The sequence below is a fragment of the Streptomyces anulatus genome (assembly GCF_014650675.1).
Classification (GTDB): domain Bacteria; phylum Actinomycetota; class Actinomycetes; order Streptomycetales; family Streptomycetaceae; genus Streptomyces; species Streptomyces anulatus.
The window spans coordinates 343,470-425,865 of record NZ_BMVK01000004.1 but is presented as its reverse complement, the minus strand read 5'-3'; the positions used below and the strand labels follow the sequence as shown (position 1 = coordinate 425,865).

Here is an 82,396-nt window from a genome sequence, read left to right as displayed (position 1 = left end):
CGGAGACGGTCCGGGCCCCCGCCGTTTCGCTGTCGGGCCCTCCTCGTCGTCAGCCCGTGGCCGTTGCCGGGTCGCTGACGCCGTCGGCCCCCGTCTCGACGTGACCGGCGAAGCGGCGCAGGAAGCCGGGGTCGCCCTCGGCCGTGACGGACACGTCGTACCAGCGCCTGCCCGCCTTCAGGTCCATGGTGCGCGACACCGTGGCGCCGGGCCGGACCGTGACCGACTGCTCCGCTCCCCCGTAGGCCTCGGCGTTGGAGAGAGTGAGGCGGGCCTCGGTGTCGCCGGGGTTGGTGAGGGTCAGGTCGAGGTTGCCGCTCCCGTCGTTGTGGCGGGCGGTGACCTCGGGACCGACGGTGGAACCCGGGCTCCTGAACGTACGGAGGAAGCCGTTGGGGCCATGGACCGTGAGGTCGTGGGCGCCGCCGGAGTAGGCGGAGTTCCAGGCGTCCGACACCGTCCTGCCCGCCTCGGCGGTGTACGTCCACGGAGCGTCGGTCCGGTTCCCGGAGGTGACGTAGAACTGCGCGCCGGCCGCCGTCCCCGGGCTGAAGGTGAGCGCGATCTTCCCGGTGCCCGCGTCGACGGCGCCGTCGACGTACGGGGCGTACGGCAGCGGCCGGGCGGGGCGGCTGCCCGGCTCCTGCTTCGGCAGGGATCCGACGGCGGGCGGGGTGGGCCGGTAGTCGGGGTGACGTTCGCGGTCCGGGGGCTCGTAGGCGGAGGTGTCCGGCAGGTCGCCGGGGGCGGGCTCGGTGCGGGCGAAGTCGAAGGCGGAGGTCAGGTCGCCGCAGACGGCGCGCCGCCACGGTGAGATGTTCGGCTCGCGCACGCCGAAGCGCTGCTCCATGAACCGCAGCACCGAGGTGTGGTCGAAGGTTTCGGAGCAGACGTAGCCGCCGGTGCTCCAGGGCGAGACGACCAGCATCGGGACGCGCGGCCCGAGTCCGTAGACACCGGGGCCGTACGAGATGCCGCCCGCGTACACCTCGGTCGAGGTGTCGGCCGTGGACAGGCCCCGGTCGGCGGAGGTCGGCGGATGGGGCGGCACGACGTGGTCGAAGAAGCCGTCGTTCTCGTCGTAGGTGATGAACAGTGCGGTCCGGCTCCACACCTCGGGGTCGGACGTCAGCGCGTCCAGCAGCCGCGCGATGTACCAGGCGCCGTAGTTGGAGGGGAAGTTGGAGTGCTCGGTGAAGGCCTCCGGTGCGGCGACCCAGGAGATCTGCGGCAGTGTTCCGGCCCGGACGTCGGCGGCGATGCCGTCGAAGTAGCCGTCGCCGCCTGCCACGTTCGTGCCGGTGCGCGCCTTGTCGTACAGCGGGTTCCCGGGCTGTGCGTTGCGGTACTTGTCGAAGTAGAGCAGCGAGTTGTCGCCGTAGTTGCCCCGGTAGGCGTCGTCGATCCAGCCCCAGCCGCCGGGGCCGTCCAGGCCGTCGCCGATGTCCTGGTAGATCTTCCAGGAGACCCCGGCCTCCTCCAGACGTTCGGGGTACGTCGTCCAGCCGTAGCCGCGCTCCTCGTTGCCGAGGACGGGTCCGCCGCCGGTGCCGTCGTTGCCGGTGTGCCCCGACCAGAGGTAGTAGCGGTTGGGGTCGGTGGCCCCGATGAACGAGCAGTGGTAGGCGTCGCACACGGTGAACCGGTCGGCGAGCGCGTAGTGGAAGGGAATGTCGTCCCGGGTCAGATGGGCCATCGTCGTCGGCGTCTTGGCGGGGATCCAGCGGTCGTACCGCCCGCCGTTGTACGCCTGGTGGCCGCCCGCCCAGTCATGGTTGAGGCCCTGGAGGAACTGCATCCCCAAGTCGTCGGCGGTCGGGTGGAACGGCAGGGTCTCCTTGCCCGTCCCATCGGCCTGATGCCAGACGGACTTCCCGCTCGGCAGCGTCACGGGCCGCGGGTCACCGAACCCCCGGACACCTTTCAACGCCCCGAAGTAGTGATCGAAGGAACGGTTCTCCTGCATCAGGACGACGATGTGCTCGACATCCTGGAGCGTCCCGGAAGCCCGGTGGGCGGGGATGGCGGCGGCACGGTCGATGCTGCCGGACAGTGCGGCGAATCCCGCCGTCGCGCCGGCTATCTGGAAGAAGCGGCGCCGATTCATATCAGCCATGAGTGAGGGGCCTCTTGGAGTGTGGGGAACAGAAGCGAACAGGATGTTCCAAGAGAACCGAACAGAACGGAAGAGGCCGTGACGGATCGGTTAACGCCGACCGTACGACCGGCGGGCGGCGCAGCGCGGTAGCGGGGCCTTCCCGTCTCACCTGTGCGGGGTGCCGGCGGCGAGGAGTTCCCGCAGGAGTTCCACGAGGAGACCGGGGTGCCCCACGAACGGGGAGTGGCCCGTCCGCCACTCACGTACCTCGGTGCAGCGCGAGGCCATCCTCCGCTGCAGAGCAGGGGCGATGACCAGGTCCCGGCCGCAGACGACATACGTGGAGGGCGTGTCCTTCCAGCTGTGACGCCGCGGAACACCTCGCCCACAGCCGGGGGCCTGCGGGCGGAGCAGACCGACAGCCCAGGCGGCGAGGGCTTCGGAGCAGCCGTTGTAGAGGACATCGGCGGCCAGGCCGGGACGCAGCCGGGTCGAGCCGTCGGGCCCGGGGCCGATCGCCTCCTGGAGGCGCGGGGACGCCCCGCCCAGAGTGGCCGCGCTTTCGCCGGTGTCCGGTACGAAGGCCGTCAGATAGACCAGGTGTCCCGCTCCGCGCACCCCGGTGATCACCGACCCGCCGTAGGAGTGGCCGAGCACCAGCGGAGGCTCCGCCAGTGAGTCGACAGCGGCCTGGACCGCCGCGGTGTCTGCGGACAGCGAGCCTCGGTGCAGTTCGGGAACGACGACCTCGATGCCCTCGGAACGCAAGCGTTCCGCCACCCTGCCGAAATGCTCGGGACGGTGGTACAGGCCGTGGACGAGCACTACGGCCGACATGTTCACCCGCCTCCTCGATTGGGGTCCGGCCCATGGACCGGGTCCGCCACCACGACGCCCACGGCGGCCGGCCGCCCCCTAGGACCGGTCGTCGAGCGGCCGGAGGAAGCGGCGTTCGTACCGCTTGATGCAACGGGTGTCACGGGCCAGTTGGAACGCTTCCTGGCACTCCGGGTCGGACATGCTGTCCGTGCGGTACTGCTCGTACGCGGCCAGGCCGGGAAAGGAGAAGAGGGCGTAGGCGATGTCGCTGTCGCCCTCACTCGGCAGGAAGTAGCCGTGGTGGGTTCCGCCGAAACGGTTGACGAGCCGGACCCAGCGGCGGCCGTACTCCTCGAAGTCCTCGAGCTTGTCGGCGTCGATCTCGTACTTCAGGTGAATGGTGATCATGCCTGCATGATGCCGTGCGGCGGTTCGGACTTCGTGAGCAGGGACGTCGGAACGGCCGCGCCTATCGGGCGCCCTCCTGCGTCGGATCCCAGGCCGCCGAGCACAGGGACTCGGCCACGGCGGCCGTGTAACGGGCGGCGGCCAGCCAGTGGGTGGCGAAACCGTCGGTGTCGGCAGGGAGCAGGCGGCCGAAGAGATCGCGATCGCGTCGGGCCGCCGAGGCGCACAGGGCGGTGAGGAGTCCGGCGGCCGTGGGGAGACCGGCGCGGCGGATCCGGCGGGTCTCGGCGGTGACGTCGCCGAGCATGCCGAGAGCGGCGCGGCCCGCCGGGACCGTCTGTTCGACCCGGCGCTCCAGGAGGTACAGGGGTGAGTGCGCGCCGCTCCCTCCGGGCCGGGGCGGGGCAGGGTGCACGGGGGCGGTCGGGTCCGGGAGATCGGCGCGACGCAGGCGGTCGAAGCCGAGGTCGATCGTGCCCTCGCCGGAGGGGTGCGAACAGGCGAGGAGGGTGAGCCGGGGGTGGGGGGCGGGCACCAGGCGGCCGATGATCCTCAGCCGGGTCCCCGGCGCCGCGCCCAGCAGCGTCACGTTGTCGCGGTGGGCCAGCGCGGGGTCGTCGTCGGCGACGGTGAGCCGGACGGGAACGCCTCCCGCGCACCGGGCGAGCAGGCAGGATCCGCCCGATTCCCGTACCGCGCCGAGGAGTTCGACGTCCAGGAAGAGCAGGTCGCTGCCGCCGCCGTCCGGGTCCGCGTAGCGGGAGGTGGACCGCAGGGCGCGAGCGGCCTGTTCGGACGGCGGCGTCTCCCACAGGGCGGCGAGCGGCGGCTCCGTCCACGCCGCGCCCCGGGCGGTGACGGCCTTGACGCCCTTCCCCGCGCCCAGTCTGCCGTCCGGCGACACCGTCGCCCCCGCGACCGCCAGGCCGGCCCGGCCCAGCTCGCGGTGGGTGAGCGCGCTGTCCCCCAGGCGCACGGCCCGGTCGGCCACGCCCAGGGCGCGCCCGACACCGCCGGGCGCCACGTCGCCGACCGTGAAGAGGCGGCCGTCGGATCCGGCGACCCAGGTGCGGACGCCGCCGTGCCCCGAGTCGGTGACCACGGGTTCGGTGAACAGGCCGTACAGGCGCAGCGAGCCGTCCGGGCTGTACGGGCGGCGCGCGCGGCCTCGGACGGCGGCCAGCTCCGCACCGGACGACGTCCCCACTCGGTGCGCGGTGCCCAGGAGTTCGGCCAGGGCCGTGACCAGGTCGGCGGTCCGGTAGGACGGGTCCCCGGCGCGGGCCGCGCGCAGCAGCGTGACGACGGACAGCGCGGCACCCGAGGCACGCGGCAGCTGCCGGAGCCGGGCGGTGTGCGCGGCGCGGAGGAGGGCCGACTGGGTGACGGCGCCGGCCCCGTCGACGCCGGCCTCCAGCACGGCGGCGCCCGCCGACCACAGGGCGTCGGCGGCGGCACGCTGGTCCGGGCTCGCCACCTCGGGCGAGGAGGCGGAGTCGAGGGCCGGCGCGGGGGCTCGGTCGGTTACGGGGGCTCGGTCGGTTGCGGAGGCGGTTTCGGGGGTTCGATCGGTCGCGGAGGCAGGATCGATTTCGGAGGTTCGGTCGGTTACGGAGGCAGGGTCGGTTTCGGAGGCTGGGGCAGTTGCGGACGCGGCGGCGAGGTCGGTTACGGAGACGGGGTCGGGGACCTCCGCGGTGGGCCGGTCGACCAGCTCCGGCGCCAGGTCCGCCGCGGGGGCGGCGCACGCGGCGGCCGCGCGGTGGACGCATGCCGGGGCGAGGAGGCAGCCGCAGGTGATGGCGTCCGTCGTCGCCACCACGCCGCCCGGGGCGTGCAGGCGCAACTCGGTCTCGTCGTCGACCTCGATCGTCACGGTGTCCCCGTCGCGGCGCGTCGTGCGGGCGCCGAGCTTGGTGACCGCCGCGTCCAGCCGCTTGCGCAGCCGGGGCGAGAGGTTCTCCACGAGCGTGGCCGTGACTTCCGGCGCGACAGGTGGCAACCGGTCGGCGTTCATGCGGTCTTCTCCCCTATCCAGCGGGCCAGTTCGAGTGGGCTGAGGGCCGCCACGGGCATGCCGGCGGCCACGAGCTGTCCGGCGACGCCCGTCGAGTAGCGGGGCCGGCCCGCGTCGTCGAGGCTCGCGCACCCGAGGACGTGACAGCCGGTGGTCACCAGTGACCGCACCTCGGCCAGCAGTCCGGCGAGCGGCGCGCCCTCCTCGAAGTCGCTGATGACGACGACGAGGGTGCGGCTGGGCACCGCGATCAGGCTGCGGGCGTGCCGCAGCCCGGCGGCGATGTGCGTACCCCCGCCCACGCTCACCTCCAGCAGGAGGGAGAGGGGATCGTGCACGTGGCCCGTGAGATCGACGACTTCCGTGGAGAACGCCAGGAAATGGGTGCTCAGGGTCGGCACCCCGGCGAGCACGGAGGCGGTCAGCGCGGACCAGATCGTGGACGACTCCATGGATCCGGAGACGTCGGTGACCAGGATCAGGCGCCAGTCGGCCGACCGGCGGGCACGACTGCGGAACACGGGCTTCTCAGGGATCACCTGGATCGTTCCGTCGGCCGTCCGGCGGGCGGTGGCCAGGTTGGCGCGCAGCGTGCGCGGCAGGTCCAGCCTGCCGCCGGGGCGGCGGGTGGGCCGGGCCAGCATCGTGCCGGTGAGAGCGGGTCGCAGCCGGGTGGCGAGCTGCCGGGTCAGCTCGTCGACCAGGTGGCGGACCAGCGGCCGGAGCGCCGCGAGGCGGGCTTCGGGGAGACCGCCCGCGTACCGCAGGATCGTCCGGAGCAGCTCCACGGAAGGGGTGGTGGCCGCCGGGTCGAGCTCGGCGAGGACGTCCTGCCGTCCTGTCACGGCTGCGGCGGCGAGGACCTCCTCACGGACGCCGGGGCCGAACAGCGCGGCCAGTTCCTCGGACCACTCGCGGACGCCGGGGAACGACGGTTCCCGGCCGCCGCGCGGTCCGGTGCCGCCGGGGCCGGGCAGTCCGCCACGGGATCCCTCGCCGTGTCCCGCGCCGTAGAGCTCGTCCAGGGCGGTCGCCAGGCGGGCGGCCCCGGACGGCAGTTGGTCGGCCCGCCGACCGAGCACGAGCCGCCAGCGGTCGGCGGGCGCGAGCATCCGCGCGGGGGCGACTTCGGCGGAAGGTACGGAGGTGGCCTCGGCGGAGGGGGTGGTGTCGGCCTCGTCGGAGGGAGTGGCATCGGGTGCGGTGGTGGGTGCGGTGTCGGGTGCGGGGCGCGTCGCGGTGGGACGGCCGGGCGGCGGTGGGAACCGGTCGTCGTCCGCTGGTGGCGGGACGGGCAGGCCGAGGCCGGCCAGGAGCTCGCGGGCCGCGAGGTCGGCCGTCGTCCGGCGGGCCAACTCGGCCGGGTCGTCCGCGTCGAGGGTGTCCACCCGTTCGCCGAGCCGCTCCTCGACGGTGTCCAGCAGCCGGTCCCGGGCGGCCGGGCTCAGGGTGTCGAACCCACCGCGCAGGGCCGGCAGCCGGGCCAGGAACGCGGTGTCGTCCAGCTCGACGACCCGGTGCAGCAACGGGTCCAGGGCGCCGATGCCGACGGTCAGGAGCGGGCCCGCCACCGTCAGGACGCCGGTGAGGCGGGCGGTGAGCGCGGCCCGGGAGGTGCTGTCCACGGCCCCGTCCACCCAGGAGGCCACGCGCCCCCCGAAGGACTCCGCCTCTTCGTGGCCCGTGAGCACCCTGACCGCACCGGCGGCCGCCGCGATCAGCGGGGCGCCGTCGGCGGCCAGCCGGGTGAGGGCGTCGGTGAGCCGGATGCCGCCCACCCGGTCGGCCCGCTGGGCCAGTTCGAGCAGCGCCCGGGCATCCTCGGGGTCCTCGGAGCCGGTCAGACCGTCGACCTGGCGTACCGCGGCCGAGGTCAGCAGTTCGGCCGCGTGCGCGGTGCGGACGGCACGGGCGGTGGCCGTCGCGTCCGGAGCCGCGGTGGCGTCGGGCAGGCCCATGCCCGGCAGGTGCCCGGCGTCGAGGCGATCCAGCAGGTCAAGTCCGGAGAGGAGTTCGGGAAGGGTGCCGCTCGCGGGGAGGACGGCCGCGAGTTCCGTCAGGCGTTCGTCGGCCAGGGCGGGGAGCCCGCACTCGGCGGCACCGGTGAGGCCGCCCACGACCTGGGCGGCCGTCGGGCCGCCCTCCGCGCGCTCGGCCGCATGCCGCTGCCGCAGCACGCCTTCGGCCGCCTGGGCCGGGGTGACACCGCGGGCCCCGGCCGCTGTGAGCATCGCGGCCGTCGCCGGGGTCCACCGCACCTGCCAGCGCGTCGTGAGTCCTTCACCGCCCGCCGCACCGGCCACCCCCTGCTCCTGCGCGTAAGGGATGCCGCACACCGTCAGCCTGCGCAGCAGCAGTTCGCGGCGCCGGTCCAGGGGGGAGCGCGCCGGGTCGAGGCGGAGGTCTCGCGGTGTCTTCTCGTGCGCGTCCTCCGGACCGGGGAGCGCGAGCGCCTCGGTCTCGGCCTCGACGGCGGGGCCCAGTCCGCTGCGCGGAGCGGCGGGGGCGGGCCGCCCGGTACGGGCTCCGATCAGTACCTGTTCGAGGGCCCGGGCCACGGCACGGCCCGTGCCATAGGTCTCGCCGCGCCCGAGCACCGTCTGCACGGCTTCCAGGAGCTCGCCGCGGCCGGGGGCGGGCAGGCCGCGCAGGCGGGCCAGGTCACCGGCCACCCGGACGACCTCCCGGCCGTCCGCCGGGCCGTAGGGGTGGCCCTGGTCGCGCAGGGCGGCGCAGACGCGGACCGCGGTGCGGATCAGCGCCTCGTGCAACAGCGCCGGGTCCCCGGCGGCGTCCAGGACGGTGTGCTGCCACTCCGGGTCCCGGATGCCGGCCGGGTAGCCGGAGCGTGAGTCGAGCAGCGGGTACGTGTACGGCACCAGGGAGACCGTGCACGTATCGGTCCCGGCGGCGTGCACCCGGCCGTCCGTGCCCGGCCCTGACACGACGGCTCGGTCCGGTGCTTCCGCTCCTTCCGCCGCTTGCGCTGCTTCCGGTGCTTCCGGTGCGGGGCCGCCGGCGGCCGCGGCGGCGGACGGCAGCAACGCCGGGGTGTGGAAGGCTCCCACCACCACGGCGGGGCGCCGTCCGCTCGCCAGGGCCTCGGCGACATGTCGGCGCATGCACGCCTCGCGCACCAGGTCCGTGCCCTGCACCTCGCCCCGCGCCTCGGCCTCGTGGCGCAGCGCCCAGCCCGTGAGCAGGGCGGCACGGCGGAGCGCCTCGGGTGTCGAACCGGGCGCGAGGGCCTCCACCAGCCGGTCCCACAGATCGTCGCCGTCCCGGCCGGTGAGCCGGGACCGGAGCGCGTCGGACAGCCCCCGCCCCTCCCCCTGCCCGGGGGCGGAGTCGGCATCCGGGACAGGGGCGGGGGTGTCGATTCCGCGCCCCGCCCACGCCCGGTCGGCCAGCGGCAGATCGCAGGCCACCGCCGGGACGCCGTTTCTCGCCGCCCAGCGCAGAGCGACCAGTTCGGGCGAGAAGTCGGCGAACGGGTAGAAGGCCGGCCCCCGTTCGCCGGCCGATCCGGGTCCGGGCCCGCCGGCGGGCACGGCGGCCAGCGCCACCGGCGCCTCGGTCTCCTCGTGGGCGAGCCAGCCCAGCCAGGGCTGGAACTCGGCGGGCAGCTCGACGAGGAGGACGTCGGGGGCCGCCGCGTCCAGCAGCGCGGGGAGGGCGGCCGCCAGCGAGGGCGCGTGGTGGCGCACCCCGATCAGGAACGGCGACCCGGGTCCGGTCGCCGCGAGGGCCGCCACCGCGGCTTCCGAGGTGGCAGGCCCAGATGCCGAGGTGGCAGGCCCGGCCTCCGAGGTGGCAGGCCCGGCCTCCGGGACAGCGGGCCCGGCCGCCGGGCTCCCCGCCGGGTAGGCGGCCGGCGGGCCGGCGGTGGGCGCTGCCTCGGCGGTGGGCGGCACCTCCGCGGTGGACCGCGTCCCGGGGATGGTCGACTCGCTCATCCGTCAGTTCTCCAGCACCGCGCGCAGGTCCCACAGGGCACGCCAGGTGGCCGACCCCTGCTCGGCGCGCCTGCGCACCGGCCCGTCCCAGTACCCCAGCAGCCGTGCCGCGTCGGCGGGGTCGTCCTTTCGGACGACGCCGAGCAGATGGCCGGGCAGGAGGGAGAGCACGTCCCGGTCGCCGGGGAAGTAAGCGGCGGCCAGGCCGAGGGAGCCCGCGACGGAGACCGCCTCCGCCGTGCTCATCACCGTGGAGGGGCGCTCCACCTCCCAGCCCTCCGCCGAGCGGCCCTCACGCAGATCCCGGAAGGCGGTGACCAGGGCTTCGAGGACCGCCTCGTCTACCTGGTAGGCGGCGCCCACACGTTCGACGGCTGCCCGCGACTGGCGTCGTACGAGCGCGGTCTCGGCGTCCAGGTCCCCGATGGGGCCCACGGTCTCGAAGTTGAAACGCCGCTTCAGCGCGGCGGACATCTCCGAGACGCCCTTGTCCCGCAGGTTGGCGGTGGCGATGAGGGTGAACCCGGGGGCCGCGTGCACCTGGGCGCCCTCGCCGCCCGCGAGTTCGGGAACCGCGATGCGCCGCTCGGAGAGCAGCGACACGAGAGCGTCCTGGACCTCCGGCAGGCAGCGGGTGACCTCCTCGACCCGGGCGACGGCCCCCCGGGTCATGGCGGCGAGTACCGGGGAGGGCACCAGTGCCTGTTCGGTGGGTCCCTGGGCGAGCAGCAGCGCGTAGTTCCAGCCGTACTTGAGCTGATCCTCGGTGGTGCCCGCGGTCCCCTGCACGGTCAGTGCGCTGGTCCCGCAAACGGCCGCCGACAGCAGTTCGGAGAGCATGGACTTGGCGGTGCCGGGTTCCCCCACGAGGAGGAGTCCGCGCTCCCCGGCGAGGGTGACCACGCACCGTTCGACCAGGGCGCGTTCGCCGACGAACTTCTGCTCGATCACCAGGCGGCGCGGCACCCCGTCACCGGGGGCGGCGCCCTTCGGCAGGCCCAGTGCATCGCCCCCGCTGCCCGTCACGAAGGTGACGACGGCGCGCGGGGTGAGCAGCCAGCCGGGCGGCCGGGGGCCGGGGTCGTGGGCGGCGAGGAAGGCCAGTTCGGTGGCGTACCGGTCCTCGGGGAGCATGATCTGGCGGTGCTCCCGGCCGGGCGCCGCCGCCTGGCCCGGGACGCCGCCGGTGGTGGTGCTTTCCGACGTGGTCGTGGTGGTCGTGGTGTCGTTCGTCATCGACGGCGGCCCTTCCGGGTTGCGCGGGTGTCCAGTTCTTCGAAGGCGGGGGCGTCGCCGTCGCGGACCCGTGCCCAGGCGGCTGCGTACAGCTCGGGCACGGGGAGGTGGGGCAGGGTCCGGGAGGATCCGGCCACCGGGTACAGGCGTTCCTTCCAGGTCTCCAGGGGCAGTCCGGGGGCGCCGCGTTCCAGCCAGCCGCAGGGGAGGAACAGCGAGCGGCCGGCGCGGGAGCGCTTGGCCTCCACGACCAGGTCGGTGGCGGCGAGTTCCGCCCGGGCCTTCTTGATCCGTGCGGGCTTCCACTCGGTCCAGCGGACGCAGTTGCGGTCCGTGGGGTCGGGCAGGGCGAGCAGCATCAGATAGAGGGCGGCGGCGTCCGCGCTCAGGTCGAGGGCCTTGCCCGCCTCGGCCACCAGCTCCGGCACCGCACGCGTCGGGTCCTGGGCCGGGTGGTGCGGGGAGCCGTCGGGGGCGCCCGCCGAGGCCAACGCGTCGGTCTCCTCGCCCAGCAGTGCGCGCAGGGCGAGGAGGTCGCCGGTGCCGTGACTGGCGACGGTGCCCTCGACCAGGCCGAACGCCGGGTCGTCGGGGCCTGCCATGCCTGCCGGGCGAATCAGCAGCTTCTCGTTGTTGCCGTACCCGGGGGCGAGGAGCAGCGCCGTGCCGGCCCGGACCAGTCCGTCGGCGTCGGCGCCGCCGGACTCGGGGAGCCCGTGGGCGGCGCGTACCGTGGCGCCGATCGGGCCTCCCGACTCGGTCCAGTGCAGACCGAGGTCCAGCACCAGGTCCGGATCGGCGAGGCGGCCGCGCAGGGCCGCCAGCCCGACGGGCAGGTGCGCCCGCAGGGGGTGCCCGTACGGCAGGGTGTAGGCGAGGGTGTGCAGAGCGGTCAGGGCGGAGGCGACCGTACCGCGTGCGCCCGCCACGCGCAGGCCCGGGCGACCGGTGCCGTCCTGGACAGGGGTGCCGTGGGCGAGCCAGGTCCGGGAGCCCGCGTTGAGGACCAGGTCGACGGCGCCCGAGGTGGTGCCCGAGAGGTCGAGGTCCAGTTCCTCGGGGACGCGGACGAGGGAGGTCAGGCGCTCCTGCCAGACCTCGGCGGCGGCCCGGATGTCGGGGCCCGTGGCCCACAGCTCGGCCGGGTCCTCGGGGAGCAGCGCTCGGAGCAGGGCGTGCCGGTCGTCGCGGGGCAGGGCGTCCAGCCTCGCCTGGGCCTCCTCGAAGGCGCGTGTCTTCGCCCCGAGCAGCGTGAGCGCCTCGGCACCGGGTTCCTGGACGGCTGCCGACAGAAGGGCGGCGGACTGGAGGGGACCGATTCCGGTGGCCGTGTGGAACGCCTCGGCGGCCTCCGGGCGCCAGGGTGCCGGGCCCTGCTCCCGCACCAGGGCGGTGAGCCGGGTGAGCCGGTCGCGGGCGATGCCCTGCCGGTGAACACGCTCGTGGTCCAGGGTGAAGCCGGGTACGGGACCGAAGGCGCCGGTCGGGTCGTGGTCCAGGGCGAGCCAACACGCCGCGTCGTCCCGGGTGTTCCGGCCTCGGTCGGCGAGGACCACGACCGTGCGGGCGCCCTTGCGGAGCACCTGGCCGAGGCGGTGCACGGCCTCGGGGCGTCCCCGTCCGGGTGCTTCTCCGCCGAGCGGTTCGATGAGCTCCACCAGCCGGACCGTGCCCGCCGGGTCGGCCAGCGGGCCGGCCGCGAGGGCTTCCAGCAGGACGAGGAGCCCGGTGCGGTGTTCGGGGGAGGTGGTGGCCGAGGCGGCCCGGTAGGCCAGTTCGGGCAGCTTGTCGAGGACGGAGGTCCAGGTGAGGGAGTCGCCGGGCACGGTGTACTCGTCCCGCTGCCAGCCGTCCACGGAGGTGAACGGGACCTTCGACGGCGTGGGCGGGCCGAACGCCGGCTCACCGCCGAGGACGTGGTTCACGGCGAGGATCTGCCGGATCGCGGTCCACCGGTTCCCGCCGCCCCACCAGTTGCCGTGCATCCGCTCGGAGCCCCAGGCGGAGGCGTTCCGCAGCGTCGTGTCGTCGCCGTGCTCGGGCGCGTGGTCGAAGAACATGCCCTTGGTGCGCGCGGTGTCCCGGGGAGCGGCCGGCTGCACGGGCTTGGGCGGTTCCAGATACCGGGCGGCCGCGACAGCCCGGTCCACCGCGTCCCGGACGAGCGCGGTGACGCCCGCGAGGAGCCGTGCGTCGGACACCTCGGGCAGTACCCGGGCGGCGGCCTCCTCGGTCAGCTCCCGGGAGGAGGGCCCGGTGTACTCCTCGACGGCCCGGAACGCCTCCAGGTGCCGGGCGACGGCGGCGGCGACCTCGTTGAACAGTTCCTCCGCCCGGGCGTCCGTCAGGTTCCGCAGGGCCATGGAGCCCCGCTCGTCCCTCGGGCGCAGGGCGTGCCAGTAGGAGACGGGAGGCACGTAGGGGGTGCCCGCCGCGTCGTTCCCGCCGGAGGAGTCGGTGGTGACGGACCACAGCCTGCCGCCGGTGCCGTCGGTGTCCGCCGGGTGCGCCTCCACGGAACGGTGGTTCAGGGCCGCGACCAGCCGTGACCCGCCGGGCAGGGCGAGGGCGCCGAGCGGCACCGGGGAGCCGCCGCCGGGCAGCGGGTGCGGCAGGGTGACCGTGTGGCCGTCGGGGGTGCCGGTGACGGTCCGGTGCCCGTCGGCGGGGGCGGCCGTGCCGGTCTCGGCGACCGTGCGGCGGACCCAGCGGCCGAGGACCGTGCCGTCGGTGCCGAACGGGGTGGTCTCCAGACCGGGCTGGAGCGGCAGCACCTGGCAGTGCTCGGCGAGCAGTCTGGCGCCGTCCCGCACCCCGGAACGGAGGAAGGCGGGGAGGGAGGCGCGGCCGTGCGTGCCGCCTGCCGGGTCGTACTCCAGCCACACCCGTTGCGTGCCCTGGTGGCCCTCTCGCCAGTAGCCGGTGCCGTCGGAGATGACGGCGCGCTGGGGCGGGAGGGACGTGTCGCCCGCGTGCAGGGCCTTTCCGCCCGTGGCGCGGCCGCCTCCGGGCAGCGGCAGGCAGACCTCGTCGGAGGGGCCGGAGCCGCCCCAGCGGGGGATCTGCTCGCCGCCGACGGTGAACACCTCGGCGGGGCGGTGCGACCAGTAGCCGCGCTGCTTGCCGTCCTCCCACCAAATGACCAGCAACTCGCCGTCGACGTAACGCAGGGCGATCGTCCGCCAGTGGTCGACGGTGGCGGGCAGCCGCAGGGTGTGCCGCAGCAGAACGCCTTCCGGGCCGACGACGACGGCCCGTTCGAGGGTGTTCAGGATCAGCGCGGGCCAGGCACCGGTGACGCCGGCGGTCTCCCGCCGGTTGTGTTGCCGGCGCCCGGCGGCCGCGGCCTCGGCGGCCAGTTCGGCGTAGGTCTCGTCGAGTGCGGGCCAGCCCAGTTCGTCGAGGACGCCGGCGCGCAGGGTGGCGGCGAGCAGCGGCACGACGTCGTGGCCCTCGATGAGTCGTACGGCTTCCGGGGCGACGTCCGCGACCACGGAACCGAACGACGAGAGCCTGTTGAGAGCGGCGCGCAGCCCGGGGAGCCCTCGCGCGGCCGCGTACTCCTCGGCGCGGGCGGTCAGCCACTCCCGCAGGACGACGGAGAGCACCGGGTGGGCCGCGACCTTCGCCAGGCCGGCGTCGCTCAGCCGCTGGCGGTGTCCGTCGCCCAGGTCCCCGACGTTCCGGCTCAGCAAGGCGCGGAAGAACGGCCGTTCGGCGACGGCGGTGAGATCGCGCGCGCCGGGTGTGGTGTCGGTGAGCCACGGGCCGATCGGGACCCCGAGGGACCGCGCGGTCCCCGCGTCCTGGTCGTCCGGCTCGGCGACGGGGATGCCGGAGGCCAGGCAGAGGTCGAGAAGGTCCAGATCGGCGGTGCGCTGCCAGCGGCCCTGGAACAGGTCGACGGGGTGCCCGTCGGCGCGCAGCCGGTCCGCCATCCGGGCGGTCAGGCCGAGGGTCCCCGGGCAGCGGCCCGAGGTGACCCGGCTGCGCCCTCGGTGTGCCTCCCAGCGGGCGAGCCAGTCCGCCGGGGAGACGGACGAAGCGGAGAGCGCGGCGGATGCGGAAGCCGGGGTGCCGGAGGTGTCCGGGAGGGCGGTCAGCAGCTCGTCGGCGCCGGACTCGGCCAGCAGGGCGAGCCAGCCCGGTTCGCCGTCCGCGTTCCGGCCGCTCTCGCTGAAGGTCTCCGGGAAGAAGCCGAGGAGCCGGACCCGCACGGTCGCGTCCCGTCGGGCGAGGTCGACGAGCGCGGAGCGGTAGGTCTCCCAGAACGAGGAGGGTGCGCGGACGACTCCCGGAGAGCCGATCAGATCGGCCACCAGGTCACGTTCGGCGGCCTCCCGGTCCAGCCCGGCGGCCTTGACCAGGGCGCGTACGTCCTGGGGCAGCGCCGCGTACGGCGGCATGCCGGCCGCACAGCGCTCGACCAGCAGACGGCGGAACTGCGCCCAGGCGTCCGCCGGTTCGAGCCGGGCCACCAAGTCCCGTACGTACTGCCGGAGCGCCTTCACGGTCAGCGCGCCGACGAGGGCGAACTCCAGGAAGACGGCCCGCTGCCGCTCCTCGTCCACGACCAGCCCGTGCACCCGCTCGGCCTCGCGGGCCTTGCCGAAGAACGAGGCGGCGTAAGTGGGGTTCTCCGCCTGGAGGAAGAGGCGTGCCACCTGCTCGTAGTAGGTGGGGAGGAAGTGGGGCACGGCCCGGCCGAGCCGTGCGCCGAGCGCGTCGAAGCCCTCCTTGGCCGCTCCGGCACGGCCCCTGGCCTGCCGGCCCAGCCGCTCGATGTCCTTGACCAGGGCCAGGGCGTGGTGCCCGTTGGCCGGGTCGTTGACCAGTGCCCAGGCCGGGAAGCCCAGCGTCTCGCGGCGCACCTGACCCACGACGGGGGCCTCGGCGGTCCGGGCCAGCCCGAGGAACTCCAGGGCCAGGTCCTCGGCTTCGCCGAGCGTTCCGGGCACGAGCCGGACCACGGGGCGGTCGCCGAGGGCGGTGTGCGTGTAGGTGCGTGCGGTCAGCGCGTCGGCGTCGTCCCGGTCGGTGGTGCCGGCCGGGAGGATCGCGCCCGCGTCCAGCAGGGCCGTCGCACGGGCCTCGGCGGCGAGGCCGGAGGTGCTGTCGCCCCGGGCCTGGGCGGGAAGGACGGCCGCGTCCGGTGCCGTCGTGCTCGCGTCGGTGTTCGTCGTCGTGATGCTCATGCCGCCCGCTCCTCGTCCTCCACGTCGCGGCCGGCGTAGAGTGCCGCCGCCATCCGCATGCCCTCCGACCACGCCACGGGACCGACCTCGGCGGCCGTCAGCGCGCGCCCCGAGGGGTCGGTCCAGCCCAGGGGGCCGGTCTCGGTGCCGTATTCGTCGTATCCGTCGTGCTCGCCGATCCAGATGCGCGCCTCGGCGGTGGCGCCGTCCTCGACGACCGGGCAGACCGCGTATCCCCCGCGCGACCGGTACCCGAGCTGGGTGACGCGGCCGTGCAGGAAGCGCAGTTCCTTGAACACGCCTCCGGCGTAGGTATCCACGGAGGTGGTCTCCGGGGCGAGGCCCGGCGGGCGGCGCCACACCTCTCGGAACAACTGCTCCACGTTCTGGCTCACTCCCAGTTCGACCGCGAACTCCCGCAGGTCTTCGAGGTCGTCGAGGAGGACGGGGTGGGGCACGCTGACGACGTCGGGGGTGATGCGGACCGTGTCACCGTCCAGGTCGACGAGGCCGAGACCACGCTCGGAATCGACATCGCGCAGGAATCCCGCGACCCCGCCGTCGGCGCCGGTGACCACGACGTCCCGCAGGGCCGCCTGCCACGCCGGGTCGGGCCAGACCCGGGCGAGCACGGCCGTGGGAACGGGCAGCGAACGCACCATCCACTGCTCCACGTCGGTCAGGCACCGGCGTTCGTGCCGCTCCAGCCACTCGGTCAACTGCCGGAGACCGACGACCGCCGGGTCGTCCTTCAACTTGGCCGGAACGGACTTCAGCCGCCGCCCCTTCCCGTTACGGCAGACCACCTTGCCCGCCTCCAGGGCGACTTCATAGTCGCCTGCCGAAACCCACCCCATGCGCTGTTCTCCCCTGTTTCCGAACGGCCGCCGAACCGGTGGCACGCTGATGAGACCCGTCGACGGCAACGCACCGTGACGAGTGGGAGAGACTCTAGGCGGCCCCAGTGACAACGCGTCCGGACCCCCTCCTCGTCGTCCCGCGGACCGCACCCCAGCAGGACCGCCTTCGCGCCCACCGTCGCCCCGATGTCCGGTCCGCCACACCACGGGAACCCGCCGGAGCGACCGCCGGAACACCGGACGCGAGGCTCAGGAGCGAGGACGACGTCTTGCCGGGCAGCCGCCCGTCGCCGGCCTCCTCATGCCGAGCCAGGCTGCTCGTGGCCGTCGTCGAGATCAACTCCTTCACTTGCCAGGGAAAGCATTATCACTTGCTTGGGCAAGTGGTCCGAGTTGCTCGGGCACGTATGATGGGGCTCATGGACACTCAGTCGCCCTGGCTCGACGACGACCAGCAGGACCTGTGGCAGGCGCTTCTCACCGTCGTCATCGCCCTCCCGGCGGCCCTGGACCGTCAGTTGCAGCGGGACGCGGGCATCTCCAACTTCGAGTACGGGGTCCTGGCGCAGTTGTCCATGGCCGACGAGGCCACGATGCGGCTCAGCGAACTGGCCCGGCTCTGCGACAGCACCCAGCCCCGGCTGTCGAAGGTGATGGATCGGTTCGAAGCCCGCGACTGGGTCGCCCGCCGAACCGACCCGGGCGACGGTCGATACACCCTCGCCACGCTGACCGACGCCGGCCGGCAGAAGCTCGTCGAGAGCGCACCGGAACACGTCGCGCAGGTGAAGCGGCTCGTGTTCGATCCGCTCAGCGCCGCTCAGCGCCGCCACCTCGAGGCCGCGCTGACCCGCATCGCCGCTACCGTGCGCCGGGAAACCGAAGGAGGCTGAGCGGCGCCCACCGGGGCCGACCGCCAGGCCGAGTCGGAGCGGTGACCGAGGCATCGACGCCGATGCCGGTGAGGACGGGACCGGCCCGACCGGCACCGGCTCTGCTACGTTGACCGCATGTTCCTCTTCCGTGCCTAGGAGCCCGAGATGACCACGCCCACCGGGCGTGGCCCTCGCTGCCCATGCACGTTTGAGCGCCTATCACCTCGGCGCCGCCTCTCCGAGGAACATGAACATGCCTGCGTCTTCCATCACCCCTTCCTATGCGGCTGTGCTGCGCACCCGCCATGCCTGCCGCACGTTCGGCGCCGCACTGCTGGGCCGGCTCTCCTACGGAATGGTCTCCCTGTCGCTGGTGCTGGCGATCAAAGAGGCCACCGACTCCTACGCCGCGGCCGGCACCGTCATGGCTCTGTTCGGGCTGACCAGCGTCCTTCTCTCGCCGACCCGTGCCGGTCTGGTCGACCGGTACGGGCCGCGCCGAGCGCTGCCCCCCATGGCCGCCGCCTACGCACTGCTGCTGACCGGACTGGCTTTCGCGACCTCGTGGCCCGGCACCTCAGGCATCCTCCTGGGGGGCTTGGCCGTGCCCGCCGGAGCATGCACACCGCCGCTCGGCCCGGTGATGCGGACTCTGTGGCGCGACATGGTTCCCGACCCGCGGCTGCTGCAGCGCGCGTTCAGCCTGGACACGGTCGCCGAGGAACTCCTGTTCGTCACAGGACCACTGCTGGTGGGACTGCTGCTGCACATCGCGACACCATCGATCGGTCTCGCGGTGAGCGCCGCACTCGTACTGACCGGCTCACTCGCCCTGGCCTCATCCCCGGCGGTCCGCGGCGGGGTTGGCCACAAGAAGGCCTCCTCCGGGCCGGCGCCGTGCGAGGAGTTCGACTCCGGCGGGCAACCCGCCCCGCCGGGTCGACGGCCGCTGCAAGGCGGCGCCGGGCTGCGTCAGGCGATCGCCGTTTCCGCCACGGTGGGCATATGTCTGGGCGCGTTCAATCTCCTGGTGATCGCCTTCGCCGACGAACACCGGAACCCTGCGGCGGTCACCTGGATCCTGGCCGCGCTGTCCGGGGGCAGCGCCATCGGCGGCCTGATCTACGGCGCCGTCCCGTGGCGCGCGTCGAGCAGGCTGCGGCTGGCATTCCTGGCGGCGGCCTTGGGACTGACGCTGGCCGCGACGGGGCTTTCCTCCCATCCCTACGTACTCATCGCGTGGGCGGCGCTCAGCGGGCTGTTCATCGCCCCGGCCATCACCACCACCTACCTGATCGCCGACGAGTACGCCCATCCGGCCGCCCGCACCAGAGCGGGCGCATGGGTCAACACCGCTTTCAACGCCGGTTCAGCGGGTGCGACAGCCGCAACCGGGCTGCTGGTGGGCCGCCTCCCCCTGCCCGCATGCTTCGCACTCGCCGCGGCCCCGGCCGTGCTGTCCGCGGCAACAGCCCTGCACCGGCCCCGTCGGCTTGCCGCAGTCACCGCCGCCCCTCCGGTGAGCGAACGGATCCCTGACGCAGAACAGCAGGCGCCGGCAACGAATGAGTGATCCGGGAGCCGGGCGTTCGGCCTTCTGACCACGCTGCCGATCCGCCCAGGCCCGAAGGATCATGCGTGATTCTTGCGCTCGTCGCGGTGGTGCGACCGCTTCGACCTGCCGGCGCATGTCCATCCGGCCCGCGTCGGCCCGGGAGAGCCGGCCCGGTCAGGATGCGGAGCGCGTGGTGACGGCCGATCCGGACGCGCGGCCGTGGAGGCCGGGCCGGTTGGGCATCAGGTCTTCTCCGTCCGCTCGGCGATGTACGTGTCCATGCTCGCGCTCAGGTCGGCGAGCAGGGCCTCGAAGCCGGCCAGCACCTCCGGTGGGTGCCCGGCCAGCACGGCGTCCAGGCGGACGCCCAGGGGCCGGAAGAACTCGTCGGCGCGCTCCTGGACATGGGCACTGCTGCGCAGGGTGATGACCCGGCGGTCGGTGTGCTCCCGGCTGCGGATGATGTGCCCGGCCTGTTCGAGCCGGTTGAGCAGGGCGGTCGTCGCGCTCGGGGAGAGCAGGATCCGCTCGCTGAGGCGGGCCGGGGACAGCGGGGCGCCCCGCTCCTCCGCCGCGGCGACCTCCAGCAGCGCGGTGGCGTCCGTGGAGTGCAGGCCCAGCCAGTCGGCGAAGAGACGACTCAGCTCGGTGAAGTGGCCGCCGTAGGCCCGGAGCCCCTCGATCAGCCGTTCCCGCTGTTCCGCCACACCGCTGTGCGCCGATTCCTCCACGGCCAACGCCAACGCCACCCTTCCTCCGAGATCCGGCACCCGTGTGTCCCCCATGGGCCGCGCCGCACCTGCGGCTTTTGACAACCTACCGCTCCGAATCTACTTTCTTTGTGGAACTATTCCACGATGGAAGGACTTCTTGTGCGTGAACCGACTACCACCCGCCGGTGGCTCGGCCTGATCGCGATCGCGCTGGGCGTGGCATTGATCGTGGTGGACACCACGATCGTGAACGTGATCGTCCCCTCGGTCATCGAGGACCTGGACGCCACCTCGGCCCAGACACAGTGGATCCAGGAGTCGTACGCGATCGTCTTCGCGGCGCTGCTCCTGCTCACCGGCCGGCTGGCCGATATCTTCGGCGCCCGCCGGGTCTTCCTCGGTGGTGTCGTCGTCTTCGGTGCGACCAGCGTGCTGGCCGGGCTCGCACCCAACAGCGGGCTGCTGATCGTGGCGCGGTTCCTCCAGGGCGCCGGAGCGGCGATGCTGCTGCCGACCTCCCTTTCCCTGCTGAAGGCGACCTTCACCGGCAAGGCACGCGGCCAGGCGTTCGCCGTGTGGGGCTCGACCATCGGCGCTGCCGCCGCGCTCGGCCCGCTGCTGGGCGGCTGGCTCGCCGAGCACGCCTCCTGGCGCTGGGCGTTCGGCATCAACGTGCCGCTGTCCGTGCTCGTCGGGGCCGGTGTACTTCTGTACATGGCTCCCTCGCCCCGGACCCTGGGCCGTATCGACGTACCGGGCGCGCTGCTCTCCGTCGCCGGTCTCGGGCTGCTCGCATTCGGCCTTGTCGAGGGACGTACGTACGGGTGGATCGTCGGCGTGCACCCGCTGGAGGTCCTCGGCCTCACCTGGTCCGGCGGCCCCTCGCCCGTCCTGGTGGCCCTGGTCCTGTCGGCCGCCGCCCTGTTCGCTTTCGTACGGAGGCAGACCGCCCTGAGCCGCAGGGGTGACGCGGACCGGGTCCTGATGGATGTGAGCCTGTTCTCCATCGCGTCGTTCCGGAGCGGCAACATCGCCACGCTGATCATCGGAATCGGCGAGTTCGGCGTCGTCGCGATCCTGCCGCTGTGGCTGCAGTTCACTCTCGGCTACAGCGCCCTGCAGGCCGGTCTGGCCCTCGTCCCTGTCGCCATCGGCTCGTTCGTCGCCAGCGGCGCGAGCTTCGGTATGGCCGCCAAGGTCCCCCCGCTGCGCCAGCTGCGCGTCGGCCTCGCGCTGGAGGTCGTCGGGCTCGCCGGAATCGGGCTGATCGCCGCCCCGGACAGCTCCTGGTGGTCCGTCTCCCTGGTGCTCTTCCTCTACGGAATCGGCGTCGGTTTCGCGACCGCCCAGGTCACCAACGTCGTCCTCAACGACATCCCCGAAGCCAGCTCTGGACAGGCATCCGGGATTCAGAGCGCCTTCCGGCAGCTCGGCTCCGCGCTCGGCATCGCCGCCCTGACCACGGTGTTCTTCACCACGCTCAGCACCCGGTTGAACGACCGGCTCACCGACGGCGGCCTGCCCACGGGCGAGGCGGGCCGGCTCACCGGGGCCGTCACCGACAGCGCGGGAGCCGCGATCGGCCCCCTGGCCGCGAACCCGCAGACGGTCTCCGTCGCGGACGCGGCCCGCGCCGCGATGACGGACGGCGTGGTCCTCGGCGGCTACGTCGCCGCCGGATTCGTCCTCCTCGGACTCATCGCGTCCTTCCTCATCCCCGCTTCCCCCGCTTCCCCCGCGGCCGCTGCGGGGGAAGCCGACCCGGCGGCGGTCCCGGAGGCCATGACCCGCTGACGGTCCGCCGACGCGCTTTCCGGCCTCACGCTGATGCGTGAGGCCGGAAAGTGAAGTCCGAACCGGAACGGCGTCTTGCCCTCTTGGACCGGAAACTCCTCCACGGAGCAGCCGTTCCCAGCACGTCGACCGAGGCTGCGGCCCCGGGCCGGTATCCGAGGTGACCGCCCGGCTCACCAGGTCTTGCCGGCCTGCTCCCGGACCGTCCGGTTGATGCGGTTGAAGAAGTTGGTCAGCGCGATCTCCAGCGTGATCGCTCCCAGCTGCTCCTCGCTGAAGTGGTCGGCGGCGGCGTCCCAGATCTCGTCGGTCACGCCCGGTGCGCCGTCCTGAAGCCGAGTGGCGGCCTCGGTCAGGGCGAGGGCGGCCCGCTCCTCCTCGCTGAAGAACGGCGTCTCACGCCAAGCGACCACGTTGTGCAGCCGCTCCTCCGTCTCACCGGCCTTCATCGCCGCCCGGGTCGTGGCCCATATGCAGGGGCTGCATCCGTTGATCTGACTGGCGCGCAGGTGGACCAGCCCCAGCAGCCGCTGGTCAACTCCCCCGGCGTGAACCGCCTTGTAGAGGTGCTGGATCGCCGTGGTCACGTCGGGATCGGCCGGGCTTGTCATGCGTGCTTCCATCGGTCCTGCTCCTTCATCGGTTACCTGCGCCCTTCCGGGCCCGTCATCCCCATGACGGAGCAGAGCCGAGGAAGGTAACGACATGTACGACACCAACCCGAGAGACACGATGTCCGAGGCGTTCGAGGCCCAACGCGACCGGCTGCGCGCGGTCGCCCACCGCATGCTCGGATCACACGCCGACGCCGAGGACGTGGTCCAGGAGGCCTGGCTGCGGCTCTCCCGCCAGGACTCGACGACCATCCACAACCTCGCCGGCTGGCTGACCACGGTGGTCGGCCGGATCAGTCTCGATGTCCTGCGGTCGCGCCAGGCCCGCCCGGAGTCGTCCTACGACGACCGCCTGTCCGAGCTCGTGGTGACGCTCGACGACGGTCCCGCTCCCGAGGACGACGCGGTGCTCGCCGACTCGGTCGGGCTCGCACTCCTCGTCGTCCTGGAGTCGCTCGGGCCGAGCGAGCGGCTGGCGTTCGTCCTGCACGACCTGTTCGCGGTGCCGTTCGACGAGATCGGCCACATCCTCGGCAAGTCCACCGCCGCCGCCAAGATGCTCGCCAGCCGCGCCCGCAGGAAGGTGCGGACGGCGGAGCGCCCGACCGGTGTCGGTCAGGAGGAACGAGAGGTCGTCCAGGCCTTCCTGGCGGCGGCGCGTCGCGGGGATTTCGAGGAGTTGCTGCGAGTTCTCCACCCCGAGGTGAAACTGACCGTCGACACCCCGTCCGGCACCGTCGTCGCCCTTGGCGCCACCAAGGTCGCAGCCGGCGCGCACCTGTCCGCCGGCGCAGCCGCACAGGGGCGAGCGGTGCTCGTCGACGGCCTCCCAGGAGTCGTCTCCTGGCGCGAGGACGGCACCCCGCTCTCGGTCCTCGCGTTCACCGTCGCCGACGGCCGGATCACCGGCATCACGGTCATGGCGGACCCGTCGAAGCTCGCACTGATGGACCTGCCCGATCCGGCGTGAGTCCCTGCCGGGGCGGTACGCCCGGCCCGCTTCGGCGGGCTGCACGGCCGCGAAACTGCTGAACTTGTTCAGGATGAGAGGGAGTTCCTGCGATGCCCACCCTGTGACGGGGGCGAAGGAGACGGAGGAGACCGCATCGAAGCCGACCCCCACACATCTTCGGCCCAACCCTCTACCATGGTTGGGTGATCAAGCAGGCCGTCTCCATCACCATCATCGTACGGACACGATGGCAGCCGGGAGCGGTCCAGAAGAGGGGGACTGGTGGAGATCGGCTTGGCGGAGACAATCAAGGCGCTGCGTGGTGAGTTGGCGCAGGCGATGGCGGACGCCGAGGGTCAACCGGTCCGACTTCGAGTGCAGTCGGTGAAGCTAGACGTACAGGTCGCGGTGACAGCATCGACAGAGGCCCAGGGCGGGGTCAAGTTCTGGGTGCTGTCGGCTGGCGGTAAGGCGACCGGAGGTGCCTCCACCACGCACACCGTGTCCTTGGAACTCTCGGCCGAGACGGCCAACGGCGGCTCCGTCCTGACAGATTCGGGGCGTGGAGCCGTTCTGGAGGACTGACCTCGTGGATGAGTCGTTCCTCCGAGATTGGCATCCACTGTGGCTGATCTGATCGCCGCGCAGCAGCCCCTGGAGCGTGTGGCCATGGTGGTGCGCCGCGGATCTGACGGCTTCCCTCGTTTCGCTGCTTCCGGTTTCATGCTCGCCTCACGACTGGCCATCTCCGCCGGCCACGCCTTCACTCAACCCGGTGACAGCTATGAGGTGAGACTTCCCGGGCAGTCGACGCAGAGGCTTCAGGTCACCGCAGTGCTGCGGCACCGGATCGACGAGGTGGACCTCGCCCTCCTGGTTCTCAGGGAGGGCGGGCCCGCCATCCCTCCCGCCCGGTGGGGCGTTCTGCCCCGAACCGTGGAGTCGGTACCGTTCATCGCGATCGGGTTCCCCGACCATGCGTCGCGTCAGGATGTGCCGAAAACGCGTCAGTTGACCGGGGCGATCCTTCTGGGCTCCTTCCTGGGGGGCCACGAGATGGAGCTGTCCCTCAGCAGCCCTGCGCCGATGGAGTCAAGCGGATCTCCCTGGCAGGGGGTGTCCGGGGCAGGGATCATCACGCAAGACGGCGTTCTCGTCGGCGTGTGTACGAGCCACCACGTTCCATCCGGCGCAGCGAGCCTCACCGCGACCGACCTCTCCCAGGTGTCCCGAGATCCTGAATTCGTGCGCCTGCTGGCCGAGCACGGGGTGGAGCCAGTGACGCCGGGGGAGGACATCGCGCCGACGCCGTTCGACCCAGCCGCGCGCGGCCGCGTACGCACTCATGCCGAGGTCATGCGGCGCCTGCTCGGACGACGCAGCTTTCTCGACGAGGAGCACTTGCCCTTCATCCATCCGGGGATGGACCACGCATCGCATCCTGACCACCTGTTCGCCCGGCTGAGCACTGGCCGTTCACGAGGGGCACTACTGGTCGGACCAGCCGGTTCGGGCAAGACGCGGACGTGCTTCGAGGTCGCGCACCGGGCGGACCGCACGGGCTGGCAAGTCCTGCACGTCCAGCCAGACAGCGCCGTGACGGTCGACGACGTGGCCGCATCCATCTTCTCGTGCGCCCGCCGACGGGTGCTGCTGATACTGGACTACCTGGACGCCTGCTCACAGGTCGACCTGCGCGTCCTCGCCGAAGTGCTGATCCCAGAGGCCAAGCGACGTGGCGTGACCGTGGCGTGCCTTGCCTCCGTGCGGCCCGGATCCCTGCACACTGTTCAGCTTCGTGGCAGCAGCCAAGTGGCCGACGAGCTCTATGTACGAGAGGACTGGCCACACCAGTCCGCGATCATCGACCAGGTAGTCCGCCACGCAGCACCGGAAACCGTGCGCCGATGGGGGAACGAGGCACTCTCCCAGATCTGCGGGAGGCGTCCGGTGATCGCGCTGTTGATCGCGCGGGCGATCGAGGAGCGGGGGCTGGCCCACCGCACGGCGGGGGTCGCGGCATCGGTCCGGCCCGGCGAGCTGCTGGACTGGCTGCGCGAGGGCATGCGCCGGGACGTGCTCGCCACGAGCCCTGGACTCAGCCCCTCCCCCTTGGGTATCACTACCCCTGCCATCGAGCAGCTGGCCTTCACCGTGGCGGTCGCGGCGAGCCCGCAGTCCCGGATGGTCGTCGAACAGGCCATCGACACGTTCCTCACGGTGGCTGGTGGGCTGGCCGTTCCGTTCGGAGGGCGGCGCGTCGTCGACACGCTGATCTCTCTCGGGTGGCTCGATGAGGTTGGCGGTCAGCTGGTCGTGGTGCACGACATCGTCACCGACGAACTGCTGCTGCAGTCACTGATGCCTTCTCCCGGATGGAGCGTCGACGCAGCCGCTGCCGGTGCGCTCTTTGCCGCATTCACGCGACATGCACGTACGTTCTCCGTATTCACCGGCCATCTCCGACGGCTGGCCGTCGACATGGCAGTGCTTGGCCCCGCCCATCGGATCGCTGCCCTGGAACGCTTTTGCGGGGAATGGCTTACGGCCCACGTGGATCCGCTCGGCCACCTCTTGGCGGGTGCCGGTGACGACGGCGGCCAGGCGCTGCTGACGATGGTGACGAGCCGGCCCTGGCAAGGGTTCGACCGTTCTGTGTGGAACACACTGGTTGCTCCCTGGCTCTCCCGCGCCGAGGCCGACCACACCGCGCAGCCATTCCTTACCGCCGCCCTGAGAGGCATGGATCCCGCTCCCGCATTCCTTGTCGAGGCTGCCGTCGGATGGCTCGTTCGCCGGGGCGGACAGACCGACACGGAGTATCTTCTGCTCGCGCTGATCGAGCGCCCCGACCTTTCGCCGAGCACCGAGAACCTGGTGGTCGACTGCACCCTCGCCTGGGTGTCTTCCCGGCCCGACTGGCGTCATACGCCCGCGCTGTTGAAACGTCTGCTCGGCATGGACCACTCCAGGGATCGACTGCATGGAGTGGTCGCGGGCGTGCTGGCGTGGCTCACTCCGTACCGGTCCCTCGGAGTCGCACCCGTGATCCGTGCCTTCCTGCAGCGTACGGACATCGACACGGTCGCCCGCCGGAAACTCGTGGACCACGGCCTCGTGTGGCTGCGTTCCAATCTGCGCCCAGGCTCGAACATCGGTCCGGAACTGTGTGCTCTGCTCGAAGACGACTGCCTCCCGGACCCGGACCGCGCGACATTGATCCGAAGCGCACTGGACTGGCTAGAGACGGGAGGGGTGTACCCGAGCACGGGCCGAGTAGTGCAAAGACTCCTGTCCACGGACGGGTGCCCGCCGGCGCTGCGCCCCAGGATGATCGCCGTCGCACGTTGGTGGGCGGCTGAGGGACCTGCCGACCACCCGGCAGCCTCCCGCGTCCTGGGCACGTTGCTGTCCGCCGACAGCGTGGCGGACACCGCAGCCCTTCTCCTGGAACGGCTGAGGTCGCAACCTGAAGCCCAGTCCGCCCCGGCCATACTCCTTCGCCTGCTCATCCACTGCGAGGAACTCACCCAGGAACAGGCTCGGACCGCCGTCACGCTCACCTTCACGTGGCTCGACGGCCACCCGGAGCACGAGGCGTTCGGTTCCGTTCTAGGCTCCTTCCTTCGCGTGCCGGACCTGCCGTCCGCACAGCTGCAGCGTGCCATCCGTCTCGGATGCGCCGCGCTCCTTGCACATCCAGATGATCACGTGCTCATGGCCGTCATGCTCAGCCAGCTCGATGGGCTGACGCGCGATCAGGCACGGTCCCTTGCGGACGTCAGCCTGCGGTGGCTCGCCTGCCATGGCGGCAAGGTGCAGCGCCCGGTGCTCGCCTCCTTCCTCACACGCCCAGACCTGTCAGTCGAGCAGGCACGTATCGGCATCGACATCGCTCTGGACCGTCTGAGCACCGACCGGTCGATGAAGTCCCGCTCCGTGCTCTCCGGTGTCCTGCGCCACCCGGCCCTCGACGAGGACCGACGATCCCGCGCCGTCGACAGCGCCCTGCGCTGGCTCGAAGAGCACGACATGGGGCCGAAGGTACGTCTGGTCATCGAGGATCTACTCTCCCTCACGGCACTCTCGCCGAGCCAGAGAGTCCACGTGATGCACCTGGCAGCCGGCTGGTTGACCCGGCATGAAGACCTGCCGTACGCGGATCGCCTCCGCTCGGCGCTCGATGCCTCGCGGGAACGCCTCGGATCCGACTCAGGATCGACTGCCCGGTGCTGACCGGCTCGAAGGCGCTACGACAAGGTCGCTGCTGTCTACGAGACCGAATCCACCCGGCTGCCATCGGCAGCCGCTCCGTCCACGCGGCCGACTTGCACCTGTAGTGCACCTTGACTGGTCAAGAAGCGTCGCAGGATTTGGGGACTGGTCCCCACGCATAACCAAAGGGCCGTCTCAGATTGCTCTGAAACGGCCCCTGATCTGCGACTCTTTCGAGTCGGGACGACAGGATTTGAACCTGCGACCCCTTGACCCCCAGTCAAGTGCGCTACCAAGCTGCGCCACGTCCCGTTGCCCGTCTGACCTGGGGTTTCCCCTGGCTGAACGCGCATGAGAACAATACCGCACTCCAGCAGGTGGTCACCAACACCATTCCGGGCTTGACCTCAACCACGGTTGATGTTGAACGCTCGGTGTCATGACGAACACGACCGCCGCGCCGGTACGCGAACTCCGCGAATTCCATGACCTCGACCGCCTGATCGCCCTCATGACCGGTGCCGAGAAGCACGCCCCCGCCGCCCATTCCACGCTCGACGCCCTGTGGGTGCTCTACGACAAGGTGCTCCGCGTCACACCGGACACGGTCGACGACCCCGGGCGGGACCGCTTCCTGCTGTCCAAGGGGCACGGGCCGATGGCGTACTACGCCGTCCTCGCCGCGCACGGCTTCTTCGGCGAGGAGCTGCTGCCCGGCTTCGGAGCGTACGACTCACCGCTCGGCCACCACCCGGACCGGCTGCTGGTGCCGGGGGCGGAGATCGGCAGCGGGTCGCTGGGGCACGGGCTGCCGCTCGCCGTCGGAACCGTGCTGGGGCTGCGCGCCCAGGGCCTCACCGATCCCCGGGTATGGGTCCTGATCGGCGACGCCGAGCTGGACGAGGGCAGCAATCACGAAGCCATCGCCCACGCGGGCCCCGCCGGGCTCGAACAGCTCCACACGCTGGTGATCGACAACGCGTCCGCCACCCACGGCTGGCCCGGCGGGATCGCCTCCCGCTTCGCGTCCGCCGGATGGGCGGCGGTGACCGTGGACGGTCGCGACCACGAGGCCCTGTACGCGGCGTTCACCACACCCCACCCGGGCAAACCGTTGGCCGTCGTCGCCCACGTCGAACCCAAGAGCTGACCTCACCACCCCCGTACGACCACCACCGCGCGACCGCCGCTCCGCTGACCGGAGCCCCCGGGAAGGACCCCTTCATGGACACCATGCGTGACCGATTCATCAGCACCGCCTCGCGGCTCCTGCACGAGGAGCCCCGGCTGGCCGTCGTCCTCGCCGACATCAGCGCCGACGGCTTCGAACCGGCCCGGCGCGCCCACCCGGACCGGGTGATCAACGTCGGCATCCGGGAACAACTGCTGGTCGGGGCCGGTGCGGGGATGGCGCTGACGGGAATTCGGCCGATCGTGCACACCTTCGCCAGCTTCCTGGTCGAGCGACCGTTCGAGCAGGTCAAGCTGGACTTCGGGCACCAGGGTGTCGGCGGGATCCTGGTGAGCGCCGGCGGCTCGTACGACTGGCCGGCCGGGGGCTTCACGCACATGGCCCCCGGTGACGTCGCCCTCATGGACACCCTCGACGGCTGGACCGTGCACGTGCCGGGCCATCCGGACGAGGCCGAGACCCTGCTGCGGGAGTCGGTCGCCGGCGACGACCGCGTGTACGTACGCCTCTCGCTCCAGGCGAACCGGGAGGCGCTGCCGGTGAGCGGCACGGCCGGGTTCACCGTGGTGCGCGAAGGGCGGCGCGGGACCGTGATCGCGGTCGGCCCCATGCTCGACAACGTCCTCGCCGCCACCGAGGGACTGGACGTCACCGTGCTGTACGCGACCACCGTGCGGCCGTTCGACGCGGCGGGGGTGCGCCGGGCCGCCGGTGCGGCCGCGAACGCGGACGTGGTGATCGTGGAGCCGTATCTGGCGGGCACCTCCGCCGCCGCGGCGGGCGAAGCACTGATCGACCTGCCCCACCGGGTGCTCGGGCTGGGGGTGGGACGTGCCGAGCTGCGCCGGTACGGGCAGCTGGAGGAGCACCTCACGGCGCACGGCCTGGATCCGCGGGGTCTGCGGGAGCGGATCACCGGATTCCTGCGGCCCTGATCCGCGGGCCCGCACACCGGACCTGCACGGCCCAGCCCGCACGCCCGCACCGCCCGCCACACCCGTCAGCCCGGCCCGTCAGCACGATCCGCACGCGCCCGCGCCGCGAGCCGCATCCGTCAGCCCGGCCCGCACGCCACCGCACCCGTCGACCCGGCCGGCAACGTCCGCCCCGTCAGCCCGGCGCGCTCGCCACCGCACTCATCAGCCCCGCCCGCACACCCCCGGCCGCCACCGCTTCCGGTGACCCGCCGCGCTCACCCCTCGTCCTCCCCCGCCGACTCCTCCCCCGCCACGTCCAGCTCCGGGTGCGCCGCCGCCAGCCGGCGCGGGGCGACCTGCCGCCAGGAGTCGGCAAGGATGGCGGCCAGCTCGGCCTCGTCCTCCAGGGCGGACAGCCTGACGCGCATCCACGCGTAGTGGTCGTCGTGCCCCTCACGGATGAAGAACTTCTCCGGCTCGGCGGCGATCAGCTCGGCGCGGTCCTCCCGGGGGCACTTCACGCCCATCGCCGTCTCGTCGTCGCCGAGCGAGGCGAAGATCTTGCCCGCCACCCGGAAAGTGGGCTGCCCCCAGGCGAGCTTCTCCGTGGTGTCGGGCAGGGACAGGGCGGCCGAGCGGACATCGGCGGCGGTGATCGCGGCGTCGGCGGTCATCCCGGGCCTCCGTTTCGAGGGGTGCCGGCGGCTTGTCGCCGGGATTCGACCGTAACGCCCGGCACCGACATCCACGCGCGACCGGGCCCCGCGCCCCGCGCGGCACGGTGGGCCCTGCAGACCCATTGACCCCGTCGGAGAGCTGAACCTACTCTGAACGGCGTACTTCAGAAAGCGCTTTCTACACCCCGCAGTCGGCATCTACCGCACAGGGAGCGCCCCATGAGACGCCGTTCGTTACGCCGGGCCGGCCGCGTCGGTCGATCCCCCGGCGGCCCGTCCCCCCTCATCGCCCTCACCTCTCTCCTGGCACTGGTCCTCGCCCTGCTGGTGGCGTCGCCGCCCAGCGCGCAGGCGGCCGCCTCGTACCGGGTGCTCGTCTACTCCGAGGTCACCAACTCCGACCATCCCTCGATCCCGGCCGGGATCGAGGCGGTGCGGAAGCTCGGAGCCGAGCACGACTTCGAGGTGGAGGCCACCGCCGACTCCTCGGTCTTCAACGACGCCGACCTCGGCCGGTTCCAGGCGATCGTCTTCAACAACACCAACTCCACCCCGGAGACGGGTGACCTGCTCAACGCCGAGGAGCGGGCCGCACTCCAGAGGTACATCCGGGCGGGCGGCGGCTGGGTGGGGCTGCACTCCGCTTCCGCCAGCGAACGCGACTGGGAGTGGTACGAAGGCCTGGTCGGCGCGATCTTCGACAAGCACCCCACCCCGCAGACCGGCCGGGTCAAGGTCCTCGACCACGCGCACCCCTCGACCCGGCACCTTCCCGACCTCTGGGAGCGCCAGGAGGAGTGGTACAACTGGCGCACCAACCCCACGTCCAAGGTGCACACCCTCGCCCAGATCAAGGTGCGCGACGGGATCGACGGGCTCGACGAGGGCGTGGACCACCCGTTCTCCTGGTGCCAGAACTACGACGGGGGCCGCTCGTGGTTCACGGCGGGCGGGCACGACAAGGCGTCCTTCCAGGAGGAGGGGTTCGTCAAGCACCTCCTCGGCGGCATCCAGTGGGCGGCCGGCGCGGCGGAGGGCGACTGCACCGCGACACGCACGGGTTCCTTCCAGCGGACCCCGCTGGCCACGAGTGACCTGGCCGACCCGTTCGAGCTGGCCGTCGCTCCCGACCGCCGGGTGTTCTTCGCCCAGCGGACCGGAAAACTGAAGGTGATCGACCAGGAGACGATGAAGGTCTCCACCGCACTGGACTTCGCGTACACCCCGGAGATGACCAGCCAGTCGGACGGGCTGCTGGGGCTGACGCTCGACCCCGGCTTCGCGGAGAACAACTGGCTCTATCTCCTGTACTCCGACAAGGTCGAGAAGCGGCTGAACCTGTCCCGTTTCACCGCGGACGGCAACACCGTCGACCCGGCGTCCGAGAAGCGGCTGCTGACCGTGCCGACACTGCGCGGTGAGGGCCGGGCCAACTCGCACATGGCCGGTTCGCTCACCTTCGACAAGGACGGCAACCTGTACGCGGCGACCGGCGACAACACCGACCCGTTCGCATCCGACGGCTTCACCCCGATCGACGAGGGCGAGGGCCGCCGCGCCTGGGACGCGCAGATGACCGCGGGCAACACCAATGATCTGCGGGGCAAGGTCCTGCGGATCACGCCCGAGGACGACGGGACGTACTCGGTCCCCGAGGGGAACCTCTTCGCCCCGGGTACGGAGAAGACCCGGTCCGAGATCTACGCGATGGGCATGCGCAATCCGTTCCGGATCACCACCGATCCGCTGAGCGGAGCCCTCATGGTCGCGGACTACGGCCCCGACGCCCGCGCGGCGAAGCCGGACCGGGGCCCGGAGGGCACGGTCGAGTACACCCGCATCACCGAGGCGGGCAACTTCGGCTGGCCGTACTGCGTCGGGAACAACACCCCGTTCAACGACTACGACTTCGCGACGAAGACGTCCGGGCCGAAGTTCGACTGCTCGGCGCTGGTCAACGACTCGCCGAACAACACCGGCCTGCGGGAGCTGCCCCCGGCGCAGCCCGCCACGGTCTGGTACGCCTACTCCGCCTCGGCCGAGTTCCCGGAGGTGGGCACCGGCGGGGGCGGCCCGATGGGCGGCCCGGTCTACGACTACGACCCGGACAACACCTACCGCACCAAGTTCCCGGAGTACTTCGAGGGGAAGGCGTTCAACTACGAGCTGACCCGGCGCTGGTTCAAGACGTTCTCGTTCCAGAGCGAGGACCAGACCTTCACCGATCCCCGGTTCGACCCCGTGAAGGCGGGGGACCTCCAGTCGGTCAACGGCATCTTCGAGGACATGGAGTGGAACCAGCCCTTCGACGCGGACTTCGGTCCTGACGGAGCGATGTACGTCATCGACTTCGGTCTGGGCAGCGGCACCGGCCGGGGCGGCAGCAACGAGGGCGCGGGCATCTACCGGATCGACTACGTCGGCGACGGCCGGCTGCCCGACGCCAAGATCTCCGTCGACCGGGACAGCGGAACGGACCCGCTGACCGTGAAGTTCTCCAGCGAGGGCTCGGGCCTGCCCGGCGATCAACCGGTCGGCTACGCCTGGGACTTCGACGGCAACGGCACCACGGACTCCACGGAGGCCGACCCCACGCACACGTACACCGCCAAGGGGCTGCACACCGCGCGGCTGACCGTGACGGGCCCCGACGAACTGACGGCGCTGGCGGTGCAGGACATCACGGTGGGCAACACCAGGCCCGAGGTGAAGATCCAACAGCCGCCGGACGGAGGGATGTTCAGCTTCGGGGACACGATCCCGTTCACGGTGAAGGTGACCGACAAGGAGGACGGCCGGAGCGGTCCGATCGACTGCTCGCGGGTCGTGGTGCAGTCGCAGCTCGGCCATGACACCCATCTGCATCCGCTGGACAACTACACGGGCTGCACCGGCGAGATCGTCACGGACGCCGGGGACAGCCACGGTCCGGGACAGAACCTCTACTACGGGATCACCGCACAGTACGAGGACAAGGGCGCTCCCGACGCCCCGGCGCTGACCGGCTCCACCTCGCTGACCCTGCGCACCTCCTTCCGTGAGGCCGAGCACCGGACGACGACGGGCGGTGCGAACGGCGGTGCGGACATCGGCAGTCGGGCCGACGCGTCCGGCGGGAAGCGGCTGATCGAGATCGAGGACGGCGACTGGATCGCCTTCGACCCGGTGAACCTCAAGGGCGTCGAATCGGTGACGGTCGGCGCGTCCTCCGGCGGGCTCGGCGGCACGGTGGAGTTCCGGGCCGGCTCTCCCACCGGCGCACTGCTGGGCTCGGTCAGGATCCCGAACACCGGCGGCTACGAGAAGCTGGTCTCTCCGACGACGAAGCTCAAGAACCCGGGCGGCACGACCACGCTGTACGCCGTCTTCACCAACCCGGACTGGAGTCCCGACAAGGCCGATCTGCTCTCGGTCGACTGGCTGCACTTCAACGGTCCGGGCGTGGAGAAGAAGGCCGGGACCAAGGTGACGGTGAAGGCCGGACCCGCGTCCGGCACCGCTCCCCTCGCCGTGTCGCTGAGCAGCACGGTCAGGCCCGCACAGGGCCGCACGATCGCCTCGTACCACTGGGACTTCGGCGACAACGTGAAGCCGTCCGGACCCGAGGGCGCGACGGCGAAGCACACCTATGACCGCAAGGGCGCCTACACCGCGCGTCTGACGGTCACCGACGACAAGGGCGACACGAGCACCGGCGCCGTCCGCATCGACGTGAAGTGAGGAGCCCCATGGGTACGCAGCACGTGAACGGAGCCCGAAGAGCCTTTCTCGGTACGGCGTTGGGGGCGGTGGCCGCCGTCGGGATCGGCGCGGCCCCGGCCGCGGCGGCCGGCCGGCGGGGTCGCCGGCGCATCCCCCGGTCGGGGATCGGGATGCACCTGTACACCATGCGGACGCCGCTCGCAGCGGACTTCGCGGGGACGCTGGAGCAGCTCGCGGAGATCGGGTACGCGACGGTCGGCGTCAGCGGCCGGCACGGCAACTCCCCCGCCGCGATCCGGCAGATGCTGGACCGGAACCGCCTCAAGGCGGTGCTGGAGCACGTCGGCTACCCCATCGTGACGGGCTCCGGGCTGCCGCAGGCGCTGGAGGACGTCCATACGCTGGGCGGCAAGTGGATCGTGGTGCCGAGCCTGCCGGGTTCGCTGCACTCGCCGGACGGATACCGGGAGGTGGCACGGCAGTTCAACCGGGCGGGGCTGGCCGCCCGGGAGTCCGGGCTCAAGCTGCTCTACCACAATCACGGCGGCGACCACGAAGTGGTGGACGGCGTCAGCCTGTACGACATCCTGCTGAACGAGACCGATCCGGAGTTGGTCGGTTTCGAGCTGGACCTGTACTGGGCGGCCAAGGGCGGCTCCTCCGATCCGGGCGAACTGTTCGTACGGCACCGGGGCCGCTTCCCCGCGCTCCATGTGAAGGACATGGCGCCGAACGGGGACTTCGCGGACGTCGGGTCGGGGATCCTGGACTTCCCTGCCATGTTCGACACAGCGCGGCAGGGCGGGGTGAAGCAGTGGCTGGTGGAGCATGACGCCCCGGCCGATCCGTTCGCCTCGGCGCGGGCCAGCTACCGGTATCTGTCCCGGCTGCGCTACTGAACGAGGGTGTCGGCGGTCCGGCCCCGGGTGCGCGGTACGGCGCCCGGGGCCGGACCGCGTTCAGTGCTGGGCGGCGAGGAGTTCCGCGTACCAGGCGAGGGTGGCGTCCAGCGCCGTCTCCAGCGGGGTGGGGGCGAGTCCGTAGGCCTTCTCGATGGCGGAGGAGTCGAGGATCTGCGGTTCGGTGTGCTGGTAGAACATCTCGGCGTACTCCGCCATGAAGGTCTCGTCGAACGGGCCGAAGGGGCGGGGTTCGGCGACGACGGCGAGGTCGATCGGCCGGCCGGTGCGCTCCTCGACGAGCGCCAGGATCTCGCGGGTGGTGCGGGCCGGCGCGGTGGGCAGGTGCCAGACGCGGCCGTGGGCGTCCGGGTGTTCGCCGAGGGTGGCGAGGCCGGCCGCGACGTCCTTAATGTACGTGTAGCTGTGCGGCAGGTCGATGTCGCCGAGCGCGGGCACGGGCTGCCCGGTGAGCGCGGCGGGGAAGACGGCTCCGCCGAGCGTGGAGTTGAGGACGCCGGGCCCGAGGAAGTCGGCGGAGCGCCCGAGGACGACGGGGAGCCGCCCCTCGTGGTGGGCTCCGAGATAGCGGGCGTCGAGCTCGGCGCGCATCCGGCCCTTGCGGGTGGTGGCGTTCCACGGGGTGTCCTCGGTCATCACCTCGCCGTGCGTCCGCCCGTACGGGTAGAGCGTGTCGAGGACGACCAGACGCGCGCCCTCCGCGTCGGCGGCCCCGAGGACCGCCTCCTGGATCCTCGGCATGACCTCCACCTGGAGGTGGTAGCCGACATTGACGCAGTGGTACACGACGTCGGCCCCGGCCACGGCCGCGCGGGCGCCCTCCGGGGTGGCGACATCGGCGGCGTACCGCTCGACGCCCTCGATCGCGGGCCCGTTCCCCGACCGGTCGACCAGCCGGACGGGCCGCCCCCGGCGGACCAGCTCGCGGGCGAGGGCGGTTCCGGCGGGTCCCGAGCCGAGGACGGTGTGCAGGGGGCGGGAGGCGGTCATGAGGGGTCCTTTCGGGCAGCGGCGGCCAGGGCGCGGGAGAGTCCGGGCCGGGTCCAGCACCACGAGCGCCCGTCTACGGCCACTCGCTTTAGTTATAGACCATAACTCTCACTAGATAGTCTCGCAACGCCTTCGGTTAGAGTCCTTAACGAAGCTGAGTTCCCTTACCGGGAGGGGTGCCGGGATGAACATCGCCACGGTCCACTGGTCGGCCGCCTGCGACACGTGCGGGGCGGATCTGCGCTGTTCGGGAACGCAGGCGGTGCTGGACGACCGCCTGCGGTGGGACGAGGAGCACCGGTGCTCCCGCTGCGACTCGACGGTGCTGGTGTGCGGCGACGCCCTTCCCGACCACCTGCGCGCCCGGATGCTCGCCGAGCACGGCGCAGCCCGACTGGTCCTGGCGGAAGCCCCTGTCCGGCGGCTGCCGATCCTCCGCGTCCTGCGGACCGACGGCGGGCGGACGCTCCCCCAGGCACGGGCGCTGCTGGAGCTGATACTCGGCGGCGGCCACCACGGCACCGGACCCGAGATCGAACTGTTGGCGCGCAGGCTGCGCGCGGCCGGCATCGCGGCCGAAGCGGTGCGACAGCCGTAGCCCTCCCGCCGGGAGCAACGCGTCCCGGACGTCCCGGACACCCCCGACGCGATACGTGCCGGGCAGGAGGCCTGCCCGGCACGTATCGCTTCCTTTTCGGCCCCTCGGCCCCTCAGTCGTGTGCGGACACCGCGCCCAGCAGATCCCGGACGTGCGCCGCCGCGGCTCGGAACTCCGGGCGGCCCAGCGTCTCGCTGTAGTCGCGCTCGGCGGGCAGGCCCACCTCGATGACCTCCGTGACGGTGCCGGGGCGCGGGCTCATCACCACGACCCGGTCGGCCAGGTAGACGGCCTCCGAGATGGAGTGCGTGACCAGCAGGACCGTGGTTCCGGTGGTCCGCCAGATCCGGTTCAGCTCGGTGTTCATCTGCTCGCGGGTGAGGGCGTCGAGCGCGCCGAACGGCTCGTCCATCAGGAGGACCGGCGGTTCGTGCAGCAACGCCCGGCAGAGCGCGACGCGTTGCTGCATGCCGCCGGAGAGCTCGTGCGGGTAGGCGTCCTCGAAGCCGGTCAGTCCGGTCATCCGGATCAGGTCGTCGGCCCGTTCGCGCGCCGACGCCGGCTCCATGTGGCGGATCTCCGCCTGGAGCAGGATGTTGCGCAGCGCCGAGCGCCACTCCAGCAGGGCCGCGCGCTGGAACACGTAGCCGATGTCGTGCCGGGGCCCGGTGACCTGCTCGCCGCCGAGCAGGACCTCCCCCGAGGAGGCGGTGAGCAGGCCGGCCACCAGCTTGAGAAGGGTCGACTTGCCGCACCCCGACGGTCCGACGATGGCGACGAACTCGCCCGGCGCCACGTCCAGCGAGACATCGCCGATCGCGGTCACATCGCGCTTCTTGCTGCGGAAGCGGACCGACACGTCCGCGAGCCGGACCGCCGCCGCCGGACCCGTGCCGGCGGTGGACCCGGTGCGCGACGTCGTCCGCTGCTTCTGCATCGTCATCCCTTCAGCGCCTTCTCGGTGTCCCAGTACTCCCCCACGGCCTTCGGCTTCGTGACCATGCCGGCCTCGGCGAACACGTCGATGGTCTGCTGCCAGTCCGCCTCGGTGTTGACGCCCGGCGCCTTGCCCTCGGTCGCCGCCGTGTGGAGCAGGGTCAGCGTCGTCGCGAACTGCTCGGACAGCACGGCCTTCGGCGGCAGTTGCTCGGAGGCCCCCTCCATCGCCGCCACGGCCGGTTCGGGCGCCTTCGCGGCGGCCGCCCACGCCTCGCTGACCGCCTTCACCATGCGCTCCGCCACCTCCGGCTTCGAGCTGAGGATCTTCTGCCCGGCGAGCAGCCCGTTGGAGTAGAAGTTCAGTCCGTGCTCGGAGAACCGGATGTAGGAGACCGGCTTCTTGGCCTTGTCCTGCATGATCGGGCCCTGGTCGCTCGCGTAGCCGAGCAGCCCGTCGGTCTTCCCCGAGATCACCGCGGCGATCTTGCCCGCCGGGTCGGTGTTCTGGACGGTGACGTCCGATTCCCCCATGCCGTTCTTCTTCAGGAAGATCGGGAAGGTCTTGGACAGCGCGTCCCCGGCCGTCCCGGCGATCGTGCGCCCCTTCAGATCGGCCGGCCCGTCGATGCCCTTGGCGTCGAAGGACTGCACGGAGGCCGGGGTGGTCTGGAGGAAGACGCCGAGGCTCTTCACCTGGACGCCCTGGTCGACGCCCGCGAGGAGGGCCGGGGTGTCGGCCCAGCCGAAGTCGGTCTGCCCGGCGGCCGTCGCCTGGACCGTCTTCTGGGAGCCCTGACCGGCCCGGATGTCCAGGTCGATGCCGTGCTTCTCGAAGATCTTCTGCTGCTTGCCGTAGTAGAACGGGGCGTGTTCGCCGTACGGATACCAGTTGAGGGTCAGCGTGACCTTGTCCAGCTTCTTGCCGGAGTCACTGGTGGTGGTCGACGCGTCCTCGCCGCCGCAGGCGGTGGCGGCCACCAGGGCGAGGGGTACGACACCGATCAGGAGTCTGCGCGCATGCATGGGCTGGCCCTTCTCGCGACGGGGATTCAGAACGTGGTGGTGGCCGAGGACTCACGCCGGCTGGCGTGCCACGGCAGGAGCAGCTTCTCGGCGATCTCGACGACGACGAACAGCACGACGCCGATCAGCGACATCACCAGCAGCCCCGCGAAGAGCATCGGGGTGTCGAGGTTGCCGTTGGCCTGGAGGATGACGTAGCCGAGCCCTTCGTTCGCCCCGACGAACTCGCCGACGACCGCACCGGTCACCGCGAGGGTGACGGCCACCTTCAGCCCGGAGAACAGGTGCGGCAAGGACGCCGGGAACCGGATCTTCACGAAGGTCTGCCAGGGCTTCGCCCCCATGGTGGCGGACAGTTGGAGCATCTCGGGGTCGACCGCCTTGAGCCCGGTGACCATCGAGATCACCACCGGGAAGAAGGCGATGAGCACGGCGATGAGGATCTTGGGGGCGATGCCGAACCCGAGCCACACCACGAACAGCGGGGCGATGGCGATCTTCGGCACGACCTGGGCGAAGAGCAGGATCGGGTAGAGCGTGCGCTCCACCGTAGAGGAGTAGACCATCACCACCGCGGCGAGCACCCCGACGGCGACCGCGATGACGAAGCCGAGGAGCGTCTCGTACGTCGTCACCCAGGTGTGCTGCCAGAGGTACCCGGTCTTCGAGGTCAGGACGTCGAGCGTGGCGCCGGGCGACGGGACCAGATAGGGCTCGATCAGCTCGGCGGCCGCGATCACCCACCAGACCACCAGGGCGGCCAGCAGCAGGGCGAGGGGCCGCCAGCTCTGCTCCGCCGCGCGGGCGAACCGCTCCCCGGTCGTGGGACCGTCCCTTCGGGCGACCCCCGCCACATCGGCGGGGCGCTTGGCCAACGCGCTCTGGCTCACGGTGAACTCCCTGGACTTCGGGGGCAGTTGTGGAGACCTGTGTCATGCTGCGATGCTGCGGACCCTGACGGTGAAGGCGCTTTCAGAAAGCGCTTTCTGGTAAGGTGCCGCCACGCTAATGACTGCTCCCTCGCACGGTCAATAGGTCGTCCCGAAGTTTCGGGGCCCTGCCACCACCGCACCCCTGGGGGTCGAGTTGAGTGAACGGGAAACACCGGTCCACCCCGATACGCGACGGCGGGCCCCCGCCGCCCATGTGACGCTCGACGCGGTGGCGCGCGAGGCGGGCGTCTCGCTCGCCACCGCGTCCCGGGCGCTGAACGGCACCACCCGGGTCCGCGACGACCTGCGCGGGCGGGTGCGCGCGGCGGCCGATCTCCTCGGCTACATCCCCAACGCCCACGCCCAGGCCCTGGCGAGTCCCGAGGGCAACCGTACGGTCGGGCTGATCTGCCACGACGTCGGCGACCCCTACTTCGCGGGCATCGCCAGTGGAGTGATGCGCGCGGCCGCCGAGCAGGACCTGCTGGTGATGCTCGCCTCCACCTTCCGCGAACCCGCCCGGGAGATCGCGTACGTCTCGATGCTGCGGGCCCAGCGGGCGCGGGCCATTCTGCTGATCGGCTCCGGTTTCCAGGACCGCGCCTGGGAACGGGCGATGGACGCGGAGCTGGAGCCGTACGTCCGGGCGGGCGGCCGGGTCGCAGTGGTCAGCCGGCACCGGTCCATGCGGGTGGACACCGTGCAGCCGGAGAACCGGGCCGGGGCGGCGGCGCTCGCGGCCTCGCTGGTGGCGCTGGGTCACCGGGACTTCGCGGTGCTGAGCGGGCCGCCGGAACTGACCACGGTGGCCGACCGGTTGGCGGGATTCCGCGAGGGGCTCGCCAGGGCGGGCATCACCCTGGAGCGGGTGGTGCGGGGCGCGTTCACCCGGGAGGGCGGACATGCTGCGGCTCGAGTGCTGCTGGACTCCGGGGGGCCTCGGCCGACCTGTGTGTTCGCGGTGACCGATGTGATGGCCGTCGGCGCGCTCGCCGCGCTGCGGGAGGCCGGCGTACGCGTCCCCGAGGACATGTCGCTCGCGGGGTTCGACGACATCCCCGTCGTACGTGAGGTGTCGCCTCCGCTGACCACGGTGGCTCTGCCGCTCACGGAGATGGGCGAGCAGGTGATCGCCCTCGCGTTGCGGACACCGTCGGGGGCGGGGCGCTCCCGGGTGCTGCGGATCGAGGGGAGCGTGGTCCTGCGGGGCAGCACCGGTGCGCCGCCCGGGAGTTGAGCGCGGCACCGCCTGCGGAGGAGGTGGCGTCAGAGGGGGTGATGGCCCTCCCGGTCGTCGATCTGGCGGACGAGTTCATGGGCGAGCGACTTGATGGTGTCGAGCCCGGCCCGCCCCCAGGGGCGCGGCACGGTGTCGACGGCGCAGACGGTGCCCAGCGCGATGCCCGTGCGGTCGATCAGCGGCGCCCCGAGGTAGGAGCGGATGCCTATGTCGTCCACCACCGGATTGCCCGCGAAGCGTGGGTAGTCGCAGACGTCGTCCAGGACGAGGGCCTTACGCCGGACGAGGACGTGCGGGCAGTAGCCGTGGTCGCGGGCCATGTACCGGCTGCTCCGGTTGCTGCCCGCCGCGGCCGAACCGAGGTCCCGGCCGCCGCGGTTGCCCGTCGGCGTGTGCAGTCCCGCGAAGAACTGCCGGTTCTCGTCGATGAAGTTGACCATCGAGAAGGGCGTGGAGGTCACTTCGGCCACCTTGTCGGCGAAGGCGTCGAAGTTGTCGTAGGAGGCGTCGGGGCGTTCGCCGAGATCCAGCTTGCGCAGCCGCTGTGCGCGGGCCGGGCCGTGCCGGTCGGTGGGCGTCAGGAGCATCCGGCCGGTGGCGAAGGATGTCACGGGTGGGCTCCGAAGGTCTGCAGTGGGGCGGGCGCCGTGGTGGCGTTGATGAGGTGTTGTACGAGGGTGACGAGGGCGCCCGTGCCGGAGCTGGCGATCCGGGCGTCGCACAGGACGACGGGCACCTCGGGCCCGAGGTCGAGCGCGGCGCGGACCTCGTCCGGCTCGTAGCGGTAGGCGCCGTCGAACTCGTTGACGGCGACGATGAATCCGATGCCGCGCCGTTCGAAGAAGTCCACCGCGGCGAAGCATTCGGCGAGGCGCCGGGTGTCGGCCAGCACCACGGCTCCGAGGGCGCCCTGGGAGAGTTCGTCCCACATGAACCAGAAGCGTTCCTGGCCCGGTGTGCCGAACAGATAGAGGACGTGCTGCTCGGAGAGGGTGATGCGGCCGAAGTCCATGGCGACGGTGGTGGCCGTCTTGGACTCGACGCCTTCCAGATTGTCCGTCCCCACACTGACCTGGGTCAGCAGTTCCTCGGTGCTCAGCGGGGCGATCTCGCTGACCGCGCCCACGAACGTCGTCTTGCCGACACCGAATCCGCCGGCGACCAGGACCTTGAGTGCCACGGGGAAGAACTCGGAGGTTCGGGTGCGGTCAGAGCTGTCGTCGTAAACCATCGAGCACTGCCTCCAGCAGGGATCGGTCGGTGGGCATGTCATGGAAAGCGGGAGCGTGCGCGGTGACCGCGCCACAGGCGACCAGGTCGGAGAGGATCACCTTGGCGACGACCGCGGGCAGCCGGAGGTGTGCGGCGATCTCGGCGACGGACATCGGCCCTTCGCACATGCCGAGGGCCACGGTGTGCTCCGGGCCGAGCGGGATGTCCGGCTCGATGCCCGTGGCCATGATCAGGGACAGCAGATCGAACGCGGTGGACGGCCGGGTGCGACCGTTGCTGATCGTGTACGGGCGGATCAGCCGGCCGGCCGCGTCGTCGAGCAGGGGCCCGTCCTGCGGGGCCGGCATCCTCAGTGCCCCGGGGTGAACGGCGCCCCGGCCGGCTGCCGCAGCGGGGTCGTCAGGTAGGGGCGGACGCTCTTGACCAGCATCGCCATCTCGTAGCCGAGCACCGCGGCGTCCGCCTCGCGTCCCGAGAGGACGGCGAGACAGGTGCCGGATCCGGCGGTGGAGACGAACAGGAGCGTGGAGTCCAGTTCGACGACCACCTGCCGTACGTCCCCGTTGTCGCCGAAGCGGGCCCCGGCGCTGCGGCCCAGCGAGTACAGGCCGGCGGCCAGGGCCGCCATGTGGTCGGCACTGTCGGGGTCCATGCCGTGCACGGATTTCACCAGCCCGTCGGCGGAGAGCAGGACCGCGCTGCGTGTGTAGGGCACGCGCTGGACCAGTCCGCTCAGCAGCCAGTCCAGGTCCGAGACCTGACCGGACGGCATTTCGCTCGTCATGGTGTCTGCTCCTTGAAGGTGATGTCTTTCCGGGGTTCCGGGACAGCCCGGCCCGGCAGGAAGGGGTCGGCCGCGAACGGTCCGGGCTCGCCCGGAGCGCGGTCGTGGGTGCTCTCGGCGTAGGTGCCGCGCCGGTACGCGGGGCTCTCGTGCGGGTACGCGTCGGGCGGGTAGCTGTCCGGTACGGGCAGGCCCGCCGCGGGCAGTGCGTGGTCCGGTCGCGACGCCTCGGCCGGGCCGGAGCGGTCGGGCGTGGGGGTGGCTCCGCGTACGGGAAGGGGCGAGAGGGACTCCAGCGGGGCGTCGAGCGCGGTCTGCCCGCTGATCCCCGTGCCGCCCGGGCCGCCGTATCCGCCGTCGGCGCTCTCCTCCTGGGCGGTCTGGGCCTCGGCGAGGTCGACGCCGCGCCGGAAGGCCGCCATGAGACCCGGGTCGTGCAGGGCGTGCTCGTCCTCGACGCGCGGGGCGGGCGCCTCGCGCAGCTGCGGGACGAGGGATTCCTGGTTCGTCCGCTTGGGCAGTTCGGGCCGGGAGCGGGACGGCGCCGGACGGTCGTCGCGCCCGTGGGCCGCCGGTGCGGGCCGGCCGTCGTGCTCGGGCGGGGAGGCGGGCGGCGTCGGGCGGTCGATGCGCTCGGCGCGCAGCGGAAGGGGCGGGGCCTCGCCCGCGGGCGGCTGCGGGCGGCCGTTCTGCCGGTGGCCGGACCCTTCGTGCGAGCCGCCCATGGAGGTCTGGGCCGGAACCGGAACCTCGGACCGGGTCGTGCCGCTCTGCTGCGGGGCGGCGGGGATCCCGGCCTCGACGGGCGGCCGGTGCACGGCGCCGGGGGGCGGTACGGGCACGGCGTCGGGCGACGGCGGGGCGTCGGGATCGGTCCCGAGAAGCGACTGCGGGAGGACCAGCACCGCCTGCGTACCGCCGTAGATGTTGCTCTGCAGCCGGACGGCGATGCCGTGGCGGCGGGCCAGGGCCGAGACGACGAACAGGCCGATCCGGCCGTCCTGGAGCAGGTGGGCGACGTTGACCTGGTCGGGGTCGGAGAGCAGCGCGTTCATCCGCTTCTGCTCGTGGTCCGGCATCCCGAGGCCTCGGTCCTCCACTTCCAGGGCGAGCCCGGCGGTGACGTGCTGGACGCGCAGCAGCACCTGGGTGTGCGGGGCGGAGAACACCGTGGCGTTCTCGACGAGCTCGGCCAGCAGATGGATCACGTCGGCGACGGCGTGGCCGCGCAGGGTGCCCTCTATCGGCGGGACCAGCTTGACCCGGGGGTACTGCTCGACCTCGGCGATGGCCGAGCGGAGCACCTCGGTCATGGTGACCGGGTTGCTCCACTGCCGCCGGGAGACGGCCCCGCCGAGCACGGCGAGGTTCTCCGCGTGCCGGCGGATCCGGGTGGCGAGGTGGTCGACGTGGAAGAGGCCCTTGAGGAGGTCGGGATCCTCGACCTCGTGCTCCAGCTCGTCGAGGATCTGGATCTCGCGGTGGACGAGGGATTGCAGCCGTCGCGCGAGGTTGACGAAGACCTCGACCTTCTGTTCGTTGCCGGCGCTGCTGAAGAGCTGGGACGCCTGGACGACGGCGGCGACGGCGGCTTCCTGGGCCCGTGCCATCTCCTGCCCGAGCAGGTCGAAGGCGTCGGCTCCGGGGGCGGAGGGCTGCGCCGGCGGCCGGGCGGCGACGGCTTCCCTGTTGCGGAGCTGTTCCACCACCCGTTGCAGCTCGGCCTGGCCCTGGGCGCTGGCGCGCCGGAGTGCGAGGGCCCGGTCGAGCACCTGGCCCGCGACGCGGTTGGCGCCGAGGTAGGCGGCGGCGATGGCGGCGACGGCGAGTGCGCCGGATCCGCCGAGCGCCGCCCAGAGGCTGGGCGAGGCGTCGACGGCTCCGGCGCGGACGGTGAAGATGACGGCGGCGGCGCCGCTGAGCACGGCGGCGATGGCCGGGAGCAGTGCGGTCCGCAGCAGCTGGGGCCGTATGCGGGCGTCGGGGGTGGGCCCCGCGGCGCGCGGCCTGCTCGTGGCCGAGTGGGCGCGCGTGCCGGGGCGGCCGTGCCGCCCGCCTTCACGGCGGTCCGGTCGCGCGTCGGGTGCGCGAAGTTGAGACATCAGCGTCCTCGGTACAGGGGGCACCGGGGGTCGGCGGTCGTGCCGGCGTCCATGCGGTGGCCCCTACGGTGGTCGGTCAGGCGCGGGTCATCGGTCGGGCAGGCCCGAACGTTATGAGCCCACCGTTGATCACCGGGCACACACGGTAGTCGTCAATGACGTATGCGCGACGGGCAGTTGTCGAACTTGCCCGCCATCCGTCCCACTCTGGTATGACCTCTCGCACGCACGCCCGATTGCGCCACCTTGGTCCCGAATCGACCCGCGGCACCGGGAGGCTGCCCACATGCTGGACACCCGGGGTCCGCCGCGACCGGGCCAGGGGTGCCGTCGCGGGGCTTACCCGCAGGTAGGGGACCACCCGCAGGGGCGAGAGCGCGGCCGGTTACCATATGAGCGCCGCCTAGCTCGAAAGATAAACTTGTGACTGTCAATGACGACTCGTTCACCAACTGGATGCACCGCGAGGAGATCGCGGAGTCGATGATCCCGATCATCGGGAAGCTGCACCGCGAGCAGGACGTCAATGTCCTGCTGCACAGCCGCTCCCTGGTGAACAAGTCGGTGGTCAGCATCCTCAAGACCCACCGCTTCGCCCGGCAGATCGCCGGTGAGGAACTCTCGGTCACCGAGACGATGCCGTTCCTGCGGGCACTGACGACGCTCGACCTCGGCCCCTCCCAGATCGACATAGGCATGCTGGCCGCGACGCACCGGGCCGACGGGCGCGGGCTCTCCGTCGAGGAGTTCACCGCCGAGGCCGTCGCCGGGGCGACGGGCGACAACAAGATCGAGCGTCGCGCATCGCGTGACGTGGTGCTCTACGGCTTCGGCCGCATCGGCCGGCTCCTGGCCCGCCTGCTCATCGAGAAGGCCGGTTCGGGCAACGGTCTGCGCCTGCGGGCCATCGTCGTCCGCAAGGGCTCCGGGCAGGACATCGTCAAGCGCGCCTCGCTGCTGCGGCGCGACTCGATCCACGGCCAGTTCCAGGGCACGATCACCGTCGACGAGGCGAACAGCAAGATCATCGCCAACGGCAACGAGATCCAGGTGATCTACTCCGACGACCCGACGACGGTCGACTACACGGCGTACGGCATCAAGGACGCCATCCTGATCGACAACACCGGCCGGTGGCGCGACCGCGAGGGCCTCTCCAAGCACCTCCAGGCGGGCATCGCCAAAGTCGTGCTCACCGCACCGGGCAAGGGCGACGTCCCCAACATCGTGCACGGCGTCAACCACGACACGATCAAGCCGGACGAGCGGATCCTGTCCTGCGCGTCCTGCACGACCAACGCGATCGTCCCGCCGCTGAAGGCGATGGCGGACGAGTACGGCGTTCTGCGCGGGCACGTGGAGACCGTCCACTCGTACACCAACGACCAGAACCTGCTGGACAATTACCACAGCTCCGACCGTCGTGGCCGTTCGGCGGCGCTCAACATGGTCATCACCGAGACCGGTGCCGCCTCGGCCGTGGCGAAGGCGCTGCCCGACCTGCACGCCCCGATCACCGGCAGCTCCATCCGCGTACCGGTGCCGGACGTCTCGATCGCGATCCTCAGCCTGCGGCTGGAGCGCGAGACCACCCGTGAAGAGGTCCTCGACTACCTCCGCAACGTGTCGCTGGCCTCACCGCTCAAGCGTCAGATCGACTTCATCAGCGCGCCCGACGCGGTCTCCAGCGACTTCATCGGCTCGCGCCACGCCTCGATCGTCGACGCGGGCGCCACCAAGGTCGACGGCGACAACGCGATCCTCTACCTCTGGTACGACAACGAGTTCGGCTACTCGTGCCAGGTCATTCGGGTCGTCCAGCACGTCTCCGGCGTGGAGTACCCGACGTACCCGGCCCCGGCGGTCTGACCCCGGACCCCGTTCGGTCCGTCACACGGCGCCCGGTGCCCGGCAGGTCCTCCTGCCGGGCACCGGGCGTTGGGTCACGCCGGGCGGCACCGTCCTCTACGCCTCGCGCCGGGAGTCCGCCGGGCCCAGCCGTTCGGTCGGTCCTCCGAAGTCGAGGTACGTGGCCCGCGCCGCGAGGAGCCACCGGCCGTCGGCCTTGCGGAACGTGTCCTCGTAGTGTCCGACCTGCACGGGAAGCCGCGGCGGCAGCATGCCGCCGGCATGACCGTCCACGCGGTACGTCGTGAAGTACGTGCTCGCCGTCGCCGACGACGCGGACGTCAGGGTCACCAGGATGTTGGTGCACAGGCGGCGGGAGAGCCGGTCGGCGGGGCGGGCGCCGAAATAGGCGCGCAGGGCGTCCCTGCCCTCGATCCTCCGGTTCCCCTCGGCCCATTCCCACACGCCGTCGGGGGTGAACAGCTCGGCCACGTCGCCGGGTTCACCCAGATCGAGCGTGCGGACGAACTCGACGACCAGCCGCTCGCAGGCTCGCTCGGCGATCAGACGGTCCAGCGGGTCCAGTGGCTCCGGGGGATTCAGCGCATCGGTGTCCATCGCCTCTTCCTATCAACGCTCCCCGGGGCCGCACGACCTGTTTTCGGCGACCCCGGCACGCGTCACACGGCGTCGGCGTCCAGCCCGGTCAGCCGGGCCGACTCGTCCCACAACGCCCTTGCCATGACCGGGTCCTGGGCGTGCCGCGACTTCCGGGCGGGCGCCGGGGCTCCCCTGGTCTCGCCCAGCCGGGCGGGGCCGTAGTAGGAGCCGCCCGGGGCATCCGGCAGCGTCGCCGCGTACAGCACGGGCAGAGCCCCCGCCGATGCCGGCTGGGTGTACAGACGCGAGGTGCGCTCCAGCCTCGCCGCCCAGTTCCGCCCGGCCAGACGCGGCCCGGCCTGACCCAACTCCGTCGCGGAGAGCCCGGGATGGGCCGCGAGCGCGACCAGGTCCCGTCCTGCGGCACGGGCCCGCCGGTCCAGCTCCTTCGTGAACAGCAGGTTGGCGAGCTTGGACTGGCCGTAGGCCCGCCACTTGCTGTACGCGCGCTCGGCGTTGAGGTCGTCGAGGTCGATACGGCCGATGCGGTGGCCGAGCGAGGAGAGTGTCACCACACGCGCCGGGCCCCGCACCCCGAGGACGGGGAGCAGCCGGTTGGTCAACGCGAAGTGGCCCAGGTGGTTGGTGCCGAACTGCATCTCGAAACCGTCTGCCGTACGCAGTGGCGGCAGCGCCATCACCCCGGCGTTGTTCACCAGGAGGTCGAGCCGCCCGTCGACCTCCTTCGCGATGGCCTCCGCGGCCTCGGCCACACTGTTCAGATCGGCCAGATCGAGGCGGACGAGCCGGGCGTCCGAGCCGGGGGCGGCCCGGCGGACGGCGTCCACGGCACGCCGACCGCGCTCCGGATCGCGGCACGCGAGAACGGTTCGCGCGCCGGATCGGGCCAGCACGAGTGCGGTCACCGCACCGATGCCGCTGTTGGCGCCGGTGACCACGGCCGTGGAGCCGGAGAGGTCGGGCATGTCGTCAAGAGTCCAGGAGTGCATGGGGCGCACCTCCCCCGTGCCGGCGTCGCCACACATGAAAGGCACCCGCGGTACGGCCCGCCGGGGCAGGACTCCGCCGCGCGCGCCGCACGGCCGCGGCTCAGACCTGACCGAGGTCCGAGCTGACCCAGCGCTCGGGGCGGAGGGTGATCACCACCTGCTCGCCGTGGTTCTCCCAGGCGAAATCCACGTATCCGGCGACCTTCTCGGCGGGAAGGTAGCGCGCCGACACCTCCTCCAGGTCCGCCCGCGTGGCGGGGCGGGCGTCGACGACGGGCCCCTCGACGGAGACGTAGCGGATGGTCGGCTCCAGCCGGTCGACCAGGAGGGTGAACCGGCCCGCCGCGTCGATCAGTTCGGCCTTGCGAGAGGTGCGGCCGGTGAGGATGCGCACGTCGCCGCCGGGTGCGTACTGGTACCAGATGGGAACGCTGAGCGGGGCCCGGTCGCTGCCCCCCGACGCGACGGCCAGTGCGGCGACATGGGGCTCGGCGAGGAACTGTTCGCGCTCTTCACGGGTGAGTGCCACGGCACGCTCCTTCGTACGGTGATTCGGGGGCTGCCCCAGTGTGCCCGCGCGCCGGGCGAGTCTCCCGTCACCGACGCCGGAGTGTGCGGCGTGTCGCGCGAGGTGCCTCCCCGCCGGCCGCGCGACACCTCTCGGTCCGCCGGACCTGGGCGCGCCAGCTCATGTCCGGCGGATCCTGACCGGTCCACGCCGCCCGGCACGATCCGAACGAAAGGCCCTAGGCGACCCCGGAAGCGTCCTGGGACCGTCGCACGACGGTCGCCCCGCGCAGGGCGACGGCGCACCAGACGATCACCAGGAACAGCGCGGCCGCGGCCAGTCCCGCGACTTCGAGAGGCTCCGGCCGCCAGCCCAGGGACAGCCGGGTGCCGATCATGACGGTGCCGAGGAGAACCTCCGCCGGGGAGTAGACCGGCACCCTGGCCGCCACGAACCGCAGGATGGCACCCAGCGCCAGGCCGATCACGGCCCAGGCGAGCAGATAGGGCCAGAGCGCTCCCGGGGCGGCGGGCGGCAGGCCGTACTCCTCCGGGCCGATGCGGAACAGGGCGCCCAGCCAGCCCAGCGTCACTCCGGCGGCGGTGACGATCGCCGCCCACAGCGCATGACGCCACAGCGGGCCGGACCGCACTCGCTCGTCCTCGTGCTCGTCCTGGGTGTCGACGGGGTTCGTGGTCTCAGGAAGATCCATCACACCCGCTAGGACGCTCACCGGCCGCCGAACGTTGCGCCGCGACCGGTGTCAGGAACACGCCGAACAGCACCACGGCCCGCCCCGGGGGCCGTGGCCCGCCGGCGACGATCCCGGCGTGCTCCGAACGAGAGGCCTTAGGCTCCCGCACATGAGCAAGGACCATGACGACGAGCCGATATTCGTCCGCTCCAACTGGGGAACAAGTCGCTATGTCTACAACCCGAACCATCCGATCGGCGTGGCCCTCATCATCGGATCCCTGCTGTTCGCCGCCGGGGGCATGTACTACCTCTTCTCGAGTTCTTCGTGGAGCGAGGGCGAGTTGCGCGACGCCGTGCACACGGCCGTCCGGGACCTGGAGTCGGAGCCGCACACCTTCAGCTCCTGGACCGGCGGTTACGACCGTCTGATCCGCGACGCGCTGAAGGAGAGCGGCGAAGGCCCCTCGAACGGCGGCATGGTCTACGTCGATGACGCGAACGATCCCTACGACGAGGACGCGGCCCCGTCCGTCGACCGGTTCGAGGTCACGGCGAAGGACGTCGACGCGGCGTTCTGTCTGAGCGTGTCGCCGCCGGAGCCCGAGTCGGCCCTGGAGAACATCACGGTCAGCCTCTCCATCACCGTCGAGGAGGGCCGGTGCTGAGCCATGCCGTCCGGCCCGGTGAGCCGGGCTTCCGACCGGCGCGGATCCGGGCTTGAAGTTGCCGCTGCGGCAGCTTCTACGGTCATGACCAGGGCCGGAGGAACCGGCCCTGCGAGGCGCTCGTGAGGGAGTGAGGACGTGGCGATGGACTGGCCGATCTCCGAGGTCGCCCGGATGTCGGGGGTGACCGCCCGGACGCTGCGGCACTACGACGAGATCGGCCTGCTGCCGCCGGCCCGGATCGGCTCCAACGGCCACCGCTATTACGAGGAGCACCAGCTTCTGCTGCTGCAACAGATCCTCGTGCTGCGGGCCCTGGACGTCGGGCTGCCGGAGATCGGCAGGGTCCTCGCCGACCAGGTCGACACGGTGGATGCCCTGCGCGGGCACCACCGGCGGCTGCTCGCGGAGCGGGACCGGCTGGACGCCCTGGCCACGACCGTCTCCCGCACGATCGCCGAGCTGGAGCAGTCCAGAAGGGACGGTAGGCCCATGACCGCCATCAACCGACCGGAGAACCTGTTCGAGGGCATCCAGCCCTCTCAGTACGAGGGGAATCTGCGTGACTTTCCCGGGCTCGCGGAGGAGGCCGGCCGACGGGCGGCCGTCATGACCCCGGCCGAGACCGAGGCCGGACAGCGCGAGCGCACGGCGCTGATGATCCGGCTGGCCGAGCACATGGCCGCCGGCGTCCCGGCCGACGCCGAGCCGGTGCAGGCCGAGATCGAAGCGCAGTACACGGCGCTCACGGCACTGCATGCCGTGTCCGCCGACGAGTACCGCGCGATCGGGCGCTCCTGCGTGGACAACGAGCGGTGGCGCGCCGCGTACGAGTCCATCGCCCCGGGCCTGGCCGCGTATCAGCGGGACGCCATCGAGGCGTACACCGCTTCCCGGCTCGCCTGACCAGGAGGGGGCCGCCGCAGGACGACCCGGCGGCGGCCCCCGGGCGTGCGGTGCCACACCAGTGGGGGGTGATGCGGCGCCGCACCACCCCCCACTTCCACAACTATTGGTTGTACCTGGTGTGGTGCGCGGTTGTTTGATTGTGTGCTCTGCACGGTGATGGGATCAGCACATGTCTACGCGCACAGAGCAGGTCATGTATGTCCAGACGCCTGATTTCGCACGTCACGCGGAACGGATCGTGGAGGTGACCGATGCGACGTCTCGACTGAACGTGCTTCCGTTCAGCGACAGCGAAGGTCGCACGGAACTACTTTCTGTTGTGTTCGGTGGCCCGCTGCCGGAATCGGTGATGATCTACCCGCCGTTCTTCACCGAGCACGGACTGAACACGACGTTCGGGGAGAACGTCTTCGTCAACCAGGGATGCACCTTCATGGACAAGGGAGGCATCCGTATCGGGAACGGCGTCATGATCGCCCCGAAGGTCAGCCTCATCACCGGAGGCCATCCACTGCCCCTGGCCGAGCGCCGCGAGTACCTCTCCTTCGCGCCGATCGTCATCGAGGACGACGTCTGGATCGGGACGGCTGCCGTGATCACGCAGGGGGTGACCGTCGGTGCCGGCGCGGTGGTCGCCGCCGGTGCGGTGGTCACCCGTGATGTTCCTGCCGGCACCGTGGTCGCGGGAGTGCCCGCCCGGGTGATCAAGAAGATCGACTGAACCCGGCCGGAGCTCTGTCCGTGAGGTCGTAGCCGCCCGTGATCACCTTGGAGTCGGCGGCCGGTGCCATGCACTTGCTCAGCAGCGGCTCGCCCTTCTCCGTGCCTCCGGAGAGCCCTATGCGGCTGGGACCGTTGTCCTTGCCTTCTCCCACGTAGAAGCTGATCCCCATGCGGACATGCCGCTTCAGATAGTCGTCCCAGCCACCGACGTTGCCCCCGGTGCGCACGATACGACCGGTGACGGTGGCGGTGGGACCGCCGCTGGTCAGGCAGTCGACCTTGAAGTCGCCCCAATTGACCTTCTCGGGCTCGCCCTTGGCGGCCGGCATCCGGTGGTGGATGCGGAAGGTGCCCCAGGATTTGTCGGGCTCGGCCCAGCCCACGCCCTTGAAGGTGGCGTGGGCGTCGACGGTGACCTGGATGTCGTGACCGGCGTCGGGATAGTCCATACGCCCCCAGCCCTTGAGGCTGGAGGTGAGGGACCCGGAAGGGGCGGAGGCCCGCGCGGTCTTGCCGGGCTCGGACGCGGGTGCTGTCGACGCGGAGGCGACCCCCGCGGTGGTCGCCACCACGGCGGCCGCCGCGAGGAACGTGACGGCGCGGTTGGACCGCTTGGATCGGGACATGGTGGAACTCCATTCGTGGTCGTGGAACCGAAGCGCCGGAGTGGGAGAACCTCCGCTCCGCCACGACCGATCCTGCTGAACATCCGCTCCGCACACGTCAGTCACCGGTCGTGACCTCTTTCCGCCGTGCGGCTGAGCCCACCGGTGAAGCGATACCTCTCACGGCGTACGCCGGGGCCCATCAGACGCGGACGCCGCCCGGCCCCGCTCATGAATGCCGGGGGAAGCTAGACGCCGGTCTGCCCGTCGACGAGTTCACGCACGACATCGAGGTGACCGTTGTGGCGGGAGATCTCTTCGATGAGGTGGAGGACCACCCAGCGCAGGTCCACGTGGCGGCCGTCGCCGATAGGACGTACGGCCGTTGAGTTCAGGTCGCGGTCGGCCAGCAGGCGGCGATAGCGGGTGCTCTGTTCCTCGTACTCGGCGAGAAGCCGGGGCAGCGGGATGTCGACCGCTGTCCGCATCTCGGGGTCGGGGTCGTCGTCGGTCGCCCCCGTGAGCGGCCCCTCGGGCTCCTCACCGAGAAACATCACCTGGACCCAGTGATGCTCGACCCAACGCAGGTGACTGATCAGCCCGCACATCGTCATCAACGGCGAGTTCGGGAGCGGTGCCTTGCGGGCGTCCCCCTCGGACACGCCCTCGCACTTGGCTCGCGCCGTGTCACGGGCGTAGTCCAGGAAGGTGGCCAGCTGCGTACGTTCGTCCCACGTGGGGGGTGTATCGGTTCGTTGTGTCATCGCAGGTGAGGTTCCCACAGCTCAGAGGCGGTGTCGTGTGATTTGGAAGCCGCGCGGGCAGCGTGAGCGGTCATCGCCCCGGGTCGGGTCGGAAACGGTGGTCGGGCGTCGCTGAATGCGTCCTGGTCTACCGTCGGCAGAGGTAGAACAGCTCGGGGTCGCCCTCATCGAGGCCGTGGAGAAGGCCGACCGGGCTCCATCCGTTTCGTTGGAGCAGCCGCTGCATCGGCTGGTTGGACACGTTGGTCGAGGTGAACAGCTTCGGGGTGGTGCATGAGGCTGCCGCGGCGGTCAGCAACCGATGGCCGACGCCTCTGCCGCGGGCGGAGGGCGCCACCATCAGCATCGTCACGAAGCCCTGCTCGAAGAACGTGTACTCAACCACGCAGTAGCCGAGCGGGCCGGACGCGTCCTCCGCGACGACCGCCAGGCCCTGCCGGCACCACCTTCGGATGCTCGCCTGCCGTTCGCCGTTGCCCTCGACCGCCATCGCGTCGATCCCGATCAGCGAGTCTGCCTCCGACTCGCTCGCGCGGCGCACACCGAACTCGCCCAGCTCCACTGCACTCATGTGGCCATGCTGTCAGCCGGCAAAGGTCCGCCCTGCATCGTGTTCTACGTATTCCTTGCCACGTCCGGCGAGCCTGACCAGCTGCGCGATCGGCATGCCGACTGGCTTTCCCGTCATCCCTCGGGGCTCTGACCGGCTCGGAGCGCCGCCCCGCTCCGAGCGGTCTTCACCGCGCGTACCGGACCGGCTCCCCCAGCTCGTCACCGGCCCGATGTCACCGCTCGCCCGCGAGGTCCATATCGCCCCTGCTCGTCTCGGCCACGCTCTCCGCGCCCCGAGGGCGCCGCCACGGGTGCGCGATCGGCTGGGACACCGCGCGCCACCATGCCTCGGCCGGGAGCTTCCCCGCCGGTTCGAACGGTTCGCCCGGCCGGGGGAACGCCACCGCCTGCCCGGCCTCCTCGCCGGCGTCCTTCGTCCACTCCCCGGGCTCCGCCCAGGGGTGCGGCGCCAGATTGAAGGTGCCCCAGTGGATCGGCAGCAGCACACCGTGCGGGCGCCCGCCCTGGAGGTCCAGGTGGGCAAGCATGCCTTCGGCGGGGGTCATGTGGATGTCCGGCCAGTACTCCGAGTACGCGCCGATCTGGATCATGGTGGCGTCGAAGGGCCCGTGCTCGGCCCCGATGTCCCGGAAGCCGGGGAAATAGCCGGTGTCCCCGCTGTGGTAGATCCGGTGCTCCGGGCCCGTGACGACCCACGACGCCCAGAGGGTGTGCTGCTGGTTGCGCAGCCCGCGGCCGCAGAAGTGGCGTGCGGGGGTGGCGGTGAGGCTGATTCCGGCGACGGTCGCGGTCTCGTTCCAGTCGAGCTCGTGCATCCGGTTCGGGGGGACGCCCCAGCGCTCCAGATGGGCTCCGACCCCGAGCGGCACGGCGAAGACCGTGTCGGTTCCGGCCAGGGCACGGATCGTCGGCAGGTCGAGGTGGTCGTAGTGGTCGTGGGAGATCACGACCACGTCGACGGGTCCGAGCGCTGCCAGCGACAGCGGAGTGGGGTGCAGACGCTTGGGCCCGGCGAACGGGAACGGGGAACAGCGCTCGCCCCAGACCGGGTCGAACAGGATCCGCCGTCCGTCGATCTCCGCCAGCACGCTGGAGTGGCCCATCCAGGTCAGCCGGAGCCCGGTGGCGGGGGGCGCGGCCAGATCGGCGAGGGTCGTGGCGTGGACGGGCACGGTGCCGGTCGGCGTCCTGCGGGCCCGCTGCTCCTTGTGGAAGTAGATCTTGGCGAATTCGACGGTGGACCCGGAGGGCCTGGTCCGGGCCCCCACCGGGTTCTGGAACACCCCGTCGACGAAATGGGGCGAGCGGCGGATGCGCTCCATCCGCGCTCCGGCCGGATCGGCCCCGAAGGACTCGGTGCGCATCGAGCGCAGTTTCGTGCGGAACGGAAGCAGGTAGTCAGCGCCGGTCACAACATCTCCTGAGGGAGTCGGTGTCGTCTCATTATGGTCGGCATGTACGACAGGGCGAGCAGAAGATGCTGAACGGGGCAACCGGCCCGGCCGTCGGCGGCGTCAGCCACGCGGTTGCCCGTAGACGTGGTCGATGCGGAGGGTGAGCAGCACTCTGCGGTCCTGGACCATGGCCCGCCGGTAGTCGTCCCAGTCGGGGTGCTCGCCCTTGACGTCCCGGTAGAGCGTGATCAGCGCCTCCACCGTGGCGTCGTCCGGCGCCTCGGCGGGCGGGGTCAGTTCGGCTGTTCCGTCGGCGACGGTCCAGGCCCAGCGGTCGTCGCTGGTGACGTGGTAGCTCGCCCGGGGGTCCCGCCGCAGGTTACGGGTCTTGGCCCGGCCCTCGGTGATCGAGACGCGGACCACCTGCTCCTCGGGGTAGTAGGCGTGATTGACGTTGGACAGCTGGGGGCGTCCGTCCTGCTTCAGCGTGACCAGAACTCCGCCGTCGTGCTCACCGAAGAGACGGAGCAGTGCTTCCTGTGCCGGTTCGATTCGCGTCATGCAGGATGCAACGTCCGGGCGGTCCGGAGGATTCCGTGGCGCCGCATCCGCCGGCATCTCCGTCGGACGCCGTCCCACCCTCGCTGACCTGGCGTATTGGTTAGGGTGGCCCGGTGGCAAGAGTCCGGTTGAACGTGGCGGAGCGGCGAGAGGACCTGCTGCGCGCGGCGGTCGGGCAGATCGAGGCCCGTGGGGTCTCGTCCGTGCGGATCGCCGATGTGGCGTCGGTGCTGGGCGTGAGCAACGCGCTGGTGCTCTACCACTTCTCGACCAAGGAGAAGCTGGTCGCGGCGGCTTTCGCGTACGCGGCCGAGGCCGACCTCGCCCATCTCCGCAAGCTGCTGGCCCGTCGCACCACCGCCGTACGCCGGCTGCGGACGGCCGTGCGGTGGTACGCGCCGACGGGACAGGCCAAGGGCTGGCGGCTGTGGATCGAGGGCTGGGCGGCCTCCCTGCGCGATCCCGTCCTCCGGGAGGTCGCGGGCGACCTCGACCAGCGGTGGAAGGCGGAACTGGCCCAGGTCATCGAGGAGGGCGCCGCGGCCGGAGAGTTCCGGTGCGAGGATCCCCGTTCGACGGCCTGGCGGCTGACCGCCCTGCTGGACGGGATGGCGGTGCAGACGACCTCGTACGCAGGTCCGCTCTCCCGGACCACGATGCTGCGGTGCACCGACGAGGCGCTCGCCCGTGAGCTGGGCATCGACCTGGCGGACCTGACCGGGGCGCCGGCCGCCGGTCCCCGTGGAACGGACCCTCCCGAGGCCGACTGACAGCCGCTCCCCCACGCCCGGCGCACCGGCCGCGCCGTGCTCCCCCGCCCGGCCCCCTCCCCGGCTCCCCGACCTCTCGGTCCCGGCTCCTCTGCCCTCCCCGGCTCCTCGGGTCAGGTCTGGCGCACCGGTGCGTAGGCCGCCCCGTCCAGTCCGAACGTCCAGGCGACGCCGTCCTTCGCGGTCCGGGTGGCGGGCGGCACACGCAGCCAGTAGGTGCGGTACGTGCCGTCCGGCTCGGGGGTGGAGTTGACCACCTCGACCATCACCACGTCCTCGTCGCCGTCGAGTGCGATGCGCCAGAGGATGCCCGTCTCGTCGCGGTGGACGGGCTCGGCGCCCGACTCGCTGAGATACCGGTCGTAGCCGTAGTACTCCAGCATCACGCGGCGCAGCTCCGCGTTCTCCTCGGAGCGGATCCGCTCCGGCGTGAGGGAGGGCAGCTCGGCCAGGAACGCGGCGGGAACGGGCATGCCGCGCCAGGCGTGGAGGGCGAAGCCGTCCCCGTAGGCGAGGGCCGGTCCCTCGCCGTGGTCGAGGCGGCCCGCCTCGTCGCGGTGGAGGACGTCGGGCCGCTCACTGATGACCGCGGCATGCTCGTAGGGCCACCACCAGCCGGCGTTGCGGGCCACCTCCGCGAGGCCCGTCAGCCGGTCCCCCCGCCCGTCGAAGGCCGCGAGCCAGGCGGCGTCGTGCTGGCCGAGCACGGCGTCCAGGAGCACCAGCCGCACGGCCCCCTCGTCCTCGGGCCGGGGCGCCAGGTCGGCGACGACGCCGGTCCGTATCCGCTCGGCGAGTGCGCCCGTGGTCTCCCACAGCTGGGCCCCGGTGGCGGACCAGAGCGCCGACCAGCCCGCCGGGCCCAGTTCGTCGTACATCCGGCGGCGTTCCTCGGCCCACGGGCGGGTGCGGACCTCCTCGCGCACCGACCGTCCGGCGTCGGCCAGCTTCTCCACCGTTTCGACGGCGGCCCGGGGCGATGCGGCCCAGATGATCCGGTCCGGCTCGGCCAGGCCGGCGGTGCGATAGGCGCGCCGCACACCGGCCTCGGCCGCCGCCCGGTCCGCCCGGCCGGTCGCCGCCGCAACGCTCCGCCAGGAATTCACGTTCTGCATCGGTTGTCCCCGTCCCCTGCTGTGCTCGTTCTGAATGGCCGTGCTCGTTCTGGATGGCTGTGCGTGCTCCGGCATGGCGGAGCGGTCAGTCCGCCACGATGCGGATCGCGCCGGGGGCGTACTCCCGCTGGCGCACGACGCGGAACCAGCCCTTGGGGAGCGGGATCACCGCGTGCTCCTCGTGCACCACCCGCCCGCCCTCGGGGAGATGGAGCAGCATCGGGCCGAACTGACCCGCTTCCCGGATCAGCCGGCCGGGGCCCTGCACGGCGTGCGCGTGTCCGGTGACCTCTCCCAGGGCGAGCACCAGCCGCCCCCGCCCGTCGCGCAGTTCGCCCGGGGCCTCCAGGAAGGGGGCGGGCACCGCCGACTCCTCCAGCTCCATGATCAGTACATCGCCCTGCCGGTACACAGCGTCTCCCCTCGGTAGCGGCACCCGCTGTGCCGACCACGGGAAAAACGCTACGGGCAGGGTCTGACAACGGACCGTCGCGAGCGTCGTGGACGGGTCCCGGTCGCCGCGTTGTCAGTGCGGCTTGATAAACCTTGCGGACATCAGCAGTCCCCAGGATGCAGTCCCCAGGATCAGGAGTTCAGGGCCATGTACGGTGCGCAGCATCTGCACGAGTTCGGCGGCCTTCCGGTCGTCGACTTCCAGCACACGACCGACGAGGGCTCCTGGCCCGCCGCGGACGCCGTGGCCTGGCGTGTCTCCGTCGACCCGTACGACGACGACCGGCCCTGGGAGGAGGAGTTCGCCGACTTCCTGGACAAGGTCGACCCGGCCGGCGTCCGGGCCCTGATCATCGGCCAGTGGGGCGAGGCGTACGAGGAGAACTCCTCGGTTCCGATCGACCTGGTGATCGCCGCCGCCGGCCGGCTGACCTCGCTGGAGGCGGTGTTCGTCGGTGATCTGGAGGCGGAGCAGGCCGAGATCACCTGGATCCAGCAGTCCGACGTCACGGCGCTGCTGGCCGCCTTCCCGGCGCTGGCGGAGCTCGGTGTGCGCGGCGGATCGGAGCTGGTGTTCCCGCCGGCGAAGCACGAGCGGCTGCGGGCGCTGACCATACAGGCGGGCGGGCTGCCCAGCGAGGTGGTGCGCGGGGTGCTGGACAGCGAACTGCCCGCGCTGGAGCGGCTGGACCTCTGGCTCGGTGTGTCCGCCTACGAGGGGAACACCAGTCTCGCCGATCTCGCTCCGCTGCTCTCCGGCACCCGTTTCCCCCGGCTGAACCACCTGGGCGTGCGCAACAGCGAGATCCAGAACGAGATCGCGTCGGCCGTGGCCTCGGCTCCGGTCGTCGCCCAGTTGCGGGTTCTCGACCTGTCGAACGGGACGCTGGGAGACGAAGGGGCCGCCGCCCTGCTCGAAGGGCAGCCGCTGACCCATCTGGAACTCCTCGATCTCCACCATCACTTCCTCACCGACGCGATGGCGGAGCGGGTCCGGTCCGCCCTGGAGCCGCACGGCGTGCGCGTCGATCTCTCCGAGAAGTGCGAGCCCTGGGGCGACCGGGGTGCCGAGGGCCGCTACACCGCGGTCTCGGAGTAGGGGTCATGACGTATCTCGGCATCCATCATCTCGACCGCTTCCACGGGCTGCCGGTCCACACCCCGGTGCCGTCGTCCGGGTCCCTGCCCGCCGCCGACTCGGTCGCCTGGCGGCTGGAGTGCGCGTACGACGAGGACACGGACTTCCCCGCGCTGTGGGAACAGTTCCTGGAGACGGTGGACACGACACGGGTCCGGGCGCTCCTCATCGGCCCCTGGTGGCGTCAGGACTACACCCCGTTCGCCCCGGTGATGGAGCTGATCGTCGCCCACGCGGACCGCTTCCCGTCCCTGCGCGGGCTCTTCCTCGCCGATGTGGTGGGCGAGGAGTGCGAGGTCTCCTGGCTGCGGATGTGCGACGTCACCCCGGTGCTCGAAGCGCTGCCGCTGCTGGAGGAGTTCGCCGTGCGCGGCTGCGGTCAGGAAGGGCTGGGACTGCGCCCGCTGCGCCATGCGTCGCTGAAGTCGCTGCGCTTCGAGTCCGGAGGCCTGCCCGGCAGGCTGGTGCGGGCGGTCGCCGCGAGCGAACTGCCCGCGCTGGAGCGGCTGGACCTGTGGTTCGGCAGTTCGTGGTACGGCGGCGACGCCACCATCGACGACATCCGGCCGATCCTGTCGGGCGGCGTGTTCCCCCGGCTCCGCCACCTGGGTCTGCAGAACAGCGAGATCCAGGACGAGATCGCCGTCGCGGTGGGTTCCGCGCCCGTCGTCGCCCAGTTGGAGACCCTGGCGCTGTCGATGGGCACCCTGAGCGACACCGGCGGCGAGGCCCTGCTCAACGGGCAGCCCCTGAGCCACCTGTCCACGCTCGATCTGCGCCACCACTACCTCACCGAGCCGGTCCTGGACCGCGTCAGGACCGCGTGCGCCCCGGCCGTCGTCGAGGCGGGCGAGGCCGAGGACGACTACGCGGACCCGGACGACGAGGACGCCGAACCGGAACACTATGTCGCGGTCAGTGAGTAGCGGCGGGGACGGCCCGGTGCCGCGTTTCGCGGTCGTCGGCAATCCGGACAACCGCCGCATCGCCTTCTTCGAGGAGGCCGTGCGGTCCGCCGGCCTGCCGCCGGCCCGGGTCGTGTCCTGGCTCCAGGTGCTGCGCGGCGAGGCGGTGTTCGAAGCGGGCGAGACCGTACGGATCGATTCGCCCGGTGAGGATGCCGAGGTGGAGCGGCTGCTCCGCGGGGTCGACGACCCGACCCGGGTGGAGGGTTCGGCCCGGTGGTACGCGCGCTTCACCGCGGCGGTGGACGCGGTGGCGGTCGCGGCATCGGCCGCGGGCGCCGAGGTGCTGGGCTCTCCCGGTGACATCGCCGTGCTCTTCGACAAACGGCTGTGCCACGGGCTTCTCGATCGCGCGGGGGTCCCCGTGCCCGTCTCGCCGACGTCCGGCCCGGAGGCCGCCCCGGTGCGGGGCTGGTCCGACGTACGGGAGTTGCTGCGCGAGCACCGGACGCCCCGGGCGTTCGTGAAGCTCGCGCACGGCTCCTCCGCCTCCGGGGTGCTGGCGGTGGAGACCGCGGGTCCCGGCCGGGTCCGGGCGAGCACCTCGGTGGAGCGGGACTCCTCGGGGCGGCTGTTCAACTCACTGCGGGTGCGGCGCTACACCTCGGAGACGGAGGTCGGCGCGATCGTGGACGCGCTCGCCCCGGACGGGCTGCACATCGAGCGCTGGCTGCCGAAGGCGTCCCAGCGGGGACGGGCCGCGGATCTGCGGATCGTGGTGGTCGGCGGCCGGGCGACGCACGCCGTGGTGCGGACGAGCACGAGCCCCATGACCAATCTGCATCTGGGCGGAGCGCGGGGCGACCTCGACGAGGTCCGGGCCGCCGTGACGGCGGCCGGTGGCTCCTGGCGCGAGGCGCTGACGATGTGCGAGCGGGCGGCGGCCCGCTTCCCCGGGACGCCCTGTGTGGGCGTCGACCTCCTGCCCACGGCCGGCTGGCGGCGCTTCGCCGTCGGCGAGGTCAACGCCTTCGGCGATCTGCTGCCCGGACTGACCGGTCTGCCGGGCAGCGGCGCCGAGGGCCTGAACACCTATGCGGCGCAGGTCGCCGCCGTACTGGACCGAGCAAGGAACCACCGTGCCGTCACCCCTTCCTGACTCCGACACGTCCCGGCCGCCCGGAGGGTCCGGCCGGCCCGACATGGGCGAGGTCGTGGGCAGCCACGATCTGCTGCTGGTCACCCTGGACACCCTGCGGTACGACGTCGCCGTGGAGCTGGCGGCCGCCGGGCGCATCCCGAACCTCGCCCGGTATCTGCCCGGGGGCGGCTGGGAGGAGCGGCACGCTCCGGGAAGCTTCACCTACGCCTCGCACCAGGCGATGTTCGCCGGGTTCCTGCCGACGCCCGCCTCCCCGGGGCCGCATCCCCGGTTGTTCGCGGCGCGGTTCGCGGGCAGTGAGACGACGGCGGACGGCACGTTCGTGTTCGACACGCCGGATCTGGTGTCGGGGCTGGCCGCCGAGGGGTACCGCACGGTGTGCGTCGGCGGGGTCGGCTTCTTCAACCGTCAGGGGCCGCTCGGTTCGGTGCTGCCCGGGATGTTCCAGGAGAGCCACTGGGAGCCCGGGTTCGGTGTCGCCTCGCCCACCTCGTTCGAGGAGCAGGTCGCCCGGGCGGAGCAGGTCGTCGCGGCGCTCCCCCGGGAGCAGCGGCTGTTCCTCTTCGTCAACGTGTCCGCCCTGCATCAGCCGAACTGGTTCCATCTGCCCGGGGCGACCCGTGAGGCGGGCGACTCCCGGGCCACGCACGCGGCGGCCCTGGAGTACGTGGACCGGCACATCGGCCGGCTCTTCGCCGCGGCGAGCAGCCGGCGCCGGTGCTTCGCGATCGTCTGCTCCGACCACGGCACCGCCTACGGCGACGACGGCTACACCGGTCACCGGCTCGGCCACCCGGCCGTCTGGACCGTGCCGTACGCGCACTTCTTCCTCGAACCACCCGCACCGCTCGAACCGGGGGCCGCCCGATGACCACCACCGTCGCCGCGGAAGCGGCCACCGCCGGGCTTCCCTCCGTACGGCCGTACGAGAGTTATGTCTACGCCTATCCGCACAAGACGGCCTACCGGCCGTTGGAGGACCGCCCGTCGCTGCGGTCGCTGTGGGCGGCGGAGCCCAAGGACGCGCTCTCCCTCTATCTCCACATACCGTTCTGCGAGGTCCGCTGCGGCTTCTGCAACCTCTTCACCCGGATCGGCGCGCCCGAGGAGCTGACGACGCGCTATCTGGACGCGTTGGAGAGGCAGGCCGGGGCCGTGCGGGACGCGCTGGGCGACGAGGGGCCGGTGCGGTTCGCCGCGGCGGCGTTCGGCGGCGGCACGCCGACCTTCCTGACCGCGGGTGAGTTGGAACGGCTCTGCGACATAGCGGAGAAGCGGATGGGCGCCGACCTCCGCTCGGTGCCGCTGTCGGTGGAGACCTCCCCGTCCACGGCGACGGCGGACCGGCTGGCGGTGCTGGCCGACCGGGGCGCGACGAGGATCAGCATCGGTGTGCAGAGTTTCGTGGCCGAGGAGGCGCGGGCGGCGGTCCGCCCGCAGCGCCGCGCCGATGTGGAGGCGGCGCTCGGCCGGATCCGCGAGGCCCGGATCCCGGTGCTGAACATCGACCTGATCTACGGCATCGACGGGCAGACGGAGCGCAGCTGGCTCGTCTCGCTGGACGCGGCGCTGGCCTGGCGGCCGGAGGAGCTGTACCTGTATCCGTTGTACGTCCGCCCGCTCACCGGTCTGCACCGCCTGGGCGCGGCGGCCGGCGCCGAGGCGGAGGCCCTGGAGCAGGCCGCCTGGGACGAGCAGCGGCTGCGGCTGTACGCGGTGGGGCGGGACCATCTGCTGGCGCACGGCTATGAGCAGGTGTCGATGCGGATGTTCCGGCGGACGGACGCCCCGCGGGAGCAGGAGGGTCCTGAGGACTACGCCTGCCAGACCGACGGCATGATCGGCCTGGGCTGCGGAGCGCGTTCGTACACGGCGGCCCTGCACTACTCCTTCGACTACGCGGTGGACATGCGGGAGATCCGGTCGATCATCGACCGCTTCACCGCCGCCGAGGACTTCTCCCGGGCCGAGGTCGGCCGGTACGTCGACGCCGGCGAGGCGCGCCGACGGCATCTGCTGCAGTCACTGCTCCAGGCGGCCGGGCTGCCGGTGGCGGACTACCGGGCACGGTTCGGCACGGATCCGGGCGCGGACTTCCCCGCCGAGCTGGCGGGGTTCGCGGCCCGGGGCTGGCTGGACGCGTCGGCGCCGGACGGTCTGCTCAGGCTGTCCCCGGCGGGCCTCGCCCACTCCGACGCGCTGGGTCCCGCGCTGTTCTCCCCCGGGGTGCGGGCCGCGATGGCCGCGTACGAGCGGAAGTGACGGGCGATGGACCTGACGATTCTCTACCGGGGCCCGCTCGCCTCCTGCGACTACGACTGTCCGTACTGCCCGTTCGCCAAGCGGCGGGACAGTCGCGCGCAGCTCACGGCGGACCGGGAGGCGCTGGAGCGGTTCACCGGCTGGGCGGCGGAGCGGACCGGTGACCGGCTGTCCGTGCTGTTCACTCCGTGGGGCGAGGGCCTGGTGCGTTCCTGGTACCGGCGGGCGCTGACCGAGCTGTCCCGGCTGCCGCACATCGAGCGGGTCGCGATCCAGACGAACCTGAGCTGCCGCACCGACTGGCTGGCGGACACCGATCCGGAGCGGATCGCGCTCTGGTGCACGTACCACCCGGGGCAGACCCCGTACGAGCGGTTCCTGGGCAGGTGCCGGGAGCTGTCCGCGAAGGGGATCCGCTACAGCGTGGGCGTGGTGGGGTTCGACGAGCACCTCGACGAGGCTCGTCGGCTGCGGGCGGCGCTGCCGGAGGAGGTCTATCTCTGGGTGAACGCCGCCGAGGGGCACACCTACACCGACGAGGAGGCGGCGCGGTGGACCGAGCTGGATCCGCTGTTCCCCTACAGCCGTGATCCGCACCGCTCGGCGGGGCTGCCCTGCCGGACGGGCGAGTCGGTGATCTCGGTGGACGGCGACGGCACCGTGCGGCGCTGTCACTTCGTCAAGGCGGAGCTGGGGAACCTCTACGACGGCAGTTACCGCCGGGCGCTCGGCCCGCGGGCCTGTCCGCTCGCCGTGTGCGACTGCCACATCGGCTATGTGCACCTGGAGTCGCTGCCGCTGTACGACGTGTTCGCGGGTGGTGTCCTGGAGCGGATACCGGCAGGACACCCTCCGGGCGCGGGCACGCCGCCGGACGGGCTCGTGGTGCCGGGCCCGTCCCGGCGTGCGCTTCCCCTGCTGGAGCCCTGACCGGCTCGACGGCTACAGCGGCAGGAGGTCCGGGCGCTTCGCCTCGACGTGGTCGCCGGAGGACTCTCCGCGCAGCCGGCGGCCGATCCAGGGCACGAGGTATTCGCGGGCCCACTGGATGTTGTCGCGCCGCTCGTCGAAGGGGGTGCGCTGGGCCTGCGGCGGCCAGGGCTGGTCGGGGTCGGCGGGCACGTCGTGGCCGAGTACCTGTGCGGCACGCAGCGCGACGCGGGTGTGGCCCTCGGGCGACAGGTGCAGCCGGTCGTTGTCCCACGCGCGCCGGTCCTGCACGGAACGCAGCGACCACAGGTCCAGCACGGGGCAGTGGTAGCGGTCGGCGATGGCCCGCAGGTGGACGTTGTACGTGGCGATCTTGCCGCGCATGTGGCGCAGCACCGGAACGCCCCGGGTGTCGAAGCCGGTGGTGACCATGACCGTGCCGACGGCGTTGCTCAGGTCGGCGACCGCCCGCTCGAAGCGCTCGGCGAGGTCGTCGGGGTCAGTGCCGGGCCGGATGATGTCGTTGCCGCCCGCGCAGAAGCTGACCAGGTCGGGGGCCAGTTCCTTGGCGCGCGGGATCTGCTCCTCGACGATCTGGTCGAGGAGACGTCCTCGTACGGCGAGATTGGCGTAGCGGAAGTCCCCGTGCGGGGAGTCCTCGGGGCCGGTCGCCCCGTCGGGGGCCGGGAGCCGGTCGGCGAGGAGCACCGCGAAGCGGTCCGCCCAGCCGAGATACGTCCCGTCGGGGCCGGGGTCGCCGACGCCCTCGGTGAAACTGTCGCCAATCGCCGCGTACGACCCGATGGTGTGCTGCTGGTTGTTTCTCGAATCGTCTGCCACAAGCACTTATCCTGCATCGTGCGATGTGACCTACGCGACCGTAATGCGGGGTTGACGGGTGGTGAGATAGACCACCCGGTCAGTTTTTGGTAAAGCCGGAATAAGTGGAGGGGCGGTGCGCCGCCGCGCACCGCCCCTCGATTACTTCTCGCCGCGCCCGGTCAGACGGAGACTCCGTGCTGACGCAGGTACGCGATCGGGTCGACGTCCGAGCCGTAGCTCGGGCCGGTGCGGACCTCGAAGTGCAGGTGCGGGCCGGTGGAGTTGCCGGTGGAGCCGGAGAGGCCGATCTGCTGGCCGCCGGTGACGGTCTGGCCGACGGAGACGTTGAGCGAGGACTGGTGGGCGTACTGGGAGTACATGCCGTCCTCGTGCTTGATGACGACCTCGTTGCCGTACGAGCCGCTGTTGCCGGCCGAGACCACGGTGCCCGGGCCGATGGCGAGTACGGGGGTGCCGGAGGCGGCCTGGAAGTCCGAGCCGGTGTGGTAGCCGCTGGACCAGCTGGCGCCGGAAGCCCGGTACTGGGTGGTGACGTTGGCGCTGGCCAGCGGGGCGGACCAGCCGGAGCCGGTGGCCTCGGAGGAGCCGGTCTGCGCCGAGCTGCCGGAGCCCTCGGAGTCGTCGGCGGAGACGGTGTCCGCCTTCGGCGCGGGATCGGCCTTCTTCGGCGCGGCCTTCGGAGCGGCCTTCGGAGCGGCGGCCTTCGGAGCCGCGGACTTCTCGGCCGGGGCGGAGCCCTTGGCGCCGAGGGTCAGCTTCATGCCCGGGTGGATCAGGCTGGGGTTCTCGCCGACGGTGGAGCGGTTGTCCTGGTACAGCTTCTCCCACCCGCCCTTGAGCTGGTGCTCGGCGGCGATCTTCGCCAGGTAGTCGCCGGAGACGACGGCGTACGTCTTCGGGGCGGCCTTCGACGCGGCCGGGGCGGTGGCCGGAGCGGTGTGCGCGGCGGCGACCGAGGCGGCCGCGGGCTTCACGGCCGGAGCGGCCTGGTCCGCGGCGCTCGCGACGGTGGCGCCGATGAGCGGGAGGGCGAGTGCGGCGCCGCCGGTCCCTGCGGCGAGGACGCCGCGGGAGATCGGGCCGGACTTCGGACGACGGTGCTTACCCTTTGCGGGCATGGGGAATTTCCTCTCCGGCGCCTGCGAGGTGAGCTGTCGGGTTCGGGCTGGAGATGCCCGGTCACCTTGCGGCGACTTCACCCCGAGCCGGTCCGGATCGCTCCGGATCGGCGGCTTACCTGGTTCCCCCGCTCCTGCCACACGTGAGTGGGTGGGTGCGAATTCCGGGCGGCGGCAGGATTAGGCGGTCCGTCCGGATTGCGGCGACCGTAAACGAGTCAGGACGAGCAGAACAAGCCATCGGTTGCGCACCCGAATCATCGATTCCCTTTCGCTCCGGAATTCCCGTCACACTCCGTGGATTACGGATCTTGGATTTCCGTACGGGCAACGGGAATGGCCCGGGGTATGCCCGCCACAGACCGTCACAGATATGATCCCGCTCACCTCTGAAATCCCATCTCCCCCATTAGCGGGGCATGTTCTGCGAAATGCACCAATACGGACACAGCGCGGACGTCACTCCTGACGCCAGGTCAGCCCGGCCGCCCCGGCACCCTCACCGAGGTGTGCGACCGTGATGATTTTCCGACGAATCGATGTCGTATCGTCACGGGAGCGCCCTCGCCGGCGAGCCGCGCCGACGCCAGAGATCCCAGGAGCCACCGTGACGCAACAGGTGCCGCAGGTCCCGCCGACAGAGACCGCGCTGACCGGAGTCCGCAACTTCCGCGACGTGGGCGGGCTCCCCACCACGGACGGGCGGCGCACCGCCTTCGGGCGGCTCTACCGGAGCGGCCACCTGGCACACGCGACCGCCGAGGACGCGATCTTCCTCGGCGGGCTCGGGCTGCACACGATCTTCGACTTCCGCCACTCCGCCGACCACCGGCTCGACGGGTACGACATCGAACTGGCCGGTGTCCGCAATGTCAGCATTCCGCTCTCGGACCCGGCCGACGGCGCGGAGTTCTGGCGACTGGTGGGCGACGGGAACATCGAGCAGCTGCGCTCGGTCCTCGCGGACGGCAAGGGCGTCGACCGCATGATCCGGATGTACCGCGCGACGATCGAGGACCGCACCGCCGAGCACAGCCGGGTGCTGCACTCCCTGGCCGAGGACAGCGTCCCCGCGCTGATGCACTGCGCGGCGGGCAAGGACCGCGCCGGTCTCTCGATCGCGGTCGCCCTGCTGGCGGTCGGCGTCGAGGTGGAGGCGATCGAGGAGGACTACCTCAAGTCCAACGACCTCCACCGCCGCTACGCCGTGAAGCGCTCCGACGCGTCCGGGACGGGGATGTCGCCCGAGGTGATGGAGCTGCTGGACCCGCTCTTCGGGGCGCGGCCCGCCTACCTGGCGGCGGCCTTCGCGACCATCGAGGAGAACTGGGGAACGACGGACCGCTACCTGGCCGAGGGGCTGAAGGTCTCCCCCGAGACCCGGGAGCGGCTGCGCGAGCGCCTGCTCGACCAGGGCTGACCCGGAGGGCGGCGATCCGTCCGTGAGCGGGCGGTCGCCCGCCCGCCGTCACTTGCTCCCGGCCACCACGAAGAGCAGGTAGAGGAAGCCCGCGATGACGTGGCCCGCCACGAGGTAGGCGAAGAGCCGGATGATGACACCCCGCGGCATCCGTTTCTCCTGCGGGTCCTCGTTCGCGCGGCGACCGGGACCCAGCGGGTCGTAGTGTTCGGAATCAGACATGACGGTCCTCTCTGTCGGCCTGGCGGCCGGTGGAGCGAAGGATGGGGCCGGCGGGGACGGCCGGTCAGCGCGCGTGGAGGGCGTTGCCGAGGCACAGCTCGGCGGCGGGACTCTGCAGCAGGGTATGGACGAAGAGCAGCTCCGCGCCGCCGCGGTCGACGGCCGCGATCCGGTGCGGGGTGAGCGAGTCGAAGTGGGCGCTGTCGCCGGGTTCGAGGTCGTGGACGGTGTCGCCGAGCCCGACCCGCAGCCGCCCTTCCAGGACGTACAGCCACTCCTCGCCGGGATGGACCCGGACCAGGTCGCCCTGGGTCCCGTACGGAACACGCACCCGCAGCGCCTGCATCGCGCGGCCGGATCCGCCGGCCTGCCGGTACATCCAGCCGTCGGCCTCCGCCCCCTCGAAGCCGCCGCCGCGGACGATCGCGTCACGTTCGGGCGGCTGCTCGCCGAGCAGCTCGGAGACCGTCGTACCGTAGATACGGGCGAGCCCCAGCAGCATCGGCAGCGAGGGCTGCCTGCGGCCGGTCTCCAGCCGGGAGAGATGGGCCGGGGAGAGTCCGGCCCGGCCGGCGGCGGCCTCCAGGGTGAGACCGCGGTCGCGGCGCAGGTCCCGCAGTCGGGGTGCGACGCCGGGGAGCTCGTCCGGCACCCCTTCGTCCGGAGTGTTCATGCCTCCATTGGGCCAGGATCTTTCCTCTGAGGCAAATAACTTACCTCAGAGGCAATTCTCGTTTCCCGCTCCGGTCAGCGGTTGGCCACGGCCTGCTTGACCAGCGTCCGGCCGAAGTCCCACATCAGTCCGCCGCCGCTGTGCGCGTCGTCCATGACGGACGTGAAGGCCGCCACGAAGCGGTCCACCTCCGCGTCCCCGATGACCAGCGGCGGAATCAGTTTGATCACTTCCAGGTGGTCGCCGGAGACCTGGGTGAGGATCCGGTGCTTCTGGAGCAGCGGCACCACGACCATCTGGGCGAAGAGGCCCTTGCGGGCCGCCTGGAGCATGGTCCAGCGGCTCCGGAGCTTGAGCGAGGCGGGCCGGCCGAATTCGATGCCGATCATCAGCCCGCGCCCGCGGACCTCGTGCAGCAGCTCGTAGCGGTCCACCAGGGCCGCCAGCCGCTCGCGCAGCAGGTCGCCGGTGCGCCGGGCGTTCGCGACGGTCTCCTCGTCCTCCATCACCGTCAGGACGGCGAGGCCCGCCGCCATCGCCTGGGCGTTGGAGCCGAAGCTCGCGGAGTGGACGAGGACCCGGTCCATCGAGGAGTAGACCTTGCGGAAGATCCAGTCCTTGCCGAGGGTCGCGCCGACGGGCACATAGCCGCCGGAGAGCGCCTTGGCGACGCACACCAGGTCGGGCTCCACACCCTCCTCGTGCTGGTAGGCGTAGAAGTCCCCGGTCCGGCCGAGACCCGTCTGCACCTCGTCGACGATCAGGAGCGCCTTGTGCCGGTGCAGCAGCTCCTGCGCCTCGCGCAGATAGCCGGGCGGCGCGGCGTGCACGCCTTTCCCCTGGATGGGCTCCACCACGAGGGCCGCGACGTCGCCACGCTTCAGCTCGCGGCGCAGCGCGTCCAGGTCGCCCAGCGGGACCGATGTGTCCGGCAGCAGCGGGGCGAAACCGTCGCGGAACCCGCTCTCCCCGTTGACCGACAGGGATCCCGTGGTGAGCCCGTGGAAGGCGTGCTCGCAGTAGAGGACCCGGGGCTTCCCGGTGGCGTAGCGGGCGAATTTCAGCGCCGTCTCGACCGCCTCCGTGCCGCTGTTCCCGAAGAAGACGCGGTCCAGGTGCGGGCTGTGGGCGAGGAGCTTCTCGGCGAGCAGTCCGGGCAGCGGCTGGCAGTCGAAGCGGGTGAGGTCGGCGAGCTGGGCGTCCAGGACGTCGTGCAGGGCCCGCCGGACGACGGGGTGGTGGCGGCCGAGGCCCATGACGCCGAACCCGGCGAGCATGTCGAGGTAGTCGTTGCCCTCCGCGTCCCAGAAGTACGCGCCCTCGGCCCGCTCGTAGACCTTGTCGAAGCCGATGGTGTGCAGCATGCGCGGCAGCTGGTGGTTCAGGTGGCGCGCGTGCAGGTCGTACCGCTCGGCCCCGCGCTCGGCGAGGAGCCGAGCCAGGTCGAAGCCCTGGGATCCGCCGTCCGTCATCGCCCGTCCTTCTCCTTCAAGGTGTGCTGCTGCGGAGGGCCGGCCGCCCCGGAGACCCGTGGCGGCCGGCCGTACCCCGTCGGTCACCGCCTCACCGGTTGCTGGTGATGGTCTCCCGTGCCGCGCGCAGGGACTCCTTCAGGGACCCCATGGTGGCGAGCACCGCCGTGGGCTCGTAGCCGCAGTGCGCCATGCAGTTGGCGCAGCGCGGGTCCTTGCCCCGGCCGTACTTCTCCCAGTCGGTCTCCTCGATGAGCTGGCGGTACGTCGGTACGTAGCCGTCGCTCATCAGGTAGCAGGGGCGCTGCCAGCCGAAGAGGGAGTAGTTGGGGATCGCCCACGCGGTGCACGGGAAGTCCGCCTTGCCCTCCAGGAAGTCCAGGAAGAGCGGCGAGTGGTTGAGCCGCCAGCGGGCCCGGTTGCCGCCCGCGAAGGCCTTCTTGAACAGCTCGCGGGTCTGCTCGACCCCGAGGAAGTGCTCCTGGTCGGGGGCCTTCTCGTAGGCGTAGGCGGGCGAGATCATCATCTCGTCGACGTGCAGGTCGTCGTTGAGGTAGTTGAGCACCTCGATGATGGTCTGCGGGGTGTCGGTGTTGAAGAAGGTGGAGTTGGTGGTGACGCGGAAGCCGCGCCGCTTGGCCTCCTTCATCGCGGCGACGGCCTCGTCGAAGACGCCTTCCTTGGCGACCGACTCGTCGTGGCGCTCGCGCAGTCCGTCGATGTGCACGGCGAAGGCGAAGTACGGGGACGGGGTGAACTTGTCGAGCTTCTTCCGCATCAGCATCGCGTTGGTGCAGAGGAAGACGTACTTCTTCCTCGCGACGAGCTGGCGCACGATCTCGTCGATCTGGGGGTGCATCAGTGGTTCGCCACCGGCGATGGACACCATGGGGGCGCCGGATTCGAGCACCGCGCCCACCGCCTGGGCGACCGGCATGCGCTGCTTCAGGACACCGGCCGGGTGCTGGATCTTCCCACAGCCCTCGCAGGCGAGGTTGCAGGCGAACAACGGCTCCAGCTCGACGATCAGCGGGAACTTCTCACGCTTGCGAAGCTTCTGTTCGAGGAGATACGTCGCAACCTTGATGGACTGACGGAGCGGCATGGCCATCTAGCTCACCTCCTGGGGAGCAGTAAAGATCGGTGCCATTCGTAGAAAGCCGGAAGGACGGAACGAAGAACGCGGAACGCCGATATTCCACCGCGTACGGTGCCGATGCGGACGAGCTCATGCTCTGGAGCGTCCACGACCACCCGGACGGCCGCAACCGGGCGCGGCCCGTGGCACAGGGCGGTGCGCAGCGTCGCGGCGGACTCCATGTCCACCGCGATGGCCCCGCCGGCCCGCAGCGCGGCCCGTTCGGAGCCCCGTACGACGTGGTCGGAGCCGGTCAGCGGGCCGGTGTGGACCGTACGGCCCGGAACGGCCCTGGCGAGCGCGGCGACCAGGACGCCGGTGCCCGTGCAGGGCGTGGTGCCGTCCGCGTCCCGGGTCTCCTCGGCGACGACCAGGTCCCCGGGGTGCATGCCCGGGGCGAGGCCGGCGCAGAAGCCGGAGGCGATGACGGCGGCGTCGGGGACCCCGCCGGGGCCCAGGAGGCGCGCCACGGCCGCCTCCGCCGCCCGGGGGCCCATTCCGGTGCGCAGCACCCGGACCGGGCCCGGGACGCCTCTGCCGCTCCGCAGGGCCACCTGCTCGATGCCCAGGGCGCAGGCGACCAGCAGGGGCGTCACGGGGACTCCGGACCCTCTCGGACCGCCCATCAGGCCCCCTCGGCGGCGTCCGCGCGGTCGGCGAACGGGTCACCGTACACATAGCGCCCGAGTGCGGTGAGAGGGAAGACCTGGCGGTAGAGGTGGTAGTTGATGGAGAAGTCCCAGGGGAAGCCGGTGCCGGTGAAATACGGCTCGTCCCAGGAGCCGTCGGCCTGCTGCGCCTCGGTCAGCCAGGTGACGCCTCGGGCGACCGGGCGGGTGTCCCGGCGGCCGGCGGCCAGGAGGGCCAGCAGCGCCCAGGCGGTCTGGGAGGCCGTGGACTCACCGTGCCCGATCCACTTCTCCTCCTGGTAGGAGCGCAGGTCCTCGCCCCAGCCGCCGTCGTCGTTCTGCACGGACTCCAGCCATCCGACGGCCCGGCGGATCGCGGGGTGTCCGGCGGGCAGTCCGGCGGCGATCAGGGCGGGCACCACGGACCCGGTGCCGTAGACGTAGTTGACGCCCCAGCGGCCGAACCAGGCCCCGCACGCCTCCTGTTCGGCGAGCAGCCACTCGATGCCCTCGCGGGTACGGGGGTGGTGGGCGAGGCCTTCGACGGCGAGCATCTCCACGACATGGCCGGTGACGTCGGCCGACGGCGGGTCGATGACCTCGCCGAAGTCGCAGAAGGGCAGGCGGTTGGGGAAGGGGCTGGTGTTGTCGGCGTCGAACGCGCCCCAGGCTCCGTTGCGGGACTGCATCCCGAGGTTCCAGCGGACCCCTCGGTCGATGGCCGCCTGCATGCGGGCGGGGTCGGGGTGGCGCACCCGGCGCAGCGCCAGGACGACTTCGGCGGTGTCGTCGATGTCCGGGTAGTTGTCGTTGTGGAACTCGAACGCCCAGCCTCCCGGGGCGAGTTCCGGCTTTCGCACCGACCAGTCACCGGGTCTGGTGATCTCCTCGGCGAGCATCCAGTCGGCGGCCTTCACCAGGGCCGGGTGGTCGGGTCTGAGTCCGGCGTCGGCCAGGGCGATGGTGGCCAGGCAGGTGTCCCAGACGGGCGACTGGCAGGCCTCCACCATGCGGGCGCCGTCCTCGCGCCGGACGGCGAACCGGTCGAGCGAGGCCAGGCCCGCCTTCATCACCGGGTGGTCGAGGTCGTAGCCGAGCAGGTGCAGGGCGATGACGGAGTAGACGGCGGGCGGCTGGATCCCGCCCCAGCAGCCGTCGTTCTCCTGGCGCTCGATGATCCACCGGGCGGCCAGGTTCATCGCGATACGGCGCAATGGGCGCGGGGCGACCTTGTGGTAGAGGTGCAGCCCTTTGTCGAGGCGCTGGAAGATCCCGTCCCAACTGGCGGGCGGGGCGAGCTTCCTGGCCGGGTTGGGGTGGTCGGGGTCGGTGTGCAGCTCGTCCAGGGCGAAGGGCGCGGGGCGCACCGGGCGCTTGGCGGAGACGACGGTGAGCGGCACGATGGTCTGCCGGGCCCAGCAGCCGAAGTCGTAGATGTTGAGCGGGACCCACTTGGGGAAGAACATCAGCTCGGGCGGCAGTTCGGGGAGGTCGTCCCACTTCCACCAGCCGAACAGGGCCAGCCAGATACGGGTGAAGACGCGGGCGGCCGCGATGCCGCCCTGCTCCCTGACCCAGCCGGAGGCGCGTGCCATGTGCGGTTCGTCGGGGCGGTCCCCGGCCAGCCGCAGGGCGACGTACGCCTCGATCGTGGCGGAGAGGTCGCCCGGCCCGCCGTAGAAGGTGTTCCAGGTGCCGTCGCCGAGCTGTTCGCCGCGGATGAAGAGGGCGGCCGCCCGGGTCGTCTCGGGGTCCTGGATTCCGAGGAACTGACGCAGGAGCAGGTCTTCCGCGTCCATCGTGACGTTGGTGGCGAGGTCGCCCTTCCACCAGCCCTGCTCGTCCTGTCTGCCGAGGAGGTGCTCCACCGAGCGTTCCGCGGCCCGTCGCGCGGCGACGGTCACGTCGTCCGCGGCGGTTGTCGTGTCGGTCGGATCTGCCGGGGCCCCGGAGAGGTTCGCGGCCCCGGTCGATCCGTCGGTCGTCGCTGTCATGAGCTTCCCCTTCGTGCAGTCGGTTCTCTGCTGTGCTGGGGTCTCCGTCGGCCGGCGCCCGGTAATGGGGCGCCGGCCGGCGACTGCGAGTCATATGCGAAGAGTGATCATCTCTTGCGAACCACCACGAAGTCGGCGAGCTCGGTGAGCTGCTCCCTCACCCGGTGGGGCATGTCGACGGCGTGCAGCGCCTCGATGGCGACCGCGTGCTGACGACGGGCTTCCTGGGCGGTCCACTCGCGGCCGCCCGCCTCCTCGATGAGTGCCGCACGGGCGGCGAACTCCTCTTCGGAGAAGCTGTCGAAGTCATTGCTCTTGGCGTCGGCGGCGAGCAGTTCGCCCAGCCGCTCGGAGGCCTCGCCGCCCGCGGCGAGCGCCGCGACGACGGGCAGGGACTTCTTGCGCTGGCGCAGGTCGCTCCAGGTCTGCTTGCCGGTGGCCTCCGGGTCGCCCCAGATGCCGAGGAGGTCGTCGACGGCCTGGAAGGCGAGGCCGAGGTGGTAGCCGTACGCCTCCAGGGTGTCGGCGGTACGGTCGTCGGCGCCGCCGAGCACCGCGCCGATGGAGACGGCGCAGGCCAGCAGGGCGCCGGTCTTGTTGCCCTCCATCTCCAGGCACTCCTCGACGGTGACCCGCTCCCGGTGCTCGTAGGAGATGTCCTGGGCCTGCCCGTCGATGAGCTTGCGGGTGGCGGTGGTCAGCCGGCGGGCCGCGCGGCCCGCCTCGACCGTGCCGAGCTCCAGCAGCAGGTCGTAGGCGAGTGCGAAGAGCGCGTCGCCGACCAGGATCGCCTGGGCCGGGCCGTGCACCTTCCATACGGTGTCGCGGTGGCGGCGCTGCTCGTCGCCGTCCATCAGGTCGTCGTGCAGCAGCGAGAAGTTGTGCACGAGTTCGACGGCCACGGCGCCGGGGATGCCGGCCTCAGCGGGCGCGCCCGCCGCCTCGGCGGACAGCAGGGCGAGCGCGGGGCGCACGGCCTTGCCGCCGTCACCGTCCGAAGGCCGCCCGTCGGCGTCGATCCAGCCGAAGTGGTAGGCGGCGACGGTGTCCATGGGCGGCGCGAGCCGGCCCACGGCAGCCCGCAGGACCGGCCCTGACAGGGCTCGTCCGCGCTCCAGAAGCGCGGTGACGTCCGCGGTGTCCGCCACGGTGTCGAAAGCCGGATTCGCCGGGGTCACAGACTCTCCTCTTGTTCCGGTGGTACTGCTCATGCCGCCTCCTGCAGCGGATGTCCTGGGGGGCGGCCGAGGTCGTGGAGCGCCGCGTCGGCGGCGCCGGCGCCGCTGCGCACGGCGCCCTCCATCGTCGCGGGCCAGCCGGTGTCGGTCCAGGCCCCCGCCAGCTGGAGGCCGGGCAGCCGGGTGCGGGGGCCGGGGCGCAGCCGCCCGACGCCCGAGGCCGGCGCGAAGGTGGCGGTGCGCTCCCGGGTGACGAAGAAGTCCCGGATGCCCGCGCCGCGGGCTGCGGGGAGCAGCCGTTCCAGCTCGGGCAGGTAGCGGGAGCGCAGTTCGGCGACCGGGAGGTCGATCTCGTCCTGGGCGGCCGACTGCGAGACGGCCAGGTACTGCCCGGGTCCGGTGAGGCCCGAGGAGTGGGTGCGGTCGAAGACCCACTGGACCGGGGAGCCGATGGCCGCGAAGAACGGCCTGCGCAGCACCTTGCGGTCGTAGATCACGTGCACGTTCAGAATGGGTGCGTTCTCGATGTCGAGCAGCAGGTCCGGTTCGTCCAGCGCGCCCTCGGGCAGCAGGTCGTGGGTCTCGGTCTGCGGCACGGCCAGCACGACGGTGTCGGCGGTGATCCGCTCCCCCGCCGTCTCGACGTTCCAGCGGCCGTCCTCGGTGCGGCTGAGGGAGCCGACCTTGGCCCGCAGTTCGGTGCGGACGCCCGCGGTGTCCAGGGCCTTGCGGGCGAGGGTGTCGTGCAGCTCGCCGAGCGGCACGGTGGCCCAGCCGATGTCGGCGGCGCCGGGCTCGGAGAGCAGGCCGGTCTTGAAGACCTTCGCCGCGAGCGCCATGGAGGCGTTCGGGGCGGTGGCGTTCAGGGTGGCGACGCCGACGAGGTCCCAGAGGGCCTCGATCGTGCGCTCCGACTGGCCGTGCCCGCGCAGCCAGGTGGCGAAGTCGACGCGGTCGAGCTCGGGGTCGGCGGGGTCCAGGCGGCCGAGCGCGAGGGCGGCGCGGCCCACGCTCGCCTTCTCGGCGAGCGAGAGGTGGGGATAGGCGGCGAGTCCGCCGGCGAGGTGCAGCGGTACGGGCAGGCCGGTGCGCCGCAGCCGTCCCAGGCGCGGTCCCGCGGCCCGGCCGACGTCGAGCACGGGCACGTCCAGGCGGTCCTGGATCGGGGCCAGGCCGGCGGCGTCGATCCGGTCGAGGAACCAGCGGTAGCCGGTACAGCAGCGCAGGTAGACGTGCTGGCCGTTGTCGACGGTGAGGTCGCCGCGCTGGAAGGAGAAGGCGAGGCCGCCGAGGCGGGGCCGCCCTTCCAGGAGGGTCACGTCGAGTCCGGCGTCGGCGAGGCGGAGCGCCGCCGTGACGCCGGCGAGGCCGCCGCCGACGACCACGGCGACGGGACGCGGGCTGTCGTCGTTCATGCGTGCCCCTCTCGCCGGGTCGGTGCGCTCTGCCGGGTCCTCACCCTGGAGATCGTCGCAGTCGGTGACGCGTCGGGCCACTGGAGGGTTGCCCAGGAGCCGGAGCTGCCGGAACGCATCAGGCCCGCCCCCTGGAGGTGAGCCGCGAGATGTGGCGGGCGTCCAGTCCGGACAGGCCGCGCACCGCGACGTAGGCCTTCTCGTGGCCGGGCAGCGAGACCCGTCCGCGCAGCACGGCCTCGGGGTCGCGCTCGATCCGGTCGAGGAGGCGGCGGTAGATCCCGGCCATCGCCGCGACACAGGCGCCGCTGCGGCGGTCGAGCATCGGCAGCAGCCGGTAGCCCTCGGCGAACAGGGCGCGGGCTCGACGGACCTCGAAGTGGATGAGGCCCGCGAAGTCGGAGCCGGGGGGCGGGGTGGTCCGGTGGAACCCTGCCGAGCAGCCGAATTTGGCCAGGTCGTCGGCGGGCAGGTAGGTGCGCCCGTTGGCGGCGTCCTCGCGGACGTCGCGCAGGATGTTGGTGAGCTGGAGGGCGAGGCCGAGGGTGTCGGCGTACTCCGCGGCGCGCTCGGCCCCGCGGGCGCCCGGCGCGGTGCCGAAGACGCCGAGGCTGAGGCGGCCGATGGCTCCGGCGACGCACCGGCAGTAGGACTTCAGCTCGTCCCAGGTCTCGTAGGTCGCGCCCCGGACGTCCATCAGGACGCCGTCGATCAGCTCGTCGAGCCCGCCGAGCGGGAGCGGGAACCGGCGGGCGGCGTCGGCGAGCGCGACGGCCACCGGGTCGGTGTCGTCCTCGTCGACCGCGTCCTTGCGGATCCGCTCCAGCAGTTCGCGGGTGCTCTCCAGCCGGGTCCGCTTGGTCTCCGGGTCCAGCTCCCCGTCGCCGATGTCGTCGACGCGACGGGAGAAGGCGTACAGCGCCGACATGGCCTGCCGCTTCTCGTACGGCAGCAGTCTGATGCCGTAGGCGAAGTTACGGGCCTGCTGTCCGGTGACGGCCTCGCAGTAACTGTATGCGGCCTGCACCGGCGGCGACATGTACGTCGTCTGTCCCTCCACGGTCCGGCTCACCTCTCTCCACGCGCTCTTCGCAAGACGATTCCCACTTCGCGCAGCAGGCTGGGCTTGGTGGGCTTGGGCGGTCCGGGCAGTACGTCGAACCCGGCGGCCGAGATCGCCGTGAGCGCGCTGCGCCCGCCGCCGACGAATCCGGCCAGGAGCAGCTTGAGCCTGCCGTTGACGCTACCCACCAGCGGGGGGCCTTCGTTCAGCAGCTCGCTCGCGCGCTGGGCCTCGTACGCGATCAGGGCGCGGACACCGGCTCCGGCGGAGGGCGCGGCCAGGTCGGATTCGGCGACCCGGAAGCGCTCCATGTCCTCGGCGGGCAGATAGATCCGGTCGCGTTCCAGGTCCTCGGCCACGTCCTGCAGATGCTCGACGATCTGGAGCGCGGTGCAGACCGCGTCGGAGCGGCGGATGCGTTCCGGGCTCGCGGTGCCGGTGAGGGCGAGGACCAGGCGGCCGACCGGGTTCGCCGAGAGCTCGCAGTAGGCGGCGAGCTCGGCGTAGGTGCCGTAACGGCGGATCTTCTGGTCCTGGCGGTTGGCCTCGATCAGGCCGAGAAAGGGCTCGGGGGTGAGCGCGCGGCGCCGCACGGTGGGGCGCAGGTTGCGCAGCAGCGGGTGGTGCGGCTCCTCGCCGGTGGTGGCGAAGACCCGGTGCAGGTCGGTCTCGAAGGCGTCGAGCATGGCGAGGCGGTCGTCGCTCTGTTCCGGCTCCAGGCCGAGGTGACGGGCGTCGGCGCCGCCGGGGGCGAGGTCGCCGTCGCCGATGTCGTCGACGAGCCGGGCGAAGCCGTAGACCGCCATCAGGTCGTCGCGCCAGGCGCGGGGCAGGAAGAAGGGCGCCACGGGGAAATTCTCGTCCGCGGCCTTGCCCAGGGTGGCGTCACCGATGCGCGTGTCGGGGGTCGAGGTCACTGCGGACCGCCCGGCGCGGGGACGGCGAAACCACGCCGGAGCTGGAGATCTTCCGTCATTGCCGTCACATCTCCCGTTCTACACTGCTGATCCAAAACAACCCTTTTCGGACACGCCGTTCAGCCTTCCGAGTGCACTGCGGCAGAGCGGCCGGTGCCGGGGCTTATCGCCCTACTTGCCATGAATCAGCACCACTACAGCTTACGTTGTACAGCTCACAGGAGATCGGCGGGGTGGAGCGCCCGCCGCCGTTTCCCGGCCATGCCCGTCAACCTTCCCCGCGCGCGGCGGAATTGACGTCATCCGCCGGGAGGAGATCGCCCCTGGGGCCTACTGCGGACGGTCCGCACGGCGCCGAACACCGCACGGCCCCCGCCGGACCGGTCCGGCGGGGGCCACGGAGTACCTTCGGGCTACTTGCCCGTTTCGCGTTCGTACGCCTTGAGGACTTCCTCGGTGGGACCGTCCATCAGGAGTTCGCCCTTCTCCAGCCACAGCGCGCGGTCGCAGGTGTCCCTGATCGACTTGTTGTTGTGGCTGACCAGGAAGACGGTGCCCGCCTCCTTGCGCAGCTCGCGGATCCGCTCCTCCGAGCGGACCCGGAACTTGCGGTCACCGGTGGCCAGCGCCTCGTCGATCATGAGGACGTCGTGGTTCTTGGCGGCGGCGATCGAGAAGCGCAGCCGCGCCGCCATACCGGAGGAGTACGTCCGCATCGGCAGGGTGATGAAGTCGCCCTTCTCGTTGATGCCGGAGAATTCCACGATCTCCTGGTAGCGCTGACGGATCTCGTCCTGGCTCATGCCCATCGCCAGCCCGCCGAGCACGACGTTGCGCTCACCGGTCAGATCGCTCATCAGCGCGGCGTTCACACCGAGCAGCGAGGGCTGACCGTCCGTGTACACGTGGCCGGACTCGGTCGGCAGCAGGCCGGCGATGGCGCGCAGCAACGTCGACTTGCCGGAGCCGTTGGTGCCGATGAGACCGATGGCCTCGCCGCGGTAGGCGGTGAAGGAGACACCGCGCACGGCGTGCACCTTCCGGACGCCCCGCGGCTCGCCCTTGCCGCGCCGCATCATGCGGCTCAGCGCGGCGGTGGCGCTGCCCCGGCCCCCGCCAGTGCCGTTGACCCGGTACACGATGTGCACGTCGTCGGCGATCACCGTGGGGATGCGCCCCTGTGCGTTGTCCTCAGCCACGGCCGTACCGTTCCTCTGCCTTCCAGAAGTACACGAATCCCACGACGCCCAGCAGCACGGCCCAGCCCACACCGACGGCCCAGACGTGGTCCGGCAGGTTTTCGGAGCCGTATCCGTCGATCAGGGCGAAGCGGACCAGGTCCATGTAGATCGCCGCCGGGTTGTACTGCAGCACGTCCGCGATCCAGGCCGGTTTGTCCTTGAGCATCACCGGGATGGAGAACATGACGCCCGAGGCGTACATCCAGGTCCGCATGACGAACGGCATCAGCTGCGCGAGGTCGGGGGTCTTGGAGCCGAGCCGGGCCATGACGAGGGCCAGGCCCGTATTGAAGAAGAACTGGAGAATCAGGGCGGGGATCACCAGCAGCCAGGACAGCGAGGGGTAGCTGCCGAAGATGATGGCGACCGCGACCAGCACGATCATCGAGAACAGCAGCTGCTGGAGCTGCTGGAGCGAGAAGGAGATGGGCAGCGAGGCCCGGGGGAAGTGGAGGGCCCGGACCAGTCCGAGGTTGCCGGAGATCGAGCGGACGCCCGCCATCACCGAACTCTGGGTGAAGGTGAAGACGAAGACGCCGGTGACCAGGAACGGCACGAAGACGTCGTGGGAAATCCCCTCCCTGGTCCCCAGGATCAGCCCGAAGATCAGGTAATAGACCGCGGCGTTCAGCAGGGGCGTGACCACTTGCCACAGCTGGCCCAGTTTGGCCTGGCTGTACTGCGCGGTCAGCTTCGCCCGGGAGAAGGCCAGGATGAAGTGGCGTCGTCCCCAGAGCTGTCGCATGTACGCGATCAGCCCCGGCCTGGCGCCGCTCACGGTCAGTCCGTACTTGGCGGCCAGCTGGGCCGCGTCGAGGCCCTCGTCGGCGGACGGCGGGGTCCCGAGGGCTACCCCACCGTCGTGGGTCGTGTCACTCACAAGTTGAAACTCTCGTCTTCACGCGCAGCCAGTCGCGGGCGCGGCTCAGGCGGACAGGTTCCGGAAAGAAAATACGCCTCATGCTCTCAGAGGAAAGCCTCTCAGATGACCGGAGGTCGGCCCAGCCTCGTCAGCCGCCACACCGTACGCCACTTCATCGGGCGCCGAGGCCCGCAGGGGGTCGACCAGCCTTCCCGGAATCCGCCGAACCATGCCTTCAGCGCGGGCGCCGAAGGACGTCTCACCAGGGTCAGCAGCAGCCAGACCCCCAGGTAGAGGGGGACCAGCGGGGCGGGCAGGTTCCGGCGGGCGAGCCAGACCCGGTTGCGGGCGACCATGCGGTGGTAGACCGCGTGCCGGGACGGGGCGGTGGTGGGGTGGTTCAGCACCATGTCCGCGCGGTAGTCGATCATCCACCCCGCGTCCAGCGCCCGCCAGGCCAGGTCCGTCTCCTCGTGGGCGTAGAAGAAGTCCTCCGGCAGCGGACCGACGTCGGCGATGACCCGGGTGCGTACGGCGTTGGCGCCGCCCAGGAACGTGGTCACGCGCGAGGAGCGCATCGGGTCGGCGGCCCGCAGCCGGGGCACGTGCCGCCGCTGGGTGGCGCCGGTGTCCGGATCGGCGATCCGGAAGGTGACGATCCCCAGCTCGGGGTCCGCCGCGAACGCCTGCCGGCACAGCTCGGCGGTGTCCCGGTTCGGGAGGAGCCCGTCGTCGTCCAGGAAGAGCAGCGCGTCCACGTCGGCGCCGGAGGGGCCGAACGCCTCGATGCCGACATTGCGGCCGCCGGGGATGCCCAGGTTCTCGGGCAGTTCCACCGTCCGCACCCCGGCGGGTACATCGGGGACCGGGGCTCCGTTGCCGACCACCACGACCTCGATCCGGTCACCGTGCTGGGCGGTGACCGAATCGAGGAGGGCGCGGAGCTCGTCCGGGCGGTTGCCCATGGTGATGATCACCGCGCCCAGTTTCATGGGAAAGGTCACTTCAGCCTGCTGGACGCCAGGACGGACACCAGGTGCAGCAGGGTCTGCAGCAGCGCGATGCCGGCCATCACCGCGACGGTCAGGCGGGTGTAGAAGAGGTCGCCCCCGATCGCGTCGATCACGGCCACCAGGAGGATCACCAGCGAGGCCTCGATCCCGAGGATCAGCCGGTGGAACTTGAGCGCCCCGGCCGCCCTGCGGGCCAGCGCCATGCCGGAGGAGCGCGGCTCGGACGCCGCCTCCTTCACCGGTGGCATCCCGCCCTGGTGGCGGGCCACGCCGACCAGGTCCGTCTCGGCCTTGATGAGGATCGCGCCGAGCGCGGCGAGCGTCCCGAGGAACGCCCAGAGCCAGTCGATCCGGCCCTCGCCCCAGATGTCGGCGGCGCGCAGGCCGAGGCCGACGAGCACCGCCGCGTCGCACAGATAGGCGGCGACCCGGTCCAGGTAGACCCCGCTGAGCGAGTACTGCTTCTTCCAGCGGGCCAGCTCGCCGTCCACGCAGTCGAACAGCAGGTAGAGCTGGACCATCACCACGCCGAGCACGGCGCCCCAGACGCCCGGCACCAGCAGCGCCGGGGCGGCCAGCGCGCCGGCCAGCGTCATCACGTACGTGACCTGGTTCGGCGTGACGCGGGTGTTGACCAGGTAGCGGTCCACGCGCAGCGAGATCTCGCGCATGTACATGCGCCCGGCCCAGTGCTCGCCGCTGCGCCGGTCCTTCACGCCCGGGGGGTGAACGACCGGACGGAGTTCAGCTACTGATGGTCGTCGCATAGTCGGCGTACGCGTCCCTGATCTGGTCGGTGGACAGGTTGAGGTGCTCCAGGACCGTGAAGCGTCCCGGACGCGTCTGCGGCGCGTAGTCGACGGCCCTGACGAACTCGTCGACGCTGAACCCGATCTCCTCCGGCAGGACCGGCAGACCGTGGCGGCGCAGTATCGATGCCATCAGGAGGGACTCCTGGCGGGCACCGCGCAGATGCATGGCGAAGCAGGCGCCGAGGCCGACCTGCTCGCCGTGGCTGGCCGCGCGCTGGGGGAACAGCAGGTCGAAGGCG

Annotated in this window: 72 protein-coding genes, 1 tRNA gene and 1 riboswitch (1 of these 74 running past the window's edge); of the genes, 24 read left to right on the top strand and 49 right to left on the bottom strand. The window is 71.7% G+C overall.

Annotation, left to right across the window (positions count from 1 at the left end; translation table 11 throughout):
• Positions 1-49: 49 nt before the first annotated feature.
• The 8 genes from IE272_RS13490 to IE272_RS13455 form a co-directional block, all read right to left on the bottom strand.
• Positions 50-2,116: a phosphocholine-specific phospholipase C gene (locus tag IE272_RS13490; RefSeq protein WP_073959516.1), complete on the bottom strand. Its 2,067-nt coding sequence runs from the start codon at positions 2,114-2,116 to the stop codon at positions 50-52.
• 147 nt (positions 2,117-2,263) lie between these two features.
• Positions 2,264-2,935, bottom strand: a complete 672-nt coding sequence (locus IE272_RS13485) for an alpha/beta hydrolase (RefSeq protein WP_190006922.1) — start codon at positions 2,933-2,935, stop codon at positions 2,264-2,266.
• A 78-nt stretch (positions 2,936-3,013) separates the two neighbouring features.
• Positions 3,014-3,325: an NIPSNAP family protein gene (locus IE272_RS13480; protein WP_007453403.1), complete on the bottom strand. Its 312-nt coding sequence runs from the start codon at positions 3,323-3,325 to the stop codon at positions 3,014-3,016.
• Between the two features lie 61 nt (positions 3,326-3,386).
• A complete protein-coding gene (locus IE272_RS13475) occupies positions 3,387-5,342 on the bottom strand; it encodes a hypothetical protein (RefSeq protein ID WP_190006921.1) in 1,956 nt (651 codons plus the stop codon).
• Positions 5,339-9,298 (bottom strand): vWA domain-containing protein, encoded by a 3,960-nt coding sequence (locus IE272_RS13470; RefSeq protein WP_229897297.1) that lies wholly within the window; start codon positions 9,296-9,298, stop codon positions 5,339-5,341. Before IE272_RS13470 ends, IE272_RS13475 begins: the two co-directional genes overlap by 4 nt.
• Positions 9,299-9,301: 3 nt before the next feature.
• The gene (locus tag IE272_RS13465; RefSeq protein ID WP_190006920.1) at positions 9,302-10,534 is read right to left on the bottom strand and encodes an AAA family ATPase; all 1,233 of its coding nucleotides are present in this window, start codon (positions 10,532-10,534) and stop codon (positions 9,302-9,304) included.
• The gene (locus IE272_RS13460; RefSeq protein WP_190006919.1) at positions 10,531-15,729 is read right to left on the bottom strand and encodes a hypothetical protein; all 5,199 of its coding nucleotides are present in this window, start codon (positions 15,727-15,729) and stop codon (positions 10,531-10,533) included. Before IE272_RS13460 ends, IE272_RS13465 begins: the two co-directional genes overlap by 4 nt.
• A complete protein-coding gene (locus IE272_RS13455) occupies positions 15,726-16,586 on the bottom strand; it encodes a DUF4132 domain-containing protein (protein WP_050362066.1) in 861 nt (286 codons plus the stop codon). The genes IE272_RS13460 and IE272_RS13455 overlap by 4 nt, the downstream gene beginning before the upstream one ends.
• Positions 16,587-17,008: 422 nt before the next feature.
• On the opposite strand from IE272_RS13455, the gene IE272_RS13450 reads away from it, so the two are divergent.
• Positions 17,009-17,482 carry a MarR family winged helix-turn-helix transcriptional regulator gene (locus tag IE272_RS13450; protein WP_050362067.1) on the top strand — a complete coding sequence of 158 codons (474 nt, stop codon included), beginning with the start codon at positions 17,009-17,011 and terminating at the stop codon, positions 17,480-17,482.
• A gap of 271 nt (positions 17,483-17,753) precedes the next feature.
• Positions 17,754-19,037, top strand: coding sequence for an MFS transporter (locus IE272_RS13445; protein WP_190006989.1), 1,284 nt, complete (start codon positions 17,754-17,756; stop codon positions 19,035-19,037).
• A gap of 224 nt (positions 19,038-19,261) precedes the next feature.
• On the opposite strand, the gene IE272_RS13440 is transcribed toward IE272_RS13445, so the two are convergent.
• Positions 19,262-19,750, bottom strand: a complete 489-nt coding sequence (locus IE272_RS13440; protein ID WP_050362068.1) for a MarR family winged helix-turn-helix transcriptional regulator — start codon at positions 19,748-19,750, stop codon at positions 19,262-19,264.
• A 126-nt stretch (positions 19,751-19,876) separates the two neighbouring features.
• Here IE272_RS13440 and IE272_RS13435 point away from each other — a divergent pair, with 126 nt between their 5' ends.
• The gene (locus IE272_RS13435) at positions 19,877-21,526 is read left to right on the top strand and encodes a DHA2 family efflux MFS transporter permease subunit (RefSeq protein WP_190006917.1); all 1,650 of its coding nucleotides are present in this window, start codon (positions 19,877-19,879) and stop codon (positions 21,524-21,526) included.
• A 173-nt stretch (positions 21,527-21,699) separates the two neighbouring features.
• Here IE272_RS13435 and IE272_RS13430 read toward each other — a convergent pair whose 3' ends face one another.
• Positions 21,700-22,149, bottom strand: coding sequence for a carboxymuconolactone decarboxylase family protein (locus tag IE272_RS13430; protein ID WP_073959524.1), 450 nt, complete (start codon positions 22,147-22,149; stop codon positions 21,700-21,702).
• A gap of 82 nt (positions 22,150-22,231) precedes the next feature.
• On the opposite strand from IE272_RS13430, the gene IE272_RS13425 reads away from it, so the two are divergent.
• From IE272_RS13425 to IE272_RS13415, 3 genes are all read left to right on the top strand, one after another.
• Entirely contained in the window at positions 22,232-23,110 is an 879-nt protein-coding gene (locus IE272_RS13425) for a sigma-70 family RNA polymerase sigma factor (protein ID WP_098891749.1), read from the top strand.
• A gap of 264 nt (positions 23,111-23,374) precedes the next feature.
• Positions 23,375-23,677, top strand: a complete 303-nt coding sequence (locus IE272_RS13420; RefSeq protein WP_050362072.1) for a trypco2 family protein — start codon at positions 23,375-23,377, stop codon at positions 23,675-23,677.
• A gap of 39 nt (positions 23,678-23,716) precedes the next feature.
• Complete coding sequence (locus IE272_RS13415; RefSeq protein ID WP_190006916.1) at positions 23,717-27,328, top strand: serine protease; 3,612 nt, start codon at positions 23,717-23,719, stop codon at positions 27,326-27,328.
• Between the two features lie 217 nt (positions 27,329-27,545).
• Here IE272_RS13415 and IE272_RS13410 read toward each other — a convergent pair.
• A tRNA-Pro gene (locus tag IE272_RS13410) sits at positions 27,546-27,619 on the bottom strand.
• Positions 27,620-27,746: 127 nt separating this feature from the next.
• Here IE272_RS13410 and IE272_RS13405 point away from each other — a divergent pair.
• Both IE272_RS13405 and IE272_RS13400 read left to right on the top strand, forming a co-directional pair.
• A complete protein-coding gene (locus tag IE272_RS13405) occupies positions 27,747-28,457 on the top strand; it encodes a thiamine pyrophosphate-binding protein (RefSeq protein ID WP_190006915.1) in 711 nt (236 codons plus the stop codon).
• 74 nt (positions 28,458-28,531) lie between these two features.
• Positions 28,532-29,434 carry a transketolase family protein gene (locus tag IE272_RS13400; RefSeq protein ID WP_190006914.1) on the top strand — a complete coding sequence of 301 codons (903 nt, stop codon included), beginning with the start codon at positions 28,532-28,534 and terminating at the stop codon, positions 29,432-29,434.
• 257 nt (positions 29,435-29,691) lie between these two features.
• Here IE272_RS13400 and IE272_RS13395 read toward each other — a convergent pair whose 3' ends face one another.
• Positions 29,692-30,090 carry an MmcQ/YjbR family DNA-binding protein gene (locus IE272_RS13395; protein ID WP_073959525.1) on the bottom strand — a complete coding sequence of 133 codons (399 nt, stop codon included), beginning with the start codon at positions 30,088-30,090 and terminating at the stop codon, positions 29,692-29,694.
• Between the two features lie 222 nt (positions 30,091-30,312).
• On the opposite strand from IE272_RS13395, the gene IE272_RS13390 reads away from it, so the two are divergent.
• Positions 30,313-33,813, top strand: coding sequence for a ThuA domain-containing protein (locus IE272_RS13390; RefSeq protein WP_190006913.1), 3,501 nt, complete (start codon positions 30,313-30,315; stop codon positions 33,811-33,813).
• Between the two features lie 8 nt (positions 33,814-33,821).
• Entirely contained in the window at positions 33,822-34,694 is an 873-nt protein-coding gene (locus IE272_RS13385) for a sugar phosphate isomerase/epimerase family protein (protein WP_057666995.1), read from the top strand.
• Positions 34,695-34,754: 60 nt separating this feature from the next.
• On the opposite strand, the gene IE272_RS13380 is transcribed toward IE272_RS13385, so the two are convergent.
• The gene (locus tag IE272_RS13380) at positions 34,755-35,705 is read right to left on the bottom strand and encodes an NAD-dependent epimerase/dehydratase family protein (protein ID WP_190006912.1); all 951 of its coding nucleotides are present in this window, start codon (positions 35,703-35,705) and stop codon (positions 34,755-34,757) included.
• A 184-nt stretch (positions 35,706-35,889) separates the two neighbouring features.
• On the opposite strand from IE272_RS13380, the gene IE272_RS13375 reads away from it, so the two are divergent.
• Complete coding sequence (locus tag IE272_RS13375) at positions 35,890-36,303, top strand: hypothetical protein (protein ID WP_057666991.1); 414 nt, start codon at positions 35,890-35,892, stop codon at positions 36,301-36,303.
• A 112-nt stretch (positions 36,304-36,415) separates the two neighbouring features.
• Here the strand turns inward: IE272_RS13375 and IE272_RS13370 are convergent, their stop codons facing one another.
• Genes IE272_RS13370 through IE272_RS13360 form a run of 3 tightly spaced genes read right to left on the bottom strand, consistent with a single transcriptional unit; the run spans position 36,416 to position 39,155 of the window.
• Positions 36,416-37,246, bottom strand: a complete 831-nt coding sequence (locus tag IE272_RS13370) for an ABC transporter ATP-binding protein (protein ID WP_190006911.1) — start codon at positions 37,244-37,246, stop codon at positions 36,416-36,418.
• A complete protein-coding gene (locus IE272_RS13365; RefSeq protein WP_007449918.1) occupies positions 37,243-38,265 on the bottom strand; it encodes an ABC transporter substrate-binding protein in 1,023 nt (340 codons plus the stop codon). The genes IE272_RS13370 and IE272_RS13365 overlap by 4 nt, the downstream gene beginning before the upstream one ends.
• A 26-nt stretch (positions 38,266-38,291) precedes the next feature.
• Complete coding sequence (locus tag IE272_RS13360) at positions 38,292-39,155, bottom strand: ABC transporter permease (RefSeq protein ID WP_032791394.1); 864 nt, start codon at positions 39,153-39,155, stop codon at positions 38,292-38,294.
• 256 nt (positions 39,156-39,411) lie between these two features.
• Here IE272_RS13360 and IE272_RS13355 point away from each other — a divergent pair, with 256 nt between their 5' ends.
• Entirely contained in the window at positions 39,412-40,434 is a 1,023-nt protein-coding gene (locus tag IE272_RS13355) for a LacI family DNA-binding transcriptional regulator (RefSeq protein ID WP_056705529.1), read from the top strand.
• Positions 40,435-40,463: 29 nt separating this feature from the next.
• Here IE272_RS13355 and IE272_RS13350 read toward each other — a convergent pair whose 3' ends face one another.
• From IE272_RS13350 to IE272_RS13330, 5 genes are read right to left on the bottom strand one after another with little or no spacing between them, the layout of a single operon-like run.
• Positions 40,464-41,048: a GAF domain-containing protein gene (locus tag IE272_RS13350; protein WP_007449915.1), complete on the bottom strand. Its 585-nt coding sequence runs from the start codon at positions 41,046-41,048 to the stop codon at positions 40,464-40,466.
• Positions 41,045-41,668, bottom strand: a complete 624-nt coding sequence (locus IE272_RS13345) for a GTP-binding protein (RefSeq protein ID WP_050362084.1) — start codon at positions 41,666-41,668, stop codon at positions 41,045-41,047. The genes IE272_RS13350 and IE272_RS13345 overlap by 4 nt, the downstream gene beginning before the upstream one ends.
• Positions 41,646-42,017, bottom strand: coding sequence for a DUF742 domain-containing protein (locus tag IE272_RS13340; protein WP_006128964.1), 372 nt, complete (start codon positions 42,015-42,017; stop codon positions 41,646-41,648). Before IE272_RS13340 ends, IE272_RS13345 begins: the two co-directional genes overlap by 23 nt.
• Before the next feature lie 2 nt (positions 42,018-42,019).
• Entirely contained in the window at positions 42,020-42,454 is a 435-nt protein-coding gene (locus tag IE272_RS13335; protein WP_047179873.1) for a roadblock/LC7 domain-containing protein, read from the bottom strand.
• The gene (locus IE272_RS13330) at positions 42,451-44,556 is read right to left on the bottom strand and encodes an ATP-binding protein (RefSeq protein WP_056705533.1); all 2,106 of its coding nucleotides are present in this window, start codon (positions 44,554-44,556) and stop codon (positions 42,451-42,453) included. The genes IE272_RS13335 and IE272_RS13330 overlap by 4 nt, the downstream gene beginning before the upstream one ends.
• Before the next feature lie 423 nt (positions 44,557-44,979).
• On the opposite strand from IE272_RS13330, the gene IE272_RS13325 reads away from it, so the two are divergent.
• On the top strand, positions 44,980-46,425 hold the full coding sequence (locus IE272_RS13325) for a glyceraldehyde-3-phosphate dehydrogenase (protein WP_057666985.1): 1,446 nt from the start codon (positions 44,980-44,982) through the stop codon (positions 46,423-46,425).
• Between the two features lie 96 nt (positions 46,426-46,521).
• On the opposite strand, the gene IE272_RS13320 is transcribed toward IE272_RS13325, so the two are convergent.
• From IE272_RS13320 to IE272_RS13305, 4 genes are all read right to left on the bottom strand, one after another.
• Complete coding sequence (locus IE272_RS13320) at positions 46,522-47,022, bottom strand: nuclear transport factor 2 family protein (RefSeq protein ID WP_190006910.1); 501 nt, start codon at positions 47,020-47,022, stop codon at positions 46,522-46,524.
• Positions 47,023-47,084: 62 nt separating this feature from the next.
• Complete coding sequence (locus tag IE272_RS13315) at positions 47,085-48,014, bottom strand: oxidoreductase (protein ID WP_050362089.1); 930 nt, start codon at positions 48,012-48,014, stop codon at positions 47,085-47,087.
• A gap of 100 nt (positions 48,015-48,114) precedes the next feature.
• Entirely contained in the window at positions 48,115-48,543 is a 429-nt protein-coding gene (locus IE272_RS13310) for a pyridoxamine 5'-phosphate oxidase family protein (protein ID WP_190006909.1), read from the bottom strand.
• Positions 48,544-48,760: 217 nt separating this feature from the next.
• Entirely contained in the window at positions 48,761-49,234 is a 474-nt protein-coding gene (locus tag IE272_RS13305; RefSeq protein ID WP_050362091.1) for a hypothetical protein, read from the bottom strand.
• Between the two features lie 151 nt (positions 49,235-49,385).
• On the opposite strand from IE272_RS13305, the gene IE272_RS13300 reads away from it, so the two are divergent.
• The 3 genes from IE272_RS13300 to IE272_RS13290 all read left to right on the top strand — a co-directional run bounded on the left by IE272_RS13300 (position 49,386) and on the right by IE272_RS13290 (position 51,513).
• Positions 49,386-49,883: a hypothetical protein gene (locus tag IE272_RS13300; protein WP_050362092.1), complete on the top strand. Its 498-nt coding sequence runs from the start codon at positions 49,386-49,388 to the stop codon at positions 49,881-49,883.
• 144 nt (positions 49,884-50,027) lie between these two features.
• Complete coding sequence (locus tag IE272_RS13295) at positions 50,028-50,789, top strand: MerR family transcriptional regulator (protein ID WP_190006908.1); 762 nt, start codon at positions 50,028-50,030, stop codon at positions 50,787-50,789.
• 196 nt (positions 50,790-50,985) lie between these two features.
• Entirely contained in the window at positions 50,986-51,513 is a 528-nt protein-coding gene (locus tag IE272_RS13290; protein ID WP_098891754.1) for a DapH/DapD/GlmU-related protein, read from the top strand.
• Here the strand turns inward: IE272_RS13290 and IE272_RS13285 are convergent.
• The 5 genes from IE272_RS13285 to IE272_RS13265 all read right to left on the bottom strand — a co-directional run bounded on the left by IE272_RS13285 (position 51,497) and on the right by IE272_RS13265 (position 55,412).
• Positions 51,497-52,141 (bottom strand): hypothetical protein, encoded by a 645-nt coding sequence (locus IE272_RS13285; protein WP_190006907.1) that lies wholly within the window; start codon positions 52,139-52,141, stop codon positions 51,497-51,499. The genes IE272_RS13290 and IE272_RS13285 overlap by 17 nt on opposite strands.
• Before the next feature lie 227 nt (positions 52,142-52,368).
• A complete protein-coding gene (locus tag IE272_RS13280; protein ID WP_190006906.1) occupies positions 52,369-52,884 on the bottom strand; it encodes a DinB family protein in 516 nt (171 codons plus the stop codon).
• A gap of 127 nt (positions 52,885-53,011) precedes the next feature.
• The gene (locus tag IE272_RS13275) at positions 53,012-53,455 is read right to left on the bottom strand and encodes a GNAT family N-acetyltransferase (protein ID WP_050362097.1); all 444 of its coding nucleotides are present in this window, start codon (positions 53,453-53,455) and stop codon (positions 53,012-53,014) included.
• 214 nt (positions 53,456-53,669) lie between these two features.
• The gene (locus tag IE272_RS13270; RefSeq protein ID WP_190006905.1) at positions 53,670-54,869 is read right to left on the bottom strand and encodes an MBL fold metallo-hydrolase; all 1,200 of its coding nucleotides are present in this window, start codon (positions 54,867-54,869) and stop codon (positions 53,670-53,672) included.
• A 102-nt stretch (positions 54,870-54,971) separates the two neighbouring features.
• Positions 54,972-55,412, bottom strand: a complete 441-nt coding sequence (locus IE272_RS13265) for a PPOX class F420-dependent oxidoreductase (protein ID WP_047179862.1) — start codon at positions 55,410-55,412, stop codon at positions 54,972-54,974.
• Between the two features lie 113 nt (positions 55,413-55,525).
• On the opposite strand from IE272_RS13265, the gene IE272_RS13260 reads away from it, so the two are divergent.
• Positions 55,526-56,182 (top strand): TetR/AcrR family transcriptional regulator, encoded by a 657-nt coding sequence (locus IE272_RS13260; protein ID WP_190006904.1) that lies wholly within the window; start codon positions 55,526-55,528, stop codon positions 56,180-56,182.
• 113 nt (positions 56,183-56,295) lie between these two features.
• Here IE272_RS13260 and IE272_RS13255 read toward each other — a convergent pair whose 3' ends face one another.
• On the bottom strand, positions 56,296-57,297 hold the full coding sequence (locus tag IE272_RS13255; RefSeq protein WP_056705552.1) for a DUF6745 domain-containing protein: 1,002 nt from the start codon (positions 57,295-57,297) through the stop codon (positions 56,296-56,298).
• An 85-nt stretch (positions 57,298-57,382) separates the two neighbouring features.
• Positions 57,383-57,709, bottom strand: coding sequence for a DUF8820 family protein (locus IE272_RS13250; RefSeq protein WP_007449868.1), 327 nt, complete (start codon positions 57,707-57,709; stop codon positions 57,383-57,385).
• A 189-nt stretch (positions 57,710-57,898) separates the two neighbouring features.
• Here IE272_RS13250 and IE272_RS13245 point away from each other — a divergent pair, with 189 nt between their 5' ends.
• Genes IE272_RS13245 through IE272_RS13220 form a run of 6 tightly spaced genes read left to right on the top strand, consistent with a single transcriptional unit; the run spans position 57,899 to position 64,147 of the window.
• Positions 57,899-58,849, top strand: a complete 951-nt coding sequence (locus IE272_RS13245; protein ID WP_050362102.1) for an STM4015 family protein — start codon at positions 57,899-57,901, stop codon at positions 58,847-58,849.
• A 5-nt stretch (positions 58,850-58,854) separates the two neighbouring features.
• Entirely contained in the window at positions 58,855-59,814 is a 960-nt protein-coding gene (locus IE272_RS13240) for an STM4015 family protein (protein ID WP_190006903.1), read from the top strand.
• Positions 59,795-60,952: an STM4014 family protein gene (locus IE272_RS13235; RefSeq protein WP_190006902.1), complete on the top strand. Its 1,158-nt coding sequence runs from the start codon at positions 59,795-59,797 to the stop codon at positions 60,950-60,952. Before IE272_RS13240 ends, IE272_RS13235 begins: the two co-directional genes overlap by 20 nt.
• A 43-nt stretch (positions 60,953-60,995) precedes the next feature.
• The gene (locus tag IE272_RS13230) at positions 60,996-61,826 is read left to right on the top strand and encodes an STM4013/SEN3800 family hydrolase (protein WP_098891774.1); all 831 of its coding nucleotides are present in this window, start codon (positions 60,996-60,998) and stop codon (positions 61,824-61,826) included.
• A complete protein-coding gene (locus IE272_RS13225) occupies positions 61,823-63,217 on the top strand; it encodes an STM4012 family radical SAM protein (protein ID WP_190006901.1) in 1,395 nt (464 codons plus the stop codon). Before IE272_RS13230 ends, IE272_RS13225 begins: the two co-directional genes overlap by 4 nt.
• A gap of 6 nt (positions 63,218-63,223) precedes the next feature.
• The gene (locus tag IE272_RS13220) at positions 63,224-64,147 is read left to right on the top strand and encodes an STM4011 family radical SAM protein (RefSeq protein WP_190006900.1); all 924 of its coding nucleotides are present in this window, start codon (positions 63,224-63,226) and stop codon (positions 64,145-64,147) included.
• A 12-nt stretch (positions 64,148-64,159) separates the two neighbouring features.
• Here IE272_RS13220 and IE272_RS13215 read toward each other — a convergent pair whose 3' ends face one another.
• Positions 64,160-64,987 carry an SGNH/GDSL hydrolase family protein gene (locus IE272_RS13215; protein WP_050362106.1) on the bottom strand — a complete coding sequence of 276 codons (828 nt, stop codon included), beginning with the start codon at positions 64,985-64,987 and terminating at the stop codon, positions 64,160-64,162.
• Between the two features lie 161 nt (positions 64,988-65,148).
• On the bottom strand, positions 65,149-66,108 hold the full coding sequence (locus IE272_RS13210; protein ID WP_190006899.1) for a M23 family metallopeptidase: 960 nt from the start codon (positions 66,106-66,108) through the stop codon (positions 65,149-65,151).
• Between the two features lie 3 nt (positions 66,109-66,111).
• Positions 66,112-66,272: riboswitch (cyclic di-AMP (ydaO/yuaA leader) on the bottom strand.
• A gap of 443 nt (positions 66,273-66,715) precedes the next feature.
• Here IE272_RS13210 and IE272_RS13205 point away from each other — a divergent pair.
• Entirely contained in the window at positions 66,716-67,528 is an 813-nt protein-coding gene (locus tag IE272_RS13205; RefSeq protein ID WP_050362108.1) for a tyrosine-protein phosphatase, read from the top strand.
• Positions 67,529-67,576: 48 nt separating this feature from the next.
• Here IE272_RS13205 and IE272_RS13200 read toward each other — a convergent pair whose 3' ends face one another.
• The 15 genes from IE272_RS13200 to IE272_RS13130 all read right to left on the bottom strand — a co-directional run.
• A complete protein-coding gene (locus IE272_RS13200) occupies positions 67,577-67,750 on the bottom strand; it encodes a DUF6126 family protein (RefSeq protein WP_007449849.1) in 174 nt (57 codons plus the stop codon).
• Positions 67,751-67,814: 64 nt separating this feature from the next.
• On the bottom strand, positions 67,815-68,423 hold the full coding sequence (locus tag IE272_RS13195; protein WP_190006898.1) for a helix-turn-helix domain-containing protein: 609 nt from the start codon (positions 68,421-68,423) through the stop codon (positions 67,815-67,817).
• A gap of 74 nt (positions 68,424-68,497) precedes the next feature.
• A complete protein-coding gene (locus IE272_RS13190; RefSeq protein WP_069753938.1) occupies positions 68,498-69,895 on the bottom strand; it encodes an aspartate aminotransferase family protein in 1,398 nt (465 codons plus the stop codon).
• Between the two features lie 91 nt (positions 69,896-69,986).
• Positions 69,987-71,006, bottom strand: a complete 1,020-nt coding sequence (gene hpnH / locus IE272_RS13185) for an adenosyl-hopene transferase HpnH (RefSeq protein ID WP_007449846.1) — start codon at positions 71,004-71,006, stop codon at positions 69,987-69,989.
• 5 nt (positions 71,007-71,011) lie between these two features.
• Positions 71,012-71,659: a phosphorylase family protein gene (locus tag IE272_RS13180; protein WP_056705573.1), complete on the bottom strand. Its 648-nt coding sequence runs from the start codon at positions 71,657-71,659 to the stop codon at positions 71,012-71,014.
• The gene (gene shc / locus IE272_RS13175) at positions 71,659-73,656 is read right to left on the bottom strand and encodes a squalene--hopene cyclase (RefSeq protein ID WP_050362112.1); all 1,998 of its coding nucleotides are present in this window, start codon (positions 73,654-73,656) and stop codon (positions 71,659-71,661) included. Before shc ends, IE272_RS13180 begins: the two co-directional genes overlap by 1 nt.
• 107 nt (positions 73,657-73,763) lie before the next feature.
• Positions 73,764-74,867 carry a polyprenyl synthetase family protein gene (locus IE272_RS13170; RefSeq protein WP_050362113.1) on the bottom strand — a complete coding sequence of 368 codons (1,104 nt, stop codon included), beginning with the start codon at positions 74,865-74,867 and terminating at the stop codon, positions 73,764-73,766.
• Positions 74,864-76,249, bottom strand: a complete 1,386-nt coding sequence (gene hpnE, locus IE272_RS13165; protein ID WP_190006897.1) for a hydroxysqualene dehydroxylase HpnE — start codon at positions 76,247-76,249, stop codon at positions 74,864-74,866. Before hpnE ends, IE272_RS13170 begins: the two co-directional genes overlap by 4 nt.
• Before the next feature lie 118 nt (positions 76,250-76,367).
• Positions 76,368-77,288, bottom strand: coding sequence for a presqualene diphosphate synthase HpnD (gene hpnD, locus IE272_RS13160; protein ID WP_190006988.1), 921 nt, complete (start codon positions 77,286-77,288; stop codon positions 76,368-76,370).
• 29 nt (positions 77,289-77,317) lie between these two features.
• A complete protein-coding gene (gene hpnC, locus IE272_RS13155; RefSeq protein ID WP_050362116.1) occupies positions 77,318-78,229 on the bottom strand; it encodes a squalene synthase HpnC in 912 nt (303 codons plus the stop codon).
• Positions 78,230-78,642: 413 nt separating this feature from the next.
• On the bottom strand, positions 78,643-79,428 hold the full coding sequence (locus IE272_RS13150) for an ABC transporter ATP-binding protein (protein ID WP_050362118.1): 786 nt from the start codon (positions 79,426-79,428) through the stop codon (positions 78,643-78,645).
• Positions 79,421-80,350, bottom strand: a complete 930-nt coding sequence (locus tag IE272_RS13145) for an ABC transporter permease (RefSeq protein ID WP_050362119.1) — start codon at positions 80,348-80,350, stop codon at positions 79,421-79,423. Before IE272_RS13145 ends, IE272_RS13150 begins: the two co-directional genes overlap by 8 nt.
• A gap of 101 nt (positions 80,351-80,451) precedes the next feature.
• Positions 80,452-81,324, bottom strand: coding sequence for a glycosyltransferase family 2 protein (locus IE272_RS13140; protein ID WP_007452393.1), 873 nt, complete (start codon positions 81,322-81,324; stop codon positions 80,452-80,454).
• An 8-nt stretch (positions 81,325-81,332) separates the two neighbouring features.
• Positions 81,333-82,112 carry a CDP-alcohol phosphatidyltransferase family protein gene (locus IE272_RS13135; RefSeq protein WP_073742675.1) on the bottom strand — a complete coding sequence of 260 codons (780 nt, stop codon included), beginning with the start codon at positions 82,110-82,112 and terminating at the stop codon, positions 81,333-81,335.
• Positions 82,090-82,396 carry the end of an iron-containing alcohol dehydrogenase family protein gene (locus tag IE272_RS13130; RefSeq protein ID WP_050362121.1) on the bottom strand. Its footprint extends 755 nt past the window's final position, so the window shows 307 of its 1,062 coding nt (coding positions 756-1,062); its start codon lies beyond the right edge, outside the window; the stop codon is at positions 82,090-82,092. The genes IE272_RS13135 and IE272_RS13130 overlap by 23 nt, the downstream gene beginning before the upstream one ends.

Coding starts and splice junctions, on each gene's coding strand:
- IE272_RS13240 (WP_190006903.1), top strand. CDS start 58,855: ATGACGTATCTCGGCATCCATCATCTCGACCGCTTCCACGGGCTGCCG.
- IE272_RS13195 (WP_190006898.1), bottom strand. CDS start 68,423: ATGAACACTCCGGACGAAGGGGTGCCGGACGAGCTCCCCGGCGTCGCA.
- IE272_RS13200 (WP_007449849.1), bottom strand. CDS start 67,750: ATGTCTGATTCCGAACACTACGACCCGCTGGGTCCCGGTCGCCGCGCG.
- IE272_RS13340 (WP_006128964.1), bottom strand. CDS start 42,017: ATGCCGGCCCCGCAGGACGGGCCCCTGCTCGACGACGCGGCCGGCCGG.
- IE272_RS13285 (WP_190006907.1), bottom strand. CDS start 52,141: ATGTCCCGATCCAAGCGGTCCAACCGCGCCGTCACGTTCCTCGCGGCG.
- IE272_RS13485 (WP_190006922.1), bottom strand. CDS start 2,935: ATGTCGGCCGTAGTGCTCGTCCACGGCCTGTACCACCGTCCCGAGCAT.
- IE272_RS13330 (WP_056705533.1), bottom strand. CDS start 44,556: ATGTCTCAACTTCGCGCACCCGACGCGCGACCGGACCGCCGTGAAGGC.
- IE272_RS13190 (WP_069753938.1), bottom strand. CDS start 69,895: ATGACGGACGGCGGATCCCAGGGCTTCGACCTGGCTCGGCTCCTCGCC.
- IE272_RS13210 (WP_190006899.1), bottom strand. CDS start 66,108: ATGCCCGCAAAGGGTAAGCACCGTCGTCCGAAGTCCGGCCCGATCTCC.
- IE272_RS13465 (WP_190006920.1), bottom strand. CDS start 10,534: ATGACGAACGACACCACGACCACCACGACCACGTCGGAAAGCACCACC.
- IE272_RS13470 (WP_229897297.1), bottom strand. CDS start 9,298: ATGAGCGAGTCGACCATCCCCGGGACGCGGTCCACCGCGGAGGTGCCG.
- IE272_RS13320 (WP_190006910.1), bottom strand. CDS start 47,022: ATGGACACCGATGCGCTGAATCCCCCGGAGCCACTGGACCCGCTGGAC.
- IE272_RS13345 (WP_050362084.1), bottom strand. CDS start 41,668: ATGGTTTACGACGACAGCTCTGACCGCACCCGAACCTCCGAGTTCTTC.
- IE272_RS13490 (WP_073959516.1), bottom strand. CDS start 2,116: ATGGCTGATATGAATCGGCGCCGCTTCTTCCAGATAGCCGGCGCGACG.
- IE272_RS13425 (WP_098891749.1), top strand. CDS start 22,232: ATGTACGACACCAACCCGAGAGACACGATGTCCGAGGCGTTCGAGGCC.
- IE272_RS13395 (WP_073959525.1), bottom strand. CDS start 30,090: ATGACCGCCGACGCCGCGATCACCGCCGCCGATGTCCGCTCGGCCGCC.
- IE272_RS13315 (WP_050362089.1), bottom strand. CDS start 48,014: ATGCACTCCTGGACTCTTGACGACATGCCCGACCTCTCCGGCTCCACG.
- shc (WP_050362112.1), bottom strand. CDS start 73,656: ATGACAGCGACGACCGACGGATCGACCGGGGCCGCGAACCTCTCCGGG.
- IE272_RS13300 (WP_050362092.1), top strand. CDS start 49,386: ATGAGCAAGGACCATGACGACGAGCCGATATTCGTCCGCTCCAACTGG.
- IE272_RS13235 (WP_190006902.1), top strand. CDS start 59,795: ATGTCGCGGTCAGTGAGTAGCGGCGGGGACGGCCCGGTGCCGCGTTTC.
- IE272_RS13220 (WP_190006900.1), top strand. CDS start 63,224: ATGGACCTGACGATTCTCTACCGGGGCCCGCTCGCCTCCTGCGACTAC.
- IE272_RS13380 (WP_190006912.1), bottom strand. CDS start 35,705: ATGACCGCCTCCCGCCCCCTGCACACCGTCCTCGGCTCGGGACCCGCC.
- IE272_RS13230 (WP_098891774.1), top strand. CDS start 60,996: ATGGGCGAGGTCGTGGGCAGCCACGATCTGCTGCTGGTCACCCTGGAC.
- IE272_RS13245 (WP_050362102.1), top strand. CDS start 57,899: ATGTACGGTGCGCAGCATCTGCACGAGTTCGGCGGCCTTCCGGTCGTC.
- IE272_RS13430 (WP_073959524.1), bottom strand. CDS start 22,149: ATGGAAGCACGCATGACAAGCCCGGCCGATCCCGACGTGACCACGGCG.
- IE272_RS13180 (WP_056705573.1), bottom strand. CDS start 71,659: ATGGGCGGTCCGAGAGGGTCCGGAGTCCCCGTGACGCCCCTGCTGGTC.
- hpnH (WP_007449846.1), bottom strand. CDS start 71,006: ATGGCCATGCCGCTCCGTCAGTCCATCAAGGTTGCGACGTATCTCCTC.
- IE272_RS13375 (WP_057666991.1), top strand. CDS start 35,890: ATGAACATCGCCACGGTCCACTGGTCGGCCGCCTGCGACACGTGCGGG.
- IE272_RS13385 (WP_057666995.1), top strand. CDS start 33,822: ATGGGTACGCAGCACGTGAACGGAGCCCGAAGAGCCTTTCTCGGTACG.
- IE272_RS13475 (WP_190006921.1), bottom strand. CDS start 5,342: ATGAACGCCGACCGGTTGCCACCTGTCGCGCCGGAAGTCACGGCCACG.
- IE272_RS13135 (WP_073742675.1), bottom strand. CDS start 82,112: ATGCGACGACCATCAGTAGCTGAACTCCGTCCGGTCGTTCACCCCCCG.
- hpnE (WP_190006897.1), bottom strand. CDS start 76,249: ATGAACGACGACAGCCCGCGTCCCGTCGCCGTGGTCGTCGGCGGCGGC.
- IE272_RS13450 (WP_050362067.1), top strand. CDS start 17,009: ATGGACACTCAGTCGCCCTGGCTCGACGACGACCAGCAGGACCTGTGG.
- IE272_RS13255 (WP_056705552.1), bottom strand. CDS start 57,297: ATGCAGAACGTGAATTCCTGGCGGAGCGTTGCGGCGGCGACCGGCCGG.
- IE272_RS13275 (WP_050362097.1), bottom strand. CDS start 53,455: ATGAGTGCAGTGGAGCTGGGCGAGTTCGGTGTGCGCCGCGCGAGCGAG.
- IE272_RS13305 (WP_050362091.1), bottom strand. CDS start 49,234: ATGGATCTTCCTGAGACCACGAACCCCGTCGACACCCAGGACGAGCAC.
- IE272_RS13295 (WP_190006908.1), top strand. CDS start 50,028: ATGGACTGGCCGATCTCCGAGGTCGCCCGGATGTCGGGGGTGACCGCC.
- IE272_RS13365 (WP_007449918.1), bottom strand. CDS start 38,265: ATGCATGCGCGCAGACTCCTGATCGGTGTCGTACCCCTCGCCCTGGTG.
- IE272_RS13405 (WP_190006915.1), top strand. CDS start 27,747: ATGACGAACACGACCGCCGCGCCGGTACGCGAACTCCGCGAATTCCAT.
- IE272_RS13435 (WP_190006917.1), top strand. CDS start 19,877: ATGGAAGGACTTCTTGTGCGTGAACCGACTACCACCCGCCGGTGGCTC.
- IE272_RS13265 (WP_047179862.1), bottom strand. CDS start 55,412: ATGACGCGAATCGAACCGGCACAGGAAGCACTGCTCCGTCTCTTCGGT.
- IE272_RS13460 (WP_190006919.1), bottom strand. CDS start 15,729: ATGAGCATCACGACGACGAACACCGACGCGAGCACGACGGCACCGGAC.
- IE272_RS13140 (WP_007452393.1), bottom strand. CDS start 81,324: ATGAAACTGGGCGCGGTGATCATCACCATGGGCAACCGCCCGGACGAG.
- IE272_RS13400 (WP_190006914.1), top strand. CDS start 28,532: ATGGACACCATGCGTGACCGATTCATCAGCACCGCCTCGCGGCTCCTG.
- IE272_RS13170 (WP_050362113.1), bottom strand. CDS start 74,867: ATGAGCAGTACCACCGGAACAAGAGGAGAGTCTGTGACCCCGGCGAAT.
- IE272_RS13480 (WP_007453403.1), bottom strand. CDS start 3,325: ATGATCACCATTCACCTGAAGTACGAGATCGACGCCGACAAGCTCGAG.
- IE272_RS13280 (WP_190006906.1), bottom strand. CDS start 52,884: ATGACACAACGAACCGATACACCCCCCACGTGGGACGAACGTACGCAG.
- IE272_RS13335 (WP_047179873.1), bottom strand. CDS start 42,454: ATGACGAGCGAAATGCCGTCCGGTCAGGTCTCGGACCTGGACTGGCTG.
- IE272_RS13225 (WP_190006901.1), top strand. CDS start 61,823: ATGACCACCACCGTCGCCGCGGAAGCGGCCACCGCCGGGCTTCCCTCC.
- IE272_RS13370 (WP_190006911.1), bottom strand. CDS start 37,246: ATGACGATGCAGAAGCAGCGGACGACGTCGCGCACCGGGTCCACCGCC.
- hpnD (WP_190006988.1), bottom strand. CDS start 77,288: ATGTCGCCGCCGGTGCAGGCCGCATACAGTTACTGCGAGGCCGTCACC.
- IE272_RS13290 (WP_098891754.1), top strand. CDS start 50,986: ATGTATGTCCAGACGCCTGATTTCGCACGTCACGCGGAACGGATCGTG.
- IE272_RS13390 (WP_190006913.1), top strand. CDS start 30,313: ATGAGACGCCGTTCGTTACGCCGGGCCGGCCGCGTCGGTCGATCCCCC.
- IE272_RS13455 (WP_050362066.1), bottom strand. CDS start 16,586: ATGGGGTGGGTTTCGGCAGGCGACTATGAAGTCGCCCTGGAGGCGGGC.